The sequence below is a fragment of the Fulverythrobacter ferritrahens genome (genome assembly GCF_020539485.1).
Classification (GTDB): Bacteria; Pseudomonadota; Alphaproteobacteria; order Sphingomonadales; family Sphingomonadaceae; genus Andeanibacterium; species Andeanibacterium ferritrahens.
Genome location: NZ_JACDXU010000002.1, coordinates 389,768 through 505,110 on the forward strand (window position 1 = coordinate 389,768; position 115,343 = coordinate 505,110).

The following is a 115,343-nucleotide window of genomic DNA, read 5'->3' on the forward strand; positions in this document are numbered from 1 at the left end:
ATTCGCGATGCCAGCTGCAAGAACACCAAAGGCGGTTGCTGAGACTTGTGATGAATTACATTATGCCCTCCGAATTCGCCCCGCAGGACTGGCTGTGGATCGGCTTTCCCCACGATCCGGTTGAATGGCCTGATTCGCTGCCCCGCGCGCAGGAACAGATCGCCGCTTTCGCCAGCGCCGTTGCCGAAAGCGGCCAGCAGGCGCGGCTATTGGTCCGCAATGAGGAGAACGAGGCGCACGCCCGCTCGCTGGTGAGTGCCGCCGTTACGGTGGAACGGCGCGTCTATGGCGATGTGTGGCTGCGCGATACCGGCCCGCTGGTGGTTATGGATGCAGCCGGAAACCGCATCGCCCGGCGTTTCGGCTTCAATGGCTGGGGCGGCAAATATCTGATGGAGGGCGATCAGGAGATCGGCGCGGAAATCGCTCGCGATGCCGGTTTGCCAGTGGAAAGCTGCGACTGGATTCTGGAAGGCGGTGCGATCGATAATGATGGGACGGGTCTTGTCGTCACGACCGAGCAGGTATTGCTGAACCCCAACCGCAACCCGCAACTTTCCCGCGCGGAGATCGAGCAGCGGCTGGCGCGCGACCTGGGTTTCGACCGGGTGCTGTGGCTGGGCGACGGGCTGCTGAATGACCATACGGACGGCCATGTGGACAATCTCGCCCGTTTCGTGGCGCCGGGCGTGCTGGCGCTGCCGGTGGCGAGCGGGAAGGATGATCCCAATGCCGAGGTCTATGCCGATGCGCGCAGGCGCGCGAAGGCCTTCGGCCTGGAAGTGCGCGATATTCCCTCCCCCGGACTGGTGGGGGATGAGGATGCCGAACCGGCGAGCTACATGAACTTCGCCATCACCTCCAAACTGGTGGTAGTGCCGACCTATGGCAGCCCGATGGATGCCGATGGCGTGGCGGCCGTGGCGGCCTGCTTCCCCGATCGCGACACGATCGGCCTGCCTGCGGACGGCGTATTGGCGGGCGGCGGCAGCTTTCATTGCGCCAGCCAGCAGATGCCCAGCATGGTAGCTGAAACCCCGGCCTAACCTTTTGTTAGGGATTCAAGGACGAGAAAGCGCGCATGGCACGCGCTTTCGCCCTTGTTCCCCATATCTCACCTGATCTGGCGGAGATTCTCCGTCGGGTGCTGGTATGGGGCTGCGCACTGGCCCTGATCGCCGCAGGGCCGGCACTGCCGGCGCTTTTCTAAGCGCCCGTTTTCCCGGCCCCGGCCCCTCCGCCAGCTTTCCGCGCCGCTTCCGCAGCCGTGCCTTCCTTGCCCAGCTTGAGCATATAGGCGCGGATCGATTCGGCCTGATCCTTGGTCAGCTGTTCGGAGAAGCTGGCCATGCCATTATCCTGCAGCGCGCCATCGATTACCACGGAACGCCAGGCATCGGCGCTTAGCGCATATTGCGAGCGGAACAGGTCCGGATTGGTCGGCCCGGCATGGCAGATGCTGCAATAGGTCAGATACCATTTCTGGCCCTCCGCCAGTTGCGCCGGGGTGAACTTCTCGTCGCTCACCGCAAAAGGCGGGGGCGTATAGGGCGGGCGCTCCGGCAGCTTGGCCGTGCCGCCAAGCTTGAACACCAGCAATTGGCCCGGCGGGGGCGGGGTTTCCATCCAGTCGGCTGGACGCGCCATGCCCATGGAGCCACCATAACCGGCCAGCACGGCCACATATTGCACCCCGTTCACGCGGTAGGTGATCGGCCCGGCCAGCACGCCCTGACCGGCATTGAAGCTCCACAATTCCTTGCCGTCGCGCGCATCATAGGCATGGAACTTGCCATAGGCATCACCCTGGAAGACGAGGTTGCCGCCGGTTGCCAGCGTGCCGCCATTCCATGGCCAGGGCCGCTCGATCTTCCACGCCGCCTTCTGCTTTACAGGGTCCCAGGCGACCAGCCAGCCCATGAAGGCGGCCTCATGCTCCTGCCCCTTGGGCGGCAGCCCGCCCATATTGACGCCGGTGTTCCAGCGGCCGGGATGCCGCTCGTAATTCACATCGTCCTTCATGGTGATCGGCGCATGCATCGCCGGGATGTAGACCAGCCCGGTTTTGGGCGAATAGCTCATCGGCATCCAGGCATGGGCGCCAAGGCCCGAAGGATAGACCATGTAGGGCTTGTCGGCGAAGCGGGCTTCTGGCCGTTCTATGGGACGCCCCGTGACCAGGTCGATCTTCTCCGCCCAGTTCTGCGGCACGAAGTTTTCGGCGCTGATCAGCTTCCCGTTGCTGCGGTCGATCACATAGAAGAACCCGTTCTTCGGCGCCTGCATCAGCACCTTGCGCGGCTTTCCGTCGATTGTCAGGTCCGCCAGCGTTATCTGCTGCGTGGCCGTGAAATCCCAGGTCTCGCCCGGGTTCACCTGATAATGCCACTTGTACTTGCCCGTATCGGGATCGAGCGCGAGGATCGAGGAGAGGAACAGGTTGTCCCCCTTGCCCGCCGAGCGCGCGCGGTGGTTCCAGGGCGAGCCATTGCCCACGCCCACGATCAGCTGGTTGAAATCGGCATCATAGACCACCGAATCCCATACGGTGCCGCCGCCGCCCATTTCCCACCAATTGCCATTCCAGGTCTTGCCCGCGAATTTGGCGAAGGCTTCGTCGGATGCGGCCCCGTCCGGCCCATCCGCCGGATTTCCCGGCACGGTGTAGAACCGCCAGACCAACTTGCCATTATTGGCGTCATAGGCGCTGACATAGCCGCGCACGCCCAGTTCCGCGCCGGAATTGCCGATGATGACCTTCCCGCGCACGACGCGCGGGGCCATGGTGATAGTATAGGGCTTCTTCTGGTCGACCGTGACGGTGGACCACACTTCCTTGCCATTCGCCGCATCCAGCGCGATCAGCCTGCCGTCGATGGTGCCGACAAAGACCTTGCCTTCCCACACCGCAACGCCGCGATTGACCACGTCGCAGCAGGCATGGACGCCCTTGGCGCCGATATTCTTGGGATCGTACTGCCACAGCACTTCGCCGGTATCGGCCTTCACCGCCATGACCTTGGACCATGCGGTGGAGAAATACATGATGCCGTCGACCACGATGGGCGTGGCTTCCTGCCCGCGATTGGTGTCGAGCTGGACCGAGAAGGCCAGCCCCAGCTGGCCGACATTGCTGTCGTTTACATCTTCGAGCGGGGAGAAGCGCTGCTCGGCATAAGTGCGGCCATAGGACAGCCAGTTGTCGGGATCGTCTTCCGCAGCGAGCAGCCGCTGTTCGTCGATTGCCCCGTTTTCAGCCTGCTGGATGCAGGCCGCAAGCAGAGCCAAGGCCGCTGCCGCCAATGCGCGCTTGAACATCAATCCTCCCGATCCCCGGGCGTTTCGCCCTTATGCGAATGCACAATAGGCAGAAGCGCGCAGGCCGCAAGCGCCGGTTTTCGCAGTGGGAGGCGAGGCCCCGCCGGTCCGCCCGGCGGGGCTTGCTCAATCAGTTACGCAGATCGGGCGCCTTTGCCCCGGCCACCAGCCGCGCGATTGCCTCGTCGAGCGAGAGGAATTCCTGCTGCTGTTCGCCCAGGGTGCGCATGGCAACGGTGCCCTCATCCGCCTCGCGTTTGCCCACCACCAGCAGATGCGGAACCTTGGCCACGGAATGCTCGCGCACCTTGTAGTTGATCTTCTCGTTGCGAAGATCGGTCTCGACGCGGATTCCGGCAGCCTTCAGCTTCGCTTCCACATCGCGGGCATAGTCGTCCGCATCGGAAACGATAGTGGCGACCACTGCCTGCACCGGCGCCAGCCACAGCGGCATGCGGCCCGCAAAATGCTCGATCAGGATGCCGATGAAGCGTTCATAGGAACCGAAGATCGCGCGGTGCAGCATCACCGGGCGGTGGCGTTCGCCATCTTCCGCGATATAGCTGGCATCCAGACGTTCGGGCAGCACGCGGTCCGACTGGATCGTGCCGACCTGCCAGGTGCGACCGATGGCGTCGGTCAGATGCCATTCCAGCTTGGGCGCATAGAAGGCGCCTTCGCCGGGCAGTTCTTCCCAGCCATATTCCTCGGTGTTGAGGCCCGCGGCAGCCACTGCGTTGCGCAGTTCATTCTCCGCCTGATCCCACATCTCGTCGCTGCCGAAACGCTGTTCCGGGCGCAGAGCGAGCTTGATCGAATAGGTGAAGCCGAAATCTTTGTAGACCCGGTCCGCCAGCTGGCAGAATTTCTGCACTTCGTGGACGATCTGGTCTTCACGGCAGAAGATATGCGCATCGTCCTGCGTGAACTGGCGCACGCGCATCAGGCCATGCAGTGCCCCATGCGGTTCGTTGCGGTGGCAGCAGCCATTCTCGTAAATGCGCAGCGGCAGGTCGCGATAGGACTTGATGCCCTGCTTGAAGATCAGGACATGCGCCGGGCAGTTCATCGGCTTCAGCGCCATCCAGTCCGCATCGCCCGAAATGATCGGCCCTTCGTCATCGACATTGGGAACTTCGTCGGGGATGACGAACATGTTCTCGCGATATTTGCCCCAATGGCCGGACTGTTCCCACTGGCGGGCGTCCATCACTTGCGGCGTCTTGACCTCGCGATAGCCGGAATCGTCGATCGCCCGGCGCATATAGGCTTCCAGCTCGCGCCAGATGAGATAGCCCTTGGGATGCCAGAAGACCGAGCCATGGGCTTCCTGCTGCAGGTGGAACAGGTCCATTTCCTGCCCGAGCTTGCGATGGTCGCGCTTGGCGGCTTCTTCCAGCCGGGTCATATGCGCGTCGAGCTGCTTCTTGTTCAGCCAGCCGGTGCCGTAGATGCGGCTGAGCATCGCGTTCTTCTGGTCGCCGCGCCAATAGGCGCCCGACACGCGGGTGAGCTTGAAGGCTGCGGGATCGAGCTTGCCGGTGGAGGGCAGATGCGGGCCGCGGCACATGTCCAGCCAGTCATCGCCGGACCAGTAGACCGAGAGTTCCTCGTTCTCGGGCAGTTCGGCGGCCCATTCGGCCTTGAAGTTCTCGCCCTGCTGTTTCCAGCGGCTGATCAGCTGTTCACGGCTCCAAACCTCGCGGCGCAGCGGCTTGTCCGCCGCGATGATCTTGCGCATCTCCGCCTCGATCGCGGGCAGATCCTCATCGGTGAAGGGGCGGTCCTTGCCATCAATCTTCGGCGGGGCGAAATCGTAATAGAAGCCGTCGTCGGTAGACGGGCCGAAGGTAATCTGCGTGCCGGGGAACAAGGCCTGCACCGCTTCGGCCAGCACATGGGCGTAATCGTGGCGGGCAAGTTCCAGCGCCTCAGCCTCGTCCCGCGAGGTGACCAGCGCCAGCTGCGCATCGCCCGTGAAGGGCCGGGTGAGATCCACAAGTTCGCCATCCACGCGCGCGGCAAGCGCCGCCTTGGCCAGGCCCGGCCCGATCGCGGCGGCCACATCGGCCGGAGTGGAGCCTGCCGGCATCTCGCGAACCGAACCGTCAGGCAGGCTGATCTTCAACATCTCGCTCATCGAACCCGTCTTTCATTCCAGAGGGGGCGCCATGGCAGAATTGCCCGCGCCCCGAAAGGCCCGGCGTCGTTCAGTTTCGCGAAGGTTCGGGAGGCAGACGCCGCACCGCCCGAACCCGGGCAGCGGCGGTAGCTGAATTACGCGACCAGCCGCCCCGGGGAAACCGGGGTAGTGGTGGTAGTCAGCGGAATGAAGCTATGCGTCATCGCCGTCCATATAGGGGCTGGCTGCGGCAAAGTCACTAACCACTGAAGCGCCGGCTTCTTTCGGCTGGATGACGCTGTATGGCGGTTTGCGTGCAAGGATATTTTCTCAACCATTTCCACTTATCGGGCGGCCCAGACTGGAAATTGCGGCTGGCTGCCCTGGGGCGACCGACCGGGCAAAGGGATACCCCGATGGGGCGTTGGTGGGAAATGGGCCCGAAGCGCGCATTTCGCTGGATATTCGGTTCCCTCGAACGGCGCCTTGCCGGCGCTCTTCTGTTGCTTGTTCTGGCGGCAACGGCGCTGCAGGTCGTTTCGGAAGAACGCGCGGTGACGTTGCGCGCGGAAACCCTGAATCTGCAGCGCGCGGCCGCAAATGCCGAAAATGCGGGCGAACTGATTCGGGCGGTGGCCGATTTTCATATGCAGTCGCATCTGGCGCTGATGCCCAACCCGCCTGAAACAGCGGAGAACTCGCTCACCGATGCCGCTGTACGAATAGACAGGCAACTTACCTTACTGCGCATCAGTGGCGCGCCATTATTCGAGCTGCCCGATGGCACTGAATCCGTAGATCAACTGGGCATTCTGGTGCGGGACATCCGCCACGAAGCTGCCTTGGACGGCTATGACCCTGACCGGCTGGCCTCCATCGAAGCCCGCGTCGCCGGGATGCAGTCCTTTTCCCGCTCTATCGAGTGGATGCTCGATCGCGAGCGGGACGAGGCCTATACCCAGCTCATCGCTTCCACAAATAGCTGGCACACACGCGCAAGTGCCATTGGCGTGGCGATGGTGGCGCTGGCACTGGCGATGCTGGCGGATGTGATGTTCAACATCCTTCCCGCCCTGCGCCGGATGCACAACACGATCCGGCGGCTTGCGAGCGGTGACCTGCATTTCGAGATCGAACAGTTCCGCCTTGAGGAACTCAGCGCACTGGCCGGGCCGCTGGAAACCTTCCGCCGCAATGCGCTGGCGGTGCAGAGCCTGGCCTTTACCGATTCTTCCACCGGCCTGCCCAATCGCCGCGCCTTTATGGAACAGACGCTGGCGCGGCTGGAGGCCGGCCCCGGCAAGGGCGAGGCAGGGCTGGCGGTGATGGTGGTCGATGTCGACAACTTCAAACATGTGAACGACGATTACGGCCATGCCACAGGCGACATGCTGGTAAGGCAAGTGGGCGAGCGGATGCAGCGGGTGCTGGGCGCCCGGGCGATCGTTGCCCGTTCGGGGGGCGACGAATTCGTCATCTGTGCGCCCTATTCCGACCGGCAGTCAGCCGAGGCGATCGGCTCCCGGCTGGTCACTGCCATGCAGGAACCCTTCGATCTGGGCGGCTTCACAGTAGCCATCACCATCTCGCTGGGGTTGGTCGAAACCCAGGGCGCCTCGGGCGAGGTGGCTGTGCATGCCCTGCTCAACCGGGCGGACCTGGCACTCTATGCCTCAAAGAATAACGGCCGCAACCAGGCCTCCTGCTACACGGCGGATTTGGAAAACGAACGCGACGCAGATCGCAGGCTGGAACGCGATCTGACCGGTGCTTTCGAGCGTGGGCAACTGCACATGGTCTATCAGCCGATCCACTCCACTGCGGATCGCGAGGATGAAGTGGAGGCGCTGGTGCGCTGGACCCATCCCGAGCTGGGCGAGGTTTCGCCCGCTCATTTCATTCCGGCGGCAGAGCGTTCCAACCAGATCGTGCGGCTGGGCAGCTGGATCATCGAACGGGCGCTTGCCGATCTGGCGAACTGGCCGGACCTGACGATGAGCCTCAACATCTCTTCCATGCAATTGCAGCAGGACGGCTTTGTCGGTTTCCTCATGCGCTGTTGCCGCAAGCACGAGATCGCTTCGCGCCGCGTGATCCTGGAAGTGACCGAATCCCTTTCCATCGAACGTAACACCCGCGCCCTGATGACGCTGAACCTGTTGCGCAATGCGGGTTTCCGTATCGCGCTGGACGATTTCGGCACCGGCTATTCCTCGCTGTGCCTGATGAAGACCTTCAGGTTCGACCGGCTGAAGCTGGACCGCAGCCTGATCGCCGATCTGGGCAAGGATCCTACTTCGCAGGCCGTGTTCGATGCCGCCGTGACCATGGCGCTGAAGATCGGGGCCGAAGTGGTGGCCGAAGGGATCAGCGACGAGGAACTGGTGGAGCCCGTCCGCCGGGCCGGTTGCACGCATATGCAGGGCTTCCATTACAGCCGCCCGATCGAGGCCGCCGAAGTGCTGCCCTATTTCGCCCGCGCCCGGGAGGAACGCCTGCGGGTGGCGTAGAGGCGCGGATGCAGCCCCCGTTTCTGGCCCCCGCTTCTGCCCCCGCTTCTGCCCCCCTTCCGCCCCCCTTCCGGCCCCCTTGCCGTTTGCGCCGTGCCGGACCACATTGCACGGCGATGAGCGAAACGCGTTACCACTCGCCGCCCGGTAGATCCCTCGATGGTCCGGAGGCCCATCCACGCATCGCCTTCCGCAGGGCAGAGGGGCAGGGCCCCGTGCTAGTCTTCCTGCCCGGCTATATGTCCGACATGGCGGGCAGCAAGGCGACTGCCCTGTTCGACTGGGCCGTGGCCGAAGGGCGGGCCTGCCTGTTGATGGATTATTCGGGCTGCGGGGAAAGCGAGGGCAGTTTTGCCGATGGCACGCTGACTCGCTGGCGCGATGAGGTGCTCTCGCTGGTGGAGGCCCAGACCGAGGGGCCGCTGATCCTGATCGGCTCTTCCATGGGCGGGTGGCTGATGCTGCTCTGCGCGTTGGAAATGGGCGCACTGGAACTGGGCGAACGGGTTGCGGGGCTGGTGGGCATCGCTGCTGCACCGGACTTCACGCAATGGGGCTATGACCCGGATCAGAAGGCGCTGCTCGCCGCCGGGCAAACCGTTCTGGAAGACAATCCCTATGGCCCTGAACCGACGCCCACTCATGCCAGTTTCTGGCAGGATGGGCAGGCGCGCCTGCTGCTGGAGGCACCGATCCCGCTCGACTGCCCGGTGCGGCTGCTCCACGGGCAGGCGGATGCCGATGTGCCCTGGTCCATCTCACTCCAGCTGGCGGAGTGCCTGCGTTCAGACGATGTGCAGGTGGTGCTGGTCAAGGACGGAGACCATCGCCTCTCGCGCGCGGGGGACATCGCGCTGATGCTGCGAACCGTCGATGCGCTCTGCCGGAATTGCGCCCCATGATCGCTGCTTTCATTCTCCCGCTGATCGCTCAGGCCGCTTCGGCCGATATGTTCGACCTGCGCGCGCCGGACCCTTCCCCTTCGCTGGAGGAAGACCGGCTGACCCTGTGCCTCGATCAGGCGCGCAGCGATCCGTCCACGGCTATCGTCACCGCCAGCGTCTGGCTGGGGCAGGCACTGGATGCCGAACGTGCCTATCCCCAGCAATGCCTGGGCATGGCCTATACGCGGCTGCTGCGCTGGAAGGCGGCGGAGGATGCCTTCCTGGCCGCCCGCCGCGATGCACTGGAAAGCACGCCGTCCATCCGGGCGCGGCTGGCCTCCATGGCGGGCAATTCGGCCCTGGCCGAAGGGCGCTATGCCGATGCGCTGGCCGATCTGGACCTTGCCGCGCTGGATGCCGCCACCGCGCTCGACGCGGCGTTGGCAGGGGATGTCCAGATCGACCGCGCCCGCGCGCTGGTCGGGCTCGACAGGGCGGGTGAGGCGGCAGGCGCGCTGGCCGATGCGCGGCGCGATGCTCCGCAAAATCCCGATGGCTGGTTGCTTTCGGCCACGCTCTCGCGCCGTCAGGGCGATCTGGATGGCGCACAATCCTATATCCGCACCGCCGCCGGGCTCGATCCGGCCAATCCGGCAATCGGGCTGGAAGCCGGTGTGATCGCGGCGCTGGCAGGGGCTGACGATGCCGCGCGCAAGAGCTGGCAATCGGTCGTGGAAACGTCACCTGACAGCCCGGAGGCGCAGACAGCGCGCGATTATCTGGCCCAGCTGGGCCTGCCCTCGACAACCGCCTCAACAGCCACTGCGCCCGCCCCCGCAACCCCGTAAGGATCGGCAGATGATACCCCTTTCCGTTCTCGACCTCGTTCCCATCCGTGAAGGCGGCGATGTGTCGGAGGCGCTGGCGCAGGCCGCGCGCTATGCCCAGGCGGCGGAGGCGGCGGGCTACAAGCGGTTCTGGGTGGCGGAACATCACGCGACGGAAGGCGTCGCGGGCGGGGCGGCATCGGTGGTGCTGGCCCATATCGGCCATGCGACGAAAACCATTCGCATCGGATCGGGCGGGATCATGCTGCCCAACCATAACCCCTTTGTCATCGCGGAACAGTTCGGCACGCTCGATGCGCTGTTTCCGGGCCGGATCGATCTCGGGCTGGGCCGGGCGCCCGGCGCGGGTGGGCGTATCGCGCGGGCCCTGCGCAAGGATCTGATGCAGGCCGCCGAGAAATTCCCGCAAGATGTGGTGGAACTGCGCGCGCTGTTCACCGGCGATCCGGAACTGCCGATCCGCGCCACTCCCGGCTTTGGCGCAAAGGTGGAAATGTGGATGCTGGGATCGAGCCTGTTCGGCGCCCAGCTGGCCGCCCATCTGGGCATTCCCTATGCCTTTGCCAGCCATTTCGCGCCCGATCACCTGGACGAGGCGCTGGCGATCTATCGCCGCAATTTCCGCCCTTCTCCCGCGCTCGAGCATCCCTATGCCATGGCGGCGATGACCGTGATCGCCAGCGAGACGGATGCGGATGCGGAATTGCTCGCTTCTTCGCAGGACCAGTCCTTCGTCAGGCTGCGCAGCGGCGATCCGGGCAAGCTTCCCCCACCGGTGCCCGGCTATCGCACCACCCTGCCGCCCCAGGCGCTGGCAATGCTGGAGCATATGGGCTCCGCCCGTGCGGTAGGCAGTCCGGCCACTGTGCGTGAGGGGATCATGCGCTTTGCCGAGCGGACGCAGGCGGACGAACTGATCCTTTCCGGTGCCACTTACGATCCGGCCGCCCGTTGCCATTCGCTGGAACTCACCATGGAGGCGCTCAAGGGATAGGCCATCCCCGAGGCATCCCGACCCGCCTTGAAGCCCCGGCGCGGGAGGCGTAGGGTGTGAACGAATGATACGCGTTGCCGCAAGATAATTTCCCGCCGGTGTTGTCCGGCCCGAGAGGAGTGAAGCGATGGCCCCGTCGCGTTCGAAGGCAAAGACCAGACATTCCCGTTCCGCCAAACCGGCGCCTGCCCCATCCCCTGCCTCTTCCATAACCCCCGATCCGATGGCCGGTGCCATTGCCCGGGCATTGAAGGAATCGGTCCTGCCGGGTGACACTCCCCTGAGGGAGGACCGGCTGGCCGATGCGGCTCTGTTCCTGCTGGAAACGGCCCGCAAGCGGGTGCCCGATCAGCCTTCCATCGCCATCCGCTCCGGCGCGGACGGCCACCGGACCATGGGCATCGCGGTGGTCAATGACGACATGCCCTTCCTGGTGGATTCCGTCGCCGCCGCGCTGGCCGCGCAGGGTCTGGCGATCGACCAGCTGATCCATCCGGTGATGACGGTTCAGCGTGGGCCACAGGGCGAGCTGACCGCCCTTCCCGAAGGGGAGGATGCCGAAGGCGCGCGCGAATCGCTGATCTATGTCGAAACCACCCGGATCGACGCCAAGCAGCGTCGCGCGCTGGCCGATGCGCTGGAAGACACGCTGGCCGATGTGCGCGTTGCCGTGGCGGACTGGCCCCGGATGCAGGCCCTGATCGAAGCCGACGCGGAACGGCTGGGCGATAGCGAAGGCGCGGCGCTGCTGCGCTGGCTGGGCAGCGGGATGCTGACCCAGCTGGGCCATGTCACTCGCCGCCGCGACGGCAGCAATTCCGGCCTGCTGGGCATTTGCCGCCGCGCCGCTCGCGCCATTCTGGCCGATGCGAGCTACGATCGCGCCTTCGCCTGGTTTGACGAGGCCAATGCGGCGGGGACGCAGACTGCGCCGCTGGTGGTGAAGGCCAACCGCCTTGCCCGCGTTCACCGCAATGTGCCGTTGGACCTGTTCATCGTGCCCGTGCTCGAAGGCGGGAAGGTAGTGGCGCTGTCCGTCCATGCGGGCATCTGGACCAGCGCCGCGCTGGGCGCTGCGCCCACCAGCGTACCCCGCTTGCGCCTGCAGATGGAACGCCTGCTGGAACGCCTGCATTTCGAGCCTGACGATCATGACGGCAAGAGCCTGGCCCATGCTTTCGCCACCCTGCCGCATGATGTGGTGATCAGCTTCTCGGACGAGGCGGTGGAGCGGGTCATCACCACCATGATGGCCCTGACCGACCGGCCCCGCCCGCGCGTGACCATCGTGCCCGCCGCGCTGGAGCGGCATCTGTTCGCCTTCGTCTGGTTCCCGCGCGACATGCTGTCCACCACTGTGCGGCTGCGCATCCAGGCTATGCTGGAAGCGGAAACCGGCGGCAATGTGCTGGACTGGAGCCTGTCGGTTGAAGGCGGCAATCTGGTTACCCTGCGCGTGTTGATCGACATTCGCGACGGTGCCGCCTCCGTCCCTGACGAGGCGCTGCTCGATGCCCGGCTGCAGGCCATGCTGCGCGGCTGGACCGAGGCAGTGGAAACCGAGCTGGCGCAAAGCGAGGAACCGGGCCGCGCCGCTGCCCTTGCCACCCGCTATGCCGAAGCCTTCCCGGCGCCTTACCATTCCGAATATGGGCCGGCTGAGGCCGCATGCGACATTCTGCGCTTGCGGTCGCTCCAGAATGCCGAGCCGCCACTGGCGGAAGGGCGCAGCGCGCGCCTCTATCGCCGAGAGGGGGAAGACAGTTCCCGTCTGCGGCTGAAGCTCTACCAGCTCGGCGGATCGATGCCCCTTTCGGATGCGGTTCCGGCACTGGAGAATTTCGGTTTCCGGGTGCTGGCCGAAGTGCCCACTCCGCTCGAACATGGCCGGCTGGCGACGATCCACGACTTCACGCTGGCCCTGCCTGCGGGTGAAGATGCGGACCGCGTCATGACTCGCGCCGAGGCTATCGAAGATGCGATTTCGGCAGTGCTGAACGGCGCAGCGGAAAATGACGTGTTCAACCGGCTGACGGTGGGCGTGGCCTTGTCTGCCCGCGATGCCGATCTGCTGCGAGCCTTCTATCGCTATCTGCGGCAGGCCGGGATCAGCTATACGATCTATACGGTGGTGGATGCGCTGGATCGCGCACGGGACGTTACCCGGGCGCTGGTCACTCTGTTCGACAGGCAGCACAATCCTGCCTTCAAGGGCGACCGGGCCCGCGCCGTCGCGGCGGCGGAGGATGCGATCCGCGAGGGGCTGGCCAAGGTGGAGGCGATCAATGACGATCGCCTGCTGCGCCTGTACCACGCCGCGCTGGGCGCCGTGCTGCGCACCAATGCCTTTGCCCCGGCAGGCGCGGAGGCGCTGGCCTTCAAGCTCGATTCCGCGCAGGTTCCCGGATTGCCCCGGCCCGTGCCATGGCGCGAGGTGTGGATTTATTCGCGGCGGCTTGAAGGGATACATCTGCGCGCCGGGCCGGTGGCCCGCGGCGGCATCCGCTGGTCGGATCGGCGGGACGATTTCCGCACCGAAATCCTGGGCCTGATGAAGGCGCAGCGCGTGAAGAACGCGGTGATCGTGCCCACCGGCGCCAAGGGCGGCTTCTATCCCAAGCAACTGCCCGATCCGCGCCGCCCCGAAACGGGCGGGCGCGATGCCTGGGCTGCGGAAGGCAAGGCGAGCTATCAGATTTTCATCCGCAGCCTGCTGTCGCTGACCGACAATATCGTGAACGACAAGGTGGTGCATCCTGCAGGTGTGGTGGTGCGCGATGGGGACGATCCTTATTTCGTGGTCGCCGCCGACAAGGGCACCGCGACCTTCTCCGATGTGGCCAATGCGCTGGCGGAGGAACGGGATTTCTGGCTGGATGATGCCTTCGCCAGCGGTGGCAGCCATGGCTATGACCACAAGGCGATGGGCATCACCGCGCGCGGTGCATGGCTATCGGTCCAGCGGCACTTCCTGGAACTGGGCGTGGATGTTCAGCAAGATCCGGTACGCGTGGTGGGATGCGGCGATATGTCGGGCGACGTGTTCGGCAATGGCATGCTGCTGTCCAAATCCCTCAAGCTGGTCGCCGCATTTGACCACCGGCATATTTTCATCGATCCCGATCCGGACCCGGCAAAAAGCTGGAAGGAGCGCAAGCGCCTGTTCGGCCTGCCCCGTTCCAGCTGGGACGATTATGAGAAGGCGCTGATCTCCAAGGGCGGCGGCGTCTTTCCCCGGAGCATGAAGAGCATCCCGCTTTCACCCGAAGCGCGCGCGGTGCTGGGCGTCGAGGCCAGGGAACTGGACCCGGAAAGCCTGATCTCCGCCATTCTCAAGGCGCCCGTGGACCTGTTGTGGTTTGGCGGCATCGGCACCTATGTGAAGGCATCGGGCGAAAACAACGTGGCCGTGGGCGATCCCGCCAACGATGCCCTGCGTGTGGACGGGCGGGACATTCGCGCCCGCGTGATTGGCGAAGGGGCCAATCTGGGCTGCACCCAGGCAGGCAGGATCGAATTCGCGCTGAAGGGCAATGGTAGCGCGGGTGGGGGCGGCCGGGGCGGGCGGAACAACACCGATTTCATCGACAATTCCGCCGGCGTCGATTGTTCCGACAATGAAGTGAACATCAAGATCGCCTTCGCCGCTGCCCGGCGCGCGGGCAAGCTGGGCGAGAAGCGCCGCGACGAATTGCTGGTGCAGATGACCGATGAAGTGGCCAGGATCGTGCTGGAGGATAACCGCCTCCAGGCGCTGGGCCTGTCCATTGCCGAGGCTGGCGGGGCGGCGGCCATGCCATCCTATCTGCGCGTGATCGACAAGCTGGAGGAACTGGGCCAGCTTGATCGCAAGACCGAAGGCCTGGCCGATAATGAGACGCTGGCCCGCCGCGCGGCGGATGGCCATGGCCTGACCCGACCCGAGCTGGCCGTGCTGCTCTCCAGTTCCAAGCTGGCCTTGCAGGAAGCTATCGAGAACAGCCTCCTGGCAGATGACAAGCTTCTGGTGCCCACCCTGATTGCCGCCTTCCCCGGCCCGATGCAGGACAAGTTCCGCAAGCAGATATTGGGGCATCGGCTGCGGCGGGAAATCATCGCCACCAAGCTGGCCAACCGTATCGTCAACCGGATGGGCCTGATCCATCCCTTCGAACTGGCTGAGGAAGAAGGCGCATCGCTGGATCAGGTCGCCAGCGCCTTCGCCTGTGCCGAAGCTTTGTTCGGCATGGGTGCCATCTGGCAAATGATCGAAACGGCGCCCATGCCCGAAGGCGCCCGGATCAGGCTGTTCGACCGCGCCGCCGCTGCTCTGACCGACCACATGGCAGACCTGCTGCGCGTCGGGAAGGGATCGCTGGAACCGTCACTGCTGGCCGAAGAACTGGGCAAGGGCGTGGGCAAATTGTCCGGCGCGGCGCAGAAGCTGCTGGCGGACGAGGCACGCGGACAATCCGCCCGGATGCGGGCCGCCTTCATCGAAGCGGGCGCGCCGGAAGCCGAGGCCGCCGCCGTGGCGCATCTCTATGATCTCGACGGAGCGATCGGCCTTTCCCTGCTGGCGCGCGACAGCGGCACCGATGCCATCGCACTGGCCCGGGCCTTCATCGATCTGGGGGCAAGGCTGGGGCTGGACTGGGCCCAGCAGAGCGCCGCCCGGATGAGCCCTTCCGACCCGTGGGAACGCTTGCTGGTGAACGGGCTGGCCCGCGATTTCCAGCATATGCGGCTGGATTTCCTGCGCCGCACGATGGGCCGCAAAACCGCGCCGGATGCGGCGGTGGAACGCTGGGCCGAGGCACAGGCCAGCGCCGTTGCCCAGTTCCGTGCGGTGGTGGCCCGCGCGCAGGCCGCCGTGCCGCCCGCGCCCGCCATGCTGGCCCAGATCGCCAGCCAGGCGCGCAACCTGCTGGCGCGGTGAACGCCCTTATGTGCAGGAACATGCTCCGCGCAACAAAGCGTGCGCGCGGGGCACTTGAGACAAGGCAAGGGAATATGCGAAGGGCCGCTTCATGGCACATGACGTAATCATAGTGGGCACGGGGCATGGCGGGGCGCAGGCGGCAATCGCACTGCGCCAGCAGGGCTTCACGGGATCGATCCTGATGCTGGGGCGCGACAGCCTGCCCCCCTATGAGCGGCCGCCGCTTTCCAAGGAATATCTATCCCGCGAGAAGGTGCTGGAACGCATCATGATCCGCCCCGAACATTTCTGGGCGGACAAGAGCGTGGAGCTGAAGCTGGGCGCCACCGTGACCGGCGTCGATCCGGCGGCGCATGAAGTGATCCTGGCCGATGGAACGCACCTTGGCTATGGCTCGCTTATCTGGGCCGCAGGCGGCGATCCGCGTCGCCTCTCCTGCCCGGGCGCCGATCTGGCGGGCATCCATTACGTGCGCGACGTTGCCGATGCGGATGGGATGATGGCCGAGCTGGATGCGGGCGTAAAGCGCGTGGCGGTGATCGGCGGCGGCTATATCGGGCTGGAAGCGGCTGCAGTGCTGACCAAGTTCGGCTGCCATGTGACGCTGCTGGAAGCCCTGCCCCGCGTGCTGGCCCGTGTTGCGGGGGAAGATCTCTCCCAATTCTACGAGGCGGAGCATCGTGCCCATGGCGTGGATCTGCGCACCGGAACGGCAGTGGCATCGATCGAGGGTGACGGCACTCGTGTTACCGGCGTGAAGCTGGCGGATGGCGAGGTGATCCCGGCCGAAATGGTGGTGGTGGGCATCGGCATCGTCCCCGCCGTCGGCCCGCTGATCGCCGCTGGCGCTGCGGGCGGCAACGGCGTGGATGTGGACGAATATTGCCGCACCGTGCTGGACGATGTCTATGCCATCGGCGATTGCGCGGCCCATGCGAATGCTTTCGCGGGCGGTGCCGTGATCCGTCTGGAAAGCGTGCAGAACGCCAATGACATGGCCACTACGGCGGCCAGGGCGATCTGCGGCGATCCCCAACCCTATCACGCCCTGCCCTGGTTCTGGTCCAACCAGTATGATCTCAAGCTGCAGACAGCGGGGCTCAGCCTGGGGCATGACGCCACCGTGCTGCGCGGCGATCCGGCCACGCGCAGTTTCAGCGTGATTTACCTGAAGGATGGCAAGATCATCGCGCTCGACTGCGTGAATGCGATGAAGGACTATGTCCAGGGCCGCAAGCTGGTGGAAGCGGGCGCGAAGATCGCCCCCGAAATGCTGATGGATACCTCGGTGCCGCTGAAGGAAATGGCGGGCTAGGGGAATGGCCGGTTAGCGCTTCAGGCAACCGGCCATTCCTCCATCAGCGTCAGATCACGCCCATGGCCTGCATCGCTTCGGCAACGCGCACGAAGCCGGCCACATTCGCGCCCAGCACGTAATCGCCCGGCACGCCATATTCCTCGGCCGTGGCGGCGCAGCGATCGTGAATGTCGTGCATGATCGCGGCGAGGCGTTCCTCGGTCTGTTCGAAAGTCCAGCTATCGCGCGAGGCATTCTGCTGCATTTCGAGAGCGGATGTCGCCACCCCGCCTGCATTGGCTGCCTTGCCCGGCGCAAACATTACGCCCGCTTCCTGGAACAGCCGCACGGCTTCCGGGGTGGAAGGCATGTTCGCCCCTTCGCCCACCGCCGTCACGCCATTGCGGATCAGCGTCCCGGCATCCTTGCCGGTCAGTTCGTTCTGCGTGGCGGAAGGCATGGCGACATCGCAGGGAACATCCCAGATCGATCCCTTTTCGACATAATGCGATCCTGATTTCAGATCGACATATTCGGAAATGCGGCCACGCCGGATTTCCTTGATCTCCTTCACCAGTTCCAGATCGATGCCGGCCTCATCCACGATATATCCGTTGGAATCCGAACAGGCGATGACCTTGCCGCCGAATTCGCGGATCTTCTCGATCGTATAGATCGCGACATTGCCGGAACCGGAAACCACCGCACGCTTGCCGTCGAAGCCTTCACCGCGCGTGGCGAGCATCCGGTTCACGAAATAGACTGCGCCATAGCCGGTCGCCTCGCGCCGCGCGCGTGAACCGCCATAGACCAGACCCTTGCCAGTCAGCACCCCTGCCTCATAGCGATTGGTCAGCCGCTTGTACTGGCCGAACAGGAAGCCGATTTCCCGCGCGCCCACGCCGATATCGCCGGCGGGCACATCGGTATATTCGCCCAGATGGCGATACAGCTCGGTCATGAAGGACTGGCAGAAACGCATGATCTCGCCATCGGAACGGCCGCGCGGATTGAAATCCGATCCGCCCTTGCCCCCGCCGATCGGCAGGCCGGTCAGCGCGTTTTTGAAAATCTGCTCGAAGCCCAGGAACTTGATGATCCCGACATTCACCGAAGGGTGAAAGCGCAGCCCGCCCTTATAGGGGCCGAGCGCGGAATTGAACTGCACGCGGAAGCCGCGGTTGATCTGCACCTGCCCGGCATCGTCCACCCAGGGTACGCGGAAAATGATCTGCCGTTCAGGCTCGCATATACGTTCGATAAGGGCGTGATCCGCATATTCGGGATGTTTCGCGATCACTCGCCCGAGGCTTTCCAGTACTTCCTGCACTGCCTGCAGGAACTCTGTTTCACCCGCGTTCCGCCGCAGCACATCGTCCAGGATGGGCTGCAGCTTCTCATCAATCTTGGTCAACTATTTCCTCCTGTGGTGCCAGTTTTCTGGCTGATCCCCCCGGTGGACTAATTGGCCGCCCTCGTCAAAGCATGGAGGCAGGAAGGGGCATCAGGAGGGATCGGCGGCCTCCTCAGCCGCACGGGGGCCGCCAAGCTCCGCCAGCGCCCAGGCGGCTGCTTCGGCCACAACCGGATCGGCATCTCCTGCCAGCATCCGCACCTGTGGCAGCAATGCCGGATTGCCGCTGTTCCCCGCCGCGATCAGGCAATTCCTGACGAAACGGTTGCGCCCGATGCGCTTGATCGGGCTGCCGGAAAATTTCGCCCGGAAGGCGGCATCGTCCAGCGTCAGCAATTCTTTCAGCCGCGGTTCCACCAGTTCCTCGCGCGGGAGAAAGGCGGCGTGCCGCGCGGCCTGATCGGCGAATTTGTTCCAGGGGCACACGGCCAGACAATCGTCGCAGCCATAGATGCGGTTGCCCATCGGCTTGCGGAATTCTTCCGGGATCGGGCCCTTATGCTCGATAGTAAGGTAGGAAATGCAGCGCCGCGCATCGAGCCGGTATGGTTCGGGGAAGGCTCTGGTGGGGCAAGCGTCCTGGCAGGCATTGCAACTGCCGCAGCGATTGGAATGGGGCTCGTCCGGCGCAAAGGGCAGGGTGGTGTACATCGCCCCCAGGAACAGCCAGCTGCCATGGGTGCGGCTGACGAGGTTGGTGTGTTTACCTTGCCAGCCTAGGCCGGCGGCTTCGCCCAGCGGCTTTTCCATCACCGGTGCGGTATCCACGAACACTTTGAGGGCAACCTCTGTTCCATTGCTCTCGCATTCGGCCACCAGCCAGCGAGCCAGGCCTTTCAGCGCCTTCTTCAGCACATCATGATAGTCGCGGCCTTGTGCATAGACGGAAATCCGCGCTTTTTCAGGGTCTCCCTCCAGTGCCAGCGGGTCATGCGGCGGGGCATAGGACATGCCCAGCGCGATCACGCTGCGCGCCTCGGGCCACATGCTCTGAGGGCCCCGGCGGACATCTGCCCGGTCCGCCATCCATTGCATTTCCCCATGGAAGCCATCGCCCAGCCACTGGTCCAACCGCGCGGCGCGCAGTGGATCGTCCGCCGCCGGAGCAAAACCGATAGCGGCAAAGCCCAGCCGCCTCGCTTCTTCTACCAGCCCGGTCTTCAGCGTATCGAGGCGATGATTAACCAAGTTCGCTGTTGCTCCTGTTCATCGGCAAAGGGTAATTCCCGCCTATGCAAACCGAGCTAGGCGATCACCGACCGGCGGACAACCACACAAACCCGCCGGCCATAGAGGCGCGGGGGCTGGTGAAGCGTTTTGATGGAACGCTGGCAGTGGCCGGGGTGGACCTGACCGTTCCCCAAGGCGCGATCTACGGCATATTGGGTCCCAATGGTGCGGGTAAGACCACCACCTTGCGCATGTTGCTGGGCATCATCGATCCCGATCAGGGCACCCGCAGGATGCTGGGGCATGAGCGGCCGCACGATGTCGCCCGGCTGATCGGCTATCTGCCTGAAGAGCGCGGGCTCTATCCTTCGATGAAGGCCTATGAGGCGATCGCCTTCATGGGCGCCCTGCGCGGATTGCCGCTGAAGGAAGGTCGGGAAAGAGGCCGCGAATTGCTGGAAGCGCATGGGCTGGGTCATGCGGCGGAGCGGCAGATCCGGCAATTGTCCAAGGGCATGGCGCAAACCGTTCAATTGCTCGGCACGTTGGTCCACAAGCCGAAGCTGGTGGTGCTGGACGAGCCCTTTTCCGGCCTCGACGCCCTCAATCAGGGCAAGCTGGAACAGATGATCCGCCGTCTGGCGGATGAAGGCACTACGGTGATCTTTTCCACCCATGTGATCGCCCATGCGGAGCGTCTGTGCGAACAGATCGCCATCATCGCCGGGGGCAAGGTGCCCTTTGCGGGGCCAGTGGATGAGGCGCGAGACAGGATTCCCGCACAGGTCCGGCTGGAAACCGCCCATGCGGACGGTCCCTGGCGCGCAGCGCTGCCCGCTGCCGCCCGGCATGAGGGCAACTTCTGGTATTTCGACTTGCCCGATACGGGGATCGAACCCTTGCTGCGTGCGCTGATCGAAGGGGAGGCGGGAATCCTGTCGCTCTCCATCGAACGGGCCGGCCTGCATGACGCCTTCGTGGCCATAGCGGGCGAGGCCGCGGCCCGTGCGCTGGATGCCTCCCCGGAAGAGGGAGAGGGGCAATGAGCCAGTCCGGCATCAGAGGGGGCCGCCTGTCGACTGTCCAGGCCGCTTTCGTGGTCGCCCGGCGCGATTTTGTGGCGATTCTGCTCAGCCGCACCTTCATCTTCTTCCTGCTGGGCCCGCTTTTCCCCCTGATCGTCGGCGGGCTTGCCGGCGGCATCGGGGAACAGGTGCAGCAGGAAGCGGCGCAGCCCGAAATCGGCATTGCCATGCAGGGAGCGGATGTGGACCGGATGCTGGCCGCCTATGACCAGCTCGCGCCCCGGATCGGGCCAGCCATTCCCCGCATGGTGGAATTGCGACGGCTCTCGCCCGGCGAGACATTCGATGCCCGCTCCGTGCTGGAGCATGCCCAGGGCGACATGGCCGCCATAGTGACCGGCACCCCTGCCTCCCCCGAGCTTACCGCTACGCAGGAACGGCTCGAATGGTGGAAAGGCCCGGTGGGGTTGATCTCGGCCCAGGCGCTCCAGCGCGGGCCCATCGATTTTCCGCCGGTAAAGCTCGCCAGCGTCGCCACCAGCGGAGCGAAGGAAAAGCGGGGCAGGGTCGCGACCGCGCAGGTGGGGCAGACGGTGCTGTTCCTGCTGATCATGTTGCTGGCTGGCATGGTCCTTTCCAATCTGGTGGAGGAGAAGGCCAACAAGATCATTGAAGTCCTTGCCGCAGCCATACCGATGGATGCCGTATTCCTGGGCAAGCTGTTCGCCATGCTGGCCGTATCGCTGGTGGGGATTACGGTATGGGCCACGGTGATTGGCGGGCTGGTTGGCCTGGCCGGAATGCAGGATACGCTGCCTGCGGGGATGAGCCTCGCCGATCTGCCCACCCCCGGCGTCGGCTGGCCGTTGTTCTTCCTGCTCGGCGTGATCTATTTCGCCATGGGCTATCTGCTGCTGGGCTCCATCTTCCTCTCGATCGGCTCCATGGCGGCCACGGTGCGCGAAGTGCAGACCCTGTCCATGCCGGTGACGATGCTGCAGGTTCTGATCTTCTTCTTTTCCGCCTATGCCCTGACCCAGACCGGCAAGCCTATGGAACTGGCGGCCATCGCCTTTCCCCTCAGCTCTCCCTTCGCCATGCTTGCTCGCGCGGCGACAGACGATGCGCTGTGGCCGCATCTGGCGGCGCTGACGTGGCAGGCGATTGCGGTGGCGATCTTCGTGAAGGTCGGCTCTGCCCTGTTCCGCAAGCGCGTGATGAAATCAGGGCCGCAACATGGCGTGAAGAAGCGGCGCGGCCTGTTGGCGATACTCAACGGCCGGGGGACACTCGCAAGCTAGACGGCGCGGAATATCTCACCGCCTGGGCTGACCTCGAGCGCAACCCTTTCGCCATTCATGCGTTGGCGTGATAAGAGAAGAGTGTGGCAACAGCCGCCGGTGGAAACCGATAAGGAGAGGCACATGAAACCGCATCTCGCCCCAGCGCAGGGGCCATCGCGCAGGACTGTGCTTGGCTGGTTCGGCGGCGCCGTTTCCTTCACGGCGCTGGCCAGTGCCAGCCCGTCTTTCGCGGCCGGCTATCGCGTGACCCATACGGATGCGGAATGGCGCAAACTGCTGGACCGGCAGGCCTATGACGTGTTGCGCCACGAAGCGACCGAGCGGCCTTTCTCCTCGCCGCTCAACGATGAACATCGCAAGGGTACGTTCCTGTGCAAGGGCTGCAATAACGAGCTGTATTCGAGCGAGACGAAGTTCGAGAGCGGCACGGGCTGGCCCAGTTTCTGGAAGCCGCTGCCCGGCGCGGTGGGCACTTCTACCGATAAGAAGCTCGGCTACCCCCGCACTGAAGTGCATTGCGCGGATTGTGGCGGCCATCTGGGCCACGTATTCCGCGATGGGCCGAAGCCGACCGGGCTGCGCTATTGCATGAATGGCGTGGCGATGAAGTTTCGACCTGCCTGATTCCGGCAGGCTGGCGGGGGCGCTGGCCCTAAGCCTTCAACGGCGGAACGTGTCCGGGATCCAGGTGCCGCTTTCAATATTGCAATTGCCCTGCAACTGATCGGCAAGTCTGGCCAGTTCGGCGAACTGGAACGTATCGTCAAACACCAGGCCGTAATTGGCGCCCTTGCGCCAGCGCACCCGCGCCTGGATCACGGGCAGATTATCGGCCTCCAGCCGCAGCTTCTGGTCAATCGCCATATAGAGCGGGGATTCGATCTGCGCGCCTTGCTGCGAGATATTGTGAATCACCACACCCGCCGTGCGGCCATGGCAGGAAATCAGCGCGGGAAGTTGCAGCTTCAGCCGCACCGGGCGCTTGGGATAGCGGCTTTTGTTATGCAGCAGCCGGTCAATATCGACCGGAACCGGGAAGCGGAAACCGGCAGCGCCTTCCTTTTCCCAGACCCGTTCGATCGGATGCTGATCCCCATTGGGCAGTTCCAGCGTCAGCTGGACGCCCTGCGGCAGCGGATGGAAAGTGCGGATGCTGACCCCGGTGGAGGACGCATCGCGGACGATGCAGAGATATTCCCCCGTAGCGCAGATGAGCTTGGCTGTGCGGATGAGCAGAGTGAAGCGCGGTGCAATGCGCTGCTCACTGCCGTCTTCCGGCAATGAGCTGGCTTTCTGGCCTTCTCCCTGCCCGCCCGGCGTATGCACAACCTCAGTCATAGCGTCTCTCATCTGGGTCGGGACAAGCCCCCGATTACAGTCCCGCGCACGGGCTGCATGGGCCGAGGGAATAGAATGCCTAACCCCCGCACATGTTGCCTATCGTGCTCAATCTATCGAAAAAAAGCTAACATTCCCTGACTTCGAAACGTGAATAAAGTGTGTGGTGAACCCACGCGGTAAACATCAATGGTGCGGGCGGTGGGACTTGAACCCACACGGGCAATGCCCAGGGGATTTTAAGTCCCCGGCGTCTACCATTCCGCCACGCCCGCACACTTGATGACGGCCACCGCAGGTGCAGTTACCGAATCAGGGTAAGCTCTTGCCAAATAACGGCTTTTCGTTCGATGTGCGAGAACTTTGCCACGCACTTTCACCCTTTGCCACGCCCCGTTTCAGGACAGGTCGGCGCCAGTCTAGCGAGCGAATGGATTGGTTACCACAGCCGCGTAACCTTTCGGGCAAGGAAGTCCGCGGCGTTAGCCTTTCGCTTTGCCCAATGGCGCTGCGCCCTTCTGCCAAGCCCGGACAAGTGTTCCTCCGGCCGCAAGAGATTAACCATTAGCCACGCGGTCAGCGGCAGCGCTTCGCCGCAATCTCCGCGCCCTGGACCAGCGCCGCAAGCTTCGCCCACACCACTTCAGGGTCAAGATTGCCGCTGCCCGCATGAACCGAAAAGCCGCAATCCACGCCCGCCATTATACGTTCGGCACCTAACTGATCCGCATAGCGGATAATGCGCTGGGCGATCAGTTCGGGATGTTCGATATAGCTGCTCTGAGGCTCGATCATGCCGGGGCACAGCACCTTGTCTTCCGGCAGTTCGTTCTCCTCGAACCATGCGAATTCATGCGCATGGCGGGGGTTCGCTCCTTCCAGCAGCACGGTTTGCGGCTTGGCCTGCCAGACGATGTCGGCAATCTCGCCCAAAGGCACATCGCAATGGTGCGGGCCGGGATAATTGCCCCAGCACAGATGCATGCGCATTTTCTCCGCCGGAATATTGCGGACGGCGTGGTTCAGCGCCTCCACATTCATCGCCAGCTTCTTGCGGAATTCCCCCAGCGAAAGATGCGTGAACTGCACGTGGCGGCCCATGGCCATGTCGGGGCAATCAAGCTGGAGCGTAATCCCCGCATTGGCGATCGTCTCATATTCGTGGCGCAGGGCGTCCGCGATGGCGAAGACATATTCTTCGTCATCCTTGTAGAAGCGATTGGGGAAGAACAGGGCCGTGACGCCCGGCGATGCGGCGGACATGAAAGTCTCTTGCCCATCCGCCAGCCGGTTCAGCCGCTCGGCATCGATCCGGGGCGCTTCCATATCCTTGACTGTGATCGCAGAAGTGCAGGCCGGTGCAGACCGCCGCGCTCGCCCGGCATCGCCGAATACGCGGGCCTTGGCTCCGGGAAATTCTTCCAGATCCTGGAATTCATAGCTGCCCGCCTCGCCATCGAAGCCGGTCAGCCGATGCTTGATATAAGTGGCATAGCTGGGCTTCGACATTTCGCCATCGCCCACGATCGAGATACCGGCCTGCGCCTGCCGTGCGAGGACATAGGCCGTGGCTTCCTCCACGGCAGCGTCAAACTCCGCTTCGCTTACCGTCTGCCCGCCTTCCCGCGCGAAGACGAACGCGAGCAGGTTTTCCGGGCGGGGCAGGCTGCCCGTATGCGTCGTCCTGAAAGTCATGAAAGCCCTTCACGCAGGGGGCAAAGGGTCGCCACGCTCAAACCGTCTCCTCATGACGGAACAAATTGTTGTTGGTGTGATCGCCCGCCAGCCAGCGCTTCAGCTCCGCATGGGCACGGGCGCGCCGGCCTGCGGCGCCATCGGCTGCGCGCGGATCGTCACAGGTGAATTCCACGATCATGCCGTTGGGATCGGTGACATAGACCGAACGGCAATAACCATGTTCCAGCGTATAGGTGGCGGGCGGCTGGATGTCGGCTTTGGCGATGCGCCCTTCGATTTCGGCCTGCGTTTCCTTGTCCACGTTCAGCGCGATGTGGATGAAGGGTGATGCGGGAATTTCCGGCCCGAACTGCGCCTGATCGTCCGGATCGGCAAACTGGAAAAATGCCAGGCTGCTGCCGTCCGCGAGGTCGAAGAAGACGTGGCAATAGGTCCGGTCCTTGCCGAACAGGAAATCCGTTTCGCACCAGGTGGCCGAAAGCGGCAGGCCGATCACGTCTTCGTAAAAGGCGCGGGTCGCTTCCAGATCCTTGGTGACATAGGCCGTATGGTGCAGCCGGCTCGGCAGTCTGCTCATCATCGCTCTCCCTTGCGCCGAGTCCTGTCAGGCACGGCTTTGGGAAGGGAGCATATCAGAGCTTTTGCCTTGCGCAATTCGTTGATTAACCGGGCCTGCGACCAAGAATTTCCTCATTATGCTGGCCCAGCACCGGCGGGGCGACCACCTCTTCCTGCTTCTCCCCATCGAAGCGCAGGGGAGAACGGATCGTGCGAAAGGTGCCATGGGGCCCTTCGGTTTCCAGCACGATCTGGTGATGCCGGGCCAGTTCTCCATCGACCACTTCCTGCGAAGTGAAGACAGGCGAATGCGGCACTTCCAGTTCCGTCAGCCGGTCCGCCCAATAGGCGCGGGGCTGCTGCTTGAAGATCGGTGCGAGGCAGGCAATCACCTTGTCGTAATTGGCGATGCGGGCATTGCGATCCGCGAATTCGGGGCGCTGGAGCATGTCGGGCTGTCCGGCTGCCTCGGCCAGATTCTCCCAGAACTTGGGCGGCGATGACATATGCAGCGCCAGCCACCCGCCATCGGCGCATTCGAAGACATAGCTCTGCGATACATGCGGACGGGAATAAGGCCCCATCACTTCGCCCATCGAGAGCAGATGCGTGAAATCGTCCAGGTTGAAGTGACACATCGCCTCGAACATGCTGGTTTCGACGAGACGGCCCTTGCCGGTCTTCTCCCGCTCATAGAGCGCCGCCACCACGCCATGGGCGGCATAGAAGCCGGTCAGCGCATCGGCCAGCGCCGGGCCGACCACGCGGGGATGTTCGGGGTTCACCAGCAGCCGTAAAAAGCCGGAGGATGCCTGCGCCACCGTGTCGAAGGCCGGCCGGTCGCGATGCGGGCCGTCCGAACCGAAGCCGGTGATCAATGCATAGACAAGGCGGGGATTGATCGCCTGCAACCGCTGTGCATCCACGCCCAGCCGCTCCGCGACGCCGGGGCGGAAGTTCTGGATGAACACATCCGCGCCCTTCACCAACTCGTCCAAAGCGGCGAGGTCTTGCGCCTGCTTGGTGTTCAGCTCGATGGATTTCTTGTTGCGGTTATAGGTCTGGTAATGCGGCGAATAGAGTCCGCCCTTGAAGGCGCGGAACGGGTCGCCAACCTCCGGCATTTCCACCTTGATCACTTCCGCACCCAGATCCGCCAGCAGCGAACCGGCCTGCGGCCCGGTGATGAAGGTTCCCATATCCAGCACGCGAATGCCTTCCAGCGGCTTTGCCATTGTGCACCTCTCCCAAACTTGACGCAGCTATAGGCAGCGGCGGATAGCGCCAGCAAGGAGAGAGACTATGCGCATCGGCAAACAGGATGCCCCCTTCACTGCCATCTGCACCTCCGATGCTGACAGCATCACCGTGCGCGGCAAGGATCTGGTGGCGGAGATCATCGGCAAGACGGACTTCACCAGCTATTTCTGGTTCCTGGTAACGGGTGTGGAGCCGAATGAGGACCAGCTGTTCTTCGCCAATGCCGTGCTCTGCGCGCTGGCTGAACATGGCCTGGTGCCCAGCGTAGTCGCCGCGCGCATGACCTATGCCGCCGCGCCCGAGGCGTTGCAGGGCGCGGTTGCCGCCGGACTGCTCGGCTGCGGATCGGTCGTGCTGGGCAGCGCGGAAGTGGCGGGGCGCTTCTACGCCGATTGCGTGGCGGACTGGCGGGAAAGCGGAGACGACATCAACGCCGTGGCCGTCCGCAACATCACTCGCCTGCGCCAGACGACCAAGGCCATCCCCGGTTTCGGCCATCCCCAGCATTCCGAGGGCGATCCGCGCGCCAATCTGCTGCTCGACCTCGCCGACCAGCGCGGCGTGTCCGGCGATCACGTCGCCATGATGCGCGCCTTGCAGGCGGCCTTGCCGGAAACCATCGGCCGCAGCCTGCCGGTGAACGTCAACGGCCCGATCCCGGCGATCATGCTGGATGTCGGATTTCCGCTCGCCGCGCTCAAGGGCATTGGCCTGCTCTGCCGCACGGCGGGGCTGATCGGCCACCTGACCGAAGAGGCGGAGCGGCCAATCGGCTTCATCCTCTCCGGCAAGGCGGCAGAGGCAATCGAATATGACGGTCCCGGAGGCGGAGTCTGAGGAGGCGCCTGGGCTCAGGGCCTAAAGCAGGGCTTTAACCGCCTGCATGAAGGGTCCGATGGAAACAGGCTTGGCCAGATAGCCTTCCGCCCCCGCATCGCGGATGCGCTCCTCGTCGCCCTTGCCGGCATAGGCGGTAACGGCCAGCACGGGGATGCCGCGCAGGCTGGCGTCCGATTTCAGCCCCGCGATCAGGTCCAGCCCCGAAACATTGGGCAGCTGGATGTCCATGATCACCAGATTCGGCACGAATTCGCGCGCCTTGCCGATCGCTTCCAGCCCGTCGGCCACAGGTTCCACCGCAAAGCCGTTGGCGCGTAAAACGTCGCAAAACAGCTTCCGGTTGAGATCGTTGTCCTCGACAATGAGGATTCTCTTTGCCACTGCCCCAGTTCCCTCGGGGCTATTCCCCGTCAAACCTGTTTCTAGGGGCCCGGCAAGGCGGTGACAATTCCCGGTTCGAGCGAATCCCCCACCGAGGCCGAAAGTGCCGAAGCGCTGGCGCTGAATGCGCTGGTCTGGCTATTGTCGGATGAGAGCCGGGCGGATCGCCTCCTTGCATTGACGGGCCTCACACCCGACATCCTGCGTGCGGGACTGGGTGATTCCGCCGTGCTGGGCGCGGTGCTGGATTTCCTCGCCGCGCATGAACCCGATCTGGTCGCCGCTGCCGATGCGCTGGGGACCGAACCGCAAAAGCTGGCCAATGCCGCAAGGAGCCTGACCCGATGAGCCGCCGCCCCCTGATCGTCACCGATTGCGACGAGGTGCTGCTGCACATGGCCGCCCATTTCCGCGATTTCGTGGATGAGCAGCATGGCGTGGAGTTCGCCTTGAACGGGCACAGCTTCTTCAATTCCATGCGCCGCCGCGAAACGGGCGAAGTGCTGACCGAGGAAGAAATGTGGGTTCTGCTGAACCTGTTCTTCGATACGGAGATGCACCGCCAGAACCCTATCGCCGGGGCCGTGGAATCCATCAACACGCTGGCGGAAAAGGCCGATGTGGTGGTGCTGACCAATCTCAAGGACCACCGGATGCAGACCCGCGCCACGCAGCTTGCCGGGCATGGCATCAATGCGCGCGTCTATACCAATCAGGGGCCCAAAGGCCCGGCGCTGAAGGCGATCCTGAACGAGCTGGGGGCGGAGCGCGCCTTCTTCATTGACGATATCGCCCATCACCATGGTTCGGTGGCGGAAGAGGCGGGCCATGTCACGCGTCTGCATTTCGTGGGCGAACCGCTGATGGCCCCTTATGTACCCTGCGCCTTCACGGCGGGGCAGGCCCATGCCCGGATCGACACCTGGGAAGAGGCGCTGCCCTGGCTGCTCGAACGGCTGGAAGATAATTGAGGATCAGACAATGAGCATCGAAGCGAAACTGGCCGAACTCGGCATCACCCTGCCCGAACCGGCCGCCCCGGTTGCGGCCTATGTGCCTGTAGTTGTGGCGGGCGGCCTTGCCCATGTTTCGGGGCAACTGCCCTTTGTGGACGGCAAGCTCGTTACCGGCCGTCTGGGCGAGGATGTCAGCACGGAAGACGGCACTGCCGCCGCCCGCGCCTGCGGCCTGATGCTGCTGGCTCAGGTCAAGGCCGCGCTCGGCTCGCTCGACAAGGTGGAGCGCGTGGTGAAGCTCGGCGCCTTCGTCAATTCCGCGGGCAGCTTCACCGATCAGCCCAAGGTCGCCAATGGCGCTTCGGAACTGATGGTGGAAGTATTCGGCGATGCCGGTCGCCATGCCCGTAGCGCCGTGGGCGTTCCCGTCCTGCCGCTGGGCGCGGCGGTGGAAGTGGACGCCATCTTCGCCATCAAGGGATGATTGCCGCGCTGCTCGACCGGCTGTTTGCCCCCGCGCCCGATGCGGCGCGGGTCGCATGGCTGGGGCAGCATGATTACGCCCATCGCGGGCTGCACGGGCCGGGCGTGCCCGAAAACTCGCTCTCCGCCTTTGCCGGGGCGATTGCGCGCGGCATGGGCATCGAATGCGATATCCAGCGCAGCGGCGATGGGCAGGCAATGGTGTTCCACGATTGGGAACTGGACCGGCTGACCGGGGAAAGCGGCCCTGTGGCGGATCGCCCGGCACAGGCGCTGGGGCAGATTCCGCTCAGCGGCGGGAAGGGTGACCATATCCCGACCTTGCGCGAGGTACTGGCCAAGGTGGCCGGGCGCGCGCCTCTGTTGATCGAGATAAAGTCGAAGCGCGGCTATCACGTCGCGGCCAGTTGCCTTGCCGTGCGGCGGGAACTGGAAGGCTATCGCGGCCCCCATGCAGTGATGAGCTTCGATCCGCGCGTCAGCCGCTGGTTTGCCGCCCACAGCCCCCGCACCTTGCGCGGGCTGGTGATGACCGAGGAAGACGATCGCAGGATCGTGGGCTGGGCCCGGCGGCATTTGTGGCTGTGGACCGCGAAGCCCGATTTCCTGGCCTATGACATACGCGACCTGCCGAGCCGCTTCGCCGCCGCCCAGCGCAGGCGTGGCCTGCCGGTGACAAGCTGGACCGTGCGCACCCCCGAATTGCGCCAACGCGCTGCGCTGCACGCCGATGCCCCGATTGCGGAGGGGGATGGGGTTTAAGGGCGGCTGACCGTTCAATCCCCGCCTCAAGGGCAATCGACAGCCGGGACGACCTTTGGCTAAGGTGCCTTCCATGAGCGAAGAGCCCACACTCATTGCCCGCATCGCGTCATCGGTGGGTTCGCTTCCGGCACAAGAGTGGGATGCGCTGGCGGGCATGGATAATCCCTTTGTCAGCCATGCCTTTCTGACCGCGCTGGAGGATTCGGGCAGTGTCGGCCCCGGCACGGGGTGGAGCCCGCTGCCGCTGGTGATCGAGGATGAAGAAGGGCGGCTGGCGGCTGCGCTTCCGGCCTATCTCAAATCCCACAGCCAGGGCGAATATGTGTTCGATCACAGCTGGGCCGATGCGTGGGAACGGGCCGGGGGCCACTATTATCCCAAGCTGCAGATTTCCGTGCCATTCACGCCGGCCACGGGCCCGCGCCTGCTGTTGCGGGACGAGGCGTTCGGCGTTCCCCTGCTGCGCGCGGCAGAGACCTTTTGCGTGCGCGAGGAACTGTCTTCGGCCCACGCGACTTTCATCGAGCCTGCGCAGATCGGGCTGTTCGAGCAGGCGGGCTGGCTGCTGCGCAACGATATCCAGTTCCACTGGGAAAATCGCGGCTATGCCAGCTTTGACGATTTCCTGGGCGCGCTCTCCTCGCGCAAGCGCAAGGATCTGCGCAAGGAACGCGCCGCCGCGCAGGAAGGGGTGGAAATTCGCGCTCTGTCCGGCGCCGATCTGCGGCCGGAACATTGGGATGCCTTCTGGGCCTTCTATCAGGACACGGGGTCGCGCAAATGGGGCACACCCTATCTCACGCGCGAGGCGTTTGACCTGTTCGGGCGGCGCATGGGGGATCGGGTGCTGCTGATCCTGGCCTATATGGACGGCAGGCCGATTGCCGGGGCGCTCAATTTCATCGGCGGATCGGCGCTCTATGGCCGCTATTGGGGCTGCCTTCTGGACAAGCCCTTCCTCCATTTCGAACTGTGTTACTATCAGGCGATAGACCATGCCATCGCGCGCGGCCTTTCCCGCGTGGAGGCAGGCGCGCAGGGTGGGCACAAGCTGGCCCGCGGCTATGAGCCGGTGCGGACATGGTCCGCCCACTGGATTGCCGACCGGCGCTTCCGCGCGGCGGTGGCTGATTTCCTCAAGCAGGAAAGGGCAGGCATTGCCGCCGACCAGATCGTGCTGGGCGAGAAGACGCCGTTTCGGAAATCCTGACAGAAGGCCGAGGCCTTCCTTGCTGCGTGGCGATTTACGCGGCGCGGCGGTCCAGCGCGATGAGCCACTGGCGCGCCCGGCGCTGGGCTTCGGCCACTTCGCGGGCGGTCATCTCGTCGGAAATGTCGGCGCGGCACCAGGCGGCTTCTTCATGGCCCTGCACGGCGGCGAGATTGAACCACTTATGCGCCTCGATCAGGTCGCATTCCGCGCCGTGGCTGCCGGTGGAAAAGGCAACACCCAGATCGAAATAGGCATTCACGTCGCCGGCAGCAGCGGCGGTGAGGCGGCTGGCAACCAGCCTGTCCATGCCATTACGCGTGTCGGCAGGCGCAATCGTGCCGATCGGCCTTGCGGTTGGCACGGCCTGTGGGACCAGTCGAATCTCCATAGCTTAACCCCCTTGTTTCATCCCTGAATGGAGCGGCATCTCCCGTCCTGCTCCTGGCCCGCACTTTGGCTTTTGATGGTTAACAACTCGTCAATCAACTCCGGCGGTAAATTGCGCAGCCCGCTACCGGGCCGATGCAGGGCGATGCCATGGGGGAGCTTTAGGTAAGGCCCCTATCCATCGGTGATATCGCGCGATTGCCGCTTGTGCCGCCCAAGCCCCCACCTTATAGGCCCCCCAACCAAACCGGACGCGCTACTGGAAAAATCCGGGGCATGCAGGGGAATAGCCGGTTCCCGGGAGAGAATTGGACACGGAGTATCTTGATGGCTTCGGTTGCCGGTGATGACATTGACATTCTTGCCAAGGCGCGCCGCACGCTTGGCGATGACTACACGCCTTCCGAGGACGAAGAGTACATGAGCGATCAGCAGGCGGAATATTTCCGTTCGCTGCTCGTCGAGTGGAAAAAGTCGATCCTTTCCGCTGCCGAGGGCACATTGCAATCGCTGCAGGATGGCCCGATTCGGGAGCCGGACCTCAATGATCGCGCTTCGAGCGAGACCGATTGGGGGATCGAACTGCGGACGCGTGATCGCCAGCGCAAGCTGATCTCCAAGATCGATTCGGCCCTGCGCCGGATTGACCGGGGCGAATATGGCTATTGCGAAGTGACCGGCGATCCCATCGGGATCAAGCGGCTGATCGCCCGCCCGATCGCCACCATGACGGTGGAAGCGCAGGAAGCGCACGAGCGGCGCGAAAAAATCTCGCGCGACGATTGATCGCACGAATGCCTCGGATTGGCTGAAATCAGCCATTTTGGACGGTCTTCGGTTAAGGCTTTGTTTGCCTCTGCGATGCTAGGCGCAGGGGTTCCGGCGATATAGTATGCCGGAGCGGCCCGACTCGCAGCCGGGTCCAAAGAGGTTGAATAGCGAGCGAATGAGCAACGAATGAGCACCGTCGACACACGTCAAATGTCGCGCGACAGCCTGTTCGTGCTGGCCAAGATCAAGGTCGAAGGCGATCTGAAGGGCACGGAACATCGGGTGAAAGTGCGCAACCTTTCCTCCGGCGGCATGATGGCCGAAGGCAATGTGAAGGTGGTGCGCGGCTCGCTGGTCACTGTGGAACTGCGCAATATCGGTTGGGTCGACGGCACGGTAGCCTGGAAGCAGGATGATCGCTTCGGCATCGCCTTTCTCGAAAATGTCGATCACAAGCTGGTGCTCGCGCCCCCGCCGCCAACGTCGGATATCGGGAAACACTCGCCGCGCTATGTGCGTCCGCCACTGGACACCAGCGGTCCCGAACCTTCCAAGTTGCGCAAGATCTGACGATCTTCATCTGACAATCTCCCGCGCGCTCGCAAGGGCCCATTGAAGCGTGCCGCCGCAGGCCTTACGGCTGGCGAGGATGGTTCGTTTCACCCGCATCCTGGCCCTGGGCCTCGCGCTGCTGGCAAGCGCCTGCGGGCGCAGCGATGAAGGCGCGCTGGACATCGCCATCATCGGCGGGAAGGGCGATCCCTTCGAAACAAGCGTGCAGCTTTCCGTCGCAGGCCAGCATGTTCATGCGGCCACTACGGAAGGGCTGGTTGGGCTGGACGCACAAGGACAGGTGATTCCCGCCCTGGCGGATCGCTGGATCGTGACCGATGACGGCAAGAGCTACATTTTCCGCCTGCGTGACGGCACCTGGCCCGATGGCAGCGAACTGACCGGGGAGAGTGCGCGCAATGCGCTGCGCCGCGCGGTCCAGCGCCTTTCAGGCACGGCGCTCGGCTATGACCTGTCCCAGATCGACCAGATTCGCGCCATGGCCGGCCGCGTGGTGGAAATCCGCCTGAAGGGCGCCATGCCCGATTTCCTGCAGCTGCTGGCCCAACCGGAAATGGGCCTGCTCTACAAGGGACGCGGTACCGGGCCGATGGGCCTGCGCAAGGTGGAAGAGTCCGCCGTACTCTCCATGCTCTCGCCCGAGGCGCGGGGCCTGCCTGTGGTGGAGAACTGGCAGCAGGATGTGCGCGAATTGCGGGTTCACGGCATGGATGTGAAGCGCGCCATCGCCCTGTTCGATGAAGGGCAGGTGGATGTGGTGCTGAATGGCCGGATCGAGAATCTGCCCATGGTGGATACCGGCCCTCTTTCGCGCGGGACAGTGCGGCTCGATCCCGCCATCGGCCTGTTCGGCCTTTCCGTGCGTAACGCGCAGGGCATATTGGGCGATGCTTCCGGGAGGGAGGCCATTTCCATGGCGATCGACCGCACCGCCCTGCTCGCGCCATTCAATGTCGGCGGATGGCAACCTACCTCGCGGCTGGTCGCGCCGGGCCTGCCGGGCGATCTGGGCACTATCGGCGAACGCTGGGACGGCACTTCGCTCGCGCAGCGCCGCAGCACGGCCGCAGGCCGCGTCGCCACCTGGAAATCGGCGAATGGCGGGCAGGCGCCGGAAATCTCGGTTGCCCTGCCCAGCGGGCCGGGCGGGGATGTTCTGTTCCAGGGCCTTTCGCGCGATATGGCGGCAATCGGCGTAACCTTGCGCCGCGCGAAGAAGGGCGAGAAGGCGGATCTGGAGCTGATGGATATCGTGGCTCGCTATGCCAATGCCCGCTGGTTCCTCAACCAGTTCAATTGCGGCTTGCGGCGCGGCTTCTGTTCGAGCGAGGCGGATAATCTGGTGGCCGAGGCGGCCAGCGCCCCCGATCCCGATCAGCGCGCGGCCCTGATGGCGGAGGCGGAGGCTGAGCTGACCTCGCTCGATGCATTCATCCCCTTCGGCCCACCGGTCCGCTGGTCGCTGGTGCGCGCGGGCGTCACCGGCTTTGCCGCCAATGCCTGGGTATTCCATCCCTTGCCGCAGCTGGCGATGATCCCCAGATAGAGGGAATGACGCAGTCCTCCCGCCCGCGCCCCATGGGCATGACCCTGCCCATGGGCAACGATCCCGCCGCCATCCGCCAGCGTATCGAAGTGATGGAAATGGTGCTGGAACGCAGCTTCACCATCCCCGGCATCAATCGCGCCGTGGGGCTGGATTCCATCGTCGGCCTCGTTCCCATACTGGGCGATGTGCTGACCGCCGCGATGGGCACCTACATCGTCTGGGAAGCGCGCAATCTGGGCCTGCCCAAATGGAAACTGGCGCGCATGGCCGCCAATATCGCCTTCGACACGGCGCTGGGCGCGATCCCGGTGGCGGGCGATCTGTTCGACCTGCTCTATCGCTCCAACAGCCGCAATCTGAAGATTGTGAAGAAGCATCTCGACAAGCACCATCCCTCGACGCGGATTATCGAGGGGTAGGGCAAGCCGTCACCTCGGCAAAAGGCGAGGTCGCTCTCGTTGGGGCCGATGCCGTCGCGGCCGTGAATAACCTGGTTCAGTCGTCTCGCCGGGGCGATCTTAGTGCGCGTTTCTGGGCCAGATCCTGTTCGTGCCTGTGGATCGCCTCGGCCTGACGCCAGCCCGCTTCAATCATCTCCATGCGCAGTTCGCGCCCCGGATGAGAGGGTGTCTCGACGTCCTGCATCATCGCTCTGGGATAGGCCTGCGTTTCCGTCAGTGTTGCTCCCATGCGGTAGAGCATAAACCCCGAGAAATGATCTGCCTCCAGTTCTCGCTGTCGGAAATCCCGATCGTTGTCAAAGATATGTCCCTGAAGATGGTGCCCGATTTCATGGGTGAGGACACTGATTGCTGCCCAATCGGGACTGTCCGACCGGTCATGCGCCCGTTTGATGAATTCGGGATTGTACATGATCACCCGGTTTGGCCCCATGGCATAAGCAAGCGCGTTTGGGACATTCGCCGGATAGGCTACGAAATTGGGCTTGAGCCCGACATGAGAACAGATGTCTTCGATAGTGGTGAGCACATCGAGGTCCGGCAACTCCATGCGACCGAGAAGCTCGACGCTGCTCTGCTGTCCGATGGTGAAGTCGCGATGGCTGTAGTCTTGCGCGCCAACCCTGCCAGGATTGGCGCCATGAACACCGAGCAACAGTGCTGCGACCATTAGGCTGTTTCGCATAATCCTCTCCTGTTTTTATGTATTTGAGGAGTGTTGATGCAAAGCTGCAGGAGTCTCGGAACCCTCTCTTGCGATGTTCGCCAAAAATCGCGAAATAGGGGACAATCCTCTAAGGCAGCCAATAGCTGAACCTCCTCAGTGAGGACTCACGCCTTCGTCGCAAAGTTGTCAAAGGCACTTAGGTGCAATGTCCCAAAATGGAAGATTATCGTAGCCGGAGGGATTTCGACCTTAGGCCTGGTCGATATGCAGTTCAGGTCGAGTCGGAAGCGGAGAGAACTGCCATTTGCAGGCCGGCATGGGCTGAATGCCGATCCGGCCTGAGCCAGAGGAGAAAGCCCCATTATCGCTCTCCGGTGAACCGGAAAGGGCTTGGGGCATAGCTCCGGGATCGTCTGAAACAGACAGTCCGAAAGCGGCCAGATTTTCCAGTCATGCGGCGGTAGTGCGGGGCTGGAACAATCGTTTTCCTACCTCGCCCCAATCTGCTTCATCCTGCGGGATGACCGGTACCGCCCTCTTTTCACTCCGAGCTTCGCCCGCCCTCAGGGTGACACGTCCTCTTTGCGGAAAGTCACACATCGCAATCCGCCGCGCCGCCGTTGCGACACGGACCGGTTGGGAAAATTCCGCTCGAACCCATGCAAAACCGCCAGTTTTTCAGTCTGCGCGGGCCCCCCGTGCCCCGAACCTGCGCCCGAAGGTCACAGGGTTTCGCGGGCCGTTCCGCGTCACTTTCGCAAGGCTCTCAGGCTTCCAGTTCGATGTCCCAATAGAGCCAGTCCCGCCAGGTTTCGTGCAGGTAATTGGGCGGGAAGCTCTTGCCCTGTTGCTGCAATTGCCAGCTGGTGGGCCGGATCGGCGTGACCAGCGGAGGCATGCCCGCCTGTGCCGGGGTGCGGCCGCCCTTCCGCATATTGCAGGGCGCGCAGGCGGTGAGGATGTTTTCCCAGGTCGTCTTGCCGCCCAGACGGCGGGGGACCACATGGTCGAACGTCAATTGATGGGGGCTGCCGCAATATTGGCAGGTGAATCTGTCGCGCAGGAACAGGTTGAAGCGGGTGAAGGCGGGAAATTCGTTAGGCCGCACATATTGCCGCAGCGCGATCACCGAAGGAATCTTCATGTCCAGCGAGGGCGAATGTACTTCGCGCTCATAGCTGGCCACCACATCCACCCGTTCGAGGAAAATGGCCTTGATTGCCGTCTGCCACGGCCACAGGCTCAGCGGGTAATAGGAGAGCGGTGTATAATCGGCATTGAGAACCAGGGCCGGGCAACTGTCCAGCCTCCGCATGGGGTCACCCTCCGCACTGCGGAAATGGGCTGCCCGTTCGATCAGATCGGCTTTGAACACGGTGCTGTGTCCTCCCTGATAGACGCAAGGGAGCATTTGCCTTGAAAAGCGTCAAGCCTGTTACAAATCGGGAATCCACAGGAATTTTGCCGATTCGCATCCGAAAGAACTCACCAGCTACATGATCGTTACCCGTTTTGCCCCCAGCCCTAACGGGCCGCTGCATCTGGGCCATGCTTTCGCGGCCCTGATCGCGCATGATCTGGCGCGGGAAAGGGGCGGACGTTTCCTGCTGCGGATCGAGGATATCGATGGCGTGCGCAGCCGGACGGAGCTGGCCGATGCCTTCCGTGCCGATCTCGCCTGGCTGGGGCTGGAATATGAGGAAGTGGCCCCGCAATCCTCCCGCCTGGCCAGTTATGGCGCGGCGGCGGAGCGATTGAAGGCACAGGGCCTGCTCTATCCCTGCCGGTGCACCCGCGCGCAGATCGCGGCGGCAGTGGCGGAAAAGGGCACGCCCAGCGGGCCGGACGGGCCGATCTATCCGGGCACCTGCCGGGGCAGGGCGGTTGATCCGGCGGGAGAAGTCGCCTGGCGGCTGGACATGGCAAAAGCTGTCGCGCTCGCCGGGCCGCTGGAATGGACCGATGAACTGGCGGGCGTACAGCGCGCCACGCCGGAAATCTTCGGGGATGTGGTGCTGCTGCGCAAGGAAGCGCCCGCCAGCTATCACCTCGCCGCCACGCTGGACGATGCGGCCGACGGGGTGACGCTGGTGACACGGGGGATGGACCTGTTCCCGGCCAGCCATGTCCACCGGCTGTTGCAGGCATTGCTCGGCCTGCCGGTGCCTTTGTGGCATCACCACCAGTTGCTGGTGGACCGTGAAGGCAGGAAGCTGGCCAAGAGGCGCGGTTCGGGCACAGGCCTGCTGGGGCTCACCGAATTGCGGCTGGCGGGGGAAGATGGCCGGGCGCTGGCCGCTTCCCTAAGGGACAGGGTGCTGCCTGCTGGCGTTTTCACGAGCGAAGGCCTAGATAGGGGCTTATGAACACGTTCCTCGTCATCGTCCTGATCGGCCTGATGGCCATGGTGGTCTATTCGCTGGTGCGGGGCATCATCGCCTTCCTGCAGACCACGCGCCGCGATATCGACAGCGGGGGCGAGAAGAACCTGCGCGAGCTGCAATTGCAGCAGAACAAGATGATGTTCGCGCGCGTCAAATATCAGGCGCTTGCGGTTGTGGTGATCATTCTCATCCTGGCCATGTCCCGCTGATCGGCGGAAAGCTGATCGGCAGTAGGCTGGACGGCGATGGTCAGGCTCTCGAAAATCTATACCCGCACGGGGGATGACGGCACTTCAGGCCTCGTCGATGGTTCGCGCCGGGCGAAGGCCGATCCCCGCTTCGAGGCTATCGGCGCAGTGGATGAGGCCAATTCCGCGCTGGGCCTGCTGGCGGTGGCGCTGAAGGGTAACGCTCATCTGGCGGGCGTGATCCGGGCGCAGAACGATCTGTTCGATCTCGGCGCGGATCTTGCGACTCCGCTGGGCGGGATCGGAGGGGAGGATTTTTCCCCTTCCGAAATGTTGCTGCGGATCGTGCCCGCGCAGGTCACCGCGCTCGAAGCGGTCATTGATAGGCTGAATGAAGGGGTGGAGCCGCTGCGCAGCTTCATCCTGCCGGGCGGCACCGAAGCGGCGGCCCGCGCCCATATCGCCCGCGCCGCGGTGCGCCGCGCCGAACGGGCGATGGCGGCTCTGGCCGGGGCGGAGCCGGTGAACCCGGCGGCGCTGCAATATATCAACCGCCTGTCCGACTGGCTGTTCGTCCTCGCCCGCGCGCTGAATGTGGATGCGGGCGGCGATGTGCTGTGGCAGCCTGGGGCGAACCGCTCGCCGGGATGAAACCATGGCGCGGGGACTGCACACTCGCTAAGCTTCTGCTGCAATTGCGAAGGATTTGAACGCATGGACATGGTCGGCGTGATCGGGGCGGGGCAGATGGGTTCGGGCATTGCCCAGACAGTGGCCCAGCGCGGCATCGAAGTGCTGCTGTGCGACGTCGATCTGGCGCTGGCCGAAAAGGCCAAGGCGAAGATCGAGAAAGTGTTGGCCCGGCTGGTGGAGAAGGAGAAGATCTCCGCTGCCGATGCTTCCGCCACGCTCGGCCGGATCGTGCCGGTGGCCGATTATGCGCCGATGGCCGGGGCGGGCATCATCATCGAAGCCGCGACCGAGCGGGAGGATATCAAGCGCGCCATCTTTGCCAAAGCGGGCGAAGTGCTGGGCGCGGATGCGATCCTGGCCAGCAATACCAGTTCCATCCCCATCACCCGCATGGCGGCCGGCACGGCTGACCCGGCGCGCTTTATCGGGCTGCATTTCTTCAATCCCGTGCCGCTGATGCAGCTGATCGAAGTGATCCCCGGCCTTGCCACCAGCCCCGATACGGTGGCCCGCACCCGCGCCTTTGCCGAAAGCCTGGGCAAGCAGGTGGTGATGAGCGGGGACGAGCCGGGCTTCGTGGTCAACCGCATCCTGCTGCCCATGATCAACGAGGCATGCTTCGTGCTGGGACAGGGTACGGCCAGTGCGGCGGATATCGACAAGGGCGCCCGGCTGGGCCTCAATCATCCGATGGGGCCGCTGGAACTGGCGGATTTCATCGGGCTGGATACCTGCCTTGAAATCGTGAAGGTGATCTTTGCTTCCACTGGCGATTCCAAATATCGCCCGGCGCCGCTGCTGGCCAAATATGTCGATGCCGGCTGGCTCGGCCGCAAGACAGGCCGGGGCTTTTACGACTATTCCGGCGAGGTTCCTGTTCCGAGCGTTTAGAAGGCGGTCGCCTAGTTCTTCTTCAGGACGGCCACGCCATTGACCATTTCAAAGCGGGAGCCGGAATCGCCGGTCGAGGCGTTTCCGCCCTCTTCCATGCCGTCGCTCGTGCCCGCATCCTCGCGGGGTGTGGGATCGGTACCCGTGGCGGGATCGACCAGTTCCTCGTCTTCCATATATTCATGCGTCACCGGCTGTGCGGCATCGGCAGGCGGCGGCGCTTCGGTGGGAAGCGGCGGCGGCGGGGCGACCGGAGCGCTGGCCTGCGGGAGCGGGGCGGCAGGACGCGAACTGAAGCGCGAGAGCAGCCCACCATCCTCGTCACCCACCAGCACATAGGTTGCGAGCAGCATGAAGGCGACAAAGCCCGCTGCGAACCAGCGGTTCTTGAAGATGAACTGATTCATGCCCGCCTCATAACGAGAGCACGGTTAATTCCTGGTAAGAGCCAGTGGGCGGCTGCCTTACGCGGGCGCGGAAAGGCGCTTCAGCTCGTAAAGCAGGTCCAGCGCTTCGCGCGGGCTCAGCGCGTCGATATCCAGCCCGTCCAGCCGGTCGCGCAGCGCGTCGCGGGATTCTTCCTCCTGCATCTGCGCTGCGGCGAATAGCGGCAGGTCGCCCAGACCCGCAGCCAGCCCCCCGGTTTCGGCGCGGCCCTGTTCCAGCCGGTCGAGCACCTGCCGGGCGCGCTTCACCACCAGATCCGGTACGCCTGCCAGCCGCGCGACGGCGAGGCCATAGGAACGGTCTGCCGGGCCGGTGGCCAGTTCGTGCAGCAGCACCAGATCGCCCTTCCACTCCCGCGCGCGGACGTGGTGGAGCGACAGGGCCTCGCAGGTTTCGGCAAGGCGAGCCAGTTCGTGATAATGGGTGGCGAACAGGCAGCGGCAGCGGTTCTTCTCATGCACCGCTTCCACCACGGCCCAAGCCAGCGCCAGCCCGTCATAGGTGGAAGTACCGCGTCCGACCTCGTCGAGGATCACGAAGCTGCGCTCGCTTGCCTGGGCAAGGATCGCGGCGGTCTCCACCATTTCGACCATGAAGGTCGAACGCCCGCGCGCCAGATTGTCCGATGCGCCCACGCGGCTGAACAGCCGGTCCACCAGCCCGATCCGCGCGGCCTCTGCGGGCACATAGCCGCCCGCCTGCGCCAGCAGCACGATCAGCGCATTCTGCCGCAGGAACGTGGATTTACCGCCCATGTTCGGACCACCGATCAGCCACAGCCGGTCGGCGGGGGAGAGGGTGCAGTCATTGGCCACAAAGCGTTCGCCGCTGGCGGCCAGCGCCTGCTCCACCACCGGATGGCGGCCGCCCCTGATGTCCAGCGAAAGGCTTTCGGAAATCTCCGGGCGGCACCAATTTCCTTCCGCGGCACGTTCGGCCAGGCCCGCGGCCACATCGATCCGGGCGAGGGCGGCGGCGGTCGCGGCGATCTGCTCGCGCGCGGCCACAACGGCGGCGGTCAGCTCCTCGAAATGGGCTTCTTCGGCGGCAAGGGCATGGCCTCCCGCCTCCGCGATGCGGCTCGCTTCCTCATGCAGTTGCAGCGAATTGAAGCGCACCGCATTGGCCATGGTCTGCCGGTGCGTGAAGCCGCTCTCGGGCGTCATCAGTCTGTCGCCGAAGCGGGCGGGCACCTCGATGAAATAGCCCAGCACGCCATTGTGGCGGATTTTCAGCGCAGAAATGCCTGTCTCATCGCGATAGCGGGCCTCCATCGCGGCGATGGCGCGGCGGGCATTGCCCGATACGGCCCGCAATTCGTCCAGTGCATGGTCATAGCCTTCGGCGATGAAGCCGCCCTGGCTGCGCTCAGTAGGAGGAGTAGGGACGAGTGCGCGACCGAGCAGGTCGGTCAACGCGCCATGGCCGCCCAACCGGGGCAGCAGATCGTCAAGCAAGGCGGGCCGGCCATTGCGCCGCCGCAAATGCTCCCCGATATTGCGTGCTTCATTCAGCCCGTCGCGAATCTGGCCGAGATCGCGGGGGCTGCCGCGCCCGGCCACAACCCTGCCCAGTGCGCGGCCGATATCGGGCGCGCCGCGCAGCACTTCGCGCAGATCGGCGCGCAGCAGCGGATCTTCATGGAAATATTGCACCAGCGCCAGCCGGGCGGTGATGGCACCGGCATCGGTCAACGGGGCGGAAAGATCGTCTGCCAGCTGACGCGCACCCGCGCCGGTCACGCAGCGATCCACCGCCGCGATCAGGCTTCCGGCCCGCCCGCCCTGCTGGCTTGAGAGAATTTCCAGGCTGCCGCGCGTTGCCTCGTCCATCGCCAGCCGTTCCTCGCCCGCGCGGGCTTCGGGCGGCAGCAGGAAGGGCAGTTTGCCCCGCCCGACGTGCTCCAGATAAGCAACCAGCCCGCCCGCTGCCGCCAGCATGGCCCGGGTGAAGCTGCCAAAGGCATCCAGCGTGGCGACCTCATGCAGCCGCTTGAGCTGGCCTTCGCCTTCATCGCTGGCAAAAGTGGTGCGCGGGCGGGGAATCGCGCCGAAGGGCGCCTCGGCCCAGCCTTCGGGCGCGACAAGTTCGCTCGCCCCGATCCGGGCGAGGGCTGCGTTCATCCGCTCGGGCGCGCATTCCTCCAGCTCCATGCGGCCGGTGGAGATGTCGCATGCGGCTATGCCGATAGTGCCGCGCAGATCGCAGACTGCCGCCAGCATATTGGCACGGCGCGGTTCCAGCAGCGCTTCCTCGGTCAGCGTGCCTGCCGTGACGAAGCGCACGATGTCGCGCCTGACCAGGGCCTTGTAGCCGCCGCGGGCCTTCGCTTCCTCCGGAGTTTCAACCTGTTCGGCAATCGCCACACGGCAGCCGGCCTTGATCAGCCGGGCAAGATATCCTTCCGCCGAATGGACCGGGACGCCGCACATCGGCACGGGTGCCCCGCCATGTTCGCCCCGGCTGGTGAGCGCGATATCCAGCACCTGGCTGGCGATGCGGGCATCCTCGAAGAACAATTCGAAGAAGTCGCCCATGCGGTAGAACAGCAGGCAATCGCCTGCCTCCGCCTTAAGGGCGAAATATTGCTCCATCATCGGGGTTGCGGAACTGGACATGATCCCGGGGGGTTAGACTGCAAAACCGCGATTCGGGAGGGCGAAAGGCAAGCTTTCCCCTATCGCGTCGCACTCAGGCCGGTTAGTGCGGGTTTGCACACAGGGAGGAATTCTTGGCCGAAGACGAAAATCTGCGTTTCACCACCCGCGAAGCGCTGTTCTATCATGAGACCATCCGCCCCGGTAAGATCGAGATCGTCGCTTCGAAGCCGGTGGCAACCCAGCGCGATCTCTCGCTTGCCTATTCGCCCGGCGTGGCGGCTCCGGTGGAAGCGATCGCACAGGATCCTGCCAAGGCAGCGGACTATACGGCGCGCAGCAATCTGGTGGCGGTGATCACCAATGGCACTGCCATTCTGGGCATGGGCAATCTGGGCGCGCTGGCGGCAAAGCCGGTGATGGAAGGCAAGGCCGTGCTGTTCAAGCGCTTTGCCGATGTCGATGCGATGGACATCGAACTCGCCACGGAAGATCCCGAAGCCTTCGTCAATGCCGTGGCCCTGATGGAGCCGACCTTCGGCGGCATCAACCTTGAGGATATCAAGGCCCCTGAATGCTTCATCATCGAGCAGGCCCTGCGCGAACGGATGAAGATTCCCGTGATGCATGACGATCAGCACGGCACCGCGATCATTACCGCGGCCGGGCTCATCAATGCCTGCCATATTACCGGGCGCGACATCAAGAACGTGAAGGTAGTGGTGAACGGGGCGGGCGCGGCGGCCATCGCCTGCACCGCGCTGATCAAGGCGATGGGCGTTCGGCATGACAATGTGATCATGTGCGATCGCAGCGGCGTGATCTGGCGCGGCCGGACCGAAAGCATGGACCAGTGGAAGAGCGCCCATGCCGCCGACACTCCCGCCCGCTCGCTGGAAGAGGCACTGGACGGGGCCGACGTGTTCCTGGGCCTTTCCGCCGCAGGGGCACTGAAGCCCGATTGGGTGAAGAAGATGGCCCCGCAGCCGATCATCTTCGCCATGGCCAATCCGGACCCGGAAATCACTCCGCCTGATGCAAAGGCCGTGCGCCCCGATGCGATCGTCGCCACGGGCCGCAGCGATTATCCCAATCAGGTCAACAACGTGCTGGGCTTCCCCTTCATCTTCCGCGGCGCACTGGATGTGCGCGCCACCGCGATCAATGAAGAGATGAAGATCGCCGCCGCCGAAGCCATCGCCTCGCTCGCGCGGGAAAGCGTGCCGGAAGAAGTCGCGGTCGCCTATGGCAAGAACCAGAGCTTCGGCACGGAATATATCATTCCTGCCCCCTTCGATCCGCGCCTGATGGAGCGGGTTTCCGCCGCCGTCGCCAAGGCGGCAATGGATACGGGCGTGGCGACCAGGCCGATCGAGGATTTCGAGGCCTATCGCCTCAGCCTCAAGGCGCGCCTCAACCCCACCACTTCGGTCCTGACCCAGGTCTATGCCGATGCGCAAAGCGATCCCAAGCGGGTCGTCTTCGCGGAAGCGGAAGAGGAAGTGACCCTGCGCGCCGCGATCCAGTTCAAGGATTTCGGCTATGGCGTGCCGGTGCTGGTCGGCCGCACTCAGGCGGTGCGCGACAAGCTGGTGGAACTGGGCGTGAGCGACCCGGATTCCTTCGAGATCCAGAATTCGGCCGTTTCCGAATATGTCCCGGCAATGGTGGAGTTCCTCTACAAGCGGCTGCAGCGGCGCGGCTTTACCGAGCGGGACGTGCGCCGCATGGTGAATCAGGAACGCAACGTATTCGCCTCGCTGCTGGTTGCGCTCGGCCATGGCGATGCGATGATATCGGGCACGACCCGGCCCTTTTCCCAGACCATGCGCGAAGTGCGCCATGTGCTCGATCCCAAGCCGGGCGCAATCCCCTTCGGCATGCACATGATGATCGGCAAGAACTACACCGCCTTCCTGGCGGATACGACGATCAACGAACGGCCCAGCGCGGAAGAACTCGCGCAGATTGCCTGCGGTGCGGCGCAGGTGGCCAAGCGGCTCGGCCATGAGCCGCGCGTTGCCTTCCTCTCCTATTCCACCTTCGGAAACCCGCCGGGCAAGTGGCTGGAGAATATCCGCGATGCCGTTCACATCCTGGACGCGCAGGGCGTGGACTTCGAATATGAAGGCGAAATGGCGCCCGACGCCGCGCTGAACCCCAGGGTGATGAAGCTCTATCCTTTCAGCCGCCTGTCGGCCCCGGCCAATGTGCTGATCATGCCGGGCCTGCAATCGGCCAATCTTTCGGCCAAGCTGCTGCGCGAACTAGGCGGCAATGCCACGATCGGACCGATGCTGATCGGGATGGAAAAGCCGGTGCAGATCGCGCCGATGACGGCCATCGCGCCCGATCTGCTGACTTTGGCCGTTCTGGCCGCCGCCGGGGTTGTCGGGTAATCCGGCAACCCCGCGAGGGGATTAGCTCAGCGCGGCATATACGCCATAGGCGCTGGTCAGGGTCAGGACGAGGCCGGCCAGGATCAGCATCGCCTTGGTGCTGAAATGCTTGGCAGCATAGGCGCCGAAGGGCGCGGCCACTACGCCGCCTATCAGGAAGCCCAGCGTCGGCCCGGCAAGGTCCGCCATGCCGAGCTGCGAAATGAAGGCGGCGGAAATGGTGAGGGTCAGGAAGAACTCCACCGCATTCACCGTGCCGATCACCTTGCGCGGCTCTGCCCCCTGCACCAGCAGATTGGAGGTCACCACCGGGCCCCAGCCGCCGCCGCCCGCCGCATCGAGAAACCCGCCGACCAGGCCCAGGGGCATCACATGACGCGGGGTGCGCGGCTTGGGAGGATAGAGCAGGCCGCGCGCCAGCAGATAGAGGCCCACCAGCGTCAGATAGCCCAGCACATAGGGTTTGATGATCGCGCCATCGATGGAAGACAGCAGATAGGCCCCGGCAACTCCGCCGATCATGCCGGGTATCAGCAGGCGGAAGAACAGCGCCTTCTCGATATTGCCGTGCAGCAGGTGGCTGATGGCGGAAGTGGCGGTGGTGAAACATTCAACCACATGCACGCGCTGCGAGGCGAGGGCGGGCGGAACCCCCAATACGCCTACCAGCAGCATGTTGGACAGCACGCCAAAGGCCATGCCCAGCGCGCCGTCTACCAGCTGCGCGGCAAAGCCCACCGCAATGAACGGCAGAATTGCGCCAATGTCGAAACCTGAAAAGTCCATGACGCCCACCGTTGCCGTTTCCAGGGCGGTCAGATGCAGCGGAGGGCGGCGGCGGGAAAGATAGATTTTCTACGCGGGCAGGCCGACGAACTCACTTCCGGCGATAGCGGAAATACCAGACCTCGTGCCCATAGACGGTGCGCGCCTTGTGTTCATAGCGCGTCTCGCACCAGCCCGAGGGGCGGTTTTGCCAGTCTTTCGGGCCCGCAGCCAGCCATTCGAACTGGTGCATGTGGCGCTGCATCACCATCAGCGCATGGCGCAGATAGGTCGGGTGATCGGTGCCGAAGCGGAATTCGCCGCCGGGCTTCAGCTTGGCCGCGATCATGTCCACCGGGCCATCGTTCATCATGCGGCGCTTGGCATGGCGTGCCTTGGGCCAGGGATCGGGATGGAGCAGATAGACGAAGGACAGGGCTTCGTCCGGTATGCGGGCCAGCACTTCCAGCGCGTCGCCATGATGGATGCGGACATTATGGATCGGCGGGTGCTTGCCGCCATCGCCATCCAGATGCGTCAGCGCCTGCGCCACGCCGTTGAGGAAAGGCTCGGCTCCGATGAAACCGTGATCGGGCAACAGGTCGGCGCGATAGGCCATGTGCTCGCCCCCGCCGAAGCCGATTTCGAAATGCAGCGGGCAGTCACGCCCGAACAGGTGCTCAGCGGTTACGGGCCCTTCTTCCGGCACGGCAATCTGCGGCAGCAATTTGTCGACAAGGTCCTGCTGCCCGGCGCGCAGGGGCTTGCCCTTGGCGCGGCCGTAAAGCCGGTTGAGCGTGGTCGGATCGCCGGATTTGTATGCAGTCATGGGGCAGTGCCCCTAAACGAAAACCGCCCCGGGGCAAGGCCTCGGGGCGGTGTTCAGATCCCGATGGGGGAGTGCTGTCAGGCGGCTTCCGCCTCTTCGCCCGGATCGCGCAGCACATAGCCGCGGCCCCAGACGGTTTCGATGTAGTTCTCGCCGCTGCAGGCGTGGCTCAGCTTCTTGCGCAGCTTGCAGATGAACACGTCGATGATCTTGAGTTCCGGCTCGTCCATCCCGCCATAGAGGTGGTTGAGGAACATTTCCTTGGTGAGCGTGGTGCCCTTGCGCAGCGAGAGCAGCTCCAGCATGGCATATTCCTTGCCGGTCAGATGCACGCGGGCGCCATCGACTTCCACGGTCTTGGCATCGAGGTTCACCGCCAGCTTGCCGGTACGGATAACCGATTGCGAATGGCCCTTGGAACGGCGCACCACGGCGTGAATGCGGGCGACCAGTTCTTCGCGGTGGAAGGGCTTGGTCACGTAATCATCCGCCCCGAAGCCGAAGCTGCGGATCTTTGAATCCATTTCGGAAATGCCCGAAAGGATCAGCACCGGCGTCTGTACCTTGGCGACGCGCACTTTCTTCAGCACATCATAGCCGTGCATGTCCGGCAGGTTCAGGTCGAGCAGGATGATGTCGTAATCATACAGCTTCGCCAGATCCAAACCCTCTTCGCCCAGGTCGGTCGAATAGACGTTGAAGCCTTCGGTGGTCAGCATAAGCTCGATGGCCTTGGCGGTCGTCGGCTCGTCCTCGATCAGCAGCACACGCATGGGAGCCCCCTTTAGTCGCCCCGTTTCTTTCCGTTAACTGTCCCTTTCGGGAAGTTGACGGTTATTAACCACGCAAGGTCTCAATGAAAAAGGTTAATTTATCATGAAATGAAAATGGGATTTCCCGGTGAGTCTTTCCGGTTACGTTCCTCATCGCGCCTGCCGGGGGATCGCCCTGGCCAGCCACAAAGGCAATGCTGATATTGGGACGCCCGCATTTGCGTGCTTTCGGCGCTTATAGTGGCCTATCCCACACCCTCCAGCTTTTTCTGGCGGCGGCGCTGCACCGAAGATCCGATGCCGATCGCCTCGCGATATTTGGCGACTGTCCGCCGGGCGAGATCGAAGCCCTTCTCTTTCAGAAGGTCCACCAACGTATCGTCGGAAAGGATGTTTTTCGGATCTTCGGCATCCACCAGCGCGCGAATCTGCGCCTTGACTGCTTCGGCGGAAACCGCGCCGTCGCCATCGGCGGAGGCGACGCCGGAGGTGAAGAAATACTTCAGCTCGAATGTGCCGCGTTCGCAATTGAGATATTTGTTGCTGGTAACCCGGCTGACGGTCGATTCGTGCATCTCGATGGCTTCGGCTATCGTGCGCAGGGTCAGCGGGCGCAGTTCCGACACGCCCTTGCGGAAGAAACCTTCCTGCTGCTTCACGATCTCCGCCGTCACTTTCAGGATCGTCTTCTGCCGCTGGTCGAGAGCTTTCATCAGCCAGTTGGCATCGGCCAGCTTCTCGCTCAGCCAGGCCTTTGAAGCCTTGTCGTGGCAACCCTGGCGCAGTTCGACATAATAGGGCCGGTTCACGATCAGCCGGGGCAGGGTCGCCTGATTGAGCGCGATGTTCCAGCCGTCCTTGGGCCCGGCCCGCACCAATATGTCGGGCACTACCGGTTCGCTTTCCCCGCCGCCGAATTGCAGGCCCGGCTTGGGATCGTAGCTGCGCAGCTCGGCCAGCATGTCGGCGAAATCTTCGTCATCGACGCCGCACATGCGCTTGAGCTGGGCAAAGTTGCCCTTGGCCAGCAAATCCAGATTATCGATCAGCCGGGCCATTGCCGGATCGTGGCGATCCGCCTCCATGGCCTGCAGCGCAAGGCATTCCGAAAGGGTGCGGGCACCCACGCCGGTCGGGTCCAGCGACTGGACCACTTTCAGCCCGCCTTCCGCCTCGCTCAGGGAAATGCCCAGCTCGCCCGCCACTTCGCGCAAGGGAACCGGCAGATAGCCGGCCTCGTCCAGCAGGCCCACAATATGCCGGGCGATGAAGGCGCTCTGCTGGTCAGGGGCGACTGCGCCGATCTGCGCATCGAGATGTTCGGCAAGGGTCGGCCCGGAGCCGCCGCGTTCCTCGATCGCCAGGCCTTCCTCGCCCGAGCCCGCGGAAAAGTCGGAAAACTCGCCTCCAAGGGGCAGTGCCGAACCGTCACCCGTCTCGCGATCGATATCGAGCGCGGCAGGATCAAGGTCCAGCGGGGCATCGGCTTCCCCGCGGCCTTCCAGCATCAGCTGGTCGGCCGTTGCCGTGCCTTCCGCCATGGCATCGCCGCGTTCATCCCGCGCTTCCGCTTCGCCTGCCGTTTCGCCCCCGCCCTCGCTGTTGCCGATGTCGAGCAAAGGGTTCGCATCCAGCGCTTCGCCGATGAAGGTTTCCAGCTCCAGATTGGACAGCGCGAGCAGCTTGATTGCCTGCTGCAACTGCGGCGTCATTACCAGCGACTGGGTCTGGCGAAGATCGAGGCGCGGGCCCAGGGCCATTTTTCAAGCGCCGGTCTTGCTGCGTGACGCCCAGCGGAGCAGTTGGACCGGGGCTGGTGCAGTCTCCGGCCGAGCGGCGCTGAAACCTGCGCCAGGCATGCCTGACGGCCGGCCAATCACAGGGTGAAGCTCTCGCCCAGATAGAGGCGGCGCACATTCTCGTCGGCCACCAGATCTTCCGGGCTGCCGGCGAACAGCACCTGGCCACCATAGATGATGCAGGCGCGGTCCACGATATCCAGCGTTTCGCGCACGTTGTGATCGGTGATCAGCACGCCGATGCCGCGCTGCTTCAGGTCGATCACCAGATGGCGGATGTCCTGGATCGAAAGCGGATCGATCCCGGCGAAGGGTTCGTCCAGCAGCATGATCGAAGGCTTGGCCGCCAGCGCGCGCGCGATTTCGCAGCGCCGCCGTTCACCGCCCGAAAGCGCCATGGCCGGGCTGGAGCGCAGGCGGGTGAGGCCGAATTCGTCCAGCAGCCGTTCCAGTTCCGATGCGCGGGTGGCCTTGTCGGGTTCGATCATCTCCAGCACGCAGGAAATGTTCTGTTCCACCGTCATGCCCCGGAAAATCGAGGTTTCCTGCGGCAGATAGCCCAGGCCCAGGATCGCGCGGCGATACATGGGCAGCTTGGTCACATCCACGCCGTCCATCAGGATGCGGCCGCTGTCGGGCCGCACCAGACCCATGATCGAATAGAAGCAGGTGGTCTTGCCCGCGCCGTTGGGGCCCAGCAGACCCAGCACCTCGCCCTTGCCGACCGAGAGCGAAATGTCGGTCAGCACCGCGCGCTTGTCATAGCTCTTGGCGATCGAGATCACTTCCAGCCCGCCATTCGGCAGGGGAACGGTGGCGTTCACCGTGGCTTCGTCTGTCGCCTCGGCTGTCTGGTCGAGTGTCGTCATCGCGCGGCTTTTACCATGGCTTGCCGGGCAGGAAACCCCTGCCGTGGCAAACTGGCAAGATTCCTGCATGGCTTTCAGGGCCGTGAAAGCTTCAGGGGTATGAACAAATGTTCAGGAAGCTTGATCGTTCCACGATAGCGTGAAATAGTCTGATTCGGGTTGGAAATGGAGGGAAGCGCATGGACAAGGCGCTCTGGGATTCAAGCCGGCAGAAAACCGAGGCGGGCAAACGCCTCGATTGGCGACGCAGGATGAGCGACCATGTCGCCTATGCCCTGCTTTTCTACACGGGCCTGCAGATCTTCGTGACCATGTCCGTTCTCAAGCATACCACCCAATCTATCCTCCCCTTTTTCGCGCTGATCGTGCTCGTGGCGGCGGTGATCCCCGGTTGCCGCCTGTTCGAGAAACGCTGGGAGGATCTGAGCGACGATGCAGCGGCCGATCCCTCGCTCAGGCCCCTGTTCCAGCGGGACCGGCTGATGGTGTGGATCGCGGCCCTTGGCCTGCCCTTCCTGGTCACCGGCGCGGTCGAACTTACCGCACAGATCCTCTAGCTGCTCCAACGCAGCCTTTGCAGGACGGCGCCGCACCCGCTAGGGCTGCCGGTGTAACCATGCCGTTCGGATTATCCCATGCTTGAACCAAAGGCCGCCCAGGAACGCTGCGCGGCAGCAATCCACTTCGCCCTCAAAGCCGGTGCCGATGCCGCGGATGCGGTGGCGATCGGTTCCTCTTCCGAAGAAGTCCAGGTCCGCCTCGGCAAGCTGGAGGATGTGGGCCGTTCCGAAAGCGAGGAACTGGGCCTTCGGGTTTTCGTCGGCCAGCGTTCCGCCTCGATCCACGCCACCGATATGAGCGATGCCGCGCTGGCGGAACTCGCCAGCCGCGCGGTGGCCATGGCCAAGGCTGCGCCGGAAGATGAATATGCCGGCCTTGCCCCGGCTGAATTGCTGGCGCGCGGCCCGATGCCGGAACTGGACCTCGTCGACGCTTCGGAGCCCAGCCCGCAGCATTTGCGCCGCCTGGCGGAAGAAGCGGAAGACGCCGCGCGTGCGGTGAAGGGCGTGACCAACAGCGAAGGCGGCGGGGCCAGCTTCGGCCGCAGTGCGGTGGCGCTGGCTACCAGCCATGGTTTCGCGGGCGCCTATGAGGCCACCGGCATCAGCCTTTCGGCCAGCGTGCTGGCGGGCGAAGGCGGCGCGATGCAGCGCGATTACGAATATCGCACCGTGCGCCATGCGGCGGACCTGCTTTCCCCGGCCGAGATCGGCCGCGTGGCGGGTGAACGCGCCGTGGCCCGGCTCAACCCGGGCAAGATGCCCAGCAAGGGCATGAGCGTGGTGTTCGATCCGCGCGTGGGCAATTCGCTGCTGGGGCATTTGCTGGGCGCCATGTCCGGCCCCTCCATCGCGCGGCGCTCCAGCTTCCTGCTCGACCGGCTGGAGGACGAGCTGTTCCCCGCCGACATCCTGATCCTTGAAGACCCGCATCGCCTGCGCGGCCTGCGTTCGCGCCCGTTCGACGGGGAGGGGCTGCCCTGCCTGCCGCGCGCGCTGGTGGAAAAGGGCCGGGTCACCGGATGGCTCACCAATGCGGCCTCGGCCCGCCAGCTCGGCATCGGGCTGACCGGCCATGCCGCGCGCGGGGCCAGCGGCGCCCCGGGCGTGCAACCCGCGAATGTCCATCTCGCGCCGGGCAAGGTCAGCCGGGCCGAACTGATCGCTGATATCGAAGATGGCGTGCTGGTGACCGAGCTGATCGGCATGGGCGTGAACGGGGTGACGGGCGATTACAGCCGCGGCGCTTCCGGCTTCCGCATCGTGAATGGCGAAATCGCCGGGCCGGTGGCCGAATTCACCGTTGCGGGCAATCTGATCGACATGTTTGCCCGCATGAGCGTGGCTGACGATCTGGACATCCACCGTTCGATGGACGTGCCCACCATCCGCATCGAAGGGATGACGGTCGCCGGGGAATAGGGGCCGGGGAATTGGGGCCGGGTAGTAACGGGGACAAGGTGCGGGGCGCAGGCTGTCTGGCCTGCGCCCGGTCACCGGACAGATTGCCGAAGGATCAGTCCTTCTTGGCTTCCTTGGCGCGTTCGATGGCTTCCAGCACGATCTCGCGGGCTTCGGCGGCATCACCCCATGCGCCGATGCGCACCCACTTTTCGGATTCCAGATCCTTGTAGTGCTTGAAGAAGTGCTCGATCTGCTGGAGTACGATGGAAGGCAGATCCTGCCGCTCGCCCACGTCCGAATAATAGGGGAAGGTGGTGTCCACCGGCACGCAGACCAGCTTCTCGTCGCCGCCGGCTTCGTCTTCCAGCTTCAGCACGCCGATGGGGCGCGCGCGCACCACGCAACCGGGGATGAAGGGGCTGCGCGAGATGACCAGCGCGTCCAGCGGATCGCCATCAGGCGAAAGCGTATGCGGGACGAAGCCGTAATTGGCGGGATAGCGCATCGGCGTGTGCAGGATACGGTCGACGAACAGCGCGCCCGATTCCTTGTCGAACTCGTATTTCACGGGTTCGCCGCCGGTCGGCACTTCGATGATGACGTTGAGGCTCTCGGGCGGATTGTCGCCGGTTGGGATCAGATCGATTCTCATGATGTGCTCTTTATTCTGCGGTTCTGCTGCCAGCCCTGCCTCGGGCCACGAAGCGGCATCCTGTCCTGTTTTCGAGGGCTTAAGCCCTTCTACCTAGCCGCGCCGTTAGCGTAGCATGGAGGGAAAGGCGAGGGGCAAATCCCGCCCGAAGATAAGCAATTGCGGCCTACCCGGTAAATTGGCAGTCTGCCCCGATAATAACGACCGGTACAAAGCCGAGTCCGTGCTCAAAGTCCCGCAAGAGGGCGAAGGCACATAACAGGAGACACAGGATGCATGTAGGCTTGGCCAGCGGCTTCGCTCATCAGCGCGGCAAGGGATATGACGATGCCCGTTTCGTTCGGGAGGAGGTCGAGAACCTCGTCCTGGCGGAAGAATTGGGGTTCGATTCGGTGTGGATCACCGAACACCATTTCTCCGACTATTCGATGTCGAACGATCCGCTGCAACTGCTCACCTGGATCGCGGCGAAGACCAGGCATGTGAAGCTGGGCACCCAGTGCATCATCGTGCCCTGGCACAATCCTGTGCGGCTGGCGGAAAAGATCATCAATCTGGATATCCTTTCCGGCGGGCGCGCCATTCTGGGCTTCGGCGGCGGGCTGGCCCAGCATGAATTCAGCGGGCTGGGCATCGACCAGAACAAGAGCCGCGAGCTTTATACCGACATTCTGGAAGCCGTGATCCCGGCGCTGGAAAGTGGCGTGATTGAAGGGGAGGGCGCCTACGGCACCATTCCCCGGCGCGAGCTGCATCCCGGCCCGATCAAGAGCTTCGAAGGGCGCAAGTTCTGCGGATCGCTCTCGGGCAATTCGATGTACACGGCGGCGAAGCTGGGCTGCGGCAATATGATCCTGATGCTGCCCCAGCGCGGCAAGGATGTGCCGCCCGACAAGTACACCGAGGTGTGGAAGGAAGTGAACGGGCCGGACAGCTCGCCCCCGCCCCCCATGCTCGGCGGCAATTACTATATCGACGAGAGCGCGGAGTTCGCGGAGGAACAGGGCCGGAAATATCTCGCCAACACGATGCGCGCCGCGATCAGGAATTACGGCCTCGATACGCCGGGCAAGTTCCCGCACATCAAGGGCTATGAGCATTACGAGAAGATGGTGCTCAGCCCCGATCAGATCGAACCCTATGTGGAGGACTTCTCCAGGGGCGCCGTCACCGGCACGCCGCAGATGATCCTCGACCGGATGTGGGAACTGAAGGAAATCTACCAGCCGCAGGGCTTCTTCCCGCATGTCTATTATGGCGGGATGCCGCAGGAAGAGGCGCGCAAGAACATGCATCTGTTCGCGGAAAAGGTGCTGCCCGAGATCAAGAGCTGGCAGAGCGAGGTCGATATTGACGATCGCTTCCTGCAGGCGGCGGAGTAGGTTCCGGGATCGGAAGGCGGGAATTGCGGAAACGGGCGGCCCGTCCTAAACGCCGCCCGCAATGGCAAAGATCGAAACCCCCCGCCCGATCAGGGGCACCCAAGACATTTTCGGCGCAGAGGCCGAGGCTTTCGCCCATGTGGTCGAAACCTTCGAGCGCGTGCGCAAGCTCTACCGCTTCCGCCGGGTGGAAATGCCCGTGTTCGAGAAGACGGAGGTGTTCAGCCGCTCCATCGGTGAGACGACCGACGTGGTTTCCAAGGAAATGTATTCCTTCGAGGATCGCGGCGGGGAATCGCTGACCCTGCGGCCGGAATTCACTGCCGGCATCGCGCGGGCCTATCTCACCGATGGCTGGCAGCAATATGCGCCGCTGAAAGTGGCCACCCACGGCCCGCTGTTCCGGTACGAGCGCCCGCAGAAGGGCCGCTATCGCCAGTTCCACCAGATCGACGCGGAAATCATCGGCGCGGCCGAACCGCAGGCGGATGTGGAATTGCTGGTGATGGCCGATCAGCTGCTGAAGGAACTGGGCATCGGCGCCAATGACCCTGGGGCTGTTACGCTCAACCTCAATACGCTGGGCGATTCCGACAGCCGCGAGGCATGGCGCAGCGCGCTGGTGGCCTATTTCCGCGATGTGAAAGCCAGCCTTTCGGAAGACAGCCAGGAACGGCTGGAAAAGAACCCCCTGCGCATCCTTGATTCCAAGGATGAGCGGGACAAGGTCTTCGTGGCCGATGCCCCGCAGATCGACCAGTTCCTTTCAGGCGAGGCGCAGGACTTCTTCGGCGCGGTCACTTCCGGGCTGGACGCGGCGGGCGTGGCGTGGAGCCGCAACCCGGCACTGGTGCGCGGGCTCGATTATTACCGCCACACCGCCTTCGAATTCATCACCGACCGGCTGGGCGCGCAGGGCACCGTGCTGGGCGGCGGGCGTTACGATGGCCTGATGGAATCGCTCGGCGGCGCGGCAACGCCTGCCGTGGGCTGGGCCGCGGGGATCGAGCGGCTGGCGATGCTGGTGGGGGAGTGGCCGATTGAGGCCGCACTGGCTATCTTGCCTGAGTCGGAAACTCTTGAAGAGCGAGCTTTGGCAGTTGCCGCAGAACTGCGACATGCGGGCATTCCTTGTTGGACGGCATTTCGGCAGAACCCCAAGAAGAGGAATGCGAAAGCGAGGGCAGATGGTGCGTTGGCGGCCCTATACGTCAAGGCACCCGATGCGCAGGGACGGGAATTCAGTGTATCAAGCGTTTCGGGAACAGACGCTGAATCCAAACTCATTAGAAGGGTAATGGATATTCTTGGTGGCCGTGTTGGTGGTCGCTTCCCAGAATGATGGTCTCAGACGTCCACAAATCTCGTCACCCCGGACTTGTTCCGGGGTCCCGCTACCTTTCTGCACCATCGCGGAGGGCGGAAAGCCGGATGCCTGGGCAGGTCCGGCGTGACGAATTGAGTGGGGCAGCGGCATGACCATCCCCAATGACCGCCTCGCCCAGATCGCCAATCGTTTCGCCGAACTGGAGGCGCGCCTTGCGTCGGGTCAGCTTGAAGGCGATGCTTTCGTCTCCGCCAGCCGCGATTATGCGGAGCTGGAGCCGGTGGCTCGTGTGGCCGAGGAAGTGCGCACCATGCGCGGCGAACTGGCCGAGCTGGAGAAGCTGGACGATCCCGATCCGGAAATGCGCGCCCTGGCCGAGGAAGAAGTCGCCCGGCTGAAGGCGGAGCTGCCCGAGGCCGAGCATCGCCTAGCCATTGCCATGTTGCCGCGCGATTCGGCTGATACGCGCCCGGCCATGCTGGAAATTCGCGCAGGCACCGGCGGGGATGAGGCTGCGCTGTTCGCCGCCGATCTCTATCGCATGTATGAACGCTATGCGGCGGAGCAGGGCTGGCGGGTCGAGATGATCAGCGCCAATGCCTCCGACATTGGCGGCTTCAAGGAAGTGGTGGCCAATGTCGCCGGGCAGGGCGTGTTCGCCAAGCTGAAGTTCGAAAGCGGCGTCCACCGCGTGCAGCGCGTGCCGGTTACCGAAAGCGGCGGGCGCATCCACACTTCCGCCGCGACCGTGGCCGTGCTGCCCGAGCCGAGCGAAGTGGATGTGCAGATCGAGGACAAGGACCTCAAGATCGACATCTATCGCGCCTCCGGCGCGGGCGGGCAGCATGTGAACACTACCGATTCGGCGGTGCGCATCACGCACTTGCCCAGCGGACTGGTGGTGATCTGCCAGGACGAGCGCAGCCAGCACAAGAACCGCGCCAAGGCGATGCAGGTGCTGCGCGCACGCCTCTATGAGAAGATGCGCGACGAGGCGCAGGGGGCGGAGGCGGAAGCGCGCAAGGCCATGGTCGGTTCGGGCGACCGTTCCGAACGCATCCGCACCTACAATTTCCCGCAAGGGCGCGTGACCGATCACCGCATCGGCCTGACCCTGCACAAGCTCAACGAAGTGCTCGAAGGGCCGGGGCTGGGCGAGTTGATCGACGCGCTGATCGCCGAGGATGAGGCGAAGCGGCTGGCGGCCCTGGGGGAGTGAGCATGTTGGTCAGGCGTCCCGTGCCTGTCGAAGGATGCGCGGGGACCTTGCCCCGATGACCATCTCCATCGCCCAGGCCATCCGCGATGCCGCACAGCGCCTCGAAGCCACCAGCGATACCGCAAGGCTGGATGCCGAAGTGCTGATGGCCCATGCGCTGGGCGTCACCCGCTCGGACCTGCTGCTGCGCCATATGCGCGACGAGGTGCCTGCGGGCTTTGCCGCGCTGGTCGAGCGGCGGGCCCTGCATGAGCCGGTGGCCTATATCACCGGCCATCAGGAATTTTACGGCCGCGATTTCCTCGTCACGCCCGATGTCCTGATCCCGCGCGGGGATAGCGAGACGATCGTGGAGGCCGCGCTTTCCGCCTGTCCGGCCCCTGCGCGCGTGCTCGATTGCGGAGTGGGATCGGGCGCGCTGCTGCTTTCGGTGCTGGCCGAGCGGCCCGGTGCCGAGGGCGTGGGGATAGACCGGTCCGCAGGCGCCCTGGCGGTGGCCACCGCCAATGCGGCGCGGCTGGGCCTTTCAGGCCGCGTGCGGATGGAACAACGCGACTGGACGCAGCCCGGATGGGCCGAAGCGTTGGGGCGGTTCGATTGTATTCTGGCCAATCCTCCCTATGTTGAAAGCGAGGCTGAACTTGCCCCGTCGGTACGGGAGTTCGAGCCTTCGGGCGCGTTGTTCGCCGGGCCGGATGGGCTGGATGATTATCGCGTTCTTGTGCCCCAATTGCCGAAACTTTTGTCTCGGGATGGGATAGCCGTTCTTGAAATAGGCTGGACCCAGGCAGAAAATGTACGGCAAATGGCTGAACAGGCCGGTTTTTCGGCCATTCTGCATGAAGACCTCGCCGGAAGGGCGCGTGCATTGCTGTTGCGTTTTTGCGCTTGGCAATGTCTCGCTTAGAAGCTAGGCACGGGCCAAGGTCAGCAGTTGGATGGAGATTCCCAACTGCCTGCCCTACTCCAACATTTGCGTCAGGCGTTGCGGGTTGTCCCGGGTCTACATGCAGATGAAGGGACCACGAGCGCGTGCAAGACGTGGCGTGGCGAGGGGTCATGCGACTGCTGCGCATTCCCGTGCATGGGCGGTCAAGCTGAGGAAGTGAATTCCCTTGAGTAACAATCGCAATAATAACCGTCGCCGTGGCCGCGGGAATAACCGCTCGCAAGGCGGAGGTCAGCTTAACCGGATCGATAGCCGCGCTCGCGGCAACGCTCCGCAGCTGCTCGAGAAATACAAGAAGCTTGCTCACGATGCCGCGATGAACGGTGACCGGGTGCAGGCCGAATATTACCTGCAATTCGCCGATCACTATTTCCGCGTGATTGCCGACAGCCGGGCCCTGAAGGACGAGCAGCAACAGCGCCCGCGCCATCAGGACCGCGAACGCGGCGATGACGAGGATTACTTCGAGGACGAATTCGATCGCGCCCCGCGCCACGAACAGCGCCACGAATCGCGGAACGATTCTCGGGCCGAACCACGGGGCCGCCGCGAGGAGCAGGCACAGGACGATGCCGGGGATGAGGGCGAACGCCCCACCGAGGACGTCCGCGCCGAAGGGATGGAGGGCGAGGAATACGAGCCCACCGAAAACCCCTTCACGCGCCCGGCTCGCGCCGCCAAGCCGCGCCGCCCCCGCAAGGAGCGCGCGCCCAAGGCAGCCGATGGCGATGACCAGCCTTCGGGCGGTCTCGATCCTTCGGCCCTGCCGCCGGCAATCGGCCACGATTCTTCCGAAGATTCCTCGGCTGACGATGCGGAGGAAGCCCCCGCGGCTCCCGCCCCGCGCCGCCGCCGTACCACTCGCGCCCGCAGCAGCGGTGGCGATCAGGAACTCGAAACGGTCAGCTGATTATCGGCCCCCGGCCAGCCGGGGGCCATATCCGCGCGGCTTGTGACTGCCCGGCGATGGTGCTTGCGCGCTGTGCCGGGGCAGGCCACATGCCTCGGCGATGAAATCAGAGCGCTTGATTCTGGTCCGTGAGATCAAACGCCCGCCCATGGCGCGGCGTATGGCGGTTTTCGGCCTTGGCTTCGCCTCGGCGCTGGGTTTCCAGCCGCTGGGCCTGTGGCCGCTGGCGCTGCTGGCCATGGGCGGTTTCATCCTGCTGCTGGCGCAGGTCGAGGGCCGGCGGGAGGCTTTCCTGCTAGGCTGGCTGTTCGGCTTCGCCCATTTCACGCTCGGCAACAGCTGGATTGCCACGGCCTTCACCTATCAGGCCGAAATGCCCGCCATTCTCGGCTGGGCGGCCGTGCCGCTGCTCTCCCTCTATCTCGCGATCTATCCCGGCCTTGCCGCGCTGGGGGCCCGGCTGCTGGCGCCCAAGCACGGCGGCATCGCGCTGCTGCTGGCATTCGCGGCCTGCTGGATCGTTACTGAATGGATGCGCGCCTGGGTGTTCACGGGCTATGCTTGGAACCCCTTCGGCGTGGTCCTGCTGGGCAGCTTTTCCCGCCCCGGCATAGCCGCGCTGGCGCCCTGGCTGGGCACTTATGCGCTGTCGGGCCTGGCCGTGCTGCTGGGCGGGCTGGCGGCGTGGCTGGCGCTGCGCAAATGGTACGTGCCGCTGGGCGTGCTGGCGGCGGGGGTGATAGCCGGGATGCTGTGGCCTGCCGCGCCCGATGCGGATGGCACCTTGCGCTATACTCTGGTCCAGCCGGATATCCGGCAGGAACAGCTGAATGACGGGATGTTCTATGAAGAGAACTTCCGCAAGCTGGCCAATCTCTCGCTGCCGCGCAAACCGGGCGAACACCGGCTGGTCCTCTGGCCCGAATCCGGTGTGCCGGATTATCTGATCGATGGCTATCCGCAGCGTTATTATGACAGCATGACCGCTTTCGGCGATCCGCGCCTCGCCCGGATGCGGCTGGCGCGAGTGATCGGGGCGGACAGCCTGCTGCTGACCGGCACGGTCGATCTGGAGATTCGCAACGGCCGCGCCGCTGCCGCGCGCAATGCCGTTACCGCGCTGGGCGACAAGGGCGAAGTGGTCGCCGGCTATGACAAGGCCCATCTGGTGCCCTATGGCGAATATCTGCCGATGCGCTGGCTGCTGGAGCCGCTGGGCGTGAACCGGCTGGTGCCCGGCGCGATCGATTTCTGGCCGGGGCCGGGACCGCGCACGCTCGATCTGGGGCGATGGGGGCAGGCCGGGATCCAGATCTGCTACGAGATCATCTTTTCGGGCGAAGTGGTCGATCCGGCGCGCCGGCCCGATTACATCTACAATCCCTCCAACGATGGCTGGTTCGGCACCTTCGGCCCGCCGCAGCACTTCGCCCAGGCTCGCCTGCGGGCGATCGAGGAAGGGCTGCCGGTGCTGCGCGCCACCACCACCGGGATCAGCGGCGTGATCGATGCGCATGGCGTGGTGCGCGAATATGTGCCGCTGCGGGTTGCTGGCCGGCTTGACGGCCTCGTGCCGCCTGCGCTGCCGCCTACCTTGTTCTCTCAAACAGGAAATCGCCTGCCTCTGGCATGGGCGATGGTTCTGGCTATCGCGGCGATTGCCTTGCGGCTGCGTCGCCGTTAGGACCATCGCCAAACGCTATCATCCCCTGTGGGCAACGGAGGGCATCTGCCTCAATGCGCGCCAATTATCTGTTCACTTCCGAAAGTGTCTCCGAAGGTCATCCTGACAAGGTGTCCGACCAGATTTCGGACGCGATCGTCGATCTGTTCCTGTCCAAGGATCCCGAAGCCCGCATCGCCTGCGAAACGCTGACCACGACCCAGCTCGTGGTGCTGGCGGGGGAGATTCGCTGCAAGGGCATCTATGAGAATGGCGAGTGGGCGCCCGGTGCTCTGGAGGAGATCGAAAGCACGGTTCGCAACACCGTGCGCGAGATCGGCTACGAGCAGGAAGGGTTCCACTGGAAGACCCTGCGCTTTGAAAACAATCTGCATGGCCAGTCCGCCCATATCGCGCAGGGCGTCGATGCTTCGGGCAACAAGGATGAGGGCGCGGGCGATCAGGGCATCATGTTCGGCTTCGCCTGCGATGAAACGCCCGACCTCATGCCCGCAACCCTTTATTACAGCCACAAGATCCTGGAACGCATGGCGGCCGACCGCCATTCCGGCGCGGCCCCCTTCCTGGAGCCCGATGCCAAGAGCCAGGTGACCCTGCGTTTCGAGAATGGCAAGCCGGCGGCCTGCACTGCCATCGTCGTTTCCACCCAGCATGCGCCGGGCTACGACAAGGGCGAGAAGGAAGCCGAACTGAAGTCCTATGTGAAGGGCGTGGTGGCCGATATCCTGCCTGCCGCGCTGCTTTCGGACGCGACCGAATATCACATCAACCCCACCGGCAGCTTTGAGATCGGCGGGCCGGATGGCGATGCGGGGCTGACCGGCCGCAAGATCATCGTGGATACTTATGGCGGCGCGGCCCCCCATGGCGGCGGCGCCTTCAGCGGCAAGGACCCCACCAAGGTGGACCGTTCGGCGGCCTATATCACCCGCTATCTGGCCAAGAACATCGTTGCCGCCGGGCTCGCCACGCGCTGCACCATCCAGCTGGCCTATGCCATCGGCGTGTCCAAGCCGCTGTCGCTCTATGTCGATACGCATGGCACGGGCAGCGTGGGCGACGACAAGATCGAGGAAGCGATCAAGGGTATCGAGAAGCTGGGCGGCCTCACCCCGCGCGGCATCCGCACCCATCTGGGCCTCAACAAGCCGATCTATCGCCGCACCGCTGCCTATGGCCATTTCGGCCGCAAGGCGGAAGGCGACTTCTTCCCCTGGGAAAAGACCGATCTGGTGGACGATCTCAAGGCCGCTCTGGCCTGAGGTTACGCCTCATCGGAATGAAAGAGGGCGGGGCCGCAAGGCTCCGCCTTTTTTGTTTTCGCCCCTCCCCTTTCGTCATTCCCACGAATGTTCCCAAATCCCGTTCATTACGGGGTTTGCGATTATCCCCCTCCTCGTCATTCCCACGAAAGTGGGAACCCAGTTCGACGGTTGCTGCTGGGTTCCCGCCTGCGCGGGAATGACGAAGGAGGAAAACACACCCCATCATCCGGCGGCGAGCCCGGACGTAACGCCGTGGGAAAAGCAGAGGAACCGCGCGGCCGGCAATGCGCCGGGGGCAGTACGGAAGGTTTATCTTGCGAATGGCTTTGGCGCCTGTTCCGCTGCGCGCCAAGGCTCGACCCTGTCCGGAGCGGCTGGGAAGCGCGGGCGGGCTCGCACGGGGCGCACTTCCATCGCGGCTGGTGCCGCGCCATATCCGATCCGGCGGCTGGACCGGCCTTGCGGGGCCTGTCCCTGACGCAAGAGCGCCGGCCGCGATGCGGGAGTGACATTTCCCTGCCGGAAAGCAGGGACACCCGCGAAGGAGGGGAGGGCAAGCCGGCCGAGCCGCCTCCCGGTTCCAGATCCTGTTTTGAGATGCAGGATGGGCGCGCATATAACCAAATGGGTTACAAATGTCAAGGAAGATATCATCCGGTAATCCGGTGAGCCCCTGCGCAGGCAGGGGCCCAGCATCCAGCACTCGGCCAGCACTCGGCGTCGCGTTCTGGACCCCGGCTTGCGCCGGGGATCGCGCATAGGCCGCGCTAAAGCAGCTCCAGCTCGATCTCCCTAAACCCGCCCCTCGCGCACCGCTTCCAGATCGCCGCGCAAATGGCGGGCAGCCAGCAGATAGTGGGCTGCGGCCCAGAGGTAGAACAGGGTGCCCCCTGCCATGGCCCAGGCCAGTGCCTTGCCCGGTTCCACGCCGTTCCCGGCAAAATTGTCGCTCAATCCGCCCACCACCAGCGGGCCGAGCCCCGCGCCGACGAGGCTGTAGAGCGCATTGAGCAGGGCGGATGCCGTGGCGCGCATGCGGGTGTGCATCATGTTCTGCAAGGTGCCGTAAGTGCTGCCCAGATAAGTATATTGGAACAGGGCCGCGATGGTCACCAGCACCAGCAGCGGCACCAGATCGGTCAGCGTGATGGCAAAGGCATAGAGCGGGAAGGCGATCAGCAGGCAGATGCCGGGGATCAGGCCATAGGCGGCGGGCCGGGCCGCGCCGAAACGGTCGGCCAGCCAGCCGCCCGCCAGTACGGAGATCGTCGCCGGGGCGCTGGCCAGCAGGCCCGCATAGAGCCCGGCTTCCACCAGCGAGAGATTGAAGCGGCGCATCATCAGCGCGGCGAAGAAGGCGTTGAGGCCGTATCCGACCAGAGAGGCCAGAGTGGAGCCGAACACCAGATGGCGCGCGGCCTTCAGCTTCCACAGGCGGCGCACAACATCCATGGTGGAAGGCACGGTTTCCGTGTCCCCCGTATCGTGCCTGCCGCGCGGCGGTTCCGCGATGAACAGGAAGACGAGGATGGACAGGATGATGCCGGGCACGGCGGCGGCGAGGAAGGCCATGCGCCAGCCATGGTCCTGCGCGATCCACGATCCGCCCGCCGATCCGATAAAGGCGCCGATGGGCGGGGACAGCAGCAGCACGGACATGGCCGTGGCGCGCTTGTTGGGCGGAAAGTAATCGGCCACGACCGACTGGTTGGCGGGCAGGCCCACCGCTTCGCCCACGCCCACGCCCACGCGGGCCAGCACCAGATGAATCCAGCTCGACACCATACCGCACAGGGCAGTGGCGATCGACCAGGCAAAGGTGCCGAAGGCGATCAGCGTGATCCGGTTGCGCCGTTCGGCCATGCGGGCCACGAAGATGCCCAGCGTGACGTTCAGCACCGCGAAGGCAAGGCCGGTCAGCAGGCCCATCTGCGTGTCGGACAGGCCGAATTCGGTCTTGATCGGCTCCACCAGCACGTTCAGCACGATGCGATCGATGAAGCCTACCGTGGCCACACCGGTCAGCAGGATCAGCGCGAGCCACGGAGAATCGCGGCGTGTTGCCAATTGCATGTCGGAAATTTCCCTCTTCCCCGAGATTTATCGGGGAAGAGGATAGACACTATTCGCGCCGGGCGTGCCAGCGCGAATCCGTGGTTCAGGTCACGTAATGCGCCGTGGTTTTCGCCGCGACTTCTTCCGCCGTAACGCCGGGGGCCAGCTCCATCAGGCGGAAGGGGCTGGCATGGTCGGGCCGCTGGAACACGGCCAGATCGGTAATCACCATGTCCACCACGTTCCTGCCGGTCAGCGGCAGAGTGCATTGGGGGATGAATTTGGGATCGCCGCTCTTGGAGACATGCTCCATCACCACGATGATCTTCTTCACGCCCGCAACGAGATCCATCGCCCCGCCCATGCCCTTCACCAGCTTGCCCGGGATCATCCAGTTGGCGATGTCGCCCCCTTCGGAAACTTCCATCGCGCCCAGTACGGTCAGGTCGATATGGCCGCCGCGGATCATGGCGAAGCTCTGGGCCGAATCGAAATAGGCCGATTGGGGCAATTCGCTGATGGTCTGCTTGCCGGCATTGATCAGATCGGGATCGACCTCGTCCTCATAGGGGAAGGGGCCGATGCCCAGCATGCCGTTTTCCGATTGCAGGGTTACTTCCACCCCGTCGGGTATGTGGTTGGCCACAAGGGTGGGAATGCCGATGCCGAGATTCACATAGAATCCGTCCTGCAATTCCTGCGCGGCGCGCATCGCCATCTGGTCGCGGTTCCAGCCCCCGGTAGCGTTCTTGGGGGTCAGGCCGTCATGAATGGTCATGGTTGCTTTCCTTCGGAAAAGGTCCAGCGCAGGGAAGCGTCCGGGAATACGGTATCGAGATCGCCCACCACGCCCTTGCCGTAAACCGGGTTGGGCAGCACGAACCAGCCCTGGCCCCACAGATTGGCAATTGCGGGCGCGGCAGTGGTTGCGCGGCGCGCGTGGATGTCCATCGGCTTGGGGCTGAACAGGTCGGAGAAATCGCCCAGCTGGTCCCCGCCCATGGCCACGACGCACCAGGTTTGCGCGATGGCGGCACGGCGAGGGTCCTTATGGCCGCTGCCATCGGCATCGGTGAACAGATCGCGGCCCGGAACCGGCCTGGGGAAGCCCGCGAATTCGATGGCCCGCGCGGTTTCTTCCGCATGGGCGGAAGTGCGGTTGGTGTTGTAGATCACCGTAATGCCCGCCGCGCTCAGCTTCGCGGCCGCTTCCAGCGCGCCGGGCACGGCGGCCACCTTGTCGAACCCGGTCTTTTCCCAATTCTCCCACGCCTTGAAGGAGAAGGTGGAGCCGGCGGGGCGGCCCGCGTCCCAATATTCGAAGCCGATATTGAGCAGCATCGTCTCGTCGACGTCGAATACGGCGGCCAGCGGCTTGTCTCCGCAAGCTTCAAAGGCCGGGTTCTCCAGCGTGGAGCCGGGGGCGAGCACGGTCTGGACCAGCGGCAGGCCCGCCTCGCGCTGGGCCTTGCGGGCCATGGCAAGGCTCACCACGCCATTGAAGGCCTGACGGCTGATCGCCGCGCCTTCGGCAGAGCCATAGAGGAACTGGAAGCCCTTGGACGCATCCTGCGCCGATGCGGGCGCGGCAAGGGCGATGGCGGCCAGCGAAGCGGAGAGCAGACCCCGCGCAATTGCACCGCGCATCAGGCCGCTTCCCTTTCGCGGACAGTGCGGAACTCGATCTTCTTGTCGTAGGGCGCGCCCACGATCATGCGCTGCACATAGACGCCGGGCAAGTGGATCGCGTCGGGATCGAGCGATCCGGCGGGCACCACTTCTTCCACTTCCACCACGCAGACCTTGCCGCAGGTGGCGGCGGGCAGGTTGAAATTGCGCGCCGTCTTGCGGAACTGGAGGTTGCCCGTCTCGTCCGCCCGCCATGCCTTGACGATGGCAAGATCGGCAAAGATCCCGCGCTCGAGGATATATTCCTCCCCGTCGAAGATCTTGCTCTCCTTGCCCTCCGCCACGGCAGTGCCGACGCCGGTCTTGGTATAGAAGCCGGGAATGCCCGCGCCGCCTGCGCGCATACGCTCCGCCAGGGTGCCTTGCGGGCAGAATTCCACTTCCAGTTCGCCCGCCAGATATTGCCGCTCGAACTCCTTGTTCTCCCCGACATAGGAACTGATCATCCTGGCGACCTGCTTCGTGCGCAGCAGCTTGCCGATGCCCTCATTATCGATCCCGGCATTGTTGCTGGCGAAAGTGAGGTTCTTCACTCCGCTTGCCTGAATTGCATCCAGCAGCCGCTCGGGAATGCCGCACAGGCCGAAGCCGCCCGCGGCAATCAGCATGCCGTCCTTGAGCAGCCCGTCCAGCGCCGTGGCCGCATCGGGATAAAGCTTGTTCAATCGAATCTCCTGACCAGAAGCGCGCGTGGCGCTGCCCGGGGGCGATCCTGCTGCGATGCAATATACTTTGCAATGGTGCATGTGACGCAAGGCGGAGGCGGGCGCCGGCGGTTGAACACTAGGTGCCGTTTTGTGCAAATCATCCCGCCCCGCCCCATCCCGCGCCCCATTTGGAGAGTGAAGTGCAGGTTTTCGAATCCTAGGGTGCAGCGCAGCGATGCCGGCGTGCCGGATGGGCGATTGCCGGGTGATTCGGAGCTGATTCGCAGGTCTCTGCTTTCCTTGCCGGAAACAAAGACCTGCTTTCCGTAACGGAAACCTCTTATGCTGCAATGCAGCATAGCTATTTGCGATATTCAACATCAGGTGAGCCGAACCGGCGGCCCGAGCCTGAACGGGAGATTAAAACTGGCGGTTTTGCGTGCGTGTCAATCTATGTTGCGTTTCATGCAACAACCCTTGACCTTTTCGCACTTGCACAAAACACCCCCCCGGAGCATATCAAAATGGCCTTTCAGGCATCCTCTCCCAAAACTTCCATGGCCCGGCCGGCAACGGTCGGGCCTTTTTTCTTACCTGCTTTCACCGGGCAGATAAGCCGCGCATTCGCGGCCTGCGCGCGTGGCTTCCCGCTCGCCACGGCCTCTGTCCGGACTGCCAGCGCGCCCATCAGCGTTTGCAATCGGCGCACTCCATTCCTAGCTTCTTCCTGACACTCACTGCGGCCCGGTCCCGGGCCCGAAAGGACAGGAAACTCATGGCAGAAGCGGACGCCGCGACTTTGGACCAGGGCACGGTCCGGCTGCAGGTGGCCAATGCGCGGCAGGAAGAATCCGGCCACGGCATTGCCCGCATTCCCCGATCGGCTTTCTCCCGCCTCGGCATTACCGAAGGCGATGTGGTGGAAATCACCGGCAAGCGATCCACCGCCGCCATCGCTGTGCCCGCTTATGAGGAAGATCAGGGAATCGACATGATTCGCCTCGACGGCCTCCAGCGCGGCAATGCCGAAACGGGATCGGGCGAGCATGTTTCCATTCGCAAGGCCGAATCGCGCCCCGCCACGCGCGTGGTCTTTGCCCCTGCCCAGCGCGAAATCCGCCTGCAGGGCCCCAGCCAGGCACTGAAGCGCAATTTCTTCCGCAAGCCGCTGGTCGCGGGCGATCTGGTCGCCACGGCCGGGCAACAGCCGGTGCGCGACGTGCCGCCCGAAGTGATGCGCATGTTCAATGCGCCCGCCTATGCGCTCACGCAGATCCGCCTCACCGTAGTGTCCACCGCGCCCAAGGGCATCGTCCATATTGACGAGAATACGGAGGTGGAGCTGCGCCCCGAATTCGAGGAACCGCGCGACGGGCGCGGTTCGGTCAATTACGACGATGTCGGCGGCATGGGCGATACGATCCGCCAGTTGCAGGAAATGGTGGAGCTGCCGCTGCGCTATCCTGAACTGTTCCGCCGCCTGGGTGTCGATCCGCCCAAGGGCGTGCTGCTGCACGGCCCGCCGGGAACCGGCAAGACGCGGCTGGCCCAGGCCGTCGCCAATGAAAGCGAGGCGGAATTCTTCATCATCAACGGGCCCGAGATCATGGGTTCGGCCTATGGCGAATCCGAAAAGCGCCTGCGCGAAGTATTTGAGGAGGCGACCCGCATGGCGCCTTCCATCGTCTTCATCGACGAGATCGATTCGATCGCGCCGAAGCGCAGCGAGGTCCATGGCGAAGCGGAAAAGCGGCTGGTCGCCCAGTTGCTGACCCTGATGGACGGGCTGGACAAGCGCGCCAACCTCGTCGTCATCGGCGCCACCAACCGGCCCGATGCGATTGACGAGGCCCTGCGCCGCCCCGGCCGTTTCGACCGCGAGATCGTGATCGGCGTGCCTGACGAGAAGGGCCGGCGCGAGATCATCTCCATCCACACCCGCGGCATGCCGCTGGGTGAGGGGGTCGATCTGGCGGAACTGGCCCGCATCACCCATGGTTTCGTCGGCGCGGACCTTGCCGCTCTGGCACGGGAAGCAGCGATCGAAGCCGTGCGCCGGATCATGCCCAAGCTCGATCTGGAAGCGCAGACCATCCCCAACGAAGTGCTGGAGGAACTCTGCGTCGAACGCTCCGACTTCGTCGAGGCGCTCAAGCGGGTGCAACCCAGCGCCATGCGCGAAGTCATGGTGCAGGCCCCCGATGTCGGCTGGAGCGATGTCGGCGGGCTGGGCGAGGCTCAGGAGAAGCTGAAGGAAGGCGTGGAACTGCCCCTGCGCAATCCGCAGGCCTTCCACCGGCTGGGCATCCGCGCGGCCAAGGGCTTCCTGCTCTACGGCCCGCCGGGAACCGGCAAGACGCTGCTGGCCAAGGCCGTTGCCAAGGAAGCGGAGGCGAATTTCATCTCGATCAAGTCGAGCGACCTCCTGTCCAAATGGTATGGCGAAAGCGAGCAGCAGATCAGCCGGTTGTTCGCCCGTGCCCGCCAGGTCGCGCCCTGCGTGCTGTTCATTGACGAGATCGACAGCCTCGTGCCCGCACGCGGCACCAGCGGGAACGAACCGCAGGTGACGGCGCGGGTGGTGAACACGATCCTCGCCGAAATGGACGGGATGGAGGAATTGCAGTCCATCGTGGTGATCGGCGCGACCAACCGCCCGGGGCTGGTCGATCCGGCGCTGCTGCGGCCCGGCCGGTTTGACGAGCTGGTCTATGTCGGCACGCCGGACGAGGCTGGCCGCGCGCATATCCTCAAGATCCATACGCGCGACATGCCGCTGGCACAGGATGTCGATCTGACGGCGATTGCCAAAAAGACCGACCGCTTCACCGGCGCGGATCTGGAAGATGTCGTCCGCCGCGCGGGCCTCGTCGCCATCCGCCGCGCCGGGGTGGAGGTGCAGACCGTCAGCGCTGCCGATTTCGACGAAGCCCTGAAGGATTCGCGCGCCACGGTGACGCCGGAAATGGAAGCCGAATATCAGAAGATGAAGGGCGAGTTGAAAAAGCGCGCCGCTGAAATCCAGCCGATCGGCTTCATCCATGAAGGCATGGTGGAATCCACCCGCAGCCGGAAACACGATTGATCAAGGGCTCCCGCCTCTCCTCTCAGGGGGAGGGGCGGGGTGCCTTATCCATCATCGCAAAACTAAACCCGTTCGTCCTGAGCCTGTCGAAGGACGCGCGCTGCCACCAGCCCGAAGCGTCTAGGTTCTGACCTCATGCGGATTGGTAGCGCTGGATTGCTCCAAGACCTTCCGTTTCGCGTGTCCTTCGACAGGCTCAGGATGAGCGGTGTTGGAAGGGGGAACGGGACTAGCTACCCCTTCAACGCCTCGGGCATATTCTCCCGCAGCCATTCGATCATGGCCTCGCGCATGTCGAGGCGCAGGCGGGCGAGGTCACCGGCATTCTTCGCGCTGACCACCAGTTTCAGTTGCACGCCATCGATGGTCACGTCCGCCACTTGCAATTCGCCGGTGCGCCTGTCCCATTGCGGGCGCTGGGCGAGGGCGGCGAGGAAGGCTTCGCGCATCGGGGCGATGGCATGGCCCGAGGCAATGGGCAGCACCACCGATCCGGTCAGCCCGCCTGAAACGCGGGTCCAGTTCTGGAAGCTGGTGTCGAGGAATTTGGAAGTCGGCACGATCAGGCGGCGCTCGTCCGCCGTGCGGATCACGACATAGGTCAGGCGGATATCCTCCACCCGGCCGGTCTCATGCTCCACCACCACCAGATCGCCGATGCGGATTGGCTCGGTCAGGGCCATCTGCATTCCTGCGATCAGCGATTTGAGCGCGGGCTGGGCCGCGGCGCCCACGGTAAGGCCGGCAAGGCCCGCCGACGCCATCAAGGTGACGCCCACATTGCGCACGCCGGGGATGCCCAGCAGCATCAGTGCCACGGTGACGAAGACGATCACGAAGCCCGCCGTGCGGGAGAAGATCGCGATGCGCGTGCGGCGGCTGCGCGCGGTCTGGTCGTCGGCGGAAAGCTCTGCCCGGCTGTCCATCGCCAGAGCGAAGGCCTTGATCAGCGAAAAGGCCACCCAGCCGAGCAAGGCAGGCACCACGAAGCGGGCTACGCTGTCCCAGAGATGGGCCAGGGTGGGTTGGGCCTCCGCCGCGATGGACAGGCCGACCGCCATCAACGACCAGCGCAGCGGCTGGCGCAGCCGCTCCAGCACCAGCTCGTCGGACTTCATCTGCGACAGGCGCGTGATTCGTCCGGCGATGGCGAAGATGAGGAAATGGAGCGCCAGCGCAATGGCCACCGCAATTCCGGCGACGATGGCCGCGCCCGTGGCTTCCTGAGCCAGCAGATGCAGATCGCCGCCGAAGATCGGGCTCAATGCGCCTCTCCCCAATTGGCGCCGGTGCCGATCTCTATGCCCAGCGGCACGTCCAGCTTGACGCAAGGCCCGGCGGCTTCGGCCATCACCCTTTCGATGATCGGAGCGGCGGCGGCGGCATCCCCTTCGGGCAGTTCGAACACCAGTTCGTCATGCACTTGCAGCAGCATCCGCACATGGCCCAGCCCGGCTTCGCGCAGGGTGGGCATCATGCGGGCCATGGCGCGCTTGATGATGTCGGCGCTGGTGCCCTGAATGGGTGCGTTGATCGCGGCGCGCTCGCTGCCTGCGCGTTCGGCCTGATTGGCGGAACGGATGCGCGGGAACCACGTCTTGCGGCCGAACAGGGTTTCGGAATAGCCACGCTCCCGCACGCTCTCCAGCGTTTCGTGGATATAGCGCTGGATGCCGGGGAACCGCTCGAAATAGCGGTCGATCATCGCCTGCGCCTCATCGGCAGGAACGCCCAGCCTCGTGCCCAGGCCCCAGCGCGAAATGCCGTAGAGGATGGCGAAGTTGATCGTCTTGGCGCGGGCGCGCGTATCCCGGTCCACATGGCCGAACATTTCATTCGCGGTGCGCGCGTGAATATCCTCGCCCCTTGCGAAGGCCTCCTTCAGCGCAGGGACATCCGCCATATGGGCGGCCAGCCGCAGCTCGATCTGGCTATAGTCGGCGGCCAGCAGGACATTGCCCGGCTCCGCCACGAAGGCCTTGCGGATCTCGCGCCCGATTTCGGTGCGGATCGGGATGTTCTGCAGATTGGGATCGGTGGAGGAAAGCCGCCCGGTCTGCGCGCCTACCAGGCTGTAGCTGGTGTGGACGCGGCCCGTATCGGGATTGATCGCGGCCTGTAGTGCATCGGTATAGGTGCTTTTCAGCTTGGCCAGCTGGCGCCAGTCCAGCACCTTGCCGGCGATCGGCACTCCAGAACCTGCCAGCCCTTCCAGCACGGACTGGTCGGTGGAATATTGCCCGCTCTTGCCCTTCTTGCCGCCCTTGTGGCCCATCTTGTCGAACAGGATGCGGCCCAGCTGCTGCGGGCTGCCGATAGTGAAGGCCTCGCCCGCCAGCTCGTGGATCTCCTTTTCCAGCGCGCCCAGCTGCTCGGCGAACTCGCCGGAAAGGCGGGCGAGCTGCTCGCGGTCCACTCGGATGCCATTCCGCTCCATCTCGGCCACCACGGGGATCAGCGGGCGGTCCACCCGCTCATAGATGCGCGTGCCGCTTTCCTGCGCCAGGCGGGGCTTCAGCAGCTTCCACAGGCGCCAGGTGCAATCGGCATCCTCGGCCGCATATTCGGTGGCGCGGTCCAGCGGCACTTCGGCAAAGGAGATCGCCTTCTTGCCGGTGCCGCAGACATCCTTGAAGGCCAGTGTCGTATGGCTGAAATGGCGCTGGGAAAGTTCGTCCATCCCGTGCCCGCCGCCAATACCGTCCAGCGCGCGGCCCGCATCCAGGGCGAAGCTGATGATCATCGTATCGTCGATCGGCGCCACGGCGATACCGTACCGCGCGAGGATGTTGAGGTCATATTTGATGTTCTGGCCGACCTTCAGCACCGCATCGCTTTCCAGCAGCGGTTTGAGCAGGGCGAGGGCAGGCTTCAGATCGACCTGATCGGCGCGTTCGGCAAACATGTCCGTCCCGCCATGGCCCAGCGGGATATAGCACGCATCGTTCGGCCCCAGCGCCATGCTGACGCCCACCAGATCGGCGCGCATCGCGTCCAGCGCGCTGGTTTCCGTATCGATGGCGACCACGCGGGCATCGCGGGCGCGGGCGATCCAGCCCTCCAGCGCCTCCAGCGTCTGCACGGTGACATAGGCGGAACGGTCCACCGGGGGCATTTCCGGCGGCGGCTGGTGATTGCCCCCGGCAGAGGCGGCCTCGCCCTTGCGCTCGGCCTTGGCGGGGTTCAGCTGGGTCTTGCGTTCCGGGCTGCCGCGCCCGTCGCCCAGCCGCTTGAGCAGGCTGATGAAGCCGTGCTTCTCAAGGAAGGTGGCCAGCGGCTCTTTCGGAATCTCGCCCAGCTCGAAAGCGTCCAGCGGCAGGGGCAGGGGGCAATCCTGCTTCAGTTCCACCAGTTCGCGGCTGAGACGGGCCATGGCCACGCCTTCCAGCAGGCGCTCACGCAGCTTGGAAGGCTTCATCCCCTCCGCCGCAGCCAGCGCCCCTTCCAGATCGCCATGTTCCTGGATCAGCTTGGTGGCGGTTTTGGGCCCGATGCCGAAAATGCCGGGAACATTGTCCACCGAATCGCCCATCAGGGCCAGCACGTCGCCTACCTTCTCGGGCGGCACGCCGAATTTTTCCTCTACTTCGGGAATATGGATGCGCTGGTTCTTCATCGTATCCAGCATGTCGATTTCCGCACCCGTCACCGGGTCGGGGCCGACCAGCTGCATCAGATCCTTGTCGGAGGATACGATAGTGACGTCCCATCCCTGCCGGGTGGCCTCCCGTGCATAGGATGCGATCAGATCGTCCGCCTCGAATCCTTCCTCCTCGATGCAGGGCAGGCTGAAGGCGCGCGTCGCGTCGCGAATCAAGGGGAACTGGGGGACCAGGTCTTCCGGTGCCGGCGGACGATTCGCCTTGTAATGTTCATAGAGATCGTTGCGAAACGATGTGCCCGACTTGTCGAGAATCACAGCAAGATGCGTCGGACCGTCCGCTTTGTGCAGATCGTCGGCAAGTTTCCACAGCATCGTGGTGTAGCCGTAAACCGCGCCGACCGGTGTCCCTTGCGGGTCCGTCAGCGGAGGCAGGCGGTGATAGGCGCGGAAGATGTAAGACGAACCGTCTACGAGGTAGAGATGCCGCTTTGGCTCGGTTTGGGCTGGCGTTTGGGCTGACATGGCCCGGTGGTAGCAGCGTGCCGGAGCTTGGTCAGCCTGATTCGTTGGCCATTGTGCGGCGGGAAAAATCTGTCATGAATTGGACGTATTCCGGCGGCAGAAGGGGTGCTGAAAGCGTTCGGGAACCCCCCGACACTTCGCGCTTGCAGCTAACATGCTTGCATCCCCCTGATTTGGACATTATTTGTCCCCCCCGAAGTCTGCTTGAGACGGCAGGCTTTGCGTGCGGCAGCTTGCCGTGCGTAGTCTACTCGCTGTTCAAGGATTACTATTCATGCGCAAGATCATTCTCGCCGCTGCCGCTGCCGGCGCTGCTCTGACCCTCGCCGCTTGCAAGTCGGAAGCCACCGAAGAAGCCACCGAAGAACCGGCAATGGAAGAAGCCACCGACGCTTCGGCCGCTGCTACCGACGCTTCGGCTGCTGCTACCGACGCTTCGGCTGCTGCTACCGATGCTTCGGCTGCTGCCACCGACGCTTCGTCGGCTGCTGCTACCGAGTAATTTCGGGCACATACCGAACAAGAGGGGCGTGGCCGCAAGGCCGCGCCCTTTTTGTTTGGCGATTGTGTCGCTTGCGAACGCGATGCGAGAGGTGGTCGATAAGGCTTCCACAATCGTCACCCTGAACTTGGTTCAGCGCCCATTTCTCCTGACCGAGCTGCTGTTTGTGGGGAGAGATGGATGCTGAACCAGGTTCAGCATGACGACAGGTGCTGGCCAAGGGCTCGCCACATCGTGTCTTTGCAAGCGATGCAATCGCCGATCCCGATTGAATTGCTGTGCAGGGATAATCTGGCAGTTATTTCAGAATCTTACGTGCCGTGCAAAGGCGCACCTCTTCCCGGTGGGATCGCACGCGTGACCAGCGCGATTGCCGCCTCTGGGCAGCTCGCGTCGGAAGATTTTACTTCAGATTGGAAGTATCAGTTCGCGCCGCCGGAGCCATAGCTCCGGGCGCTGAGCTGCACGCGGCGCGGCTCGGAGAAGCCGTCATAAAGGGCGCGGGCAATGGTGGCGATCCGGTCGATCCGGTAACCCCGGTTCATCCCGCCGCCGGTGACATAGATCGCCACGGCGATGGAATGTCCGTCGGGTGCAGTGATGATGCCGACATCGCTGGACGTGTTGTAGAGCGATCCGGTCTTGTGGGCCACCCGCACATCGGAAGGCATCTGGCCCTTGATACGATTGGGGCCGGTCCTGCAATTCAGCATGGTGGTGATCAGCAGATCGCGGCTTTCCTTGCTCAGCCAGCGGCCTTCATGCAGCCCCTGCAACAGCCGGACCATGGCCAGCGGAGTGGCTGAATCGCGCGGATCGATATAGAGCGAGGGATCGAATTCCATTTCATCGCGCACCAGCGTGGCGATGTCGCGGTCGAGGCTGAAACCGTCAATCCCGGCGCGCTTGACCCATTCGTTCACCGCGCGCGGACCACCGATCACGGCCAGCAGCCCGTCCGTCGCCTGATTGTTGCTGTGAACCAGCATCAGGTCGATCAGCTCGCGCGCGGGCAGCATCCGGCCTGCCTTCACCGGCGCGACCTTGGTGGAGAGCTTCTGCGAAGGCAGCGGCACCATCAACGGGAATTTGTCGTCCAGCTTCCAGCGGCCCTTGTCCACGCCTTCCAGGAAGGCGGCGGCGATGGCGATCTTGCTGGTGCTGGCCATGGGGAAGCGCTGGCTGCCCAGCACTGAAACCTGCTCACCCGTGGTGAGATCCACCGCGGCGACGCCGATGCGGCCATTCGTGCCGTCGGCCAGCTTGGCGACATATTGTTCGAGCGGAGAAGCAGCTTCGCGCTGGAATACGCGCGGGGCGCGGATTTCCGTTCCGAAGGTCTTGTCGAAGGCAGCTTCGAAGTTTTCGGCACCGGCCTGGACAGGCACGAGAGCGGCCACACCCAGTGCGAGCGCCGTGAAAACCCGTCCTAACCTGCCAATCTTCATGCGTCTAAAATGCCCCGAACAAGCTTGGGAAAGCATTAATCACGCTTTTTCGCTTTGTAATCAAGTGGTCGATGAAACGACTCGTCTCATCGGACGAGTGGAGTGTTTTGGGCGCCTCGCAGCGGAAAACTAGGGGCTGCATGCCAGTGGCAGCAAAAGGGCCGGGGAATCGCTTCCCCGGCCCTTCCTGTCTTTTGCGAAGACGCGTGGGCTTAGAAGCCCATGCCGCCCATGCCGCCCATGTCGGGCATTGCCGGGGCCGGCTTGTCTTCCGGCAGTTCGCTGATCGCCGCTTCGGTGGTGATCAGCAGGCCGGCGACCGAAGCCGCATCCTGCAGAGCCGTGCGGACGACCTTGGTCGGATCGACCACGCCGGCCTTCACGAGGTCTTCATAGACGTCGGTCTGGGCGTTGAAGCCGAGGTTTTCGTCATTGCCGTCCAGCAGCTTGCCCGAAATCACCGCGCCGTCATGGCCGGCGTTCTCGGCGATCTGGCGAACCGGTGCATAGAGCGCCTTGCGGACGATATCGATGCCGCGGGTCTGGTCGTCATTCGCGCCGGCCAAGCCTTCGAGAGCCTTGGTGGCGTAGAGCAGAGCCGTACCGCCGCCGGGGACGATGCCTTCTTCAACCGCAGCGCGGGTCGCGTGGAGAGCGTCATCGACGCGGTCCTTGCGTTCCTTCACTTCGACTTCCGAAGCGCCGCCGACCTTGATCACGGCAACACCGCCAGCCAGCTTGGCCAGACGTTCCTGCAGCTTTTCACGGTCGTAATCGCTGGTGGTGACTTCGATCTGGGCGCGGATCTGTTCGACACGGGCCTTGATCTCGTCGGCATTGCCGGCGCCATCGACGATGGTGGTATTGTCCTTGTCGATGGTGACCTTCTTGGCCTGGCCGAGCATTCCAACGGTCACGCTTTCCAGCTTGATGCCCAGGTCTTCGCTGATCATTTCACCGGCGGTGAGGATCGCGATGTCCTGCAGCATGGCCTTGCGGCGATCGCCGAAGCCCGGAGCCTTGACGGCAGCAACCTTCAGGCCGCCACGCAGCTTGTTGACCACCAGCGTTGCCAGCGCTTCGCCTTCGATGTCCTCGGCAATGATGAGGAGCGGGCGGCCCGACTGCACGACCGCTTCGAGGATCGGCAGCATGGACTGGAGGTTGGAGAGCTTCTTCTCGTGGATCAGGATATAGGGATTATCCAGTTCCACGGTCATCTTCTCGGGGTTGGTCACGAAATAGGGCGACAGATAGCCGCGGTCGAACTGCATGCCTTCAACGACATCGAGTTCGAATTCGAGGCCCTTGGCCTCTTCCACGGTGATCACGCCTTCCTTGCCGACCTTGTCCATCGCTTCCGCGATCTTCTGGCCGACTTCGGTGTCGCCATTGGCCGAGATGATGCCGACCTGGGCAACTTCCTGCGAACCGGTCACGGCCTTGGAACGCGACTGGAGGTTCGCGATCACCTTGCCGACGGCCAGATCGATGCCGCGCTTCAGGTCCATCGGGTTCATGCCGGCGGCAACCGACTTCATGCCTTCGCGCACGATGGCCTGGGCCAGCACGGTGGCAGTGGTGGTGCCGTCACCGGCGAGGTCGTTCGTCTTCGAAGCGACTTCGCGCAGCATCTGGGCGCCCATGTTCTCGAACTTGTCCTTCAGTTCGATTTCCTTGGCGACCGAAACACCGTCCTTGGTGATGCGGGGAGCGCCGAAGCTCTTGTCGATCACGACGTTGCGGCCCTTGGGGCCCAGCGTGACCTTCACAGCGTTGGCGAGCGTGTCGACGCCCTTGAGGATGCGTTCGCGCGCGTCGCGCGAAAATTTCACGTCCTTGGCAGCCATTGTTCAATTCCTCTTGTTTCTCGTGAGTCCCTGCAAAGGCAGGGATCTTCCACATGAACGCATAAGGCCCCTGCCTGCGCAGGGGCTCACGACATGGTCAGGCGATAACGCCCAGAATGTCGCTTTCCTTCATGATCAGCAGATCCTGGCCGTCGACCTTCACTTCGGTGCCGGACCACTTGCCGAACAGCACGCGATCGCCAGCCTTGACGTCGAGCGGGGTGATGGTGCCGTTTTCGGCGCGAGCGCCCGAACCAACGGCGACGATTTCGCCCTCGCTCGGCTTTTCCTTGGCGCTATCGGGGATGATGATGCCGCCAGCCGTCTTTTCTTCGGCTTCGATACGGCGGACCAGCACGCGGTCGTGCAGCGGACGGAATGCCATGGTGATGACCTCTTCCAAAAAATTGATAACAGCGTTGGCACTCTTACCATGAGAGTGCCAGCGTCCCGCATATGGGTCTGCCGCAAGGGTGGGTCAAGGCGATTCCGGGAAGAAAATTTTGCGGATTGCCGATTCCGGAAAAAGGACTCTCAGGCAGGCAGAAGGCCCAGCCGCTCGCGCCGCATCCAGCGCTGCAGCATCAGCACCGCCACCACCGCCAGGCCGACGGCAAGGCCGATCCACACCCCGACGCCAGCCAGCGGCGTATAGAAGCCCAGCAGTAGCGAGCAGCCCAGCCCCGGCACCCAATAGCCGAAGAGCGCATAGGCCATCGGCAGGCGCGTATCCTGCAGGCCCCGCAGCGCGCCCATGGCCACGGCCTGCACCCCGTCCACCAGCTGGAAGGCGGCGGCCACCACCATGTAACTTATCGCAAAGCTCACCATCGCCCCATTGGCCGGATCGTCCACATCGACATAGATCGACAGCAGCAGACGCGGCAGCAGCAGCATGATGGTTGCGGAGGCAAGCATGAAGCCGGTGCCGGAAACCACCGCCGCCCAGCCCGCCAGTCCGATGGCCGGCAGGTTCTTTGCCCCATAATGGAAACCCACGCGGATTGCGGCGGCCTGGCCGATGGCGAAAGGCACTTGGAAAGCGAAAGCGGCGAGGTTGAGCGCCAGCGCGTGGCCGGCAAGCTCGGCCGGGCCGATCCGCCCCATCAGGAAGGCCGCTCCGCTGAAGAGGCCCGCTTCCGCAAGAACGGTGATGGCCACCGGCGCGCCGATCCGCCCGATATCCCCAAGGCGCAGCCATTCCGGGCGCCAGAAGCGGCCCCAGATATAATAGCGCCGCAGGATGCGGTTGTGCTGGATCGCGAGTACATAGGCGCCAAAGGTGAAGATGGAGGCGCAGATCGTCGCAATGGCGGACCCGTCGAGCCCCAGTGCCGGGGCGCCGAGATTTCCGAATACCAGCGCGTAATTGCCGATGCAGTTCACCACCACGCCCAGGCCGGTGATGACCGTGGCATAGATTGGCCTGCCCAGCGCCGAAACGAAAGAGCGCAGCACATTGGCCGCCACCATGCCCGGCATGGCCCAGAGCAGCAGCCGCAGATATTCGCTCGACAAGGCCGAGACGGCCGGATCCTGCCCGGAAAGGTGCATCAGCGTTTCACCCTGCGCGCATATCGCCATGCCCAGCGCGGAACTGACGATGGCGACCCACAGTGCCATGCGGGTGGAGCGGCGCACTTCGCGGACGGCATGTTTGCGCCGGCCAAGCTCCGCCGCGATCAGCGCTGCGACCGAACCGGTCAGGCCCGACAGGCTCCAGGTAACCACACCGAATATCGATATGGCCAGGCTGGCCGCCGCAAGCGATTGTTCCCCCAGCCGGGCGACGAAGATCACATCCGTCGCATGGGTGGCCATCTGCAACATGCCGGCCAGCGCCAGCGGCACCGCAAGGCGCAGCGTGGCAGCGAGCTCGGATCGCCATGTCGGATGGAGGTCTTCCCGAAACATGAGGCCGGTCCGGATAGGCGCAGTGGGGAAAGGGAGGAAGTAACAATCGTTACTGCTGGGGGAATTGGGGGATTCTGCGGCACCCCTGCCACAGAACGGCCCCTTACATGCGCTGAATCGACGCAATACCGCCGGTTAGGGCTTGGCAGAGACAGACCTTCAGTGCATGGCCCGCCCCGATTTATGGAATCGCATGATTATGCGCAGGAGGTCTGGAGATGAATTCTGTGAAACTCGCTTCGATGACGGGGCTTGCGCTGCTTCTGGCCGCATGCGGCGGCGCCGGCAGCGAGGAGCCGACTGCGGAGGAAACCACCGCGGCCCCGGCTGCTGAAGAATCCGCCACCCCCACTGAGGAAGCCACTCCCGCAGCGAGCGAAACGCCCACCGACGGCGCGACGCCGAGCGAAGCGGCGACCAAGGCTGCCGCCACGCCGACGCCTGCCGCCAGCGCGACTGTCGCTGCGGCCGCTGCTGCTCCGGTCGCTCCGCCGGCCGGCTTCAACATGTGCAAGGCCTGCCACTCGCCCGAGAAGGGCAAGCACGGCATCGGCCCGTCGCTGGCTGGCGTCTATGGCACCAAGGCCGGTGACATTCCGGGCTACGAGTTCAGCAAGGCGATGAAGGAATCGGGCCTGAAGTGGAATGACGCCACTCTGGACAAGTACCTCGCCGATCCGCGCGGCACCGTTCCCGGCACGAAGATGAGCTTCGCCGGCATGAAGGACGAAGCCAAGCGCAAGGAAGTGATCGCCTATCTCAAGTCGATCAAGTAAGCGCCTGACAGGCTGCCTGTGACAGGTGAACGAAAAAGGGCCGGGGCGTTCTGCTCCGACCCTTTTTGTTTGGCGATTGTATCTTGTATAAGCGGGCGATCAGGCCAGTCCTTGCCATCCACCCCCGTCATGCTGACCTCGTCATGCTGAACGTGTTTCAGCATCCATCCTTCCACAGGAGCAGCAGCTCGATCAGGAGAAATGGGCCCTGAACCAAGTTCAGGGTGACGAAGGGAGATAGCAATGGTGCTTGCCGCTTACTCCACCTCGTCCAGCGTCACGCCCGCGCGGGTGGCGCGCGATGCGGTGACATAATTGCGCAGCTGCACATTGCCTTCGTGGCAGGCATATTCGAAGAACTGGTATTTGTCGTCGCGCTTCCAGTCGAGGCGCACACTCCAGGGCTGGGTGAACACCGCCGGATCGGTCCAGGTCATGTCATAGGTCACACTGTCGGGCCCTGTGATGGTGAAGCGTTCCTCCAGCTTCGCGCTGGTGCTGATCGGCGTGTCGTTTTCCGGCGGAGAGCCGCTGGTCACGATATTGGTGGCCGAAGCACCGGGGCGGAAGTTCACCGTTTCCACCACCAGCGTATTGCCGTTTTCCCAATGGCCCCGGCTTTCGCCCATCCAGTTGCCGATGGCGGTGGGCAAAGCGGGGCGACCGTCCGTGGGGATGATCCGCGTTTCGTGGATCATTTCCAGCTGGATCGCCACGATGCCGGGCGACTGGAACACGCGGATACCGTTATTATACATCATCGGCAGCATGGATGCGGGCAGGCCGCGCGTGATGCAGCGGTCCCAGCTGTCGAAATCGGTCGGCACGTCGAAGGTCTGGTCCTTGCGCCAGCTTGAACGCATCAGGGCGGAAAGCCGCTTTCCTTCCGCGGTCATTTCCGGAAGCCGCCCATTGGCCGGGGCGACCATCAGCGAGGTGCGACGATTGACTTCGCCCATTTCCACCCAATGGCCCTGGCCCAGGCGATCCTGCGATTCCTCATTGTCATAGCGCGAGGCGAGCGCCGTGATCCGGTCTGCCCGTTCCTTATATTCGGCATCGGTCATGAAGATGCGATTGCCCTGTTCGGGCGCGCGCTGCATCGGCGTACCGTTGAGGTAGTCGATTGGCCAGGTGCCGCGCAGATCGGGTTCGCCCCAGGAGGTTTTCGGCGCCGCATAAGCGGTTGAAACCTTGGGCAGGACCGTCAGATTCGCTTCTTCCGCCTGCGCGATGGATGCCACGGCCATGAGGCCCGCCATGGCCAGCAGGCCGCTTTTTCCAGAAATCATATCTCTCCCCTTTCGAGAGGGGGAGGGTAACACAATTAGGATGCTAATCAATAAGGGCGCATCCCAAGGGCCTGCGCACAAACGAAAAGGGCGGCACCTTGCGGCACCGCCCTTCGCGTAATTCGTCCGGCGAACCGGAAGAAGATTACTTGAGCTCGACGGTGCCGCCGGCTTCTTCGATCTTCTTCTTGATCTCTTCGGCTTCAGCCTTCGAGACGCCTTCCTTGATGGGCTTCGGCGCTTCTTCAACCAGAGCCTTGGCTTCGCCCAGGCCCAGGCCGGTGATGGCGCGGACTTCCTTGATGACGTTGATCTTCTTGCCACCGTCGCCGGTGAGGATCACGTCAAATTCGGTCTTCTCTTCGGCTGCTTCAGCAGCAGCGCCACCGCCGGCGGGAGCCGCAACGGCGACAGCAGCAGCGGCGGAAACGCCCCATGCTTCTTCGAGAGCCTTGGCGAGGTCAGCAGCTTCGAGAACGGTGAGCTGCGACAGTTCTTCTACGATCTTGGCGATATCGGCCATTTGAACTTACTCCAATCTGATAGCTTGGCCCGGGTCCCTGACTGCCAGGATGCACCGGGTGAACGCTGAAAAAACGTCTTACGCGGCATCCTTCGCGGCATAGGCGCCGAAGACTCGCGCCAGCTTCGCCGCCGGAGCGGTGGAGAGCTGAGCGATCTTGGTCGCCGGAGCCTGAACGAGGCCAACAAGCTTTGCCCGCAGCTCGTCGAGCGACGGCAGGGACGCGAGCGCCCTGACACCGGCTTCGTCGAGAAGCGTATTGCCCATGGAACCACCCACGATTTCGAGCTTCGGGTTCGTCTTGGCAAAGTCCACGACTGCCTTTGCGGCGGCAACCGGGTCGACCGAAGTCGCCAGCGCCGTCGGGCCCGACAGAAGTTCGTCGAGACCGGCGTAATCCGTGTCCTTGATGGCAAGCTTGGCAAGACGGTTCTTCGCAACCTTGTACGAGCCGCCAGCCTCACGCATTTTCGCGCGCAGTGCAGTGGACTGAGCCACCGACAGGCCGAGGTTGCGGGTGACAACCACCACGCCGACCTCGTTGAAAGTCGCGTTGAGCTGGGCAACCGCGTCGGCTTTTTGCGAACGATCCATGCCTTACTCCTTCACAATGGCCGCCCGGTTAGGCTCCGGACGACCGGCTACGTTTGACCATGCCGAATAGTGGCACGGGCGAGTCCGCTGATGGGAAGGAGGTGCGCATCATCCGATTGGATAAGGGCGCGATAGGCACCGCACGGGGCGAATGCCTTGAAACTCTTTCCCGTCTAGGCTGGAGATTAAGAAGGCCAGATTGCCTCCACCAACTGTCTCGGACGGATGACCGATAGGCGCGAGGTCTGCCGGTCAGGGCGGGCCTCTAGCGATTCCGCGCGGTTTGTCAATAAATGCCGCAATGCAGCGTTTGACAGAATCGGGCCGGTTTCCTATATCCACCCCTGTCGGATTGCTTCGAGCAAGGCGGGCCCTGCGCGGGGGCTCACTCAGGAAGGAAGCGCCGGCTATCCATGATCGCGACGCAAGCTGCAGCTGCGGCCCCGGTGGGGCGTGTATGCCTGCGGCTTTTCGGCGTTTCGTATATGGGCCACTCGCGTGTGGCAGAATTCATGAAGTCGGCGTGTAGAGGCGCCGGCGCAACGAGAAGAGGCACTCCCCTCCATGGCAAGCAAGGCGAAAGCTCCCGCCATTTCCGGCACCGCCAAGAAGCGCATCCGCAAGATCTTCGGCGACATCCACGAAGTGGTGCAGATGCCGAACCTCATCGAGGTTCAGCGCGAAAGCTACGAGCAGTTCCTGCGTTCGAACAAGGAAACGGGCTATGTCTCGGGCCTTGAGAAGACGCTGCGCTCGGTTTTCCCGATCCGCGACTTTGCCGGCACTGCCGAGCTCGACTTCGTTCATTACGAACTGGAAGACCCCAAGTACGACACGACCGAGTGCCGTCAGCGCGGGATCACCTATGCCGCGCCGATGAAGGTCACGCTGCGCCTGATCGTGTTCGAAGTGGATTCGGAAACCGAAACCCGCTCCGTCCTCGATATCAAGGAGCAGGACGTCTACATGGGCGACATGCCGCTCATGACCGAGAACGGCACCTTCATCGTCAACGGCACGGAACGCGTGATCGTCAGCCAGATGCACCGTTCGCCGGGTGTGCTGTTCGACCATGACCGCGGCAAGACGCACTCTTCGGGCAAGTTCCTCTTCGCTGCCCGCGTGATCCCCTATCGTGGTTCGTGGCTCGATTTCGAATTCGACGCCAAGGACATCGTGAACGTGCGTATCGACCGTAAGCGCAAGCTGCCGGTCACGTCGCTGCTCTATGCCCTCGGCATGAATGGCGAGGAAATCCTCAACCACTTCTACAACACCATCACCTGGGCCCGCGTTTCGGGCAAGAATGGCGATGGCTGGAAGATTCCCTTCCTGGCCGAGCAGTGGCGCGGCCAGAAGCCGGGCTTCGCCCTGATCGACGCCAATACGGGTGAGGAAGTGTTCCCCGCCGGCCAGAAGATCAGCCCGCGCGCCGCCAACAAGGCCGCCAAGGATGGCCTGACCGACCTGCTGATCCCGACCGAGGAAATCTTCGGCCGCTATGCCGCCAATGACATGATCGACGAGTCGACCGGCCGCATCTGGATCGAAGCGGGCGACGAAGTCAGCCCCGAAAACCTCGACATGCTCGACAAGGCCGGCATCGACCGCCTCGACCTGCTCGACATCGATCACGTCAACACCGGCCCCTGGATCCGCAACACGCTGCAGGTCGACAAGGCCGAGAACCGCGACGAAGGCCTTGAAGCGATCTACAAGGTCATGCGTCCGGGCGAACCGCCGACGAAGGAAACCGCCGAAGCCCTGTTCGAAGGCCTGTTCTTCGACGGCGACCGCTATGACCTTTCGGCCGTGGGCCGCGTGAAGCTCAACATGCGCCTTGGCCTCGAGTGCGAGGATACCGTCACCACCCTGCGCAGCGAGGATATCCTCGCCGTGGTGAAGGAACTGGTGAACCTCAAGGACGGCAAGGGCGAAGTCGACGACATCGACAATCTCGGCAACCGCCGCGTGCGTTCGGTGGGCGAGCTGCTGGAAAACCAGTATCGCGTCGGCCTGCTGCGCATGGAACGCGCCGTGAAGGAGCGTATGAGCTCGGTGGACGTCTCCACCGTGATGCCGAACGACCTGATCAACGCGAAGCCCGCCGTGGCCGCGGTGCGCGAGTTCTTCGGTTCCAGCCAGCTCTCGCAGTTCATGGACCAGACCAACCCGCTGTCGGAAGTCACCCACAAGCGCCGCGTTTCGGCGCTCGGGCCGGGTGGTCTTACCCGTGAGCGCGCCGGCTTCGAAGTCCGCGACGTTCACCCGACCCATTATGGCCGTATCTGCCCGATTGAAACGCCGGAAGGCCCGAACATCGGTCTGATCAACTCGCTGGCCTCGTTCAGCCGGGTTAACAAATACGGCTTCATCGAAACCCCCTATCGCCGCGTCCTGGACGGAACGGTGACCGGCGAGGTCGTGTATCTTTCCGCCATGGAAGAGCAGAAGCACGCCGTCGCGCAGGCTTCGGCCGAGCTCGACGAAACCGGCCGTTTCGTGGAAGATCTCGTCTCCGCCCGTGAAAACGGCGAATTCGTGATGCTGCCGCGCGAACAGATCACGCTGATGGACGTTTCGCCCAAGCAGCTCGTCTCGGTTGCCGCCTCGCTCATTCCGTTCCTGGAAAATGACGACGCCAACCGCGCGCTGATGGGTTCCAACATGCAGCGTCAGGCCGTGCCGCTGGTGAAGGCGGAAGCGCCTTTCGTCGGCACCGGCATGGAAGAAACCGTGGCCCGCGATTCCGGCGCCGCCATTGCGGCGCTGCGCGCTGGCGTGGTGGACCAGGTCGACGCGACCCGTATCGTTATCCGCGCTTCGGGCGATATCGAGCCGGGCAAGTCGGGCGTGGACATCTACACGCTGCAGAAGTTCCAGCGTTCGAACCAGAACACCTGCATCAACCAGCGTCCGCTGGTGAAGGTGGGCGATCTGATCGAAAAGGGCGACATCATCGCCGACGGTCCCTCGACCGAGCTGGGCGAACTGGCGCTGGGCCGCAACGTGCTCGTCGCCTTCATGCCCTGGAACGGCTACAATTACGAAGACTCCATCCTGATCTCCGAACGGATCGTGAAGGAAGACGTCTTCACCTCGATCCATATCGAGGAATTCGAGGTGATGGCCCGCGACACCAAGCTCGGGCCTGAAGATATCACCCGCGACATCCCGAATGTCGGCGAGGAAGCCCTGCGCAACCTCGACGAAGCGGGCATCGTCTATATCGGCGCGGAAGTTCACCCCGGTGACATCCTCGTCGGCAAGATCACCCCGAAGGGTGAATCGCCGATGACGCCGGAAGAAAAGCTGCTGCGCGCCATCTTCGGTGAAAAGGCCAGCGACGTGCGCGACACTTCGCTTCGCCTGCCGCCGGGCGTTGCCGGCACGATCGTGGAAGTCCGCGTCTTCAACCGCCACGGCATCGAGATCGACGACCGTACCCGCGCGATCCAGAACGAGGAAATCGAACGCCTCCGCAAGGACGCCGAGGACGAACGCGCGATCCTCAACCGTGCGACCTATAACCGCCTGCGCGAAATGCTGGCGGGCCAGGTCGCTTCGGCTGCGCCCAAGGGCATCAAGAAGGGCGTGGAGATCGACGAGGAATTGCTCGACAGCGTCGACCGCCACGACTGGTTCAAGTTCGCTGTCGCCGATGACACCCGCCAGAGCCAGCTGGAAGCCGTGAAGGCCCAGTATGACGAGGCAGTGAAGGTCATCAACGACAAGTTCGAGGACCGCCGCGAGAAGCTGGAACGGGGCGACGAACTCGCACCGGGCGTGCTCAAGATGGTCAAGGTCTTCGTCGCGGTGAAGCGCAAGCTGCAGCCGGGCGACAAGATGGCGGGCCGTCACGGCAACAAGGGCATCATCAGCCGCATCCTGCCGGCTGAAGACATGCCCTTCCTGGAAGACGGTACTCCGGTGGACTTCGTGCTGAACCCGCTGGGCGTGCCTTCGCGCATGAATGTCGGCCAGATCTTCGAAACCCATCTGGGCTGGGCCGCGCGCGGCCTTGGTCGCAAGATCGGCGATGCTCTGGATGCCTGGCGCGAAGCCAATCCGGATCCGCAGGCCGGGCCTCCGCCCGAAGCGGTCAAGGAACTGCTCAAGGAAGTCTATGGCGAAAACTACGCGGACGAGATCGAAAGCCGCGATACGGACGCCATTGTCGAGCTGGCGCAGAACGTCCGCAACGGCGTGCCGATGGGCTCGCCGGTGTTCGACGGCGCGGTGGAATCGGACGTTTCGGCAATGCTCCGCATGGCCGGGCTGGACGAATCCGGGCAGGTCACCCTGTTCGACGGCCGTACCGGCGAGGCGTTCGACCGCAAGGTCACCGTGGGCTGCAAGTACGTCCTGAAGCTGCACCACCTTGTCGATGACAAGATCCACGCCCGTTCGATCGGCCCCTACAGCCTCGTCACCCAGCAGCCGCTGGGCGGTAAGGCCCAGTTCGGTGGCCAGCGCTTCGGGGAAATGGAGGTCTGGGCCCTGCAGGCTTATGGCGCTGCCTATACGCTGCAGGAAATGCTGACGGTGAAGTCCGACGACGTGGTCGGCCGCACCAAGGTCTATGACGCCATCGTCAAGGGTGACGATACGTTCGAGGCCGGCATTCCCGAAAGCTTCAACGTGCTCGTCAAGGAAATGCGCAGCCTTGGCCTCAATATCGAACTCAAGTCGGTTGAAGACGAAGAGGACGACGAAGGTTTCGCCGAGGCGGCGGAGTGAGCCCGGCGGCCCTGCCTTCCTGAGGCAGGGCCCCGCCGCTTCGCACCAGAGATTGACCCTGAAGAGGGACTGAAAATATGAACGACCTGACGAAATTCACCAACCAGCTGGCCAAGCCGGACACCTTCGACCAGATCCAGATCGGGATCGCGTCGCCTGAGCGTATCCGCAGCTGGTCTTTCGGCGAGATCAAGAAGCCGGAAACGATCAACTATCGTACCTTCAAGCCGGAACGCGACGGCCTGTTCTGCGCACGCATCTTCGGCCCTGTGAAGGACTACGAGTGCCTGTGCGGCAAGTACAAGCGCATGAAGTACAAGGGCGTCGTCTGCGAAAAGTGCGGCGTCGAAGTCACCGTGACCAAGGTGCGCCGCGAGCGCATGGGTCATATCGAACTGGCTGCGCCTGTCGCTCACATCTGGTTCCTCAAGTCGCTGCCTTCGCGCATTGGCCTGCTGCTCGACATGCAGCTCAAGCAGCTTGAGCGCATCCTCTATTTCGAAAGCTATGTAGTGATCGAGCCGGGCCTGACCCCGCTTGAGAAGTACCAGCTGCTGACCGAGGACGAACTGCTCGACGCGCAGGACGAATATGGCGAGGACGCCTTCTCCGCCGGCATCGGCGCGGAAGCGGTCAAGCACATGCTGATGGATCTGGATCTTGTGCGCGAGCGCGAGGAACTGCTGGAGGAACTGGCCACCACCAAGTCGGCCCTCAAGCCCAAGAAGATCATCAAGCGCCTGAAGGTCGTGGAAAGCTTCATCGATTCCGGCAACCGCCCGGAATGGATGATCCTGGAAGTCGTGCCGGTCATCCCGCCCGAACTGCGCCCGCTGGTTCCGCTGGACGGCGGCCGTTTCGCGACGTCCGACCTCAACGACCTCTATCGCCGCGTCATCAACCGCAACAACCGCCTCAAGCGCCTGATGGAGCTGCGCGCGCCGGACATCATCGTCCGCAACGAAAAGCGCATGCTGCAGGAAGCGGTTGACGCGCTGTTCGACAACGGCCGCCGTGGCCGCGTCATCACCGGCGCCAACAAGCGTCCGCTGAAGTCGCTGTCCGACATGCTCAAGGGCAAGCAGGGCCGCTTCCGTCAGAACCTGCTCGGCAAGCGCGTCGACTATTCGGGCCGTTCGGTCATTGTGACCGGTCCGGAGCTCAAGCTGCACCAGTGCGGCTTGCCGAAGAAGATGGCGCTCGAACTGTTCAAGCCGTTCATCTACGCCCGTCTGGATGCCAAGGGTCTCTCGATGACCCTGAAGCAGGCCAAGAAGTGGGTCGAGAAGGAACGCAAGGAAGTCTGGGACATCCTCGACGAAGTGATCCGCGAGCACCCGGTTCTGCTGAACCGCGCGCCCACGCTGCACCGTCTGGGCATTCAGGCCTTCGAACCCGTGCTGATCGAAGGCAAGGCGATCCAGCTGCACCCGCTCGTCTGCTCGGCCTTCAACGCCGACTTCGACGGTGACCAGATGGCCGTCCACGTGCCGCTTTCGCTGGAAGCCCAGCTGGAAGCCCGCGTGCTGATGATGTCCACCAACAACATCCTCTCGCCCGCCAACGGCAAGCCGATCATCGTGCCTTCGCAGGACATGGTGCTGGGCCTCTATTACCTCTCGATGGAACGCGAAGGCGATCCGGGCGAGGGCATGATCCTGTCGGACATGGCCGAAGTGCACCAGGCGCTGGAAGTGAAGGCAGTGACGCTGCACTCCAGGATCACCAGCCGCGTGCCGCAGACCGGCGAGGACGGTGTGGAGCGCATGGTGCGCTATGAAACCACGCCGGGCCGCATGCTGATCGGCGAATGCCTGCCCAAGAACCACAAGGTTCCCTTCGACGTCGTCAACCGCCTTCTCACCAAGAAGGACATCGGTGATGTGATCGACGAAGTGTATCGTCACACCGGCCAGAAGGACACGGTGCTGTTTGCCGACGCGATCATGGCGCTGGGCTTCCGCCACGCCTGCCGCGCCGGTATCTCGTTCGGCAAGGATGACATGATCATCCCGGCTTCGAAGACCGAGCTGGTCGATCAGACCAAGGCCCTGGTTGCCGATTACGAGCAGCAGTATCAGGACGGCTTCATCACCCAGCAGGAAAAGTACAACAAGGTGATCGACGCCTGGAGCCGTTGCGGCGACCAGGTGGCGAATGCCATGATGGAAGAACTGCGGGCCACTCCGCTGGATGAGAACGGCCGTCAGAAGCCGATCAACTCGATCTACATGATGAGCCACTCCGGCGCCCGTGGTAGCCCGGCCCAGATGAAGCAGCTGGGCGGTATGCGCGGCCTGATGGCCAAGCCTTCGGGCGAGATCATCGAAACGCCGATCATCTCGAACTTCAAGGAAGGTCTGACCGTTCTTGAATACTTCAACTCCACCCACGGCGCCCGCAAGGGTCTGGCCGACACCGCGCTCAAGACGGCGAACTCGGGTTACCTGACCCGCCGTCTGGTCGACGTGTCGCAGGACTGCGTGATCGTGGAGGAAGACTGCAAGACCACGAACGCGCTGGAAATGCGTGCCATCGTGCAGGGCGGCTCCACCATCGCCTCGCTGGGCGAGCGTATCCTGGGCCGTACCGCGGCCGAGGATCTGGTGAACGTCAAGACCGGCGAAGTGATCGTGAAGGCGGGCACGCTGATCGACGAACCGATGGTGAAGGCCATCGAGGAAGCGGAAGTGCAGTCGGCCAAGATCCGCAGCCCGCTGGTCTGCGAAGCGGCCCAGGGCGTTTGCGGCACCTGCTACGGCCGTGACCTTGCTCGCGGTACGCCGGTGAACATCGGCGAGGCCGTGGGCGTGATCGCGGCGCAGTCGATCGGTGAACCGGGCACGCAGCTGACCATGCGTACCTTCCACATCGGCGGCGCAGCGCAGGTGAACGAAACCTCGCACCTCGAAGCCATCTCGGTGGGCCGCATCGAATATCGCGACATGCCGACCATCAAGGACAAGCGCGGGCGCATGCTCTCGCTGGCCCGGAACGGCGAAATCGTCGTGATCGACGCGGAAGGCCGCGAGCGCGAAATCCACAAGGTGCCTTACGGTACGGTCCTGATGCACAAGGACGGTGACCAGGTGAAGGAAGGCGATCGCCTGGCCGAGTGGGATCCGTTCACCCTGCCGATCATCACCGAACAGTCGGGCGTGGTGCGTTACCAGGACCTGCTGGACGGCAAGACCCTGACCGAGCAGACCGACGAAGCCACTGGCATGACCAGCCGCGTGGTGACCGAGTATCGCGCTTCGGCCAGCCGTTCCAAGAAGGAAGACCTGCGTCCGCGCCTGACCCTGCTGAACGAGGGTTCGGACGAGACCGAGGCGGCGCGCTACATGCTCGCCCCGGGCACCACGCTGTCGGTGGAAGACGGCCAGCGCGTCGAAGCGGGCGACATTCTCGCCCGTGCGACCCGCGAAGCCGCCAAGACCCGCGACATCACCGGCGGTCTGCCGCGCGTTGCCGAACTGTTCGAAGCGCGCAAGCCGAAGGATAACGCGATCATCGCCAAGATCAGCGGCCGGATCGAATTCGTCCGTGACTACAAGGCGAAGCGCAAGATCGCGATCATTCCCGAGGAAGGCGAACCGGTCGAGTACCTGATCCCCAAGAGCAAGGTGATCGACGTTCAGGAAGGCGACTTCGTGAAGAAGGGCGACAACCTGATCTCCGGCAGCCCCGATCCGCACGACATCCTCGAAGTGCTCGGCGTGGAAGCGCTGGCCGAATATCTCGTGGCCGAAATCCAGGAAGTCTATCGACTCCAGGGCGTGAAGATCAACGACAAGCACATCGAGGTGATCGTTCGCCAGATGCTGCAGAAGGTCGAGATCACCGATGGCGGGGACACCACCCTGCTGCCGGGCGAACAGGTCGACTACGAGGAAATGAACGAGGTCAACTCCAAGCTGCCCAAGGGCAAGCAGCCGGCATCGGGCAATCCGGTGCTGCTGGGCATCACCAAGGCCAGCTTGCAGACCCGTTCGTTCATCTCGGCCGCTTCCTTCCAGGAAACCACCCGCGTGCTCACGCAGGCGGCCGTGGAAGGCAAGAAGGACACGCTGATCGGCCTGAAGGAAAACGTGATCGTGGGTCGTCTCATCCCCGCCGGTACCGGCGCGGGCATGAACCGCATCCGCGTCGCCGCTTCCAGCCGCGATGCCGCTCTGCGCGCCTCCTACCGCAAGCTGCAGGAAGTGATCATCGCTCCCGACAGCGCGGAAGAAGAACACAAGGCGGAACTGCTGCGCGATCCGGCCGACGATACCGGCAATGATGCGCTGGCCCGGGTAGAAGGCGAAACCCACGGCACCGATGCCGATGCGGGCGATTACCTGAACCCCGAAGCGGCAGACGGCGCGGACGGCGAATAAGCCTCCGCATCCGTCCCTCGCAGGACATTGAAAACCCCGCCGGAGCGATCCGGCGGGGTTTTTCATTGGGCGGGGGATTGGGGTGGGGCGATTGCCTGCTTCGTCATTGCGAGCGGCGCAGCCGCGGGATCTTCGATCCCTCCCAATGACGATCTACTCAGGCCCTACGGATGGCCGAATTCAGTCCGCCGCAGCCCGTTCCAGCCTCGTCCGGGCTTCCGTCTCGCCGATCAGGGGCAGCAGCGCCTTCATGTCCGGCCCGGAATCGCGGCCCGTCAGGGCGATGCGCAGCGGGTGGAACAGGGGCTTGCCCTTGCGCCCGGTCGCTTCCTTCAGCGCGCCGGTCAGGGCGGGCCAGGGATCGTCGCTCCAGCTCAGCAGCCGGGCAGCCTCGGCCAGATAGGCGCGATCCTCGGCAGGGATTTCCGCCTCTTCAATCGGCCCGGTGACGACCTGCCACCAATCGGCGGCCTCCCCCACATGGGCGAGGTTCGGGCGGATGGCGAGCCAGGCTTCCTCGCCCATGCCTTCGGGCAGGCGGGTTTTCACATCATCATAGGTCAGCTGGTGGACGATACCGGCATTGACCCGCTCCAGCTCGGCCTCATCGAAGCGGGCAGGGGCGCGGCCGAAGGTGGACAGGTCGAAGCTGTCGATCAGCGCGGCCCGGTCGGCAATCGGCTCCACCGGCTGCGATGTGCCCAGCCGGGCGAGCAGCGCCACCAGCGCGGCAGGCTCTATCCCGCGCTCGCGGAAGGCATCGGTACCCAGCGAGCCGAGCCGCTTGGACAGCTTGCCCTCGTTCCCTACCAGCAGCGCCTCATGCGCGAAGCGCGGCGGCTGGGCCCCCAGCGCAGTGAACATCTGGATCTGCAATGCGGTGTTGGAAACGTGATCCTCCCCGCGCAGGACATCGGTGATGCCCATTTCAATATCGTCGATCGCGCTGGGCAGCATATAGAGCCACGATCCGTCGGCCCGGCGCACCACGGGATCGGAAAGCTGCGCGGGATCGAAATGCTGATGCCCGCGAATGCCGTCTTCCCATTCGATAGGGGCCGAACGGTCCAGCTTGAAACGCCAGTGCGGGGCAATGCCCCTTGCCGCAAAATCCCGGTGCTCCGCCTCGGTCAGCTGCAGCGCCGCCCGGTCATAGATCGGCGGAAGGCCGCGCCCCAGCAGCACCTTGCGCTTCAGTTCCAGTTCCTGCGCGGTTTCATAACAGCGATAGAGCCGCCCTTCGCTCTCCAGATAGTCGAACTGCATCTGGTAGAGCTGGAAACGGTCGGACTGGCGCTCCTCATCCTCGGGTTCCAGCCCCAGCCAGGCCAGATCGGCGCGGATCGCCTCGACATAGTCCTCTCGGCTGCGCTCCCGGTCCGTATCGTCGATGCGCAGCAGGAAACGCCCGCCATGCTTCTTCGCGAGCATCCAGTTATGGAGCGCGGTGCGGATATTGCCGACATGCAGGCGCCCGGTGGGCGAGGGGGCGAAACGGGTTACGGTGCTCATGCAGCGCCGTTAGCCGTTTCGCCCGGCCTTGTCATTTGCTCCGCCAATTCACTTGCTGCGGAAACTATGCGTGATCGGATAGCGCCGGTCCCGCCCGAAATTGCGCATGCCCAGCTTCACGCCCGGCGGGGCCTGGCGGCGCTTGTATTCGGCAAGGTTCAGCAGATGTTCGATCCGCTCCACCGTGGCCCGCTCCAGCCCTTCGGCGGCCAGCTGGTCCACGCTCTTTTCCTGCTCCACCAGCCCCATCAGAATGCGGTCCAGTACGGGATAGGGTGGCAGCGAATCCTCGTCCTTCTGGTCGGGGCGCAGTTCGGCGCTGGGCGGCTTGTCGATGATGCGCTGCGGGATCACTTCACCCGAAGGGCCGAGGCCGATGCGCGGCACGGCGGTGTTGCGCCATTTGGCCACCCCGAACACGGTCATCTTATAGGCGTCCTTCAGCGGGTTATAGCCGCCGGCCATGTCGCCATAGATCGTGGCATAGCCCACGCTCATCTCGCTCTTGTTGCCGGTGGTCACCAGCATCGGGCCGAACTTGTTGGACAGCGCCATCAGCGTCACGCCGCGGATGCGCGACTGCAAATTCTCCTCGGTGAGGTCCACCTTGGTATCGGCAAAGCTCTCTTCCAGCATGGCATCGAACCCTTCGACGGCGGGCTGGATCGGAATGATGGAATAGCGGCAGCCCAGCGCCTCGGCACAGGCCTTCGCATCGTCGAGGCTTTCCTGGCTGGTGAAGCGGCTGGGCAGCATCACGCACCACACCCGCTCCGGCCCCAGTGCATCTACTGCAATGGCGGCGCAGACGGCGGAATCGATCCCGCCCGAAAGGCCCAGCACCACGCCGGGGAAGCGGTTCTTGTTCACATAGTCGCGCAGGGCGAACACCATGGCGCACCAGGTTTCTTCGGCCTGGTCGGTCAGTGGTTCCAGCTCGCCCCGGTTGCAATTCCAGCCGCGCGCGATCTTGGTCCATTTCGTCTCGACGACCTGTTCTTCCCAGTCGCGCATCTGCACTGCCAGCGAACCGTCGCCATTGATGACGAAGCTCGCCCCGTCGAACACCAGTTCGTCCTGCCCGCCCACGCGGTTGAGATAGGCCATGGGAATGCCGGTATCGACCGCGCGGCGGCGGGCGATCTCGTCAATGCGCAGCACGTCCTTGTCGATCTCGTAAGGGCTGCCGTTCACGCAGATGAACAGGCCCGCGCCGAAATCGGCCAGATGGCGGCATACGTCGGGGTGCCAGATATCTTCGCAGATCGGCAGGCCCAGCATCGCGCCGCGGAACAGCACCGGCTCCGGCAGGGGGCCGGGCGTGAAATAGCGCATCTCGTCGAAGGTGCCGTAATTGGGCAGCTCATGCTTGAAGCGCGTGGCGGTCACGCGCCCCCCATCCAGCAGGGCCACGCCATTATGCAGCGCCCCGTCACGCACGAAGACGCTGCCCACCAGCATGGCCGGGCCGCCATCGCCGGTGCAGAGCGCCAGCCGCTCCATCTCCGCCGCCGCACGCTCGATAAGGGCTGGCTTCAGGATCAGATCCTCGGGCGGATAGCCGATCAGGTGCATTTCGGGGAAGACGACGAGGTCCGTCCTCCCCGCCTCCGCACGCACTTTCAGCATTGCCTCCGTATTGGCGGCAATATCTCCGACGTTCTGGTTCAACTGGGCGAGCGTGATCGAAAGGCTATCGGGCATGGCCAAGGATTAGGCCGGAGATCGGGCGCGGGCAATCCGCAACACCGGTTTGTACGCCGGGAAGCGCGCTTTGCCGGTTCTGCAGCGCCGCCCGCGCATATGGCGGCGGCAAGTCATTGCAGCGCCGTGGTTTCAGTCTCTATTCTGGGGCTTCAAACCTCTGTCTCAGGCGCGAAGTTTGCGGCTGCGCCATCGCCAATATGGGCAGCTGGATGGCAAAAGCGCCGCCACACCGCGCTTTGCAGGTCAGGCCATTCTTGAACAAAAGGACGCGGGAGGCAGCCTCTCGCGTCCTTTCATGCCTCGGAATGTTTACTGGCTGTGGCGTTCCAGCTCATCGCCGACAAGGCGCACGACATGGAGCAAATTCGTGGAACCGGGCGTGCCGAAGGGAACGCCGGCCAGCATCACCAGCCGCGATCCGGCCTCGCCCATGCCGTGCCGCAGAGCCATGCGCTTGCCCTTGGCCACCATTTCCTCGAAGCTGCCGATGTCCCGCATGGTCACCGCATGGGCGCCCCACAGCAGCGCCGCGCGCCGCGCGGTCTTGAGCGAGGGGGTCAGCACCAGCATCGGCACCGAAGGCCGCTCGCGCGCAACGCGGCGGGCAGTGGAACCCGATCCGGTGAACACCACCACGGCCGAAATCGGCATGGTTTCCGCAATCGTCATGCAGGCGTGGGACAGGGCGTCGGCCGTCGTCGGGTCGGGCCGGGTTTCCAGCATGCGGATGCGGCTGCGATAGCTGGCATCGCATTCGATCTTGGCGGCGATCCGGTGCATCATCGTTACCGCTTCTTCCGGCCACTGGCCCGCAGCCGTCTCAGCCGAAAGCATTACTGCGTCGGCCCCGTCATAAACGGCATTGGCCACGTCCGACACTTCGGCGCGGGTGGGGGTGGGGCTCTCGATCATGGATTCGAGCATCTGCGTCGCCACGATCACCGGCTTGCCCTGATTGCGGGCGCAATTGACGATCTGCTTCTGCAGCGGGGGCACATCCTCGGGATTGAGTTCCACGCCCAGATCGCCGCGCGCCACCATCACGGCGTCGGCCAGTTCGATGATCTCGTCCAGCCGCTCGATCGCGGCGGGCTTTTCGATCTTGGCGCAGAGCGCGCCATAGCCGCCCATCAGCTTGCGCGCCTCGGCCACGTCTTCCGGCCGCTGGACAAAGGAGAGGGCGATCCAGTCCGCCCCATGCTTGATCGCAAAGGCCAGATCCTTGCGGTCCTTCTCGGTCAGGGCGGGCACGGGCACCACTGCATCGGGCACGTTCACGCCCTTGCGGTCGGAGATGACGCCGCCCACTTCGGCGCTGGTGAGGATTTCCTTGTCGTCTGCCCGGATCACGCGCAGGCGAATCTTGCCATCGTCGATCAGCAGGCGCTGGCCCTTCTGGAGGATGCCGAACAGTTCCGGATGCGGCAGGCAGACGCGGTTTTCGTCGCCCGGCTCGGGATTGCGGTCCAGCGTGAAATGGCTGCCGTGGCGGATTACCACCCGATCCCCCTTGCGGAAGGTGCCGACGCGCAGCTTCGGCCCCTGCAGATCGCACAGGATGGCGATGGGGTGGGCCAGCTCCTTCTCCAGCGCGCGGATCGCCTTGATCGTCTCTTCATGGACGGCATGGTCGCCATGGCTCATATTCACGCGGAACGCGTCCGCGCCTGCCAGCACCAGTCGCCGGAGCATGTCCGGGTCCCGGCTGGCGGGGCCGATGGTGGCGAGGATCTTGACCTTGCGATTGCGGGGCTGGAGCGTGGGCTGTTCGTGCTTTGCCATGGGAACGTGCCTATGTCAGAGGCACAGGACATTACAACCACAGCTTTGCGGGAAATACTTGATGACTGACGCACCCGATCCGCTCGAAACCCTGCCCGATGATGTGGCCGCTGCCGCTTTCCGCCGCCTGGTACGCCATTTGCGCAATCGCCACGATGCCCAGAATATCGATCTGATGGGGCTGGCGGGCTTCTGCCGCAATTGCCTGGCCGACTGGATCAACGATGCCGGGGCCGGCCTTTCCAAGCCCGATGCCCGCGCGCTGATCCACGGCATGCCGATGGAGGAATGGAAGGCGAAATATCAGACGGAAGCCACGCCCGAACAGATGGCCCGGATGGAGGAAAGCCTGAAGAAGAACGGCGGCACGCACTGAGCCTGTCGGCCGATTGTCCCCATTCTGGGGAGGAATCGGCCAACCCGCCTTCACCCTTCCGGCCCTGCTCGCTATCAGCGCGGCAACCGATTCTCATATCCGATGGAGCTTTCCCCCAAATGGCTGAAACCACCGATGATCGCCTGCGCCTGCTGATCGAGCGCGTCGAACGCCTGGAAGAAGAAAAGAAGGGCATCTCCGACGATATTCGCGACGTTTATGCAGAAGCGAAGGCTGTCGGATATGATGTGAAGATCATGCGCCAGATCGTGCGCCTGCGTAAGATGAAGCCCGATGACCGCCGCGAGATGGATCTCGTGCTGGATACCTATCGCAGCGCGCTGGGCCTCGACTAAATCTTCAGCTCGCCAACAGCGCCACCGTCAGGGCGGCGCTGTTGGACAGGGCATGGGCCAGCATGGAAGCCGCAAGGCCGATCCGCATGCGGATGAAGCCCAGCACCAGCCCGGCCCATAATTGCGGCAGCACCAGCGGCAGGGCCAGCGCCGAAAAGCTGGGATAATTCGCCATGTGCACCAGCGCGAAGCAGGCCGCCGACAGATAGAAGATCAGCCCGAAGCCCATGTCGAACCATGGCGGGGTACCTTTCCGGCGCAGCAGGAACCAGCCGAGCGGCGCGGCCACCAGCAGGGCCACAAAACTTGCCCCCACCGCCAGCGGGCTCAACCCCTGCGTACTGCCATAGAGCAGGGCCGAGAAGGCCAGCGCGCAGGCCAGCAGCCAAAGCGCGCGGACACGCCCGGTCAGCCAGCCGCGGAACAGCATTTCCTCCAGCACCGGGGCGATCAGCAGCACGATGGGGATCATCAGCTGCGGCTCCAGCTTGCCGAAGGCATCGGGGGCGGGCAGGCCGAACAGGCTCTGCCACATGCCCAGCACGGGCAGCAGCACCAGCAGCAGGCCCGCCACCATCAGCGCGGTCAGCACCGCCAGCCGCCGCACGGCGCCGGGTGCGCGCAGGCCCGTGGGGTCCAGCCGGTGCGGACGGCGCAGCCAGCCCGCAAATTCGCGCAGCATGGTGACGGGTGGCGGAAAATTCGTGTCAATCATCGCAAGGTCAGTCCGATTGGCTTGGCAGGCGCGGCATCCGCGCTATCTTCCTCGCATCAATGACATCTGGGAGTAAACAGATATGGCCAGCCCCTGGGACAGTTCGCGCGAGCAAGGGATGATCGTCACCACCACTGCCCTGGTGGAAGGGCGCCCGGTGAAGCAATATCTTGGCATCGTGACGGGCGAAGTGATCGTGGGCGCCAATATCTTCCGCGATCTGTTCGCTTCCATCACCGACATCGTGGGCGGACGTTCCGGCAAATATGAGGAAGTGCTGAGCCGCGCGCGGGATGAGGCGATCGAGGAAATGAAGCAGCAGGCCCTGCAACGCGGCGGCAATGCGGTTGTGGGCGTGGACCTCGATTACGAAGTGCTAGGCTCCAACGGATCGATGCTGATGGTCAGCGCCAGCGGCACGGCGGTGTTGCTCTGACGATCAGCCAAGTCGAGAAGTAAAGCACGCAAGTAAAGCTCACGCATTGCCGGGCGCGCGCCTGTAAGCTAGGAGCGCGCCCACACGGGATTCCGCCCGCCGGAGTCCGCAAGAACACAGACTTCCGAAGGTTCCCATGGCAGGCCATTCCAAGTTCAAGAACATCATGCACCGCAAGGGCGCTCAGGATAAGAAGCGCTCTGCAATGTTTTCCAAGCTCAGCCGCGAAATCACCGTCGCGGCCAAGATGGGCATGCCCGATCCGGACATGAACCCGCGCCTGCGCGCCGCCGTCAACGCGGCCAAGGCGCAGTCCATGCCCAAGGACAATATCCAGCGCGCCATCGACAAGGCGACCAAGGGCGAAGGCGATAATTACGAGGAAGTCCGCTATGAAGGCTACGGCCCCGGCGGTGTTGCCCTGATCGTCGAGGCGCTGACCGACAATCGCAACCGCACCGCCACCAATGTGCGCACGGCCTTCTCCAAGAATGGCGGCAATCTCGGCGCTTCGGGCGCGGTGAGCCACGGGTTCGAGCGGCTGGGCCTGATCGAATATCCCGGCAAGGTGGGTGACGAGGAAAAGGTGCTGGAAGCCGCGATCGAAGCGGGCGCCGACGATGTCGAGAGCGACGAGGACAGCCACTCGATCTGGGTGTCGGTCGATTCGCTGCACGATGTCGCGCGCGAACTGGAAAAGGTTCTGGGCGAGGCCGAGGGCGTGAAGCTGGCGTGGAAGCCCACCCTGAAGACCGAGGTGGACGAAGGCACTGCCGCCACTCTGCTCAAGCTGATCGACACTCTGGACGACGATGACGACGTCCAGACCGTGTGGGGCAATTACGACATTCCCGACGACGTGATGGAGAAGCTGGGTTGATCTATCCGATCCTCCCCGCAACGGGGAGGGGGACCGTCCGCAGGACGGTGGAGGGGGAGTGCCCCAGGGCTAACCCCCTCCGTCAGCTGCTGGCGCAGCTGCCACCTCCCCCTCTGGGGGAGGAACTTTGCATATGCTGATCCTTGGCCTCGATCCCTCGCTCACCTGCACCGGCTGGGGCGTGGTGCGCAGCGTGGGATCGCGCCTCAGCCACATCGCCAATGGCCAGATCGCCACGGATAGCAAGGCGCCCTTGCCGGACCGGCTGCTGCATCTGCAGGACGCCGTCAGCGCGGTAATCGCCACCTATGCGCCCGACCGGGCGGCGGTGGAGGAAATCTTCGTCAACAAGAACCCGCAATCCACCTTGAAGCTGGCGCAGGCGCGCGGCGCGGTTCTGGTGGCCTGCGCGCGCGGATCGCTGCCGGTGGCCGAACATGCCACGCGGCTGGTTAAGAAGGCCATCGTCGGCACGGGCGCGGCGGAAAAGCAGCAGGTGCAGGCCATGCTCAAGGTGTTGCTGCCCGGCGCGAACGTGGCGGGGGCAGACGCGGCGGACGCACTGGCCGTGGCGATTGCCGACGCGCATCTTGGAGGAGGGGCCTGATGTATCTCAACGTCTTCCGCAGCCGCAAACGGGCGGATATGGATGCGGCGGCCTATGCCGCGGATGCCGCGCGGATGGAGGCACTGGCGCGCGAGCAGCCCGGCTTCATCGCCTATCGCAGCTATCGCGCGGAGGATGGCGAAACCCTCTCCATGTCCGAATGGGAGAGCGAGGATCACGCCCGCGCATGGGCCCGCCATGTGGAACATGCCATGGTGCAGGGCCGGGGGCGTATGGATTATTACGAGAGCTACACCGTCTATTCCTGCCCCGATCCGCGCGTGCGCCATTTCGCTCGCGAAGGCTGAGCGATAGGGCGCGCACGATCACAATTCCGATATTCGAGGCCTGACATGACGATCCACTTCTATGGGATTCCCAATTGCGACACAGTGAAGAAGGCGCGCAGCTGGCTCGATGGGCAGGGGATCGCCTACACTTTCCATGACTACAAGAAGGAAGGGGCGGATGCCGCGAAGCTGGAAGGCTGGGCGGGGATCGTGGGTTGGGAAAAGCTGCTGAACCGCGCGGGCACTACCTTCCGCAAGCTGCCGGATGAGGCGAAGCAGGATCTCGATACGGCCAAGGCGATAGCGCTGATGGTGGAGCAGCCCAGCATGATCAAGCGCCCGGTGGTGGAATATCCCGGCGGGTTGCTGGTGGGTTTCAAGGTTGAGGACTGGGCGGCTGCGCTGGGGTGAGGCTGGCTCAGCTCAGATAGAAATTCTGCGCCTTCAGCGGCTCGGGCGGTTCCTCGCCCAGAGGGGCGGCTAGGCTGATTTCCACCGCGCGGCAGATCGCGTCGAGCGGCAGGGCATTGGGCGTGGTGCCGAAGGGGTGGCTGAGGTCTTCGGTCACTTCGGCAAGGCCCAGGAAGACATAGGCCACGATGCCCACGAAAACCGGGGTCATCCAGCCGGCCGTGCTGACCAGCGCCAGCGGCAGCAGCAGGCAATAGACATAGGTCGTGCGGTAGATCAGCAGCGAATAGACATAGGGCAGCGGCGTATTGGCGATCCGCTCGCACCCGGCCTGTTGCAGGGCGATATTGGCGAGGCGTTCCTGCATGGCCTTGGCGCCGAAGCCGTCCATCGCCCCTTGCCGCAGCGCATCGCCCAGATCGGCGGCAATCGCATCCAGCGCGGCGCAGGGCGGGTGTGGCGCATCGGCCAGAACCCCGCCGAATTCTCTCGCCCTTTCGTCATCCTTCAGCTTGCGCAGATTGGCACGGTGCAGGTGAATGAAGGCGCGTGCGGCGCGGATGATGCGGCGCTGGCGTTCCTCGCCCTGCACGAACAGCTGCGCCTCACGCGCCAGGCTGCGCATGTCGGCCAGCAGCCCGCCCCACAGCCTGCGCCCTTCCCACCAGCGGTCATAAGCGGCGTTGTTGCGGAAGCCGAGGAACAGCGAGAGGGCGATACCGAACACGGTGAAGCCAACCGCCTCCAGCTCGGGAAAGGCGCCAAAGCGCTGGTGCAGCAACACCATCAGCGCGGAAAACAGCATCAGCCCGGCCACGCGCGGCGCGATCAGCGGCACGATGGAGCCGCGTACCGCAAAGGCCAGCTGGAGCCAGTTCGGCTTGTCGCGCAGGATCATGGTCCGCCTTTCAGCCCGCCCAGGCAGTGACGATGTAATTGAGCGAAAGATCGCCCGAAAGATGCAGGCCCTTCATCGGCGAGAAGGAAATGCCGCGCGGCTCGCCCATCACCAGCCCGGCCCCGGCCAGCAGATCGCCCAACTCGTCGGGAGTGATGAAATCGTCCCAATGATGGGTGCCCTTGGGGATCAGCCCGATTCCCTCCGCCGCATCCACCATCAGCAGGCGCGATTGCGGGGTGCGGTTGGGGGTGGAAAGGACCATCAGCCCGCCTTGCACCAGCCTTTCGGCCAGCTGGCGCAGGAACAGCGCCTTGTCCGCCACATGCTCGATCACTTCCATCGCGGTGACCAGATCGAACCGGCCAAGCCCCAGCGCACCCAATTCGCCATGGCGATAATCGATGGCAAGGCCGCCGCCCGCCGCATGGGCTTGGGCCGCCGCGATGTTCTGGGCCGCCGCGTCCACGCCCGTAACTGCCGCGCCCAGCCGTGCCAGCGGCTCTGCCAGCAGGCCCGCGCCGCAGCCCACATCCAGCGCGCCGCGCCCGGCCAGCGGCTTCAGCGAGGCAGGATCGGCGCCCCAATGGAGGTTCACTGCCTCCCGCAAAAAGCCCAGCCGCACGGGGTTGAGCTTGTGCAGCATGGCGGATGAACCCCTGGGGTTCCACCAGTCCGCCGCCAGCGCGCCGAAATGCTCGGCTTCTTCGGGGCGGATCGTTGCAGATGCGACAGTTGCATTAGGCATGCTGCCCTCCTAACAGCGCGCCAGACCTGATTCCAGCGTGCAGGAGCAAGAACGACTTGGCCCGGATCGTGATGAAATTCGGCGGCACCTCGATGGCGGGGACGGAACGCATCCGTCGCGTCGCCAATATCGTGCGCCGTCAGCAGGCCGCGGGGCATGAAGTTGCCGTGGTGGTTTCCGCCATGGCGGGCGAAACCGATCGCCTGGTGAACTTCTGCCGCGAGGCGAATCCCCTCTATGACCCCGCGGAATATGACGTGGTGGTCGCCTCGGGCGAACAGGTGACGTCGGGCCTGCTCGCGCTCACCCTGCAGGCCATGGGCTGCAAGGCGCGCAGCTGGCTGGGTTGGCAGCTGCCGATCCATACGGACGATGCCCATGCCAAGGCGCGGATCGAGGATATCGATTCCGAAGCCCTGCTGGCCAGCATGGCCGCTGGCGAGATCGCGGTGATCCCCGGTTTCCAGGGCCTTTCGCCCGCCAATCGGGTGACCACTCTGGGCCGTGGCGGTTCCGATACTTCGGCGGTGGCCGTGGCGGCGGCAGTGAATGCCGATCGCTGCGACATCTATACCGATGTGGACGGCGTCTACACCACCGATCCGCGCATCGTGGCCAAGGCGCGCAAGCTCAGCCACGTGACTTACGAAGAAATGCTCGAACTGGCCTCGGTCGGCTCGAAGGTGCTGCAAACCCGCTCGGTCAGCCTCGCCATGAAGGAGAAGGTCCGGGTGCAGGTGCTCTCGTCCTTTATCGACGATGATGCGCCGGCTGCCGACACGCTCCCCGGAACGATGATCGTCAGCGATGAGGAACTCGAAGGACTGGACATGGAACGTCAGCTGATCACCGGCATCGCCGCCGACAAGAACGAAGCGAAGGTTACCCTTACCCGCATCGCGGACCGCCCCGGCGCGGTGGCCACCGTGTTCGAACCGCTTGCCGCCAACAACATCAATGTCGACATGATTATCCAGAATGTCGCCAAGGATAAGGGCGAGACGGATGTGACCTTCACTGTCCCCAAGGCCGACCTGCTGCGCACTCAGGCGCTGCTGGAAGAGAACAAGGACAAGATCGGCTTCTTCCGCATGATCAGCGACGACAAGGTCGCCAAGATCAGTGTCGTGGGCGTCGGCATGCGCAGCCATGCGGGCGTTGCCAGCACCATGTTCAAGGCGCTGGCCGATCGCGGGATCAATATCCAGGCGATCTCCACCAGCGAGATCAAGGTCAGCGTGCTGATCGACGAAGACGAGACCGAACTGGCCGTCCGCGTGCTGCACACTGCCTATGATCTGGACTCGAAGGACGAAGCGGCCTGATCAGCCGCGCTTGGGTCTGGGCCTTCTGAACCAGAAGGTCCAGACCGCAAAGCTGCCCAGGATCGCCATGGCGAGGCCGGAGAAGGTCATGACCAGGCGATAGGGCAGCCCGCCTACCTTGGCCGCGTGGAGCGGGTAGGAGGCGTTGAAGGCCTGCGCGCCTGCCGAAAGTGCCAGCGCATCGCGCGCATGGAGCAGGCGGCCGTTTGCTGCATCGAACCACAAGGTGGAACGCCCATTGGGCAGCCATTCGGCAGCGCGCTTCATGCGGATCGTGATCGGCTTGCCGGGCTCGCCCGGTTCAGGCGCATCGGGCAGCGCAAGGATGCGCATCTGCGCATCGGGAAAGCGCGCATGGGCGGCCAGCACGATGGCCCCTATGTCCAGATCCGCCGCGCGCGGGCCGCTTTCCAGTTCGGGCTGTTTGAAAGCTGCGGCAATCGAGCCATAGCCGGAGAAGGGCGCCACCACCACTTCCGCCACCGGGCGGAACAGCAGCATCGACCCGGTGAGCGCCGAAAGCAGCAGCAGCGGCGCGGCCACGATCCCCAGATCGCGATGCTGCATCACTATGGCGGGGCGGCTCATCCGCTTGGGCCAGAGGCGGAACCTGAAGGTCTTGCGGGTGCGCCACCACATTATCACGCCGGTGATGACGAAGAGGATCGCGCAAAGCCCCGCTATGCCGGAAACCCATTCCCCCACATCGCCGGTGAACAGATGGTGATGCAGGTCGAACAGCCATATTTCCGGCCGTTCCCACTGGCTGGTCCAGCGAGTGACGAGAGTGCCCGACTGGTCGTAATAGGCGGCGGCTCCGTCAGGCAGGCGCAGCTGATGCAGGCCGAAACGGTCGCTGGCATAGATGATGCTCTCGGCCTCAGGTTCGGCGGCGAGCATCTTCGCTGTGGTATCGGCAATGAGCGTGGCATCGGCCACGCGCGCGTCACCGGCATGGGGCAGCGCGATCCATTCCTCCTTATGGACGAGGATCGCGCCGGTCAGCCCCAGCACTGCCAGCACCAGCCCGACAATGCCGCCCGCCCAGCGATGGACGAGGTCGATTATCCGCATCATCTCTTATGCCCCGCTTCAGGCCGGCGTGCGGCTCAGAACCGGGCGTCCCAGGCGAGCGTGAAGCTGCGGCCCCGACCGGCGAAATAGGCCAGATTGTCGGTCGGCAGGCGAGTGTCGCTGCTGTAATCGATGTAGAACTCGTCAAACAGGTTCTGGACCGCCAGAGTGATGCCGCTCTTATTGCCCAAAGCGTAGCGGATGCTGGCATCGGTGACATTGTAGCCGCCGAAATTGTTGCGCACATCCGGCACCGGCTTGCCTGCATCGGCCTCGAAGCTGCGCTTCAGGTAGAACTGGGTCTGCACTCGCGCCGAGATCGGGCCGCGATTGAGGCTGGCGGCCAGATTGACGCGGTCGGGCGAGATATTGGTGCCATCCAGATCGGTATCGACAATGCCGTCGGGATTGGCGCTGTCGCTGTCATAGCGGCCCTTGATCCGCGCATAGCCGGCGGACAGGCGTAGTCCGTCCGTGGGCGTGATGGCGAGGTTCAGTTCCAGCCCTTCGATCTCCACCCGCTGGCGCTGGACATCGAAGATGCCGTTGCCCGCGGCGATCAGCAGTTGGCCCTTGTCGCTGGATGACCAGAAATAGGTTGCGCTGGCATCCACAATGCCGCGCTTCGCCTCGATGCCCACTTCGCGATTGTTGGAAACCACCGGGCTGATGTCGAGGTAATCGTCCATGTCGACGCCCGGCACCTTCACCGCGCGAGTGATGCGGCCGATATCGGGCACGGTGAAGCCTTCGGCATAGCTGGCATAGGCGCGGATGCCCGCCCAGGGCTCCACGATCACGCCGCCATTGACCAGCAGATCCTCGAAAGTCGGCTTGCCGCCGGAAACCGCCACGCCGCCGAAAGTCGCCGGGTTGGGCGGGTTGCCGGTGGCAGTGGTGGAAGCCAGCGTGTGATAATCGTCGATCTTGATCTGGACGTTTTCGTAACGCACGCCGCCCGCCAGGCGCAGCACATCGTTGAACAGGCCGAGATTGAACTGGGCGAAGGGCGCGATGCTGCGGAAGTCGCTTGGCGGCACCCAGACGCGGTCGGTAGCGATCAGGCGCTGCTCGGTCTTGTCGGTCAGGATGTCGAGGCCGACTGTGGCAGTCAGTGCCTCGATGCCGGGGATCGCCCGTTCATAGCTGAACTTCGCGCCCAGCTTGCGGCTGCGGTTCTCCGACTGGTCGAACAGGGTGCCGATGGGGGCGATCGCCGGGTCCTGGAAGGTCGCGATCGGATTGGGCTCGCCGCCGAACGTATCGTAAGTGCGGTTGAAGAAGATCTGGCTGATGAAATTGCCGCCGCCCAGATCACTATCGGTATAGGACAGGGCAATGCTTTCCGCCTGGTTCGCGGCGGGGATGCCCGGCGGGTCGCCGCGCACGGCGCTGGTGGGCAGGCCGGTGTTGCGATTGCCGGCGAGCGGGACGAAATCCCCGTCGCCATCCAGTTCGAAGCGGCTGGCGATCAGGTCCAGCCTGCCGCTGCTGCCCACTTCATAGCCGAGCCGCGCGAAGAGCGAGACAGTCTGCGAATCCTGCGTTTCGCCCTGCGTCAGGTTGATGCCCGCGCGGCGGCCTTCGCCATCGTAGAACACGCCGCGCTTTTCATAGGCCGCGCCAAAAGTCGCGTCGAAGCGCCCAGCCTTGTACTGGACGAGGCCGGCCAGCTTGCCGCCGAACCCGTCGCCGTTGAAATCGTCGCTCGCCGTGCCCTGCACCAGCACGCGCCCGCTCACGCCTTCCTCGCGCGGGGCGCCGACCGTCACCTGATTGACGATGCCGCCAGTGCCGCCGATGCCCTGCAGCGCGTTGGAGCCGAAGATCACTTCCACCCGGTCGACGAAGAAGGCGTCGATAGTGAAGCCGTCGCGGCTGCCGTCGCGCATCGGGGTCGATTGCGGAATGCCGTTGATGGCATAGAGCGGCGAGCGGCCGCGCAGGGTCTCGCCCGCGCCGGAGAGCTTCTGGCGAGTGGGGGAGAAGGAGGGCAGCAGGTTCGCCACTGCGTCCGTCACCGAACCGGCGATGACGACCTGCTGGCTCAGCTCTTCCTCGTCGATCACGTCGATGGTCAGCGGCAGGGCATTGGCCGGCAGGATCGTGCGCGCGGCAGTGACGACGATGGTCTTTTCCGGGCCGCTTTCGCTGGCTGCCGCGCCTGTCTCGCTCTGCGCGAGGGCAGGCGATCCCGCCACGGCGGCAAGCGCGAAGACGGACAGCGAGAGCGGCAAGCGAAGCGACATTGAGTATCCCCTGCGCCCGGAAGGCAGGACGCCATCCGGGATTCGGGGCTCGCTAGCAGTGGTTACCTACTACTGCAAGTCATTCTCAAGAGCAGATTGTCAGTCGACCCAGCCCGCTGGCGTGCCGTTGGCGCCCATGATCTGGCGCTTCTTGATCAGCCACTTGCCATCCTGCTTCACCAGCCAGTCGAACTCGCGGCCCATGATCAGGATGCGCGGGGCATCGCCTTCCTTGTCCACCACATATTCCGTGAAGACGAGGCGCGCGGTGGCCGTATCGCCATCCACCTTGATCAGCGGATTGCCGATCAGGATGTTGAGCGCGAAGCTCTTGCGCTGCGGCGCATCGGCGGGAACGGCGGCATAGGCGCCCTTGATCGCCTCGATCCCCTTGTAGCTGTTGGGGCCAAGGATCATTTCGCCATCGGCCGTGAAATATTCGCCCACCTTGTCTTTCACGCCGCCACCGAAATGCGCGTAATAGCTGGTGAGGAGGTCTTCGATCTCGGCCTTGTCGATCACGGCCTGCATCGTCAGCGGGCTCTTCGCGGCGGCCGGTGCGGTGCCTGCCATTATCAGGCCCAGTGCCAGGCTTAAAGCGACGCCCAGTGCCGTGCCGATCCCCGTCAGTCTTGCTTTCATGGATCTTCCATTCCTTCCCATGCGCCGTCTTGCGGGCGGCGTCGGGGCGGACCCTAATGTCCGGCAAGCAAGGAGCAAGCGAACAATGCGCCGGAGTGGTGCAAAGGGGAGTGGTGCAAACAGGGTGAGGGGCAATCGGGTGTGGCGCAAAGGAAACCTCCCCGTCCGGGGGAGGGACGGGGAGGTCACCCCGGGCCATCCATAAGGGGGGAAGATGGCCGGGGCTTAGGGAAGCTGGCGGGGCCGAGTGGTTCGGCCCCGCGCGCATTTATCGGATGTCGAAGCGGTCAGCCTCCATCACCTTGGTCCAGGCGGCGGCGAAGTCCTTCACGAACTTCTCCTGATTATCGTCCTGGGCATAGACTTCGGCATAGGCCCTGAGGATCGAGTTCGATCCGAAGGTCAGGTCCACCTCGGTGGCGGTCCACTTCACCGCGCCGGTCTTGCGGTCGCGGATGGCGTAGATGCCATCTTCCAGCGGGTGCCAGCTATTGGCCATGTCCGTCAGATTGACGAAGAAGTCCGTCGTCAGCGCGCCTTCCCGTCCGGTCAGCACGCCATGTTTCGCGCCGCCGTGATTGGCGCCCAGCACCCGCAAGCCGCCGATCAGCACGGTCATTTCAGGCGCGGTGAGGCCCATCAGCTGCGCCCGGTCCAGCAGCAGCTCGGCGGGGCGCACGACATAGTCCTTCTTCAGCCAGTTGCGGAAACCGTCATGGACGGGTTCGAGCGGCTCGAAGCTCTCCGCATCGGTCTGTTCCTGGCTGGCATCGCCCCGGCCGGGGGAGAAGGGCAGGGCGATCTCATAGCCTGCGGCCCGCGCCGCCTGCTCCACGCCCACATTGCCTGCCAGCACGATCACATCGGCCAGGCTCGCGCCTTCCTCCGCCGCGATCCGTTCCAGCACCGGCAGCACCATGGCGAGGCGGGCAGGCTCATTGCCTTCCCAGTCCTTCTGCGGGGCAAGCCGGATGCGCGCGCCATTGGCGCCGCCGCGCATGTCGGACTGGCGGAAGGTCCGCGCGCTGTCCCAGGCCGTGCTGACCATGTCGGCAATCGAAAGTCCGCTCGCCGCGATCTTCGCCTTTACCGCCTCCACATTGTAGCCAGTGGGGCCAGCAGGCACCGGATCCTGCCAGATCAGGTCTTCCGCCGGAACGTCGGGCCCGAAATAGCGGGCCTTGGGCCCCATGTCGCGGTGCGTCAGCTTGAACCAGGCGCGGGCGAAGACATCGCGGAAATAGGCCGGATCACGGTGGAACCGTTCGGAAATCTCGCGATAGATCGGGTCCACCTTCATCGCCATGTCGGCATCGGTCATCATCGGGTTGAGGCGGATGGACGGGTCTTCCACGTCCACCGGCTTGTCTTCCTCGGCGATGTTCACCGGCTCGTACTGATGGGCGCCTGCCGGGCTCTTGGTCAGAACCCAGTCATATTTGAACAGCAGGTCGAAATAGCCATTGTCGAACACGGTGGGATGCGTGGTCCAGGCGCCTTCGACGCCGCTGGTCACCGTATCGCGGCCCTTGCCCTTGCCGGTGGGGTTCTTCCAGCCGAAGCCCTGTTCCTCCACTCCGGCGGATTCCGGATCGGGGCCGAGCAGGGCGGCATTGCCGTTGCCATGGGCCTTGCCCACGGTGTGGCCACCGGCAGTGAGGGCGACGGTTTCCTCGTCATTCATCGCCATGCGGGCGAAGGTTTCGCGGATGTCGCGGGCGGTGCGCAGCGGGTCGGGCTGGCCGTCCACGCCTTCAGGGTTCACATAGATCAGGCCCATCATCACGGCCGCCAGCGGGTTTTCCAGATCGCGCTCGCCCGAATAACGGCTGCCTTCGCTGCCGCTGGGGGCCAGCCACTGCTTTTCCGAACCCCAATAGATGTCCAGTTCCGGGTGCCAGATATCCTCGCGGCCGAAGCTGAAGCCGAAGGTCTTGAGGCCCATGCTTTCATAGGCGATGGTGCCGGCCAGCACGATCAGATCGGCCCAGCTCACCTTGTTGCCGTATTTCTTCTTGATCGGCCACAGCAGGCGGCGCGCCTTGTCCAGGCTGACATTGTCGGGCCAGCTGTTGAGCGGGGCGAAACGCTGGTTGCCGGTGCCCGCGCCGCCGCGCCCATCGGCCACGCGATAGGAGCCGGCAGAGTGCCAGGCCATGCGGATCATCAACCCGCCATAATGGCCCCAGTCGGCCGGCCACCAATCCTGGCTATCGGTCATCAGGGTATGCATGTCGGCCTTCAGCGCCTCGACGTCGAGCTTCTTCAGCTCCTCGCGATAATCGAAGTCCGCGCCCATCGGGTTGGTCTTGCGATCATGCTGGCTGAGGATTTCGAGATTAAGGCTTTCCGGCCACCAGCCGGTTGCGGACATGGCAGTAGTCGTATTCGCGCCATGCATCACGGGACATTTGGCTCCGGCATTCATGACATCTCTCCTGCAAGAAATTGGGACCGCTCGATTCGCCCAGACCAAGGAAGGCCGCGACGTGAGGAGAGAATATACCTAGTCGTTTATTCGGCAAAACCGATTAATACTCAGACTGTGATCGGCTATGGCGATTTTGCGCGAAGGGCTTGCGCGGGGCGACGCACGCCGCCAAAACGCGCGGCATCCTGCCCTTTCCCGGGCGCTCATTCGAGACGATCCAGCCTATGACCGCATTCCCCAAGACTTCCGCCCTGATGCGCCGCGGCGCTGAATTTCTCGGCAGCGATTATGCGATCCTGTGCGGGGCGATGAGCTGGGTTTCGGAGCGCAATCTGGTGGCGGCGATCAGCAATGGCGGCGGCTTCGGCGTGATCGCCTGCGGGGCGATGACGCCCGAATTGCTCGATGCCGAAATCGCCGGGACCAAGGCGCTGACCGACAAGCCCTTCGGCGTGAACCTCATCACCATGCACCCCATGCTGTTCGACCTGATCGAAGTGTGCAAGCGCCATCAGGTCGGCCATGTCGTGCTGGCGGGCGGCATCCCGCCCAAGGGCAGCGTGGAAGCGATCAAGGAGTTTGGCGGCAAGGTGCTGGTCTTCGCGCCCACCCTGGCGCTGGCCAAGAAGCTGCTGCGCCAAAGAGACGGGGCCGGCGCGGATGCGCTGGTGATCGAAGGCAGCGAGGCGGGCGGCCATATCGGCCCGGTGGCCACCAGCGTGCTGGCGCAGGAATTCCTGCCGGAACTCGCCGCCGATCATGTGGTCTTCGTGGCGGGCGGCATCGGCACGGGCGACATGATCGCGGCCTATCTGGAAATGGGCGCATCGGGCGTGCAGCTGGGCACCCGCTTTGCCTGCGCCACCGAAAGCATCGCTCACCCCGATTTCAAGAGGGCCTTCTTCCGCGCCAATGCGCGCGATGCGGTGGCCAGCGTGCAGATCGATCCGCGCCTGCCGGTGATCCCGGTTCGCGCCCTGAAGAACAAGGGGACGGAAGAGTTCACCGCCAAGCAGCGCGAAGTCGCCCAGAAGCTGGATGAAGGCGTGGTGGACATGGCCGCCGCCCAGCTGGAGATCGAACATTTCTGGGCGGGCGCGCTGCGCCGCGCGGTGATCGATGGCGATGTGGAATCCGGCTCGGTCATGGCGGGCCAGTCGGTCGGCATGGTCAAGACGGAAGAACCCGCCGCGCAGATCATCCAGACGCTGATGGCAGAGTGCGAAGCCGCGCTCAGCCGGAAGTAAGGGGCGCGCAAGCGACATGAACGGGCTGGCGATCAGGCGTGCCGGGGCGGAAGACCTCGACGCGCTGGCGGGCCTGTTCGACGCCTATCGCCAGTTCTACGAGCAGCCGGCCGATCTGGCGGGGGCATGGCGCTTCCTTTCGGAGCGGATGTCGCGCGGGGAATCCACCATTTTCCTCGCCGAGCTGGACGGGAAGGCGGCGGGCTTCACGCAGCTCTACCCCTCCTTCACCTCCGCGGGGATGGCGCGCATCTTTATCCTCAACGATCTGTTCGTGGCGCCCGAGGCACGCGGGCAGGGCGTGGCCACGGGCCTGCTGCGCCGCGCGGCGGAATTCGCGCGAGCGGAAGGAGCGGTGCGGCTGGTTCTCTCCACTGCGACCGACAATTTCACTGCCCAGGCCGTTTATGAACGCGAAGGGTGGAAGCGGGACGATGTGTTTCTGAACTATCGGCTGGGGTTGGAATAGAGAGCCGTTGTCTCACCTCCGTTCGTCCTGAGCCTGTCGAAGGACACGCGCCAGCATCTGCCCAGCAAGGGAATATGGGGCTGACGGTTTCCCGCGTCCTTCGACAGGCTCAGGACGAACGGGTGAGGGGCTGGAAATATGGTTCCCAATCTTGACAAATATAACCATATTGGCTATACGGCCATCCGCCAGCTACCAACTGGCTCCAGCGGCGGGTCGGGGGCGCTTTGCGCTTCGTTCCTGGTTCCTCCGTTTCCGGGCCGGCGTTTCGGGTGAGCCGGGCAGGTGAGGCGGATAGCAACGCCTCGCTCGCCTTTCACGGAAGCGTCCGCACCTTCTACCGGCACAGGCGCCGGCTCTCGCCGAATGTCACGGCACAGGGCTGCGCGGGTTACGCCGGGGGCGGCTCACTTGCGAGCCCTTCGCTGCCCCCGCATGTGCAGGTCAGGGCCGAGCAGGTGAGTTCTTCGCGGCACGCCACCGGCCATTCGCAGATAAAACCGCGTCACCGGGCTCCCCTGCGGGCGCCCCCACACCGGCCCGGACCCGTCCGACTGGTTTCTCCCCCCGGCGTTACTCCGCATTCGCCAGCGGAGGGTGAGGCGTGTCTATCGGAGGCGCGCTGCCTTACACTTCGTCATCCCCGCGTAGGCGGGGATCCGCTCAGGCCAGCCCCAGCAGAATCTCCGCGATCTGTTCCGGCTGGTCGCTCATCACGTGATGGTTGGCCTTGCATTCGTGATAGTCGCAGGCCGGGTCGGCCTTGGCCTTGTCAGCGAAGCGGGTGAAGGGCGTGGGCTGCCAGTCCGTGGCATAGACATAGGTGTGGCGGGGGATCTTCTTCTCCTCGCCGGTCAGCTTCACCCCTTCCAGCAGGGACAGCAACGGGTGGAGGCCCACCACGTTCGGGATTATCTCGAAATCGATGCCGCCGATGGGTGGGACGAGGCCGGGTGTGGTCTTCTGCTGGTCGATATACCAATTATGCTCGAACTCGCCGGTGATGTCCCACAGGGACTGGCCATCCTCCGGCCAGAAGGCATCGAGATAGGCCAGCGCATCGATCCGCGCGCCCAGCTGCGCGGCAACGCCGGTCACCACCATGCCGCCATAGGAATGGCCGACCAGGATGAAGCGATCGAACCCGGCAGTGGCGATCTGCACCAGCACATCGTCGATATGGTCGGAAAGGGTAATGCCGGGATGCAGTTCGTTCTGGCGAATGCCGATGCCCTTCAGCGCGCAGACCAGCACCTTGTGTCCGGCAGCCTCCAGATCGACGCGGGTCTTGTCATAACTCTGCCCGCCGCCCCAGGCGCCGTGGACCAGAACGTAATTCGCCATTTTTCTCTCCCGCGATAATTCCGCCCAACCAGCTCCGTTCGTCCTGAGCCTGTCGAAGCCTGTCCTGAGCGGCTGCTGCAAGCAGCCAGCCGATGGGGACGCGCGAGAGGCTTGCACAGAGTGTGTGCTTCGACAAGCTCAGCATGAGCGGGCCGGGTGAGTAGGCAAAACCCTCTACCCCAAAGAAAAAGGCCCGCCACCTTGCGGTAGCGGGCCCCTTTTCATCTGGCTTGAAGCCGCGGCGATCAGATCGCCTTGCGGCCCGAGCGCCAGCCGGCGGCGTAGGTGTCGCCAGCCATCTGGCTGTACGGCACCGGCGACACGATGGCGCGGACGTTGAGCTGCTTGTGCGGCTCGACGGTGGTCTTCTTGGTGCCGCCGTTTTCTTCGCCCCACACAACGTGCAGTTCGGTGCCCAGCGGGATTTCGTGGTCGACGGTCGCCAGCGACAGAGCCTTCTTTTCGTTGAAGGAGTAGCCGGTGAACAGCGACAGACCAACGTTGCGGCCGTCAGCGTCAACGACCGAGTCGTAGTTGCTGTTGGCATAGTTGGCGAGCGGAAGGTCGAAGAACTTGTACTGTTCGCCTTCGGGCTCGAAGAGCGAGGAGACGATCTTCTGGATGTCTTCCTTGTTCCATTCGAGGGTGACCTTCTTGCGCTGGACCGACGGGTCGATCTTTTCGAGCGCTTCGCGGCCGATGAAGTCGTGGTCGAACTTCACGAACGGACCGTAGCCCAGTTCCCACGGGTTGAGGTAGTAGTCTTCGATGGTCTTGCCGACGAAGGAACCGCCGATAGCGCCGGTGGCTTCATAGCTGTCGGCACCGAGCCACTCGCGGTAATCCTTGAGTTCGTCGCCGGTGTAGATCGGAGGCAGCGGGCTCGGGATCCAGCCCGATTCCAGCGTGTTCGACGGATAGGCGCGCGAACCGACGGCGATCAGGCCGAATTCTTCACCAGCCTTGAGGATCTCGTCGCGGATGTAGTCCTGCTCTTCATACGGACCCCAGATTTCGAGACCCGGCGAGCCGGCCATGCCGTGACGCAGGGTGCGGACGGTCTTGTTGCCGATCTTCATTTCGCTCATGTTGAAGAACTTGAGCTTCTCGAGCGAACCACCGTTCAGCTTCTCGATCACGTTCCAGGCCTGCGGGCCCTGGATCTGGAAGCGCCAGGAGATACGGTTCACGGGCTTGCCCATCGGGCGGCTCGGCGAACGCGGATCGTTGATGATGTCGACGTTGTAGTTGCCCTTCTGGGCCTGGAACATCAGCCAGTTGGCAGCCGGAGCGCGGCCGACGTAGACGAATTCGTCTTCTTCGAGCCAGAAGATGATGCCGTCACCGATGACGTGGCCAGCCGGGGTGGTCGGCACGTACTGCTTGGCCTTGTTCTTTTCCCAGCCCTTGGGCGAGTTCACCATGGTGTCCGACAGCAGCTTCAGTGCGTCAGGGCCCTTGATGTAGAGATCGAACATGTGGTGCGACTGGTCGAACAGCACAGCGCTGTGCTGCCAGGCCCACTGTTCCGAACGCCAGTTCGAGAATTCGGGAGCGACGACCGGATACACATAGGCACCGATCTGCGAGTTGCGGAGCGTGGCGACGATGTCGCTGCTGCCCTGCACGATTTCTTGGAGGTTCTTTGCCATGCTGATTTTTCCTCTCACTTATGAAAGAATCATATATGCGAAATTGTATGCGGCACATACAATATTGGGCTATTGCTGCAAGCGAAAATAGCCCGAAATGCACAGGAGATGGGTAGCATGAACGTCGAGGCGCTGGACCACGTCAACATTATCACCGACCGGCTGGATGAGACTGCGGAATTCTACGCAAATCTGCTCGGCCTGGAGCGCCGCGACGCTCCTCCTCCCCTCACCCCTGAAACCGCGACCTGGATGTTCGACTCGGAGAATCGGGCCATCATCCATATCAACTCGACTGACTGCTACCGCACCTATGACCGCGAAGTGCAGCCGGGCGAACTCACCGGGGCGCTGCACCATGTGGCCCTGAAGTGCAACGGTTATGAGGAAGTGCTGGGCCGCCTGAAAGCCATGGGCGCGGATTATCAGGAGAACCTCGTTTCCGCGATCAACCTGCGCCAGATCTTCACGCCCGATCCCAACAACGTGCTGCTTGAGTTGAACTTTTTCGCGGACTGATTTCCCGCCGGGCGGGCTGCAAATGGCGGCTTGCTGCGCTTCCGGTGCTCACGGCCCTTAAGGCCGCTGGGCGCCGGTTCTCGCAAGCCACCATTTTCGCCTCACCCGACGAAAAATCGCGCTGTGCGGATTTCCTTACGCCGGAACCCCGCCCGCCGTCGTCGTGCGGTACATTTCGCGGCGGAAGCCGTCATAGTCGTTGGGGCCGAGATGCATGGTCCCGCGATTGTCCCACATGGCCACCATGCCGGGTTTCCAGCGCAGGCGGCAGGTGAAGGCATGCTGCACCGTATGCTGCACCAGAAATTCGATGATCGGGTGCGCCTCATGCGTGGTCATGCCCGCGATTCCCACGGC

Annotated in this window: 99 protein-coding genes and 1 tRNA gene (2 of these 100 running past the window's edge); 52 read left to right on the forward strand and 48 right to left on the reverse strand. The window is 63.9% G+C overall.

The window, feature by feature from the left end; genetic code table 11:
- The 3 genes in view from H0274_RS09995 to H0274_RS15615 are tightly spaced (at most 35 nt apart) and all read left to right on the forward strand, a layout consistent with a single transcriptional unit that may run on beyond the window.
- Positions 1–42, forward strand: partial view of a M28 family metallopeptidase gene (locus tag H0274_RS09995; RefSeq protein ID WP_226795192.1) — the final stretch only. It extends 1,659 nt beyond the left edge of the window; the window shows 42 of its 1,701 coding nt (coding positions 1,660–1,701); the start codon falls outside the window, past its left edge; the stop codon is at positions 40–42.
- 8 nt (positions 43–50) lie between these two features.
- Entirely contained in the window at positions 51–1,046 is a 996-nt protein-coding gene (locus H0274_RS10000; RefSeq protein ID WP_226795193.1) for an agmatine deiminase family protein, read from the forward strand.
- A 35-nt stretch (positions 1,047–1,081) separates the two neighbouring features.
- On the forward strand, positions 1,082–1,210 hold the full coding sequence (locus H0274_RS15615) for a hypothetical protein (protein ID WP_264295589.1): 129 nt from the start codon (positions 1,082–1,084) through the stop codon (positions 1,208–1,210).
- Here H0274_RS15615 and H0274_RS10005 read toward each other — a convergent pair.
- Complete coding sequence (locus H0274_RS10005) at positions 1,207–3,318, reverse strand: PQQ-dependent dehydrogenase, methanol/ethanol family (RefSeq protein WP_226795194.1); 2,112 nt, start codon at positions 3,316–3,318, stop codon at positions 1,207–1,209. The two genes, H0274_RS15615 and H0274_RS10005, sit on opposite strands and share 4 nt — an antisense overlap.
- A 130-nt stretch (positions 3,319–3,448) precedes the next feature.
- Positions 3,449–5,458, reverse strand: coding sequence for a threonine--tRNA ligase (gene thrS, locus H0274_RS10010; protein WP_226795195.1), 2,010 nt, complete (start codon positions 5,456–5,458; stop codon positions 3,449–3,451).
- Between the two features lie 398 nt (positions 5,459–5,856).
- On the opposite strand from thrS, the gene H0274_RS10015 reads away from it, so the two are divergent.
- From H0274_RS10015 to H0274_RS10040, 6 genes are all read left to right on the forward strand, one after another.
- Complete coding sequence (locus tag H0274_RS10015) at positions 5,857–7,950, forward strand: putative bifunctional diguanylate cyclase/phosphodiesterase (protein WP_226795196.1); 2,094 nt, start codon at positions 5,857–5,859, stop codon at positions 7,948–7,950.
- Positions 7,951–8,066: 116 nt separating this feature from the next.
- Positions 8,067–8,852, forward strand: coding sequence for an alpha/beta fold hydrolase (locus H0274_RS10020; RefSeq protein WP_226795197.1), 786 nt, complete (start codon positions 8,067–8,069; stop codon positions 8,850–8,852).
- On the forward strand, positions 8,849–9,682 hold the full coding sequence (locus H0274_RS10025) for a tetratricopeptide repeat protein (protein WP_226795198.1): 834 nt from the start codon (positions 8,849–8,851) through the stop codon (positions 9,680–9,682). Before H0274_RS10020 ends, H0274_RS10025 begins: the two co-directional genes overlap by 4 nt.
- A gap of 10 nt (positions 9,683–9,692) precedes the next feature.
- Positions 9,693–10,676, forward strand: a complete 984-nt coding sequence (locus tag H0274_RS10030; RefSeq protein WP_226795199.1) for an LLM class flavin-dependent oxidoreductase — start codon at positions 9,693–9,695, stop codon at positions 10,674–10,676.
- A 223-nt stretch (positions 10,677–10,899) separates the two neighbouring features.
- Entirely contained in the window at positions 10,900–15,594 is a 4,695-nt protein-coding gene (locus H0274_RS10035) for an NAD-glutamate dehydrogenase domain-containing protein (protein ID WP_226795200.1), read from the forward strand.
- Positions 15,595–15,685: 91 nt separating this feature from the next.
- Entirely contained in the window at positions 15,686–16,912 is a 1,227-nt protein-coding gene (locus tag H0274_RS10040) for an NAD(P)/FAD-dependent oxidoreductase (protein WP_226795201.1), read from the forward strand.
- A 49-nt stretch (positions 16,913–16,961) separates the two neighbouring features.
- On the opposite strand, the gene gdhA is transcribed toward H0274_RS10040, so the two are convergent.
- Both gdhA and queG read right to left on the reverse strand, forming a co-directional pair.
- Positions 16,962–18,308 carry an NADP-specific glutamate dehydrogenase gene (gdhA, locus tag H0274_RS10045; protein WP_226795202.1) on the reverse strand — a complete coding sequence of 449 codons (1,347 nt, stop codon included), beginning with the start codon at positions 18,306–18,308 and terminating at the stop codon, positions 16,962–16,964.
- A 90-nt stretch (positions 18,309–18,398) separates the two neighbouring features.
- The gene (gene queG / locus H0274_RS10050) at positions 18,399–19,496 is read right to left on the reverse strand and encodes a tRNA epoxyqueuosine(34) reductase QueG (protein ID WP_226795203.1); all 1,098 of its coding nucleotides are present in this window, start codon (positions 19,494–19,496) and stop codon (positions 18,399–18,401) included.
- Between the two features lie 44 nt (positions 19,497–19,540).
- Here queG and H0274_RS10055 point away from each other — a divergent pair, with 44 nt between their 5' ends.
- The 3 genes from H0274_RS10055 (at position 19,541) to msrB (ending at position 22,431) form a co-directional block, all read left to right on the forward strand.
- On the forward strand, positions 19,541–20,524 hold the full coding sequence (locus H0274_RS10055; RefSeq protein WP_226795204.1) for an ABC transporter ATP-binding protein: 984 nt from the start codon (positions 19,541–19,543) through the stop codon (positions 20,522–20,524).
- Complete coding sequence (locus H0274_RS10060) at positions 20,521–21,804, forward strand: ABC transporter permease (protein ID WP_226795205.1); 1,284 nt, start codon at positions 20,521–20,523, stop codon at positions 21,802–21,804. Before H0274_RS10055 ends, H0274_RS10060 begins: the two co-directional genes overlap by 4 nt.
- Before the next feature lie 123 nt (positions 21,805–21,927).
- Positions 21,928–22,431 carry a peptide-methionine (R)-S-oxide reductase MsrB gene (gene msrB / locus H0274_RS10065; protein WP_226795206.1) on the forward strand — a complete coding sequence of 168 codons (504 nt, stop codon included), beginning with the start codon at positions 21,928–21,930 and terminating at the stop codon, positions 22,429–22,431.
- A gap of 36 nt (positions 22,432–22,467) precedes the next feature.
- Here the strand turns inward: msrB and H0274_RS10070 are convergent, their stop codons facing one another.
- From H0274_RS10070 to H0274_RS10090, 5 genes are all read right to left on the reverse strand, one after another.
- Positions 22,468–23,145, reverse strand: a complete 678-nt coding sequence (locus tag H0274_RS10070) for a PilZ domain-containing protein (RefSeq protein ID WP_226795207.1) — start codon at positions 23,143–23,145, stop codon at positions 22,468–22,470.
- A gap of 190 nt (positions 23,146–23,335) precedes the next feature.
- A tRNA-Leu gene (locus H0274_RS10075) sits at positions 23,336–23,420 on the reverse strand.
- Positions 23,421–23,721: 301 nt separating this feature from the next.
- Entirely contained in the window at positions 23,722–24,840 is a 1,119-nt protein-coding gene (locus H0274_RS10080) for a cobalamin-independent methionine synthase II family protein (protein ID WP_226795208.1), read from the reverse strand.
- Between the two features lie 37 nt (positions 24,841–24,877).
- Positions 24,878–25,420 carry a VOC family protein gene (locus H0274_RS10085; RefSeq protein ID WP_226795209.1) on the reverse strand — a complete coding sequence of 181 codons (543 nt, stop codon included), beginning with the start codon at positions 25,418–25,420 and terminating at the stop codon, positions 24,878–24,880.
- Positions 25,421–25,505: 85 nt separating this feature from the next.
- Positions 25,506–26,636: a CaiB/BaiF CoA transferase family protein gene (locus tag H0274_RS10090; RefSeq protein WP_226795210.1), complete on the reverse strand. Its 1,131-nt coding sequence runs from the start codon at positions 26,634–26,636 to the stop codon at positions 25,506–25,508.
- Positions 26,637–26,703: 67 nt separating this feature from the next.
- Here H0274_RS10090 and H0274_RS10095 point away from each other — a divergent pair, with 67 nt between their 5' ends.
- The gene (locus tag H0274_RS10095) at positions 26,704–27,498 is read left to right on the forward strand and encodes a citryl-CoA lyase (protein ID WP_226795211.1); all 795 of its coding nucleotides are present in this window, start codon (positions 26,704–26,706) and stop codon (positions 27,496–27,498) included.
- Positions 27,499–27,519: 21 nt separating this feature from the next.
- On the opposite strand, the gene H0274_RS10100 is transcribed toward H0274_RS10095, so the two are convergent.
- Complete coding sequence (locus H0274_RS10100) at positions 27,520–27,882, reverse strand: response regulator (protein WP_226795212.1); 363 nt, start codon at positions 27,880–27,882, stop codon at positions 27,520–27,522.
- Positions 27,883–27,942: 60 nt separating this feature from the next.
- Here H0274_RS10100 and H0274_RS10105 point away from each other — a divergent pair, with 60 nt between their 5' ends.
- From H0274_RS10105 to H0274_RS10125, 5 genes are all read left to right on the forward strand, one after another.
- Positions 27,943–28,230 (forward strand): DUF3572 domain-containing protein, encoded by a 288-nt coding sequence (locus H0274_RS10105; RefSeq protein ID WP_226795213.1) that lies wholly within the window; start codon positions 27,943–27,945, stop codon positions 28,228–28,230.
- A complete protein-coding gene (locus H0274_RS10110) occupies positions 28,227–28,853 on the forward strand; it encodes an HAD family hydrolase (protein ID WP_226795214.1) in 627 nt (208 codons plus the stop codon). The genes H0274_RS10105 and H0274_RS10110 overlap by 4 nt, the downstream gene beginning before the upstream one ends.
- Positions 28,854–28,863: 10 nt before the next feature.
- Positions 28,864–29,322 (forward strand): RidA family protein, encoded by a 459-nt coding sequence (locus H0274_RS10115; RefSeq protein ID WP_226795215.1) that lies wholly within the window; start codon positions 28,864–28,866, stop codon positions 29,320–29,322.
- Entirely contained in the window at positions 29,319–30,083 is a 765-nt protein-coding gene (locus tag H0274_RS10120) for a glycerophosphodiester phosphodiesterase family protein (RefSeq protein WP_226795216.1), read from the forward strand. The genes H0274_RS10115 and H0274_RS10120 overlap by 4 nt, the downstream gene beginning before the upstream one ends.
- A 73-nt stretch (positions 30,084–30,156) precedes the next feature.
- Complete coding sequence (locus tag H0274_RS10125; protein ID WP_226795217.1) at positions 30,157–31,296, forward strand: GNAT family N-acetyltransferase; 1,140 nt, start codon at positions 30,157–30,159, stop codon at positions 31,294–31,296.
- 34 nt (positions 31,297–31,330) lie between these two features.
- Here H0274_RS10125 and H0274_RS10130 read toward each other — a convergent pair whose 3' ends face one another.
- Positions 31,331–31,606 carry an SEL1-like repeat protein gene (locus H0274_RS10130; RefSeq protein ID WP_226795700.1) on the reverse strand — a complete coding sequence of 92 codons (276 nt, stop codon included), beginning with the start codon at positions 31,604–31,606 and terminating at the stop codon, positions 31,331–31,333.
- Between the two features lie 407 nt (positions 31,607–32,013).
- On the opposite strand from H0274_RS10130, the gene dksA reads away from it, so the two are divergent.
- From dksA to H0274_RS10150, 4 genes are all read left to right on the forward strand, one after another.
- On the forward strand, positions 32,014–32,472 hold the full coding sequence (dksA, locus tag H0274_RS10135) for an RNA polymerase-binding protein DksA (protein ID WP_226795218.1): 459 nt from the start codon (positions 32,014–32,016) through the stop codon (positions 32,470–32,472).
- Positions 32,473–32,643: 171 nt separating this feature from the next.
- A complete protein-coding gene (locus H0274_RS10140; RefSeq protein WP_226795219.1) occupies positions 32,644–33,027 on the forward strand; it encodes a PilZ domain-containing protein in 384 nt (127 codons plus the stop codon).
- Positions 33,028–33,106: 79 nt separating this feature from the next.
- Positions 33,107–34,576, forward strand: a complete 1,470-nt coding sequence (locus tag H0274_RS10145) for an ABC transporter substrate-binding protein (protein ID WP_226795220.1) — start codon at positions 33,107–33,109, stop codon at positions 34,574–34,576.
- Between the two features lie 5 nt (positions 34,577–34,581).
- Positions 34,582–34,998, forward strand: a complete 417-nt coding sequence (locus H0274_RS10150; RefSeq protein WP_226795221.1) for a DUF4112 domain-containing protein — start codon at positions 34,582–34,584, stop codon at positions 34,996–34,998.
- A 76-nt stretch (positions 34,999–35,074) separates the two neighbouring features.
- Here the strand turns inward: H0274_RS10150 and H0274_RS10155 are convergent, their stop codons facing one another.
- Positions 35,075–35,725: a M48 family metalloprotease gene (locus H0274_RS10155; RefSeq protein ID WP_226795222.1), complete on the reverse strand. Its 651-nt coding sequence runs from the start codon at positions 35,723–35,725 to the stop codon at positions 35,075–35,077.
- 748 nt (positions 35,726–36,473) lie between these two features.
- Positions 36,474–37,082 carry an HNH endonuclease gene (locus H0274_RS10160; RefSeq protein ID WP_226795223.1) on the reverse strand — a complete coding sequence of 203 codons (609 nt, stop codon included), beginning with the start codon at positions 37,080–37,082 and terminating at the stop codon, positions 36,474–36,476.
- Positions 37,083–37,203: 121 nt separating this feature from the next.
- On the opposite strand from H0274_RS10160, the gene gluQRS reads away from it, so the two are divergent.
- The 4 genes from gluQRS to H0274_RS10180 all read left to right on the forward strand — a co-directional run bounded on the left by gluQRS (position 37,204) and on the right by H0274_RS10180 (position 39,863).
- Positions 37,204–38,073 carry a tRNA glutamyl-Q(34) synthetase GluQRS gene (gene gluQRS, locus H0274_RS10165; RefSeq protein WP_226795224.1) on the forward strand — a complete coding sequence of 290 codons (870 nt, stop codon included), beginning with the start codon at positions 37,204–37,206 and terminating at the stop codon, positions 38,071–38,073.
- Complete coding sequence (locus H0274_RS10170) at positions 38,070–38,300, forward strand: HIG1 domain-containing protein (RefSeq protein ID WP_226795225.1); 231 nt, start codon at positions 38,070–38,072, stop codon at positions 38,298–38,300. Before gluQRS ends, H0274_RS10170 begins: the two co-directional genes overlap by 4 nt.
- A gap of 36 nt (positions 38,301–38,336) precedes the next feature.
- A complete protein-coding gene (locus H0274_RS10175; protein ID WP_226795226.1) occupies positions 38,337–38,930 on the forward strand; it encodes a cob(I)yrinic acid a,c-diamide adenosyltransferase in 594 nt (197 codons plus the stop codon).
- Positions 38,931–38,993: 63 nt separating this feature from the next.
- Positions 38,994–39,863: a 3-hydroxyacyl-CoA dehydrogenase family protein gene (locus tag H0274_RS10180; protein WP_226795227.1), complete on the forward strand. Its 870-nt coding sequence runs from the start codon at positions 38,994–38,996 to the stop codon at positions 39,861–39,863.
- Positions 39,864–39,874: 11 nt separating this feature from the next.
- Here H0274_RS10180 and H0274_RS10185 read toward each other — a convergent pair whose 3' ends face one another.
- Together H0274_RS10185 and mutS are read right to left on the reverse strand one after the other, a co-directional pair.
- The gene (locus H0274_RS10185; RefSeq protein ID WP_226795228.1) at positions 39,875–40,270 is read right to left on the reverse strand and encodes a hypothetical protein; all 396 of its coding nucleotides are present in this window, start codon (positions 40,268–40,270) and stop codon (positions 39,875–39,877) included.
- A 57-nt stretch (positions 40,271–40,327) separates the two neighbouring features.
- Complete coding sequence (mutS, locus tag H0274_RS10190) at positions 40,328–42,928, reverse strand: DNA mismatch repair protein MutS (RefSeq protein WP_226795229.1); 2,601 nt, start codon at positions 42,926–42,928, stop codon at positions 40,328–40,330.
- 113 nt (positions 42,929–43,041) lie between these two features.
- Between mutS and H0274_RS10195 the strand changes: the two genes are divergently transcribed.
- Positions 43,042–45,306 carry an NADP-dependent malic enzyme gene (locus tag H0274_RS10195; RefSeq protein ID WP_226795230.1) on the forward strand — a complete coding sequence of 755 codons (2,265 nt, stop codon included), beginning with the start codon at positions 43,042–43,044 and terminating at the stop codon, positions 45,304–45,306.
- A 21-nt stretch (positions 45,307–45,327) separates the two neighbouring features.
- Here H0274_RS10195 and H0274_RS10200 read toward each other — a convergent pair whose 3' ends face one another.
- From H0274_RS10200 to lptB, 5 genes are all read right to left on the reverse strand, one after another.
- Positions 45,328–46,092 carry a sulfite exporter TauE/SafE family protein gene (locus H0274_RS10200; RefSeq protein WP_226795231.1) on the reverse strand — a complete coding sequence of 255 codons (765 nt, stop codon included), beginning with the start codon at positions 46,090–46,092 and terminating at the stop codon, positions 45,328–45,330.
- 91 nt (positions 46,093–46,183) lie between these two features.
- On the reverse strand, positions 46,184–46,900 hold the full coding sequence (trmB, locus tag H0274_RS10205) for a tRNA (guanine(46)-N(7))-methyltransferase TrmB (RefSeq protein WP_226795232.1): 717 nt from the start codon (positions 46,898–46,900) through the stop codon (positions 46,184–46,186).
- Positions 46,901–46,977: 77 nt separating this feature from the next.
- Positions 46,978–47,673: a response regulator transcription factor CtrA gene (gene ctrA / locus H0274_RS10210; RefSeq protein ID WP_054531167.1), complete on the reverse strand. Its 696-nt coding sequence runs from the start codon at positions 47,671–47,673 to the stop codon at positions 46,978–46,980.
- Between the two features lie 245 nt (positions 47,674–47,918).
- Complete coding sequence (gene rpoN, locus H0274_RS10215; RefSeq protein WP_226795233.1) at positions 47,919–49,433, reverse strand: RNA polymerase factor sigma-54; 1,515 nt, start codon at positions 49,431–49,433, stop codon at positions 47,919–47,921.
- Between the two features lie 116 nt (positions 49,434–49,549).
- The gene (gene lptB / locus H0274_RS10220; protein WP_226795234.1) at positions 49,550–50,341 is read right to left on the reverse strand and encodes an LPS export ABC transporter ATP-binding protein; all 792 of its coding nucleotides are present in this window, start codon (positions 50,339–50,341) and stop codon (positions 49,550–49,552) included.
- Positions 50,342–50,520: 179 nt separating this feature from the next.
- Between lptB and H0274_RS10225 the strand changes: the two genes are divergently transcribed.
- The gene (locus H0274_RS10225; RefSeq protein ID WP_226795235.1) at positions 50,521–50,898 is read left to right on the forward strand and encodes a hypothetical protein; all 378 of its coding nucleotides are present in this window, start codon (positions 50,521–50,523) and stop codon (positions 50,896–50,898) included.
- A gap of 78 nt (positions 50,899–50,976) precedes the next feature.
- The gene (locus H0274_RS10230; protein WP_226795236.1) at positions 50,977–52,323 is read left to right on the forward strand and encodes a TldD/PmbA family protein; all 1,347 of its coding nucleotides are present in this window, start codon (positions 50,977–50,979) and stop codon (positions 52,321–52,323) included.
- Positions 52,324–52,417: 94 nt separating this feature from the next.
- On the opposite strand, the gene ppa is transcribed toward H0274_RS10230, so the two are convergent.
- Positions 52,418–52,957 carry an inorganic diphosphatase gene (ppa, locus tag H0274_RS10235; RefSeq protein WP_226795237.1) on the reverse strand — a complete coding sequence of 180 codons (540 nt, stop codon included), beginning with the start codon at positions 52,955–52,957 and terminating at the stop codon, positions 52,418–52,420.
- A 272-nt stretch (positions 52,958–53,229) separates the two neighbouring features.
- On the opposite strand from ppa, the gene H0274_RS10240 reads away from it, so the two are divergent.
- From H0274_RS10240 to metK, 7 genes are all read left to right on the forward strand, one after another.
- Positions 53,230–54,339, forward strand: a complete 1,110-nt coding sequence (locus tag H0274_RS10240) for an LLM class flavin-dependent oxidoreductase (protein ID WP_226795238.1) — start codon at positions 53,230–53,232, stop codon at positions 54,337–54,339.
- Between the two features lie 61 nt (positions 54,340–54,400).
- On the forward strand, positions 54,401–55,681 hold the full coding sequence (gene hisS / locus H0274_RS10245; protein ID WP_226795239.1) for a histidine--tRNA ligase: 1,281 nt from the start codon (positions 54,401–54,403) through the stop codon (positions 55,679–55,681).
- A gap of 133 nt (positions 55,682–55,814) precedes the next feature.
- Complete coding sequence (prfA, locus tag H0274_RS10250) at positions 55,815–56,885, forward strand: peptide chain release factor 1 (protein WP_226795240.1); 1,071 nt, start codon at positions 55,815–55,817, stop codon at positions 56,883–56,885.
- Positions 56,886–56,940: 55 nt separating this feature from the next.
- Positions 56,941–57,792, forward strand: coding sequence for a peptide chain release factor N(5)-glutamine methyltransferase (gene prmC / locus H0274_RS10255; protein ID WP_226795241.1), 852 nt, complete (start codon positions 56,941–56,943; stop codon positions 57,790–57,792).
- Positions 57,793–58,000: 208 nt separating this feature from the next.
- A complete protein-coding gene (locus tag H0274_RS10260) occupies positions 58,001–58,744 on the forward strand; it encodes a DUF4167 domain-containing protein (protein ID WP_226795242.1) in 744 nt (247 codons plus the stop codon).
- 100 nt (positions 58,745–58,844) lie between these two features.
- Entirely contained in the window at positions 58,845–60,428 is a 1,584-nt protein-coding gene (gene lnt, locus H0274_RS10265; RefSeq protein ID WP_413463475.1) for an apolipoprotein N-acyltransferase, read from the forward strand.
- Positions 60,429–60,481: 53 nt separating this feature from the next.
- The gene (gene metK, locus H0274_RS10270) at positions 60,482–61,690 is read left to right on the forward strand and encodes a methionine adenosyltransferase (protein ID WP_226795243.1); all 1,209 of its coding nucleotides are present in this window, start codon (positions 60,482–60,484) and stop codon (positions 61,688–61,690) included.
- 795 nt (positions 61,691–62,485) lie between these two features.
- Here the strand turns inward: metK and H0274_RS10275 are convergent.
- The 5 genes from H0274_RS10275 to H0274_RS10295 all read right to left on the reverse strand — a co-directional run bounded on the left by H0274_RS10275 (position 62,486) and on the right by H0274_RS10295 (position 66,784).
- Positions 62,486–63,766, reverse strand: a complete 1,281-nt coding sequence (locus H0274_RS10275; RefSeq protein ID WP_226795244.1) for a spinster family MFS transporter — start codon at positions 63,764–63,766, stop codon at positions 62,486–62,488.
- Between the two features lie 85 nt (positions 63,767–63,851).
- Entirely contained in the window at positions 63,852–64,526 is a 675-nt protein-coding gene (locus H0274_RS10280; protein ID WP_226795245.1) for a CoA transferase subunit B, read from the reverse strand.
- Positions 64,523–65,395, reverse strand: a complete 873-nt coding sequence (locus H0274_RS10285) for an HAD family acid phosphatase (protein ID WP_226795246.1) — start codon at positions 65,393–65,395, stop codon at positions 64,523–64,525. The genes H0274_RS10280 and H0274_RS10285 overlap by 4 nt, the downstream gene beginning before the upstream one ends.
- Positions 65,395–66,102, reverse strand: coding sequence for a CoA transferase subunit A (locus tag H0274_RS10290; RefSeq protein ID WP_226795247.1), 708 nt, complete (start codon positions 66,100–66,102; stop codon positions 65,395–65,397). Before H0274_RS10290 ends, H0274_RS10285 begins: the two co-directional genes overlap by 1 nt.
- Before the next feature lie 514 nt (positions 66,103–66,616).
- Positions 66,617–66,784, reverse strand: a complete 168-nt coding sequence (locus H0274_RS10295) for a hypothetical protein (RefSeq protein ID WP_226795248.1) — start codon at positions 66,782–66,784, stop codon at positions 66,617–66,619.
- Positions 66,785–66,859: 75 nt separating this feature from the next.
- Here H0274_RS10295 and H0274_RS10300 point away from each other — a divergent pair, with 75 nt between their 5' ends.
- Positions 66,860–69,169 (forward strand): CDC48 family AAA ATPase, encoded by a 2,310-nt coding sequence (locus H0274_RS10300; protein WP_226795249.1) that lies wholly within the window; start codon positions 66,860–66,862, stop codon positions 69,167–69,169.
- Positions 69,170–69,402: 233 nt separating this feature from the next.
- On the opposite strand, the gene H0274_RS10305 is transcribed toward H0274_RS10300, so the two are convergent.
- Both H0274_RS10305 and polA read right to left on the reverse strand, forming a co-directional pair.
- Complete coding sequence (locus H0274_RS10305) at positions 69,403–70,434, reverse strand: mechanosensitive ion channel family protein (RefSeq protein ID WP_226795250.1); 1,032 nt, start codon at positions 70,432–70,434, stop codon at positions 69,403–69,405.
- Positions 70,431–73,295, reverse strand: a complete 2,865-nt coding sequence (gene polA, locus H0274_RS10310) for a DNA polymerase I (RefSeq protein ID WP_226795251.1) — start codon at positions 73,293–73,295, stop codon at positions 70,431–70,433. The genes H0274_RS10305 and polA overlap by 4 nt, the downstream gene beginning before the upstream one ends.
- 274 nt (positions 73,296–73,569) lie before the next feature.
- On the opposite strand from polA, the gene H0274_RS10315 reads away from it, so the two are divergent.
- Complete coding sequence (locus H0274_RS10315) at positions 73,570–73,797, forward strand: hypothetical protein (protein WP_226795252.1); 228 nt, start codon at positions 73,570–73,572, stop codon at positions 73,795–73,797.
- Positions 73,798–74,219: 422 nt separating this feature from the next.
- On the opposite strand, the gene bla is transcribed toward H0274_RS10315, so the two are convergent.
- The 4 genes from bla to H0274_RS10335 all read right to left on the reverse strand — a co-directional run bounded on the left by bla (position 74,220) and on the right by H0274_RS10335 (position 79,009).
- The gene (gene bla, locus H0274_RS10320) at positions 74,220–75,245 is read right to left on the reverse strand and encodes a class A beta-lactamase (RefSeq protein ID WP_226795253.1); all 1,026 of its coding nucleotides are present in this window, start codon (positions 75,243–75,245) and stop codon (positions 74,220–74,222) included.
- Positions 75,246–75,457: 212 nt separating this feature from the next.
- The gene (gene groL, locus H0274_RS10325; RefSeq protein ID WP_226795254.1) at positions 75,458–77,095 is read right to left on the reverse strand and encodes a chaperonin GroEL; all 1,638 of its coding nucleotides are present in this window, start codon (positions 77,093–77,095) and stop codon (positions 75,458–75,460) included.
- Between the two features lie 97 nt (positions 77,096–77,192).
- The gene (gene groES / locus H0274_RS10330; RefSeq protein WP_226795255.1) at positions 77,193–77,480 is read right to left on the reverse strand and encodes a co-chaperone GroES; all 288 of its coding nucleotides are present in this window, start codon (positions 77,478–77,480) and stop codon (positions 77,193–77,195) included.
- A 149-nt stretch (positions 77,481–77,629) separates the two neighbouring features.
- Positions 77,630–79,009 carry an MATE family efflux transporter gene (locus H0274_RS10335; protein WP_226795256.1) on the reverse strand — a complete coding sequence of 460 codons (1,380 nt, stop codon included), beginning with the start codon at positions 79,007–79,009 and terminating at the stop codon, positions 77,630–77,632.
- A gap of 218 nt (positions 79,010–79,227) precedes the next feature.
- Here H0274_RS10335 and H0274_RS10340 point away from each other — a divergent pair, with 218 nt between their 5' ends.
- Complete coding sequence (locus H0274_RS10340) at positions 79,228–79,785, forward strand: c-type cytochrome (protein ID WP_226795257.1); 558 nt, start codon at positions 79,228–79,230, stop codon at positions 79,783–79,785.
- A gap of 257 nt (positions 79,786–80,042) precedes the next feature.
- On the opposite strand, the gene H0274_RS10345 is transcribed toward H0274_RS10340, so the two are convergent.
- The 3 genes from H0274_RS10345 to rplJ form a co-directional block, all read right to left on the reverse strand.
- A complete protein-coding gene (locus H0274_RS10345; protein WP_226795258.1) occupies positions 80,043–81,077 on the reverse strand; it encodes a hypothetical protein in 1,035 nt (344 codons plus the stop codon).
- A 145-nt stretch (positions 81,078–81,222) separates the two neighbouring features.
- Positions 81,223–81,600 carry a 50S ribosomal protein L7/L12 gene (rplL, locus tag H0274_RS10350; protein WP_226795259.1) on the reverse strand — a complete coding sequence of 126 codons (378 nt, stop codon included), beginning with the start codon at positions 81,598–81,600 and terminating at the stop codon, positions 81,223–81,225.
- Between the two features lie 78 nt (positions 81,601–81,678).
- Positions 81,679–82,194 (reverse strand): 50S ribosomal protein L10, encoded by a 516-nt coding sequence (rplJ, locus tag H0274_RS10355; protein WP_226795260.1) that lies wholly within the window; start codon positions 82,192–82,194, stop codon positions 81,679–81,681.
- 564 nt (positions 82,195–82,758) lie between these two features.
- Here rplJ and rpoB point away from each other — a divergent pair.
- Complete coding sequence (gene rpoB / locus H0274_RS10360) at positions 82,759–86,934, forward strand: DNA-directed RNA polymerase subunit beta (protein WP_226795261.1); 4,176 nt, start codon at positions 82,759–82,761, stop codon at positions 86,932–86,934.
- Positions 86,935–87,011: 77 nt separating this feature from the next.
- Positions 87,012–91,316, forward strand: a complete 4,305-nt coding sequence (gene rpoC / locus H0274_RS10365) for a DNA-directed RNA polymerase subunit beta' (protein ID WP_226795262.1) — start codon at positions 87,012–87,014, stop codon at positions 91,314–91,316.
- A gap of 180 nt (positions 91,317–91,496) precedes the next feature.
- Here the strand turns inward: rpoC and gltX are convergent, their stop codons facing one another.
- The 3 genes from gltX to pyk all read right to left on the reverse strand — a co-directional run bounded on the left by gltX (position 91,497) and on the right by pyk (position 96,317).
- Positions 91,497–92,828, reverse strand: a complete 1,332-nt coding sequence (gene gltX, locus H0274_RS10370) for a glutamate--tRNA ligase (protein ID WP_226795263.1) — start codon at positions 92,826–92,828, stop codon at positions 91,497–91,499.
- A 48-nt stretch (positions 92,829–92,876) separates the two neighbouring features.
- Positions 92,877–94,532 carry an NAD+ synthase gene (locus H0274_RS10375; RefSeq protein ID WP_226795264.1) on the reverse strand — a complete coding sequence of 552 codons (1,656 nt, stop codon included), beginning with the start codon at positions 94,530–94,532 and terminating at the stop codon, positions 92,877–92,879.
- A 312-nt stretch (positions 94,533–94,844) separates the two neighbouring features.
- Positions 94,845–96,317 carry a pyruvate kinase gene (gene pyk / locus H0274_RS10380; RefSeq protein WP_226795265.1) on the reverse strand — a complete coding sequence of 491 codons (1,473 nt, stop codon included), beginning with the start codon at positions 96,315–96,317 and terminating at the stop codon, positions 94,845–94,847.
- Between the two features lie 61 nt (positions 96,318–96,378).
- Between pyk and H0274_RS10385 the strand changes: the two genes are divergently transcribed.
- Positions 96,379–96,693 carry a DUF1244 domain-containing protein gene (locus H0274_RS10385; protein WP_226795266.1) on the forward strand — a complete coding sequence of 105 codons (315 nt, stop codon included), beginning with the start codon at positions 96,379–96,381 and terminating at the stop codon, positions 96,691–96,693.
- 119 nt (positions 96,694–96,812) lie between these two features.
- Complete coding sequence (locus tag H0274_RS10390; RefSeq protein ID WP_054531130.1) at positions 96,813–97,049, forward strand: DUF2312 domain-containing protein; 237 nt, start codon at positions 96,813–96,815, stop codon at positions 97,047–97,049.
- A 4-nt stretch (positions 97,050–97,053) separates the two neighbouring features.
- Here the strand turns inward: H0274_RS10390 and H0274_RS10395 are convergent, their stop codons facing one another.
- Entirely contained in the window at positions 97,054–97,731 is a 678-nt protein-coding gene (locus H0274_RS10395) for a CPBP family glutamic-type intramembrane protease (protein ID WP_226795267.1), read from the reverse strand.
- 151 nt (positions 97,732–97,882) lie between these two features.
- On the opposite strand from H0274_RS10395, the gene H0274_RS10400 reads away from it, so the two are divergent.
- The 5 genes from H0274_RS10400 to H0274_RS10420 all read left to right on the forward strand — a co-directional run bounded on the left by H0274_RS10400 (position 97,883) and on the right by H0274_RS10420 (position 100,388).
- Positions 97,883–98,200 carry a heavy metal-binding domain-containing protein gene (locus tag H0274_RS10400; RefSeq protein ID WP_226795702.1) on the forward strand — a complete coding sequence of 106 codons (318 nt, stop codon included), beginning with the start codon at positions 97,883–97,885 and terminating at the stop codon, positions 98,198–98,200.
- 136 nt (positions 98,201–98,336) lie between these two features.
- The gene (locus tag H0274_RS10405; protein ID WP_226795268.1) at positions 98,337–99,080 is read left to right on the forward strand and encodes a YebC/PmpR family DNA-binding transcriptional regulator; all 744 of its coding nucleotides are present in this window, start codon (positions 98,337–98,339) and stop codon (positions 99,078–99,080) included.
- 133 nt (positions 99,081–99,213) lie between these two features.
- Entirely contained in the window at positions 99,214–99,687 is a 474-nt protein-coding gene (gene ruvC, locus H0274_RS10410; protein WP_226795269.1) for a crossover junction endodeoxyribonuclease RuvC, read from the forward strand.
- Complete coding sequence (locus H0274_RS10415) at positions 99,687–99,995, forward strand: antibiotic biosynthesis monooxygenase family protein (RefSeq protein WP_226795270.1); 309 nt, start codon at positions 99,687–99,689, stop codon at positions 99,993–99,995. Before ruvC ends, H0274_RS10415 begins: the two co-directional genes overlap by 1 nt.
- A gap of 45 nt (positions 99,996–100,040) precedes the next feature.
- On the forward strand, positions 100,041–100,388 hold the full coding sequence (locus tag H0274_RS10420; protein ID WP_226795271.1) for an ArsC family reductase: 348 nt from the start codon (positions 100,041–100,043) through the stop codon (positions 100,386–100,388).
- A gap of 7 nt (positions 100,389–100,395) precedes the next feature.
- Here the strand turns inward: H0274_RS10420 and H0274_RS10425 are convergent, their stop codons facing one another.
- Positions 100,396–101,286, reverse strand: a complete 891-nt coding sequence (locus tag H0274_RS10425) for a bestrophin family protein (RefSeq protein WP_226795272.1) — start codon at positions 101,284–101,286, stop codon at positions 100,396–100,398.
- A gap of 10 nt (positions 101,287–101,296) precedes the next feature.
- Positions 101,297–102,034 carry a bifunctional 2-polyprenyl-6-hydroxyphenol methylase/3-demethylubiquinol 3-O-methyltransferase UbiG gene (gene ubiG / locus H0274_RS10430; protein ID WP_226795273.1) on the reverse strand — a complete coding sequence of 246 codons (738 nt, stop codon included), beginning with the start codon at positions 102,032–102,034 and terminating at the stop codon, positions 101,297–101,299.
- Between the two features lie 56 nt (positions 102,035–102,090).
- Between ubiG and H0274_RS10435 the strand changes: the two genes are divergently transcribed.
- Positions 102,091–103,359: an aspartate kinase gene (locus H0274_RS10435; RefSeq protein ID WP_413463476.1), complete on the forward strand. Its 1,269-nt coding sequence runs from the start codon at positions 102,091–102,093 to the stop codon at positions 103,357–103,359.
- On the opposite strand, the gene H0274_RS10440 is transcribed toward H0274_RS10435, so the two are convergent.
- The 4 genes from H0274_RS10440 to katG form a co-directional block, all read right to left on the reverse strand.
- Positions 103,360–104,436 (reverse strand): PepSY-associated TM helix domain-containing protein, encoded by a 1,077-nt coding sequence (locus tag H0274_RS10440; protein ID WP_413463477.1) that lies wholly within the window; start codon positions 104,434–104,436, stop codon positions 103,360–103,362. It abuts the gene before it with no gap.
- A gap of 32 nt (positions 104,437–104,468) precedes the next feature.
- The gene (locus H0274_RS10445; RefSeq protein WP_226795274.1) at positions 104,469–106,682 is read right to left on the reverse strand and encodes a TonB-dependent receptor; all 2,214 of its coding nucleotides are present in this window, start codon (positions 106,680–106,682) and stop codon (positions 104,469–104,471) included.
- Positions 106,683–106,781: 99 nt separating this feature from the next.
- Complete coding sequence (locus H0274_RS10450) at positions 106,782–107,324, reverse strand: nuclear transport factor 2 family protein (protein WP_226795275.1); 543 nt, start codon at positions 107,322–107,324, stop codon at positions 106,782–106,784.
- A gap of 268 nt (positions 107,325–107,592) precedes the next feature.
- Positions 107,593–109,752, reverse strand: coding sequence for a catalase/peroxidase HPI (katG, locus tag H0274_RS10455; RefSeq protein ID WP_226795276.1), 2,160 nt, complete (start codon positions 109,750–109,752; stop codon positions 107,593–107,595).
- Positions 109,753–109,979: 227 nt separating this feature from the next.
- Here katG and H0274_RS10460 point away from each other — a divergent pair, with 227 nt between their 5' ends.
- The gene (locus tag H0274_RS10460; protein WP_226795277.1) at positions 109,980–111,002 is read left to right on the forward strand and encodes an NAD(P)H-dependent flavin oxidoreductase; all 1,023 of its coding nucleotides are present in this window, start codon (positions 109,980–109,982) and stop codon (positions 111,000–111,002) included.
- 16 nt (positions 111,003–111,018) lie between these two features.
- Positions 111,019–111,471, forward strand: coding sequence for a GNAT family N-acetyltransferase (locus tag H0274_RS10465; RefSeq protein ID WP_226795278.1), 453 nt, complete (start codon positions 111,019–111,021; stop codon positions 111,469–111,471).
- A 663-nt stretch (positions 111,472–112,134) separates the two neighbouring features.
- On the opposite strand, the gene H0274_RS10470 is transcribed toward H0274_RS10465, so the two are convergent.
- Positions 112,135–112,815 carry an alpha/beta fold hydrolase gene (locus H0274_RS10470; protein ID WP_226795279.1) on the reverse strand — a complete coding sequence of 227 codons (681 nt, stop codon included), beginning with the start codon at positions 112,813–112,815 and terminating at the stop codon, positions 112,135–112,137.
- Positions 112,816–113,060: 245 nt separating this feature from the next.
- A complete protein-coding gene (gene ligM, locus H0274_RS10475) occupies positions 113,061–114,467 on the reverse strand; it encodes a vanillate/3-O-methylgallate O-demethylase (protein ID WP_226795280.1) in 1,407 nt (468 codons plus the stop codon).
- Between the two features lie 108 nt (positions 114,468–114,575).
- Between ligM and H0274_RS10480 the strand changes: the two genes are divergently transcribed.
- The gene (locus H0274_RS10480) at positions 114,576–114,986 is read left to right on the forward strand and encodes a VOC family protein (protein WP_226795281.1); all 411 of its coding nucleotides are present in this window, start codon (positions 114,576–114,578) and stop codon (positions 114,984–114,986) included.
- 135 nt (positions 114,987–115,121) lie between these two features.
- On the opposite strand, the gene H0274_RS10485 is transcribed toward H0274_RS10480, so the two are convergent.
- Positions 115,122–115,343: the 3' portion of a TauD/TfdA dioxygenase family protein gene (locus H0274_RS10485; RefSeq protein WP_226795282.1), read on the reverse strand. It continues 678 nt past the right edge of the window; only the last 222 of its 900 coding nucleotides appear in the window; its start codon lies beyond the right edge, outside the window; its stop codon occupies positions 115,122–115,124.

Coding starts and splice junctions, on each gene's coding strand:
- H0274_RS10000 (WP_226795193.1), top strand. CDS start 51: ATGAATTACATTATGCCCTCCGAATTCGCCCCGCAGGACTGGCTGTGG.
- H0274_RS15615 (WP_264295589.1), top strand. CDS start 1,082: ATGGCACGCGCTTTCGCCCTTGTTCCCCATATCTCACCTGATCTGGCG.
- H0274_RS10005 (WP_226795194.1), bottom strand. CDS start 3,318: ATGTTCAAGCGCGCATTGGCGGCAGCGGCCTTGGCTCTGCTTGCGGCC.
- thrS (WP_226795195.1), bottom strand. CDS start 5,458: ATGAGCGAGATGTTGAAGATCAGCCTGCCTGACGGTTCGGTTCGCGAG.
- H0274_RS10015 (WP_226795196.1), top strand. CDS start 5,857: ATGGGGCGTTGGTGGGAAATGGGCCCGAAGCGCGCATTTCGCTGGATA.
- H0274_RS10020 (WP_226795197.1), top strand. CDS start 8,067: ATGAGCGAAACGCGTTACCACTCGCCGCCCGGTAGATCCCTCGATGGT.
- H0274_RS10025 (WP_226795198.1), top strand. CDS start 8,849: ATGATCGCTGCTTTCATTCTCCCGCTGATCGCTCAGGCCGCTTCGGCC.
- H0274_RS10030 (WP_226795199.1), top strand. CDS start 9,693: ATGATACCCCTTTCCGTTCTCGACCTCGTTCCCATCCGTGAAGGCGGC.
- H0274_RS10035 (WP_226795200.1), top strand. CDS start 10,900: ATGGCCGGTGCCATTGCCCGGGCATTGAAGGAATCGGTCCTGCCGGGT.
- H0274_RS10040 (WP_226795201.1), top strand. CDS start 15,686: ATGGCACATGACGTAATCATAGTGGGCACGGGGCATGGCGGGGCGCAG.
- H0274_RS10055 (WP_226795204.1), top strand. CDS start 19,541: ATGCAAACCGAGCTAGGCGATCACCGACCGGCGGACAACCACACAAAC.
- H0274_RS10060 (WP_226795205.1), top strand. CDS start 20,521: ATGAGCCAGTCCGGCATCAGAGGGGGCCGCCTGTCGACTGTCCAGGCC.
- msrB (WP_226795206.1), top strand. CDS start 21,928: ATGAAACCGCATCTCGCCCCAGCGCAGGGGCCATCGCGCAGGACTGTG.
- H0274_RS10070 (WP_226795207.1), bottom strand. CDS start 23,145: ATGACTGAGGTTGTGCATACGCCGGGCGGGCAGGGAGAAGGCCAGAAA.
- H0274_RS10080 (WP_226795208.1), bottom strand. CDS start 24,840: ATGACTTTCAGGACGACGCATACGGGCAGCCTGCCCCGCCCGGAAAAC.
- H0274_RS10085 (WP_226795209.1), bottom strand. CDS start 25,420: ATGAGCAGACTGCCGAGCCGGCTGCACCATACGGCCTATGTCACCAAG.
- H0274_RS10090 (WP_226795210.1), bottom strand. CDS start 26,636: ATGGCAAAGCCGCTGGAAGGCATTCGCGTGCTGGATATGGGAACCTTC.
- H0274_RS10095 (WP_226795211.1), top strand. CDS start 26,704: ATGCGCATCGGCAAACAGGATGCCCCCTTCACTGCCATCTGCACCTCC.
- H0274_RS10110 (WP_226795214.1), top strand. CDS start 28,227: ATGAGCCGCCGCCCCCTGATCGTCACCGATTGCGACGAGGTGCTGCTG.
- H0274_RS10115 (WP_226795215.1), top strand. CDS start 28,864: ATGAGCATCGAAGCGAAACTGGCCGAACTCGGCATCACCCTGCCCGAA.
- H0274_RS10120 (WP_226795216.1), top strand. CDS start 29,319: ATGATTGCCGCGCTGCTCGACCGGCTGTTTGCCCCCGCGCCCGATGCG.
- H0274_RS10125 (WP_226795217.1), top strand. CDS start 30,157: ATGAGCGAAGAGCCCACACTCATTGCCCGCATCGCGTCATCGGTGGGT.
- H0274_RS10130 (WP_226795700.1), bottom strand. CDS start 31,606: ATGGACAGGCTGGTTGCCAGCCGCCTCACCGCCGCTGCTGCCGGCGAC.
- dksA (WP_226795218.1), top strand. CDS start 32,014: ATGGCTTCGGTTGCCGGTGATGACATTGACATTCTTGCCAAGGCGCGC.
- H0274_RS10140 (WP_226795219.1), top strand. CDS start 32,644: ATGAGCACCGTCGACACACGTCAAATGTCGCGCGACAGCCTGTTCGTG.
- H0274_RS10145 (WP_226795220.1), top strand. CDS start 33,107: ATGGTTCGTTTCACCCGCATCCTGGCCCTGGGCCTCGCGCTGCTGGCA.
- H0274_RS10150 (WP_226795221.1), top strand. CDS start 34,582: ATGACGCAGTCCTCCCGCCCGCGCCCCATGGGCATGACCCTGCCCATG.
- H0274_RS10155 (WP_226795222.1), bottom strand. CDS start 35,725: ATGCGAAACAGCCTAATGGTCGCAGCACTGTTGCTCGGTGTTCATGGC.
- gluQRS (WP_226795224.1), top strand. CDS start 37,204: ATGATCGTTACCCGTTTTGCCCCCAGCCCTAACGGGCCGCTGCATCTG.
- H0274_RS10170 (WP_226795225.1), top strand. CDS start 38,070: ATGAACACGTTCCTCGTCATCGTCCTGATCGGCCTGATGGCCATGGTG.
- H0274_RS10175 (WP_226795226.1), top strand. CDS start 38,337: ATGGTCAGGCTCTCGAAAATCTATACCCGCACGGGGGATGACGGCACT.
- H0274_RS10180 (WP_226795227.1), top strand. CDS start 38,994: ATGGACATGGTCGGCGTGATCGGGGCGGGGCAGATGGGTTCGGGCATT.
- H0274_RS10185 (WP_226795228.1), bottom strand. CDS start 40,270: ATGAATCAGTTCATCTTCAAGAACCGCTGGTTCGCAGCGGGCTTTGTC.
- mutS (WP_226795229.1), bottom strand. CDS start 42,928: ATGTCCAGTTCCGCAACCCCGATGATGGAGCAATATTTCGCCCTTAAG.
- H0274_RS10200 (WP_226795231.1), bottom strand. CDS start 46,092: ATGGACTTTTCAGGTTTCGACATTGGCGCAATTCTGCCGTTCATTGCG.
- trmB (WP_226795232.1), bottom strand. CDS start 46,900: ATGACTGCATACAAATCCGGCGATCCGACCACGCTCAACCGGCTTTAC.
- ctrA (WP_054531167.1), bottom strand. CDS start 47,673: ATGCGTGTGCTGCTGATCGAGGACGAGCCGACGACCGCCAAGGCCATC.
- rpoN (WP_226795233.1), bottom strand. CDS start 49,433: ATGGCCCTGGGCCCGCGCCTCGATCTTCGCCAGACCCAGTCGCTGGTA.
- lptB (WP_226795234.1), bottom strand. CDS start 50,341: ATGACGACACTCGACCAGACAGCCGAGGCGACAGACGAAGCCACGGTG.
- H0274_RS10225 (WP_226795235.1), top strand. CDS start 50,521: ATGGACAAGGCGCTCTGGGATTCAAGCCGGCAGAAAACCGAGGCGGGC.
- H0274_RS10230 (WP_226795236.1), top strand. CDS start 50,977: ATGCTTGAACCAAAGGCCGCCCAGGAACGCTGCGCGGCAGCAATCCAC.
- ppa (WP_226795237.1), bottom strand. CDS start 52,957: ATGAGAATCGATCTGATCCCAACCGGCGACAATCCGCCCGAGAGCCTC.
- H0274_RS10240 (WP_226795238.1), top strand. CDS start 53,230: ATGCATGTAGGCTTGGCCAGCGGCTTCGCTCATCAGCGCGGCAAGGGA.
- hisS (WP_226795239.1), top strand. CDS start 54,401: ATGGCAAAGATCGAAACCCCCCGCCCGATCAGGGGCACCCAAGACATT.
- prfA (WP_226795240.1), top strand. CDS start 55,815: ATGACCATCCCCAATGACCGCCTCGCCCAGATCGCCAATCGTTTCGCC.
- prmC (WP_226795241.1), top strand. CDS start 56,941: ATGACCATCTCCATCGCCCAGGCCATCCGCGATGCCGCACAGCGCCTC.
- lnt (WP_413463475.1), top strand. CDS start 58,845: ATGAAATCAGAGCGCTTGATTCTGGTCCGTGAGATCAAACGCCCGCCC.
- metK (WP_226795243.1), top strand. CDS start 60,482: ATGCGCGCCAATTATCTGTTCACTTCCGAAAGTGTCTCCGAAGGTCAT.
- H0274_RS10275 (WP_226795244.1), bottom strand. CDS start 63,766: ATGCAATTGGCAACACGCCGCGATTCTCCGTGGCTCGCGCTGATCCTG.
- H0274_RS10280 (WP_226795245.1), bottom strand. CDS start 64,526: ATGACCATTCATGACGGCCTGACCCCCAAGAACGCTACCGGGGGCTGG.
- H0274_RS10285 (WP_226795246.1), bottom strand. CDS start 65,395: ATGCGCGGTGCAATTGCGCGGGGTCTGCTCTCCGCTTCGCTGGCCGCC.
- H0274_RS10300 (WP_226795249.1), top strand. CDS start 66,860: ATGGCAGAAGCGGACGCCGCGACTTTGGACCAGGGCACGGTCCGGCTG.
- polA (WP_226795251.1), bottom strand. CDS start 73,295: ATGTCAGCCCAAACGCCAGCCCAAACCGAGCCAAAGCGGCATCTCTAC.
- H0274_RS10315 (WP_226795252.1), top strand. CDS start 73,570: ATGCGCAAGATCATTCTCGCCGCTGCCGCTGCCGGCGCTGCTCTGACC.
- bla (WP_226795253.1), bottom strand. CDS start 75,245: ATGAAGATTGGCAGGTTAGGACGGGTTTTCACGGCGCTCGCACTGGGT.
- groL (WP_226795254.1), bottom strand. CDS start 77,095: ATGGCTGCCAAGGACGTGAAATTTTCGCGCGACGCGCGCGAACGCATC.
- groES (WP_226795255.1), bottom strand. CDS start 77,480: ATGGCATTCCGTCCGCTGCACGACCGCGTGCTGGTCCGCCGTATCGAA.
- H0274_RS10335 (WP_226795256.1), bottom strand. CDS start 79,009: ATGTTTCGGGAAGACCTCCATCCGACATGGCGATCCGAGCTCGCTGCC.
- H0274_RS10340 (WP_226795257.1), top strand. CDS start 79,228: ATGAATTCTGTGAAACTCGCTTCGATGACGGGGCTTGCGCTGCTTCTG.
- H0274_RS10345 (WP_226795258.1), bottom strand. CDS start 81,077: ATGATTTCTGGAAAAAGCGGCCTGCTGGCCATGGCGGGCCTCATGGCC.
- rplL (WP_226795259.1), bottom strand. CDS start 81,600: ATGGCCGATATCGCCAAGATCGTAGAAGAACTGTCGCAGCTCACCGTT.
- rplJ (WP_226795260.1), bottom strand. CDS start 82,194: ATGGATCGTTCGCAAAAAGCCGACGCGGTTGCCCAGCTCAACGCGACT.
- rpoB (WP_226795261.1), top strand. CDS start 82,759: ATGGCAAGCAAGGCGAAAGCTCCCGCCATTTCCGGCACCGCCAAGAAG.
- rpoC (WP_226795262.1), top strand. CDS start 87,012: ATGAACGACCTGACGAAATTCACCAACCAGCTGGCCAAGCCGGACACC.
- gltX (WP_226795263.1), bottom strand. CDS start 92,828: ATGAGCACCGTAACCCGTTTCGCCCCCTCGCCCACCGGGCGCCTGCAT.
- H0274_RS10375 (WP_226795264.1), bottom strand. CDS start 94,532: ATGCCCGATAGCCTTTCGATCACGCTCGCCCAGTTGAACCAGAACGTC.
- pyk (WP_226795265.1), bottom strand. CDS start 96,317: ATGGCAAAGCACGAACAGCCCACGCTCCAGCCCCGCAATCGCAAGGTC.
- H0274_RS10385 (WP_226795266.1), top strand. CDS start 96,379: ATGACTGACGCACCCGATCCGCTCGAAACCCTGCCCGATGATGTGGCC.
- H0274_RS10390 (WP_054531130.1), top strand. CDS start 96,813: ATGGCTGAAACCACCGATGATCGCCTGCGCCTGCTGATCGAGCGCGTC.
- H0274_RS10395 (WP_226795267.1), bottom strand. CDS start 97,731: ATGCTGCGCGAATTTGCGGGCTGGCTGCGCCGTCCGCACCGGCTGGAC.
- H0274_RS10400 (WP_226795702.1), top strand. CDS start 97,883: ATGATCGTCACCACCACTGCCCTGGTGGAAGGGCGCCCGGTGAAGCAA.
- H0274_RS10405 (WP_226795268.1), top strand. CDS start 98,337: ATGGCAGGCCATTCCAAGTTCAAGAACATCATGCACCGCAAGGGCGCT.
- ruvC (WP_226795269.1), top strand. CDS start 99,214: ATGCTGATCCTTGGCCTCGATCCCTCGCTCACCTGCACCGGCTGGGGC.
- H0274_RS10415 (WP_226795270.1), top strand. CDS start 99,687: ATGTATCTCAACGTCTTCCGCAGCCGCAAACGGGCGGATATGGATGCG.
- H0274_RS10420 (WP_226795271.1), top strand. CDS start 100,041: ATGACGATCCACTTCTATGGGATTCCCAATTGCGACACAGTGAAGAAG.
- H0274_RS10425 (WP_226795272.1), bottom strand. CDS start 101,286: ATGATCCTGCGCGACAAGCCGAACTGGCTCCAGCTGGCCTTTGCGGTA.
- ubiG (WP_226795273.1), bottom strand. CDS start 102,034: ATGCCTAATGCAACTGTCGCATCTGCAACGATCCGCCCCGAAGAAGCC.
- H0274_RS10440 (WP_413463477.1), bottom strand. CDS start 104,436: ATGATGCGGATAATCGACCTCGTCCATCGCTGGGCGGGCGGCATTGTC.
- H0274_RS10445 (WP_226795274.1), bottom strand. CDS start 106,682: ATGTCGCTTCGCTTGCCGCTCTCGCTGTCCGTCTTCGCGCTTGCCGCC.
- H0274_RS10450 (WP_226795275.1), bottom strand. CDS start 107,324: ATGAAAGCAAGACTGACGGGGATCGGCACGGCACTGGGCGTCGCTTTA.
- katG (WP_226795276.1), bottom strand. CDS start 109,752: ATGAATGCCGGAGCCAAATGTCCCGTGATGCATGGCGCGAATACGACT.
- H0274_RS10460 (WP_226795277.1), top strand. CDS start 109,980: ATGACCGCATTCCCCAAGACTTCCGCCCTGATGCGCCGCGGCGCTGAA.
- H0274_RS10465 (WP_226795278.1), top strand. CDS start 111,019: ATGAACGGGCTGGCGATCAGGCGTGCCGGGGCGGAAGACCTCGACGCG.
- H0274_RS10470 (WP_226795279.1), bottom strand. CDS start 112,815: ATGGCGAATTACGTTCTGGTCCACGGCGCCTGGGGCGGCGGGCAGAGT.
- ligM (WP_226795280.1), bottom strand. CDS start 114,467: ATGGCAAAGAACCTCCAAGAAATCGTGCAGGGCAGCAGCGACATCGTC.
- H0274_RS10480 (WP_226795281.1), top strand. CDS start 114,576: ATGGGTAGCATGAACGTCGAGGCGCTGGACCACGTCAACATTATCACC.